This is a genomic window from Streptomyces sp. NPDC002838, from assembly GCF_040295365.1.
Lineage (GTDB): Bacteria > Actinomycetota > Actinomycetes > Streptomycetales > Streptomycetaceae > Streptomyces.
This window is the reverse complement of the sequence record NZ_JBEOVF010000024.1, coordinates 1-110,707: the sequence shown is the minus strand read 5'-3', so window position 1 is coordinate 110,707 and position 110,707 is coordinate 1. Positions and strand designations below refer to the sequence as shown.

The 110,707-nt window shown below is 70.1% G+C and carries 111 protein-coding genes and 12 pseudogenes (1 of these 123 cut by a window edge); 63 read left to right on the top strand and 60 right to left on the bottom strand.

Annotated features, from left to right (window positions below; translation table 11 throughout):
- Positions 1 to 283, bottom strand: a pseudogene (locus ABT063_RS28240) (transposase); its annotated part reaches 189 nt to the left of the window's first position; the annotation flags it as partial.
- Positions 284 to 706: 423 nt separating this feature from the next.
- On the opposite strand from ABT063_RS28240, the gene ABT063_RS28235 reads away from it, so the two are divergent.
- Positions 707 to 1,858, top strand: coding sequence for a discoidin domain-containing protein (locus tag ABT063_RS28235; RefSeq protein WP_351061977.1), 1,152 nt, complete (start codon positions 707 to 709; stop codon positions 1,856 to 1,858).
- Between the two features lie 74 nt (positions 1,859 to 1,932).
- Here ABT063_RS28235 and ABT063_RS28230 read toward each other — a convergent pair.
- A pseudogene (locus ABT063_RS28230) lies at positions 1,933 to 2,246 on the bottom strand (heterodisulfide reductase-related iron-sulfur binding cluster); the annotation flags it as partial.
- 5 nt (positions 2,247 to 2,251) lie between these two features.
- Between ABT063_RS28230 and ABT063_RS28225 the strand changes: the two are divergent.
- Together ABT063_RS28225 and ABT063_RS28220 are read left to right on the top strand one after the other, a co-directional pair.
- A pseudogene (locus ABT063_RS28225) lies at positions 2,252 to 3,082 on the top strand (mycothiol transferase).
- 85 nt (positions 3,083 to 3,167) lie between these two features.
- Positions 3,168 to 3,758: an SMI1/KNR4 family protein gene (locus tag ABT063_RS28220; RefSeq protein WP_351061975.1), complete on the top strand. Its 591-nt coding sequence runs from the start codon at positions 3,168 to 3,170 to the stop codon at positions 3,756 to 3,758.
- Between the two features lie 79 nt (positions 3,759 to 3,837).
- Here the strand turns inward: ABT063_RS28220 and ABT063_RS28215 are convergent.
- Positions 3,838 to 3,956 (bottom strand): annotated as a pseudogene (locus ABT063_RS28215) (IS630 family transposase); the annotation flags it as partial.
- Here ABT063_RS28215 and ABT063_RS28210 point away from each other — a divergent pair.
- Positions 3,904 to 4,194, top strand: coding sequence for a response regulator (locus ABT063_RS28210; protein ID WP_351062039.1), 291 nt, complete (start codon positions 3,904 to 3,906; stop codon positions 4,192 to 4,194). The pseudogene ABT063_RS28215 and the gene ABT063_RS28210 overlap by 53 nt on opposite strands.
- On the opposite strand, the gene ABT063_RS28205 is transcribed toward ABT063_RS28210, so the two are convergent.
- Together ABT063_RS28205 and ABT063_RS28200 are read right to left on the bottom strand one after the other, a co-directional pair.
- Positions 4,092 to 5,369: a sensor histidine kinase gene (locus tag ABT063_RS28205; RefSeq protein WP_351061973.1), complete on the bottom strand. Its 1,278-nt coding sequence runs from the start codon at positions 5,367 to 5,369 to the stop codon at positions 4,092 to 4,094. The genes ABT063_RS28210 and ABT063_RS28205 overlap by 103 nt on opposite strands.
- The gene (locus ABT063_RS28200; RefSeq protein ID WP_351061971.1) at positions 5,362 to 6,057 is read right to left on the bottom strand and encodes a response regulator transcription factor; all 696 of its coding nucleotides are present in this window, start codon (positions 6,055 to 6,057) and stop codon (positions 5,362 to 5,364) included. Before ABT063_RS28200 ends, ABT063_RS28205 begins: the two co-directional genes overlap by 8 nt.
- 86 nt (positions 6,058 to 6,143) lie before the next feature.
- On the opposite strand from ABT063_RS28200, the gene ABT063_RS28195 reads away from it, so the two are divergent.
- On the top strand, positions 6,144 to 6,824 hold the full coding sequence (locus ABT063_RS28195; protein ID WP_351061969.1) for a M15 family metallopeptidase: 681 nt from the start codon (positions 6,144 to 6,146) through the stop codon (positions 6,822 to 6,824).
- A 23-nt stretch (positions 6,825 to 6,847) separates the two neighbouring features.
- Complete coding sequence (locus tag ABT063_RS28190) at positions 6,848 to 7,927, top strand: endonuclease/exonuclease/phosphatase family protein (RefSeq protein WP_351061967.1); 1,080 nt, start codon at positions 6,848 to 6,850, stop codon at positions 7,925 to 7,927.
- Between the two features lie 197 nt (positions 7,928 to 8,124).
- Here ABT063_RS28190 and ABT063_RS28185 read toward each other — a convergent pair whose 3' ends face one another.
- Both ABT063_RS28185 and ABT063_RS28180 read right to left on the bottom strand, forming a co-directional pair.
- Complete coding sequence (locus tag ABT063_RS28185; protein ID WP_351061966.1) at positions 8,125 to 8,361, bottom strand: hypothetical protein; 237 nt, start codon at positions 8,359 to 8,361, stop codon at positions 8,125 to 8,127.
- Positions 8,362 to 8,686: 325 nt separating this feature from the next.
- Positions 8,687 to 9,631 (bottom strand): ornithine cyclodeaminase family protein, encoded by a 945-nt coding sequence (locus ABT063_RS28180; protein WP_351061964.1) that lies wholly within the window; start codon positions 9,629 to 9,631, stop codon positions 8,687 to 8,689.
- A 164-nt stretch (positions 9,632 to 9,795) separates the two neighbouring features.
- Between ABT063_RS28180 and ABT063_RS28175 the strand changes: the two genes are divergently transcribed.
- Entirely contained in the window at positions 9,796 to 10,941 is a 1,146-nt protein-coding gene (locus tag ABT063_RS28175; RefSeq protein ID WP_351061962.1) for an L-dopachrome tautomerase-related protein, read from the top strand.
- 31 nt (positions 10,942 to 10,972) lie between these two features.
- On the opposite strand, the gene ABT063_RS28170 is transcribed toward ABT063_RS28175, so the two are convergent.
- Entirely contained in the window at positions 10,973 to 12,496 is a 1,524-nt protein-coding gene (locus tag ABT063_RS28170; RefSeq protein ID WP_502990902.1) for an IucA/IucC family protein, read from the bottom strand.
- A gap of 92 nt (positions 12,497 to 12,588) precedes the next feature.
- Between ABT063_RS28170 and ABT063_RS28165 the strand changes: the two genes are divergently transcribed.
- From ABT063_RS28165 to ABT063_RS28155, 3 genes are read left to right on the top strand one after another with little or no spacing between them, the layout of a single operon-like run.
- The gene (locus tag ABT063_RS28165) at positions 12,589 to 14,088 is read left to right on the top strand and encodes an IucA/IucC family protein (RefSeq protein WP_351061959.1); all 1,500 of its coding nucleotides are present in this window, start codon (positions 12,589 to 12,591) and stop codon (positions 14,086 to 14,088) included.
- Between the two features lie 45 nt (positions 14,089 to 14,133).
- Entirely contained in the window at positions 14,134 to 15,399 is a 1,266-nt protein-coding gene (locus tag ABT063_RS28160) for a VWA domain-containing protein (protein WP_351061958.1), read from the top strand.
- Positions 15,399 to 16,187 carry a hypothetical protein gene (locus tag ABT063_RS28155; RefSeq protein WP_351061956.1) on the top strand — a complete coding sequence of 263 codons (789 nt, stop codon included), beginning with the start codon at positions 15,399 to 15,401 and terminating at the stop codon, positions 16,185 to 16,187. The genes ABT063_RS28160 and ABT063_RS28155 overlap by 1 nt, the downstream gene beginning before the upstream one ends.
- A 42-nt stretch (positions 16,188 to 16,229) precedes the next feature.
- Here the strand turns inward: ABT063_RS28155 and ABT063_RS28150 are convergent, their stop codons facing one another.
- Positions 16,230 to 16,856: a winged helix-turn-helix transcriptional regulator gene (locus ABT063_RS28150; protein WP_351061954.1), complete on the bottom strand. Its 627-nt coding sequence runs from the start codon at positions 16,854 to 16,856 to the stop codon at positions 16,230 to 16,232.
- A gap of 86 nt (positions 16,857 to 16,942) precedes the next feature.
- Here ABT063_RS28150 and ABT063_RS28145 point away from each other — a divergent pair, with 86 nt between their 5' ends.
- From ABT063_RS28145 to ABT063_RS28135, 3 genes are all read left to right on the top strand, one after another.
- A complete protein-coding gene (locus ABT063_RS28145) occupies positions 16,943 to 18,151 on the top strand; it encodes a pyridoxal phosphate-dependent aminotransferase (protein WP_351061952.1) in 1,209 nt (402 codons plus the stop codon).
- Positions 18,152 to 18,241: 90 nt separating this feature from the next.
- Positions 18,242 to 18,874 (top strand): hypothetical protein, encoded by a 633-nt coding sequence (locus ABT063_RS28140; protein ID WP_351061950.1) that lies wholly within the window; start codon positions 18,242 to 18,244, stop codon positions 18,872 to 18,874.
- A 52-nt stretch (positions 18,875 to 18,926) separates the two neighbouring features.
- Positions 18,927 to 19,349, top strand: coding sequence for an acyl-CoA thioesterase (locus ABT063_RS28135; protein ID WP_351061948.1), 423 nt, complete (start codon positions 18,927 to 18,929; stop codon positions 19,347 to 19,349).
- A gap of 15 nt (positions 19,350 to 19,364) precedes the next feature.
- On the opposite strand, the pseudogene ABT063_RS28130 reads toward ABT063_RS28135, so the two are convergent.
- A pseudogene (locus ABT063_RS28130) lies at positions 19,365 to 19,571 on the bottom strand (winged helix-turn-helix transcriptional regulator); the annotation flags it as partial.
- Between ABT063_RS28130 and ABT063_RS28125 the strand changes: the two are divergent.
- A pseudogene (locus tag ABT063_RS28125) lies at positions 19,569 to 20,240 on the top strand (MFS transporter); the annotation flags it as partial. The pseudogenes ABT063_RS28130 and ABT063_RS28125 overlap by 3 nt on opposite strands.
- Positions 20,241 to 20,430: 190 nt before the next feature.
- On the opposite strand, the pseudogene ABT063_RS28120 reads toward ABT063_RS28125, so the two are convergent.
- Together ABT063_RS28120 and ABT063_RS28115 are read right to left on the bottom strand one after the other, a co-directional pair.
- Positions 20,431 to 20,664 (bottom strand): annotated as a pseudogene (locus ABT063_RS28120) (solute carrier family 23 protein); the annotation flags it as partial.
- Positions 20,665 to 20,668: 4 nt separating this feature from the next.
- The gene (locus tag ABT063_RS28115; RefSeq protein ID WP_351061946.1) at positions 20,669 to 22,036 is read right to left on the bottom strand and encodes an MFS transporter; all 1,368 of its coding nucleotides are present in this window, start codon (positions 22,034 to 22,036) and stop codon (positions 20,669 to 20,671) included.
- A 127-nt stretch (positions 22,037 to 22,163) separates the two neighbouring features.
- Here ABT063_RS28115 and ABT063_RS28110 point away from each other — a divergent pair, with 127 nt between their 5' ends.
- Together ABT063_RS28110 and ABT063_RS28105 are read left to right on the top strand one after the other, a co-directional pair.
- Positions 22,164 to 22,730 (top strand): TetR/AcrR family transcriptional regulator, encoded by a 567-nt coding sequence (locus ABT063_RS28110; protein WP_351061945.1) that lies wholly within the window; start codon positions 22,164 to 22,166, stop codon positions 22,728 to 22,730.
- Positions 22,731 to 22,823: 93 nt separating this feature from the next.
- Positions 22,824 to 23,159: a hypothetical protein gene (locus ABT063_RS28105; RefSeq protein ID WP_351061943.1), complete on the top strand. Its 336-nt coding sequence runs from the start codon at positions 22,824 to 22,826 to the stop codon at positions 23,157 to 23,159.
- 287 nt (positions 23,160 to 23,446) lie between these two features.
- Here the strand turns inward: ABT063_RS28105 and ABT063_RS28100 are convergent, their stop codons facing one another.
- The 7 genes and pseudogenes from ABT063_RS28100 to ABT063_RS28070 form a co-directional block, all read right to left on the bottom strand.
- Positions 23,447 to 23,689 (bottom strand): HNH endonuclease, encoded by a 243-nt coding sequence (locus ABT063_RS28100; RefSeq protein ID WP_351061941.1) that lies wholly within the window; start codon positions 23,687 to 23,689, stop codon positions 23,447 to 23,449.
- 218 nt (positions 23,690 to 23,907) lie between these two features.
- Positions 23,908 to 24,135, bottom strand: a pseudogene (locus ABT063_RS28095) (ATP-binding protein); the annotation flags it as partial.
- On the bottom strand, positions 24,132 to 24,752 hold the full coding sequence (locus tag ABT063_RS28090) for a Mu transposase domain-containing protein (protein WP_351061940.1): 621 nt from the start codon (positions 24,750 to 24,752) through the stop codon (positions 24,132 to 24,134). The pseudogene ABT063_RS28095 and the gene ABT063_RS28090, both read right to left, overlap by 4 nt.
- A gap of 627 nt (positions 24,753 to 25,379) precedes the next feature.
- Positions 25,380 to 26,342 carry a sugar phosphate isomerase/epimerase family protein gene (locus tag ABT063_RS28085; protein WP_351061938.1) on the bottom strand — a complete coding sequence of 321 codons (963 nt, stop codon included), beginning with the start codon at positions 26,340 to 26,342 and terminating at the stop codon, positions 25,380 to 25,382.
- Positions 26,343 to 26,416: 74 nt separating this feature from the next.
- The gene (locus ABT063_RS28080) at positions 26,417 to 27,436 is read right to left on the bottom strand and encodes a Gfo/Idh/MocA family protein (RefSeq protein WP_351061936.1); all 1,020 of its coding nucleotides are present in this window, start codon (positions 27,434 to 27,436) and stop codon (positions 26,417 to 26,419) included.
- A 95-nt stretch (positions 27,437 to 27,531) separates the two neighbouring features.
- Positions 27,532 to 28,551 (bottom strand): sugar ABC transporter substrate-binding protein, encoded by a 1,020-nt coding sequence (locus ABT063_RS28075; protein WP_351061934.1) that lies wholly within the window; start codon positions 28,549 to 28,551, stop codon positions 27,532 to 27,534.
- Between the two features lie 119 nt (positions 28,552 to 28,670).
- Entirely contained in the window at positions 28,671 to 29,453 is a 783-nt protein-coding gene (locus ABT063_RS28070) for a TIM barrel protein (protein WP_351061932.1), read from the bottom strand.
- Between the two features lie 181 nt (positions 29,454 to 29,634).
- On the opposite strand from ABT063_RS28070, the gene ABT063_RS28065 reads away from it, so the two are divergent.
- Positions 29,635 to 30,669, top strand: coding sequence for a LacI family DNA-binding transcriptional regulator (locus ABT063_RS28065; protein WP_351061931.1), 1,035 nt, complete (start codon positions 29,635 to 29,637; stop codon positions 30,667 to 30,669).
- Positions 30,670 to 31,260: 591 nt separating this feature from the next.
- Here the strand turns inward: ABT063_RS28065 and ABT063_RS28060 are convergent.
- Positions 31,261 to 31,479, bottom strand: a complete 219-nt coding sequence (locus ABT063_RS28060; RefSeq protein WP_351061929.1) for a hypothetical protein — start codon at positions 31,477 to 31,479, stop codon at positions 31,261 to 31,263.
- 32 nt (positions 31,480 to 31,511) lie between these two features.
- On the opposite strand from ABT063_RS28060, the pseudogene ABT063_RS28055 reads away from it, so the two are divergent.
- A pseudogene (locus ABT063_RS28055) lies at positions 31,512 to 31,700 on the top strand (transposase); the annotation flags it as partial.
- A gap of 103 nt (positions 31,701 to 31,803) precedes the next feature.
- On the opposite strand, the gene ABT063_RS28050 reads toward ABT063_RS28055, so the two are convergent.
- From ABT063_RS28050 to ABT063_RS28040, 3 genes are all read right to left on the bottom strand, one after another.
- Complete coding sequence (locus tag ABT063_RS28050; protein WP_351061927.1) at positions 31,804 to 33,522, bottom strand: cellulase family glycosylhydrolase; 1,719 nt, start codon at positions 33,520 to 33,522, stop codon at positions 31,804 to 31,806.
- Between the two features lie 368 nt (positions 33,523 to 33,890).
- Entirely contained in the window at positions 33,891 to 34,781 is an 891-nt protein-coding gene (locus ABT063_RS28045) for a transposase (RefSeq protein ID WP_351061926.1), read from the bottom strand.
- 50 nt (positions 34,782 to 34,831) lie between these two features.
- The gene (locus ABT063_RS28040; protein WP_351061924.1) at positions 34,832 to 36,103 is read right to left on the bottom strand and encodes a site-specific integrase; all 1,272 of its coding nucleotides are present in this window, start codon (positions 36,101 to 36,103) and stop codon (positions 34,832 to 34,834) included.
- 261 nt (positions 36,104 to 36,364) lie between these two features.
- On the opposite strand from ABT063_RS28040, the gene ABT063_RS28035 reads away from it, so the two are divergent.
- Positions 36,365 to 37,609, top strand: coding sequence for an IS256 family transposase (locus ABT063_RS28035; protein ID WP_351061922.1), 1,245 nt, complete (start codon positions 36,365 to 36,367; stop codon positions 37,607 to 37,609).
- Between the two features lie 215 nt (positions 37,610 to 37,824).
- Here the strand turns inward: ABT063_RS28035 and ABT063_RS28030 are convergent, their stop codons facing one another.
- Positions 37,825 to 37,998: a hypothetical protein gene (locus ABT063_RS28030; RefSeq protein ID WP_351061920.1), complete on the bottom strand. Its 174-nt coding sequence runs from the start codon at positions 37,996 to 37,998 to the stop codon at positions 37,825 to 37,827.
- A 413-nt stretch (positions 37,999 to 38,411) separates the two neighbouring features.
- A complete protein-coding gene (locus tag ABT063_RS28025) occupies positions 38,412 to 39,650 on the bottom strand; it encodes an MFS transporter (RefSeq protein WP_351062037.1) in 1,239 nt (412 codons plus the stop codon).
- 465 nt (positions 39,651 to 40,115) lie between these two features.
- Between ABT063_RS28025 and ABT063_RS28020 the strand changes: the two genes are divergently transcribed.
- The 5 genes and pseudogenes from ABT063_RS28020 (at position 40,116) to ABT063_RS28005 (ending at position 43,463) form a co-directional block, all read left to right on the top strand.
- Positions 40,116 to 40,403, top strand: coding sequence for a type II toxin-antitoxin system Phd/YefM family antitoxin (locus ABT063_RS28020; RefSeq protein WP_351061919.1), 288 nt, complete (start codon positions 40,116 to 40,118; stop codon positions 40,401 to 40,403).
- 347 nt (positions 40,404 to 40,750) lie between these two features.
- Complete coding sequence (locus ABT063_RS28015) at positions 40,751 to 41,203, top strand: transposase (protein ID WP_502990900.1); 453 nt, start codon at positions 40,751 to 40,753, stop codon at positions 41,201 to 41,203.
- A 35-nt stretch (positions 41,204 to 41,238) separates the two neighbouring features.
- Positions 41,239 to 41,541 (top strand): annotated as a pseudogene (locus tag ABT063_RS52305) (hypothetical protein); the annotation flags it as partial.
- A gap of 120 nt (positions 41,542 to 41,661) precedes the next feature.
- Positions 41,662 to 41,853 (top strand): hypothetical protein, encoded by a 192-nt coding sequence (locus tag ABT063_RS28010; RefSeq protein ID WP_351061918.1) that lies wholly within the window; start codon positions 41,662 to 41,664, stop codon positions 41,851 to 41,853.
- 206 nt (positions 41,854 to 42,059) lie between these two features.
- Positions 42,060 to 43,463 carry an MFS transporter gene (locus tag ABT063_RS28005; protein ID WP_351061916.1) on the top strand — a complete coding sequence of 468 codons (1,404 nt, stop codon included), beginning with the start codon at positions 42,060 to 42,062 and terminating at the stop codon, positions 43,461 to 43,463.
- A gap of 491 nt (positions 43,464 to 43,954) precedes the next feature.
- On the opposite strand, the gene ABT063_RS28000 is transcribed toward ABT063_RS28005, so the two are convergent.
- The 12 genes from ABT063_RS28000 to ABT063_RS27945 all read right to left on the bottom strand — a co-directional run bounded on the left by ABT063_RS28000 (position 43,955) and on the right by ABT063_RS27945 (position 54,805).
- Positions 43,955 to 44,797, bottom strand: a complete 843-nt coding sequence (locus ABT063_RS28000; protein WP_351061915.1) for an alpha/beta fold hydrolase — start codon at positions 44,795 to 44,797, stop codon at positions 43,955 to 43,957.
- Positions 44,798 to 44,801: 4 nt separating this feature from the next.
- The gene (locus ABT063_RS27995) at positions 44,802 to 45,419 is read right to left on the bottom strand and encodes a dihydrofolate reductase family protein (protein WP_351061913.1); all 618 of its coding nucleotides are present in this window, start codon (positions 45,417 to 45,419) and stop codon (positions 44,802 to 44,804) included.
- Between the two features lie 333 nt (positions 45,420 to 45,752).
- Positions 45,753 to 45,932, bottom strand: coding sequence for a helix-turn-helix domain-containing protein (locus ABT063_RS27990; RefSeq protein WP_351061911.1), 180 nt, complete (start codon positions 45,930 to 45,932; stop codon positions 45,753 to 45,755).
- A 91-nt stretch (positions 45,933 to 46,023) separates the two neighbouring features.
- Entirely contained in the window at positions 46,024 to 47,397 is a 1,374-nt protein-coding gene (locus ABT063_RS27985) for an 8-oxoguanine deaminase (RefSeq protein ID WP_351061909.1), read from the bottom strand.
- 28 nt (positions 47,398 to 47,425) lie between these two features.
- Positions 47,426 to 48,355 (bottom strand): factor-independent urate hydroxylase, encoded by a 930-nt coding sequence (gene pucL, locus ABT063_RS27980; RefSeq protein WP_351061907.1) that lies wholly within the window; start codon positions 48,353 to 48,355, stop codon positions 47,426 to 47,428.
- Between the two features lie 4 nt (positions 48,356 to 48,359).
- Positions 48,360 to 48,764 carry a hydroxyisourate hydrolase gene (uraH, locus tag ABT063_RS27975; RefSeq protein WP_351061905.1) on the bottom strand — a complete coding sequence of 135 codons (405 nt, stop codon included), beginning with the start codon at positions 48,762 to 48,764 and terminating at the stop codon, positions 48,360 to 48,362.
- A gap of 21 nt (positions 48,765 to 48,785) precedes the next feature.
- The gene (gene uraD, locus ABT063_RS27970) at positions 48,786 to 49,295 is read right to left on the bottom strand and encodes a 2-oxo-4-hydroxy-4-carboxy-5-ureidoimidazoline decarboxylase (protein WP_351061903.1); all 510 of its coding nucleotides are present in this window, start codon (positions 49,293 to 49,295) and stop codon (positions 48,786 to 48,788) included.
- Positions 49,296 to 49,419: 124 nt separating this feature from the next.
- Positions 49,420 to 49,788: a helix-turn-helix domain-containing protein gene (locus ABT063_RS27965; RefSeq protein WP_351061902.1), complete on the bottom strand. Its 369-nt coding sequence runs from the start codon at positions 49,786 to 49,788 to the stop codon at positions 49,420 to 49,422.
- Positions 49,785 to 50,036: a YkoF family thiamine-binding protein gene (locus tag ABT063_RS27960; RefSeq protein ID WP_351061900.1), complete on the bottom strand. Its 252-nt coding sequence runs from the start codon at positions 50,034 to 50,036 to the stop codon at positions 49,785 to 49,787. The genes ABT063_RS27965 and ABT063_RS27960 overlap by 4 nt, the downstream gene beginning before the upstream one ends.
- Before the next feature lie 79 nt (positions 50,037 to 50,115).
- Positions 50,116 to 51,762 carry a type 1 periplasmic-binding domain-containing protein gene (locus tag ABT063_RS27955; protein WP_351061899.1) on the bottom strand — a complete coding sequence of 549 codons (1,647 nt, stop codon included), beginning with the start codon at positions 51,760 to 51,762 and terminating at the stop codon, positions 50,116 to 50,118.
- Positions 51,759 to 54,020, bottom strand: coding sequence for a hypothetical protein (locus ABT063_RS27950; protein WP_351061897.1), 2,262 nt, complete (start codon positions 54,018 to 54,020; stop codon positions 51,759 to 51,761). The genes ABT063_RS27955 and ABT063_RS27950 overlap by 4 nt, the downstream gene beginning before the upstream one ends.
- On the bottom strand, positions 54,017 to 54,805 hold the full coding sequence (locus ABT063_RS27945) for a hypothetical protein (RefSeq protein WP_351061895.1): 789 nt from the start codon (positions 54,803 to 54,805) through the stop codon (positions 54,017 to 54,019). The genes ABT063_RS27950 and ABT063_RS27945 overlap by 4 nt, the downstream gene beginning before the upstream one ends.
- A gap of 190 nt (positions 54,806 to 54,995) precedes the next feature.
- Here ABT063_RS27945 and ABT063_RS27940 point away from each other — a divergent pair, with 190 nt between their 5' ends.
- From ABT063_RS27940 to ABT063_RS27865, 16 genes are all read left to right on the top strand, one after another.
- A complete protein-coding gene (locus ABT063_RS27940; RefSeq protein ID WP_351061894.1) occupies positions 54,996 to 56,048 on the top strand; it encodes an RNA polymerase sigma factor in 1,053 nt (350 codons plus the stop codon).
- Positions 56,049 to 56,155: 107 nt separating this feature from the next.
- The gene (locus ABT063_RS27935; protein WP_351061892.1) at positions 56,156 to 57,085 is read left to right on the top strand and encodes an ABC transporter ATP-binding protein; all 930 of its coding nucleotides are present in this window, start codon (positions 56,156 to 56,158) and stop codon (positions 57,083 to 57,085) included.
- Entirely contained in the window at positions 57,082 to 57,852 is a 771-nt protein-coding gene (locus ABT063_RS27930; RefSeq protein ID WP_351061890.1) for an MlaE family ABC transporter permease, read from the top strand. The genes ABT063_RS27935 and ABT063_RS27930 overlap by 4 nt, the downstream gene beginning before the upstream one ends.
- 3 nt (positions 57,853 to 57,855) lie before the next feature.
- Positions 57,856 to 58,671, top strand: coding sequence for an MlaE family ABC transporter permease (locus ABT063_RS27925; protein ID WP_351061888.1), 816 nt, complete (start codon positions 57,856 to 57,858; stop codon positions 58,669 to 58,671).
- 8 nt (positions 58,672 to 58,679) lie between these two features.
- On the top strand, positions 58,680 to 59,930 hold the full coding sequence (locus ABT063_RS27920; protein ID WP_351061886.1) for an MCE family protein: 1,251 nt from the start codon (positions 58,680 to 58,682) through the stop codon (positions 59,928 to 59,930).
- A complete protein-coding gene (locus ABT063_RS27915; RefSeq protein WP_351061884.1) occupies positions 59,927 to 60,964 on the top strand; it encodes an MCE family protein in 1,038 nt (345 codons plus the stop codon). Before ABT063_RS27920 ends, ABT063_RS27915 begins: the two co-directional genes overlap by 4 nt.
- Positions 60,961 to 62,121 (top strand): MCE family protein, encoded by a 1,161-nt coding sequence (locus tag ABT063_RS27910; RefSeq protein ID WP_351061882.1) that lies wholly within the window; start codon positions 60,961 to 60,963, stop codon positions 62,119 to 62,121. The genes ABT063_RS27915 and ABT063_RS27910 overlap by 4 nt, the downstream gene beginning before the upstream one ends.
- Positions 62,118 to 63,233 (top strand): MCE family protein, encoded by a 1,116-nt coding sequence (locus ABT063_RS27905; protein WP_351061880.1) that lies wholly within the window; start codon positions 62,118 to 62,120, stop codon positions 63,231 to 63,233. Before ABT063_RS27910 ends, ABT063_RS27905 begins: the two co-directional genes overlap by 4 nt.
- Positions 63,230 to 64,507, top strand: coding sequence for an MCE family protein (locus ABT063_RS27900; protein ID WP_351061877.1), 1,278 nt, complete (start codon positions 63,230 to 63,232; stop codon positions 64,505 to 64,507). Before ABT063_RS27905 ends, ABT063_RS27900 begins: the two co-directional genes overlap by 4 nt.
- Positions 64,504 to 65,781, top strand: a complete 1,278-nt coding sequence (locus ABT063_RS27895) for an MCE family protein (protein ID WP_351061874.1) — start codon at positions 64,504 to 64,506, stop codon at positions 65,779 to 65,781. The genes ABT063_RS27900 and ABT063_RS27895 overlap by 4 nt, the downstream gene beginning before the upstream one ends.
- A gap of 20 nt (positions 65,782 to 65,801) precedes the next feature.
- Positions 65,802 to 66,266 carry an Rv1363c family protein gene (locus ABT063_RS27890; RefSeq protein WP_351061871.1) on the top strand — a complete coding sequence of 155 codons (465 nt, stop codon included), beginning with the start codon at positions 65,802 to 65,804 and terminating at the stop codon, positions 66,264 to 66,266.
- A 28-nt stretch (positions 66,267 to 66,294) separates the two neighbouring features.
- Positions 66,295 to 67,026 carry an Rv1363c family protein gene (locus tag ABT063_RS27885; protein ID WP_351061868.1) on the top strand — a complete coding sequence of 244 codons (732 nt, stop codon included), beginning with the start codon at positions 66,295 to 66,297 and terminating at the stop codon, positions 67,024 to 67,026.
- 176 nt (positions 67,027 to 67,202) lie between these two features.
- A complete protein-coding gene (locus tag ABT063_RS27880) occupies positions 67,203 to 68,051 on the top strand; it encodes a TIM barrel protein (RefSeq protein ID WP_351061865.1) in 849 nt (282 codons plus the stop codon).
- A gap of 29 nt (positions 68,052 to 68,080) precedes the next feature.
- Complete coding sequence (locus ABT063_RS27875; protein ID WP_351061862.1) at positions 68,081 to 68,974, top strand: 2-hydroxy-3-oxopropionate reductase; 894 nt, start codon at positions 68,081 to 68,083, stop codon at positions 68,972 to 68,974.
- A 290-nt stretch (positions 68,975 to 69,264) separates the two neighbouring features.
- Positions 69,265 to 69,510, top strand: coding sequence for a hypothetical protein (locus tag ABT063_RS27870; RefSeq protein WP_351061859.1), 246 nt, complete (start codon positions 69,265 to 69,267; stop codon positions 69,508 to 69,510).
- Between the two features lie 167 nt (positions 69,511 to 69,677).
- Complete coding sequence (locus ABT063_RS27865) at positions 69,678 to 70,358, top strand: TIGR04222 domain-containing membrane protein (RefSeq protein ID WP_351061856.1); 681 nt, start codon at positions 69,678 to 69,680, stop codon at positions 70,356 to 70,358.
- Positions 70,359 to 70,430: 72 nt separating this feature from the next.
- Here the strand turns inward: ABT063_RS27865 and gcl are convergent, their stop codons facing one another.
- Positions 70,431 to 72,215, bottom strand: a complete 1,785-nt coding sequence (gene gcl / locus ABT063_RS27860; protein ID WP_351061854.1) for a glyoxylate carboligase — start codon at positions 72,213 to 72,215, stop codon at positions 70,431 to 70,433.
- Between the two features lie 166 nt (positions 72,216 to 72,381).
- Here gcl and ABT063_RS27855 point away from each other — a divergent pair, with 166 nt between their 5' ends.
- The gene (locus ABT063_RS27855) at positions 72,382 to 73,071 is read left to right on the top strand and encodes a hypothetical protein (RefSeq protein ID WP_351061851.1); all 690 of its coding nucleotides are present in this window, start codon (positions 72,382 to 72,384) and stop codon (positions 73,069 to 73,071) included.
- A gap of 4 nt (positions 73,072 to 73,075) precedes the next feature.
- On the opposite strand, the gene ABT063_RS27850 is transcribed toward ABT063_RS27855, so the two are convergent.
- The 3 genes from ABT063_RS27850 to ABT063_RS27840 form a co-directional block, all read right to left on the bottom strand.
- Positions 73,076 to 73,618, bottom strand: coding sequence for a hypothetical protein (locus ABT063_RS27850; RefSeq protein ID WP_351061848.1), 543 nt, complete (start codon positions 73,616 to 73,618; stop codon positions 73,076 to 73,078).
- A gap of 123 nt (positions 73,619 to 73,741) precedes the next feature.
- Positions 73,742 to 75,307, bottom strand: coding sequence for an AMP-binding protein (locus ABT063_RS27845; RefSeq protein ID WP_351062033.1), 1,566 nt, complete (start codon positions 75,305 to 75,307; stop codon positions 73,742 to 73,744).
- 35 nt (positions 75,308 to 75,342) lie between these two features.
- Complete coding sequence (locus ABT063_RS27840) at positions 75,343 to 77,013, bottom strand: AMP-binding protein (RefSeq protein WP_351061845.1); 1,671 nt, start codon at positions 77,011 to 77,013, stop codon at positions 75,343 to 75,345.
- 150 nt (positions 77,014 to 77,163) lie between these two features.
- Here ABT063_RS27840 and ABT063_RS27835 point away from each other — a divergent pair, with 150 nt between their 5' ends.
- From ABT063_RS27835 to ABT063_RS27820, 4 genes and pseudogenes are all read left to right on the top strand, one after another.
- Positions 77,164 to 78,000: a helix-turn-helix transcriptional regulator gene (locus tag ABT063_RS27835; protein ID WP_351061842.1), complete on the top strand. Its 837-nt coding sequence runs from the start codon at positions 77,164 to 77,166 to the stop codon at positions 77,998 to 78,000.
- Between the two features lie 143 nt (positions 78,001 to 78,143).
- Complete coding sequence (locus ABT063_RS27830) at positions 78,144 to 80,969, top strand: helix-turn-helix transcriptional regulator (RefSeq protein WP_351061840.1); 2,826 nt, start codon at positions 78,144 to 78,146, stop codon at positions 80,967 to 80,969.
- 266 nt (positions 80,970 to 81,235) lie between these two features.
- Positions 81,236 to 82,027 (top strand): S1 family peptidase, encoded by a 792-nt coding sequence (locus ABT063_RS27825; RefSeq protein WP_351061838.1) that lies wholly within the window; start codon positions 81,236 to 81,238, stop codon positions 82,025 to 82,027.
- A gap of 334 nt (positions 82,028 to 82,361) precedes the next feature.
- Positions 82,362 to 82,628, top strand: a pseudogene (locus tag ABT063_RS27820) (LysE family translocator); the annotation flags it as partial.
- 4 nt (positions 82,629 to 82,632) lie between these two features.
- Here ABT063_RS27820 and ABT063_RS27815 read toward each other — a convergent pair.
- Positions 82,633 to 83,760 (bottom strand): winged helix DNA-binding domain-containing protein, encoded by a 1,128-nt coding sequence (locus ABT063_RS27815; RefSeq protein WP_351061836.1) that lies wholly within the window; start codon positions 83,758 to 83,760, stop codon positions 82,633 to 82,635.
- Between the two features lie 515 nt (positions 83,761 to 84,275).
- Between ABT063_RS27815 and ABT063_RS27810 the strand changes: the two genes are divergently transcribed.
- From ABT063_RS27810 to ABT063_RS27795, 4 genes are all read left to right on the top strand, one after another.
- Complete coding sequence (locus ABT063_RS27810) at positions 84,276 to 84,701, top strand: STAS domain-containing protein (RefSeq protein WP_351061834.1); 426 nt, start codon at positions 84,276 to 84,278, stop codon at positions 84,699 to 84,701.
- A gap of 80 nt (positions 84,702 to 84,781) precedes the next feature.
- Positions 84,782 to 85,363 (top strand): hypothetical protein, encoded by a 582-nt coding sequence (locus tag ABT063_RS27805; protein WP_351061832.1) that lies wholly within the window; start codon positions 84,782 to 84,784, stop codon positions 85,361 to 85,363.
- Complete coding sequence (locus tag ABT063_RS27800; protein WP_351061830.1) at positions 85,360 to 86,121, top strand: GAF and ANTAR domain-containing protein; 762 nt, start codon at positions 85,360 to 85,362, stop codon at positions 86,119 to 86,121. Before ABT063_RS27805 ends, ABT063_RS27800 begins: the two co-directional genes overlap by 4 nt.
- A gap of 78 nt (positions 86,122 to 86,199) precedes the next feature.
- Complete coding sequence (locus ABT063_RS27795; protein WP_351061827.1) at positions 86,200 to 86,916, top strand: ANTAR domain-containing protein; 717 nt, start codon at positions 86,200 to 86,202, stop codon at positions 86,914 to 86,916.
- Between the two features lie 155 nt (positions 86,917 to 87,071).
- On the opposite strand, the gene ABT063_RS27790 is transcribed toward ABT063_RS27795, so the two are convergent.
- The 4 genes from ABT063_RS27790 to ABT063_RS27775 all read right to left on the bottom strand — a co-directional run bounded on the left by ABT063_RS27790 (position 87,072) and on the right by ABT063_RS27775 (position 90,544).
- Positions 87,072 to 87,947, bottom strand: a complete 876-nt coding sequence (locus ABT063_RS27790; protein ID WP_351061824.1) for a YihY/virulence factor BrkB family protein — start codon at positions 87,945 to 87,947, stop codon at positions 87,072 to 87,074.
- Positions 87,948 to 88,163: 216 nt separating this feature from the next.
- Complete coding sequence (locus ABT063_RS27785) at positions 88,164 to 88,592, bottom strand: hypothetical protein (protein ID WP_351061821.1); 429 nt, start codon at positions 88,590 to 88,592, stop codon at positions 88,164 to 88,166.
- Between the two features lie 306 nt (positions 88,593 to 88,898).
- Positions 88,899 to 89,732 (bottom strand): DUF1206 domain-containing protein, encoded by an 834-nt coding sequence (locus ABT063_RS27780; RefSeq protein WP_351061818.1) that lies wholly within the window; start codon positions 89,730 to 89,732, stop codon positions 88,899 to 88,901.
- Positions 89,729 to 90,544, bottom strand: coding sequence for a SigB/SigF/SigG family RNA polymerase sigma factor (locus tag ABT063_RS27775; protein WP_351061815.1), 816 nt, complete (start codon positions 90,542 to 90,544; stop codon positions 89,729 to 89,731). Before ABT063_RS27775 ends, ABT063_RS27780 begins: the two co-directional genes overlap by 4 nt.
- A 478-nt stretch (positions 90,545 to 91,022) precedes the next feature.
- Here ABT063_RS27775 and ABT063_RS27770 point away from each other — a divergent pair, with 478 nt between their 5' ends.
- Positions 91,023 to 92,414 carry a diacylglycerol/lipid kinase family protein gene (locus tag ABT063_RS27770; protein WP_351061812.1) on the top strand — a complete coding sequence of 464 codons (1,392 nt, stop codon included), beginning with the start codon at positions 91,023 to 91,025 and terminating at the stop codon, positions 92,412 to 92,414.
- Positions 92,415 to 92,605: 191 nt separating this feature from the next.
- Here ABT063_RS27770 and ABT063_RS27765 read toward each other — a convergent pair whose 3' ends face one another.
- The 4 genes from ABT063_RS27765 to ABT063_RS27750 form a co-directional block, all read right to left on the bottom strand.
- Positions 92,606 to 92,902, bottom strand: a complete 297-nt coding sequence (locus ABT063_RS27765; protein ID WP_351061809.1) for an ANTAR domain-containing protein — start codon at positions 92,900 to 92,902, stop codon at positions 92,606 to 92,608.
- A gap of 40 nt (positions 92,903 to 92,942) precedes the next feature.
- Positions 92,943 to 93,299 (bottom strand): PRC-barrel domain-containing protein, encoded by a 357-nt coding sequence (locus tag ABT063_RS27760; RefSeq protein WP_351061806.1) that lies wholly within the window; start codon positions 93,297 to 93,299, stop codon positions 92,943 to 92,945.
- On the bottom strand, positions 93,296 to 93,697 hold the full coding sequence (locus ABT063_RS27755) for an ANTAR domain-containing protein (RefSeq protein ID WP_351061803.1): 402 nt from the start codon (positions 93,695 to 93,697) through the stop codon (positions 93,296 to 93,298). The genes ABT063_RS27760 and ABT063_RS27755 overlap by 4 nt, the downstream gene beginning before the upstream one ends.
- Before the next feature lie 83 nt (positions 93,698 to 93,780).
- Positions 93,781 to 94,059 carry a hypothetical protein gene (locus ABT063_RS27750; RefSeq protein WP_351061800.1) on the bottom strand — a complete coding sequence of 93 codons (279 nt, stop codon included), beginning with the start codon at positions 94,057 to 94,059 and terminating at the stop codon, positions 93,781 to 93,783.
- A gap of 561 nt (positions 94,060 to 94,620) precedes the next feature.
- On the opposite strand from ABT063_RS27750, the gene ABT063_RS27745 reads away from it, so the two are divergent.
- On the top strand, positions 94,621 to 94,818 hold the full coding sequence (locus ABT063_RS27745) for a hypothetical protein (RefSeq protein WP_351061797.1): 198 nt from the start codon (positions 94,621 to 94,623) through the stop codon (positions 94,816 to 94,818).
- 49 nt (positions 94,819 to 94,867) lie between these two features.
- Here the strand turns inward: ABT063_RS27745 and ABT063_RS27740 are convergent, their stop codons facing one another.
- Both ABT063_RS27740 and ABT063_RS27735 read right to left on the bottom strand, forming a co-directional pair.
- Positions 94,868 to 95,338: a hypothetical protein gene (locus ABT063_RS27740; protein WP_351061794.1), complete on the bottom strand. Its 471-nt coding sequence runs from the start codon at positions 95,336 to 95,338 to the stop codon at positions 94,868 to 94,870.
- 151 nt (positions 95,339 to 95,489) lie between these two features.
- Positions 95,490 to 95,684, bottom strand: coding sequence for a hypothetical protein (locus ABT063_RS27735; RefSeq protein WP_351061791.1), 195 nt, complete (start codon positions 95,682 to 95,684; stop codon positions 95,490 to 95,492).
- A 582-nt stretch (positions 95,685 to 96,266) separates the two neighbouring features.
- Here ABT063_RS27735 and ABT063_RS27730 point away from each other — a divergent pair.
- Positions 96,267 to 97,004, top strand: a complete 738-nt coding sequence (locus tag ABT063_RS27730) for a dienelactone hydrolase family protein (protein WP_351061789.1) — start codon at positions 96,267 to 96,269, stop codon at positions 97,002 to 97,004.
- A gap of 490 nt (positions 97,005 to 97,494) precedes the next feature.
- Positions 97,495 to 97,959: a hypothetical protein gene (locus ABT063_RS27725; RefSeq protein ID WP_351061786.1), complete on the top strand. Its 465-nt coding sequence runs from the start codon at positions 97,495 to 97,497 to the stop codon at positions 97,957 to 97,959.
- 93 nt (positions 97,960 to 98,052) lie between these two features.
- Here the strand turns inward: ABT063_RS27725 and ABT063_RS27720 are convergent, their stop codons facing one another.
- The 3 genes from ABT063_RS27720 to ABT063_RS27710 all read right to left on the bottom strand — a co-directional run bounded on the left by ABT063_RS27720 (position 98,053) and on the right by ABT063_RS27710 (position 99,376).
- Positions 98,053 to 98,385, bottom strand: coding sequence for a hypothetical protein (locus tag ABT063_RS27720; RefSeq protein ID WP_351061783.1), 333 nt, complete (start codon positions 98,383 to 98,385; stop codon positions 98,053 to 98,055).
- A complete protein-coding gene (locus tag ABT063_RS27715; protein WP_351061780.1) occupies positions 98,382 to 98,651 on the bottom strand; it encodes a hypothetical protein in 270 nt (89 codons plus the stop codon). The genes ABT063_RS27720 and ABT063_RS27715 overlap by 4 nt, the downstream gene beginning before the upstream one ends.
- 362 nt (positions 98,652 to 99,013) lie before the next feature.
- Positions 99,014 to 99,376, bottom strand: coding sequence for an acyltransferase family protein (locus tag ABT063_RS27710; RefSeq protein ID WP_351061777.1), 363 nt, complete (start codon positions 99,374 to 99,376; stop codon positions 99,014 to 99,016).
- 251 nt (positions 99,377 to 99,627) lie between these two features.
- Here ABT063_RS27710 and ABT063_RS27705 point away from each other — a divergent pair, with 251 nt between their 5' ends.
- Positions 99,628 to 100,260, top strand: a complete 633-nt coding sequence (locus ABT063_RS27705) for an HTTM domain-containing protein (RefSeq protein ID WP_351061774.1) — start codon at positions 99,628 to 99,630, stop codon at positions 100,258 to 100,260.
- Here the strand turns inward: ABT063_RS27705 and ABT063_RS27700 are convergent.
- Both ABT063_RS27700 and ABT063_RS27695 read right to left on the bottom strand, forming a co-directional pair.
- The gene (locus ABT063_RS27700; RefSeq protein ID WP_351061771.1) at positions 100,173 to 100,529 is read right to left on the bottom strand and encodes a GntR family transcriptional regulator; all 357 of its coding nucleotides are present in this window, start codon (positions 100,527 to 100,529) and stop codon (positions 100,173 to 100,175) included. The genes ABT063_RS27705 and ABT063_RS27700 overlap by 88 nt on opposite strands.
- Position 100,530: 1 nt before the next feature.
- A complete protein-coding gene (locus tag ABT063_RS27695) occupies positions 100,531 to 101,430 on the bottom strand; it encodes a DUF1648 domain-containing protein (RefSeq protein WP_351061768.1) in 900 nt (299 codons plus the stop codon).
- A gap of 597 nt (positions 101,431 to 102,027) precedes the next feature.
- Between ABT063_RS27695 and ABT063_RS27690 the strand changes: the two genes are divergently transcribed.
- From ABT063_RS27690 to ABT063_RS27670, 5 genes are all read left to right on the top strand, one after another.
- A complete protein-coding gene (locus ABT063_RS27690) occupies positions 102,028 to 102,231 on the top strand; it encodes a hydrophobic protein (protein ID WP_502990899.1) in 204 nt (67 codons plus the stop codon).
- A gap of 330 nt (positions 102,232 to 102,561) precedes the next feature.
- Positions 102,562 to 103,182, top strand: a complete 621-nt coding sequence (locus ABT063_RS27685) for a hypothetical protein (RefSeq protein ID WP_351061765.1) — start codon at positions 102,562 to 102,564, stop codon at positions 103,180 to 103,182.
- Complete coding sequence (locus ABT063_RS27680; RefSeq protein ID WP_351061762.1) at positions 103,182 to 103,619, top strand: hypothetical protein; 438 nt, start codon at positions 103,182 to 103,184, stop codon at positions 103,617 to 103,619. Before ABT063_RS27685 ends, ABT063_RS27680 begins: the two co-directional genes overlap by 1 nt.
- Positions 103,620 to 103,977: 358 nt before the next feature.
- The gene (locus tag ABT063_RS27675) at positions 103,978 to 104,466 is read left to right on the top strand and encodes a hypothetical protein (RefSeq protein ID WP_351061759.1); all 489 of its coding nucleotides are present in this window, start codon (positions 103,978 to 103,980) and stop codon (positions 104,464 to 104,466) included.
- 59 nt (positions 104,467 to 104,525) lie between these two features.
- Positions 104,526 to 104,951 carry a hypothetical protein gene (locus ABT063_RS27670; RefSeq protein WP_351061757.1) on the top strand — a complete coding sequence of 142 codons (426 nt, stop codon included), beginning with the start codon at positions 104,526 to 104,528 and terminating at the stop codon, positions 104,949 to 104,951.
- Between the two features lie 201 nt (positions 104,952 to 105,152).
- Here ABT063_RS27670 and ABT063_RS27665 read toward each other — a convergent pair whose 3' ends face one another.
- The gene (locus ABT063_RS27665; protein WP_351061754.1) at positions 105,153 to 105,617 is read right to left on the bottom strand and encodes an Lrp/AsnC family transcriptional regulator; all 465 of its coding nucleotides are present in this window, start codon (positions 105,615 to 105,617) and stop codon (positions 105,153 to 105,155) included.
- Positions 105,618 to 105,729: 112 nt separating this feature from the next.
- Here ABT063_RS27665 and ABT063_RS27660 point away from each other — a divergent pair, with 112 nt between their 5' ends.
- The 4 genes from ABT063_RS27660 (at position 105,730) to ABT063_RS27645 (ending at position 109,652) form a co-directional block, all read left to right on the top strand.
- Positions 105,730 to 107,367: a GNAT family N-acetyltransferase gene (locus ABT063_RS27660; RefSeq protein ID WP_351061751.1), complete on the top strand. Its 1,638-nt coding sequence runs from the start codon at positions 105,730 to 105,732 to the stop codon at positions 107,365 to 107,367.
- Positions 107,364 to 108,128, top strand: a complete 765-nt coding sequence (locus ABT063_RS27655; protein WP_351061748.1) for a class I SAM-dependent methyltransferase — start codon at positions 107,364 to 107,366, stop codon at positions 108,126 to 108,128. The genes ABT063_RS27660 and ABT063_RS27655 overlap by 4 nt, the downstream gene beginning before the upstream one ends.
- 213 nt (positions 108,129 to 108,341) lie before the next feature.
- Positions 108,342 to 108,893, top strand: a complete 552-nt coding sequence (locus ABT063_RS27650; protein WP_351061745.1) for a DinB family protein — start codon at positions 108,342 to 108,344, stop codon at positions 108,891 to 108,893.
- Between the two features lie 210 nt (positions 108,894 to 109,103).
- Positions 109,104 to 109,652 (top strand): GNAT family N-acetyltransferase, encoded by a 549-nt coding sequence (locus tag ABT063_RS27645; protein ID WP_351061743.1) that lies wholly within the window; start codon positions 109,104 to 109,106, stop codon positions 109,650 to 109,652.
- 29 nt (positions 109,653 to 109,681) lie between these two features.
- Here ABT063_RS27645 and ABT063_RS27640 read toward each other — a convergent pair.
- Together ABT063_RS27640 and ABT063_RS27635 are read right to left on the bottom strand one after the other, a co-directional pair.
- Positions 109,682 to 109,951: pseudogene (locus ABT063_RS27640) on the bottom strand (NF041680 family putative transposase); the annotation flags it as partial.
- 452 nt (positions 109,952 to 110,403) lie between these two features.
- Entirely contained in the window at positions 110,404 to 110,562 is a 159-nt protein-coding gene (locus ABT063_RS27635; RefSeq protein WP_351061740.1) for a hypothetical protein, read from the bottom strand.
- Positions 110,563 to 110,707 lie beyond the last annotated feature (145 nt).

The window sequence follows — 110,707 nt, the reverse complement described above, 5'->3', positions numbered from 1 at the left end:
GAGTTCGGCGAGTGGAACGTCGGCCGGGAGGGTGGCCAGCCAGTAGTCGGTGGGTTCGGTGGCGCCCGTCGGCCGCGGCTTGGACCCGGCGGCGGGCCTTCACCCCGGCGGGCCGGACCCGCAGCGCGCGGAAATGCGAGCGCAGTGGTCCGCGGGAGCCCTTGCGCCAGGTCACCTCGGTGAAGGCGTCCCGGCCGGCGGCCTCGGCCAGGGCGGCGACGGCGGCCGGTCGGTGGCGGTAGCGCGGCGCGGGCTTGCGGCCGTTGCCCGACCAGGGCGGGGCGTGACCGGGCGGGCGGGAGGCCGGAAGGTTCTCGGGCCACGCGTGTGCGGACCGCGTCAGCGCTGCCGCACTGCCCACGGCCGTGGGTTTTTGTTGGTCTGTGTGCGGCTCCGTCGCAGGACGGTAGGGGGAAGCGTGCGCGTCAACGGGTGCGGCGCGATGCGTGCGATGAGGCAACCCCGAGGCATACATCGGATGACTAATCCGAGGTGTATCAGCAGGTCAAGGAGCTGGTCACCCAGTACGGCAAGATCGACGACCTGTGGTGGGACGGCGGCTGGCTCGGCCAGCGGGGCTCCGACGCGTCCGCCGCGTTCTTCTGGGAGCCCGGCCAGTTCCGCGAGGCTTCCAACGAGTGGCCGGTGGACGCCGCCTACAGCGAGACCGACACCGCCAGGCCGGCCCCTGGGCCTGACCGGCCTCGTGCGCAAGCACCAGCCCGACATCGTCACCACGCTGCGCTCCGGCTGGATCGGCGACTTCACCAGCGAGGAGGGCGGGTCCGTTCCCAGCGGAGCGATCCGCACCGGGCGTGTGGCGGAGAAGTGCTTCACCATCGGCGGCGCCTGGGGCTACAAGGCCGGCGCAAGCGTGATGAGCTTCGGCACCGCCATGAACCTGCTGGTCAACGCCTGGGTGCGGGACATCACCTGCCTGGTCAACGTCGGCCCTGACCGCACCGGCGCCGTGCCCACCGCCCAGGCGAACCTGGTCCGCCGCATCGGCTCCTTCATGACCACCTGCGGCGAGGCCGTCTACGGCACCCGCGGCGGCCCGTGGAACCCGATGGACGGCCAGTACGGCTTCACCTACAAGGACAACACCTTCTACGTCCACCTGCTGCCCGGCTACAGCGGCACCACCTTCACCACGCCCTCGACCGGCGACGCGCAGGTCACCCGCGTCTTCGATGTCACGTCCGGAACCGACCTGCCGTACACCGTCGACACCGACCGGAAGGTGACCATCACCGGCATCAACCGCACCCGCATCCCCGAGGACAGCGTGGTCGCGGTCGTACTCGACCGCTCCGTACAGCCTGGCGACATCGCCGCCGGCAAATCGGCCACCGCCAGCAGCCAGGAGAGCTCCAAGGGCAACACCGCGGCCAGGGCCGTCGACGGCTCCACCGCCACCCGCTGGTGCGCGAACAACGGCAACACCGGCCACTGGCTGAAGGTGGACCTGGGATCCACGCGCTCCCTCACCGGCACCCGGATCGCCTGGGAGTTCGACGCCAAGAACTACCGCTACCGCATCGAGGGCTCCACCGACAACACCAACTGGACCACCCTCACCGACCTCACCGCCACCACCAGCACCAGCACCAGCACCAGCCAGGTGCAGATCGCCACGTTCGCCGCCCAGGCCAGATACGTGCGCGTGACGGTCACTGGACTCCCCTCCGGGGCATGGCGTCCATCCGTAGCCTCGAGGTCTACGACCGGCCCTTCAGCACCAGCCTGTCCATCCCCGCCTGACGCGGAGCCGGCACGGGCCGCGAACCCACTGTCGCGATCGCCGACCCTGGAGCCGGCGGAGCAGGTGGGTGCGCGGCCTCGTGGCTCCGAGTGACCGTCACCTCGCCGCGCGCACGCGGACTTGTACGTCGCGTCCCGCAGCCGGGCGCTACGCGTCCTCGATCACGACCCGATGTGGGTCAGGCAGGAGTTGTCGCCCGTGCACAGGAACTCGGCACCGGTGTCCAGCACATGGCGCATCTTGTCGGCCAGCATGGCGTTGGAGACCTCGTGGTTCTTCAGGGCGAAGGTGCCGCCGAAGCCGCAGCAGGGCTCGGCGGAGGGCAGTTCGACCAGGTCGATGCCCTTGACGGCGCGCAGCAGCCGCAGCGCCGGTCACCCACCCGCAGCATGCGCAGTCAGTGGCAGGTCGGGTGGTAGGTGACGCGGTGCGGGAAGTATGCGCCGACATCGGTGACGCCGAGTACGTCGACGAAAATTTCCGGCTGTGACCAGCAGGTCGTGGACGAGTCCCTCCTCGGCGGCCGCGGCCAGTCCCCGCAGCACCTCCGGGCGGAGCAGACAGCGGGGTCGGGTTCGCCCTGCACCGGGGCCTTCGCGCAGCACGGCGAGGGCGTCGGCGGCATCGGGAGAGGTCAGATCGGTCCAGCCGACGACTCCGGCGACCAAGGGCGGTAGGCCCTCGGTCATCGACGTGAACAGGACCGGTCGGTGCGTGCGCGTGCAGCTGGCCGGGACCAATGCTCTCTCGCTGGCCGAGGTCCAGGTCTTCGCCCAACCGCAGGGCAGACGTCCTGGCGTTCGGCAACTGCCGTGCGGGGCCGGTCCCGGCCCACCGGAGCGAGCACGTCGTCGGAATCCTCGAAGGGCTATCGGCGGAGGATCTGCGGCTGCCGGTGCTGCCCAGCGGCTGGAGCTGCCTGGCGTTGCTGCGCCACCTCACCCTGAACGCTTCTGGTTCCCCAGGGTGATCGCGGGCGAGCCGGATGTGGCTGGACAGCTCACGGCGGGCACGGAGGCGCACTGGTACATACCGGAGGGGATGAGCGCCGAGGAGGTCTTCGCGGACTACCGCGCGGCCATCGCGCGCGCGGACGCTGTGCTCGCCGCCGCCGCGCCCGAACAGGAGCCTGCCGCCTGGCCCGTGGAGATCTGACCGACCTGGCGGCTGCCTGACGTGCGGCACATTCTGATCCACGTACTCACCGAAGTCGCCTGCCACAGCTGCCACTTGGACGCGGCCCGCGAACTGATCGACGGCACCACCTGGCCCTCAGAAGGGCCCTGGTGCTGTGACCGGGATGGTTCGACGGGTTGAGGTTCTCACGTCGGCCCTCCCCCTTCTGCGGGGAGCGTGATCGCGTAAGTTGTGGCTCCTCGAAGATGTATGTGAAGGAGTGGAAGTGGGCGGGACCCCCGGGACAGCGGCGCTCGCGCAGGTCGTGCCAACGACGCACGGCGTGGACGAGCGGATCGGCTGGAGTGAGCTCGAAGAGATCTGGGGGACCCGGTTTCCTGCCGACTATGTCGCCTTCATGAAGGTGTACGGGGCGGGGGAGCTCAGTGAGGCGATCGGCATACTGCTGCCGGTTCCGCGGCCCGACGCCTATTCGGACGGATCCGGGCTGAGGAACGAGACAGCGAACGCCCGCGGCACCTGGGAGATGTGCGGCGGCAGGGCGGCCCTCGATGTGGACCCGGACTCCATCCTGGCTTGGGGCGTCACCAGTGGTGCAGACATCTATTGTTGGCTGACCACGGGCGACAATCCCGACCTATGGCCCGTGCTCGTGTGCGGCCGGCACACAAACCCCCTCTTCCAGGTTCATCCCTTCGGAATGGCGGAGTTCCTGCGCAGACTGCTCACCGATGAGGAATTCCAGGAGGAGACGATCAGTGTCGTCCTGCCGAGAGAGCCCTCCTTCGTCAACTGGCGTGAGGAGAAACGGCGTTTGGAGGCGGGCCTGGATCCGTCCACAGGGGAGCCCTGGTAATAGCAGCCACTTGGAGCGGCTGCGGGACGTCCTGACCCGGGCTCGGGATCAAAGGGGCAGAGATCACCGTTCGCGGCTGTCACGCCGCCTTCAACGGCCGCCGGCCCCAGCGGATGCCCTTCTCGCTGCGGATGCGGCGCGTTCCTTGCGTTCGGCGGCCAGGACGTCGCGGTGGCGGGCGTTGGCGTTGCTCGACCTCGGCCTGCCCGACGCCTACGGCCTCGACCTCGCCCGCCGGCTGCGTGCCCGCTTCCCCGAGCTGCTGATCGTCATCCTCAGCGCGCGCGGCGAGGAGATCGACGTGATCGCCGGTCTCGACTCGGGCGCCGACGACTATCTGGTCAAACCCTTCAGCCTCACCGTCCTGCTGGTCCGCCTGCGCGCCCATCTGCGCCGCCGCCCGCCCGCCGCTGCCTCCTGCGCGACCGTGAACTGACCCTGTGCCCCAAGGAGTTCGAGCTCCTCGCGGTGCTCACCCGGCACGCGAACAGCGCGGTGAGCCGCGAGACCCTGATGGCCCATCGCGGGTAGTTCCACAGTGATGCGGATCCCGCCGGCAGAGCGCGGGGTGAGGGTGAGTGTTCCGTCGTGTGCCTGGGTGATGGTTTTGACGATGGCCAGGCCGAGGCCGACGCCTGCGTGGTCGCTGTGTATGCGCTCGGTGCCGCGCTGGAAGGGTTCGGTGAGGGTCGAGACCAGCTGTGGGGTGAGCTGCTCGCCGGTGTTTTCGACCGTGAGCACCACAGTCTTGGGGCGGACGCTGGTCTTGACCCACACGGTGCCCTGTTCAGGCACGTTGTGGACGATCGCGTTCTGCACGAGGTTCGTGGTCAGCTGCAGCAGAAGCGCCGGCGATCCAACCGTGGGGGTGATGTCGCCGCAGGTCTCGATGGTGACGCCACGCCTTTCCGCGAGGGGGAGGAGCGTTTCGGTGGCTTCTTCCGCCATGAGGGACAGGTCGACAGGTTCCCGGGTGAAGGACCGCAGGTTGGCGCGGCTGAGCAGGAGCAGTGCCTCGGTGAGGTCGATCGCTCGGGTGTTGACGGCGTGGAGGCGGTCGACAAGCTGGCCGGTGTCGCGGTTCGGATCGGTGCGGGCCGCCTCGAGAAGTGTCTTCGTGATCGCCAGCGGGGTGCGCAGTTCGTGGGAGGCGTTGGCTGCGAATCTCTGCTGTTCGGCGACGTGTGCTTCGAGCTGCGCGAGCATGGTGTCGAAGGCGTCGGCGAGTTCGCGGAACTCGTCTTTGCGGCCCGGTAGCCGGATTCGGTGGGAGAGTGATCCGTTCGTGGCCATGCGTGTGGCGTTGGTGATCCGGGTCAGCGGGGCGAGCATGCGGCCGGCGAGGAGCCACCCTCCCACGAGGCCGAACACCAGCAGGAACGCCAGTACTGCGGCTGCCCTCGGAGCGAAAACGTCCAGGAGGGCGGACCGGACGGGGAAAACACCATTCGCGGGCTTGTCATCGGGGTTGATGAGCATCGCACGGTCGGGGACATAACGGAGGAGGAACACCCACACCGCAGCGAGCAGCAAGGCACCGGCAAGCATGAGGAATCCGGCGTAGCTGAGGGTGAGTTTGAGGCGAACGCTCAAACCAGGGGCTCTATCCACGGTCGTCTCCCTCGGGTCCGGCCTCCGGTTGCGTGTCGATGCGGTAGCCGACACCTGGCACGGTGGCGATGAGCCAGGGTTCGCCGAGCCGTTTGCGCAGGGCCGAGACGGTGATGCGTACGGCGTTGGTGAACGGGTCGGCGTTCTCGTCCCACGCGCGTTCCAGGAGTTCTTCGGCGCTGACGACACCGCCTTCGGCGGCGACGAGGACTTCGAGCACGGCGAACTGCTTCCTGGTCAGCGCGATGTAGCGGCCGTCGCGGTAGACCTCGCGGCGGAACGGATCCAGCCGCAGCCCTGCGATCTCTCGCACGGGCGGCCTGTTGTGCACGCGCCGGCGGTCGAGTGCTCTGAGCCTGAGCACGAGCTCTTGCAGCTCGAAGGGCTTCGTGAGGTAGTCGTCGGCGCCGAGCCCGAACCCGGTGGCCTTGTCGTCGAGCCGGTCGGCTGCGGTGAGCATGAGGATCGGCATGCCGCTGCCGGAGGCGACGATGCTTTGGGCGATCTCGTCACCGGACGGTCCGGGGATGTCGCGGTCGAGGACGGCGATGTCGTAGGTGTTGATGCTCAGCAGTTCCAGAGCCGTGTCGCCGTCACCTGCGATGTCGGCCGCGATCGCTTCGAGGCGTAGGCCATCGCGGATGGCTTCTGCCATATAGGGCTCGTCCTCGACGATCAACACACGCATGCTCCGAGGCTACGAGTCGGCACATATCGTCGGCATATCGAAAACCACATACGTGCCGGCAACACCGCGCCGCCTTGACTGGCGGCATGAATCGAACCCCACCATCAGCACGAACAACGACCCGCGGGATTCGATGGCCCCTCGTCGTCGGCCTGATAGTCGTCACAGCAGTGATCACCGCAGCCCTCGGCTACCAGGGGTCGAAGTCCTCGTCCTCCTCGCCTTCCTCGGCCTCCTTGTCCCCCTCGGCCCCCTCGGCCCCCTCGGCTGCACCGCCCTCGCATACTGATCGCAGTGAGCACCGTGGTGCGCTCGGCGAGGCCGGCGGCGTCGTCCCCGACCGCGTGACGGTCTTCGATGACGCGATTCCGGCGGTCGCCAACCTCGATCCGGATCTGCTCAAGGCCCTCCGCCAGGCTGCGACGGCTGCCGCGGACGACGGAGTCGAGTTCCACGTGAATAGCGGCTGGCGTTCCCCGGAGCATCAGGCGCAGCTTCTTCGCGAGGCGGTCTCCAAGTACGGGTCTGAAGACGAGGCCGCCCGATGGGTGGCCACCGCGGCGACGTCTCCTCACGTGTCGAGGGACGCGGTCGACATCGGGCGCTCCGATGCGACGGCGTGGCTGTCCGAGCATGGTGCCGAGTACGGCCTGTGCCAGATCTACAAGAACGAACCCTGGCACTACGAACTGCGCGCCAACGCGATCGATCGTGGTTGCCCGCGTATGTATGCCGACCCCACCCAGGACCCGAGGATGCAGCAGTGACCGGCCGTGAACGAGGACAGCCGATGACGCAGGTGGACACGGCGGAGACCGGACAGGGCGACGCCGACCGCCGGGATACCGGATCCGGTGCCTGGCGCGCGCGCATCCGGCGGGCGATCCGCATCGGCTCCCGGCCGGGGCCCTGGAAGCGCGGCCCGGTGCTCGCGGCGCTGGCGCAGCTTCTGGGCCTGTTCATGCTGTTGCACGCGAAGATCCCAAACCGGACCGGTGGCCTCGGCAGCCTGGTGGAGACCTTCCTGCCGTGGTTCGGTCTGTTCGTCCCGGTACTGCTGGCCGGGGCGCTGTGGCGCCGCTCCGCCTCCGCAGTGGTCGCGCTGCTGCTGCCGGTCATGGTGTGGCTGAACCTCTTCGGCGGGTTGCTCGGCGACAAGTCCCACCCGGGCAGTGACCTCACCGTGGTCAGCCACAACGTCAGCGCCGACAACCCCGACCCGGCCGGCACCGCCCGCGACCTGGCCGCCTCCGGTGCGGACGTGCTGGCGCTGGAGGAGATCACCCCGCAGGCCCAGGGCACGTACAAGAAGGAGCTGGCGAAGGCGTACCCGTACCACACGGTGCAGGGCACGGTCGGACTGTGGAGCAAGCTGCCACTGTCCAACACTCAGCCGGTCGACATCAAGATGGACTACGGGCCGCTGGCGGACACCAAGCCGCTCGACGTCAAGATGGCCTACAACCGGGCGCTGCGCACCACGGTGGCCACGGACCACGGGCCGCTGGCGGTCTACGTGGCCCACCTGGGGTCCGTACGCGTGAATCCCAGGGCGGGCTTCTGGACGGACTCGCGGGACAGAAACGCGCAGGCGCTCGGTAAGGCCATCGCCGCCGAGCAGAACAAGCGGGTGGTGCTGCTCGGCGACCTGAACGGCACCATGGACGACCGCGCGTTCGCCGACATCACCTCGCAGCTGCACTCGGCCCAGGACGCGGCAGGGGACGGCTTCGGCTTCACCTGGCCGGCGAAGTTCCCGGTGGCGCGGATCGACCAGATCCTGGTCCGCGGCGTGGAGCCGGAGAGCTCGTGGGTGCTGCCGGCCACCGGCAGCGACCACCTGCCGGTGGCGGCCGGAATCAGCTGGTGAACACCGCGCAAAGCCGGCGGTTCACGCCTCCACCGCCTGTTCCACTCCTGAATCGGCCGAATTTCAGGGCGCGGAAGCTTCAGTACCGCTGAACTTCGGGCGGTCCATCGACCTAGGGTGGTCCCGCGCAGACCGCGTCCGCTACCTGACCTCCATCGGCCTAGCGCATACACCGAAATCGAGTTGCCTCGGCTGCCTTATCCGCCGGTCTGCTGCCCGGCTTCGTCGTCGCCTCCCTCGGTCTCGGCGCGGTCTTCGTGACCGCCACCACCACCGCGCTGGGCATGGTGGAACACGAACGAGGCGGGCCTGGCGTCCGGAGTCGTCAACACCTTCCACGAGGTGGGCGGTTCGACCGGTGTGGCGGTGGTCTCCACGGTCGCCGCCTCGGGCATCGAGTCCGGCTCCGTCGGCGGCTTCAGGGACGCCTTCACCGTCTGCGCCCTGGCGGCAGCGGCGAGTGCCGCGGTGGCCCTGGGCCTAGGTGTGTTGTCCGGAGGGGTTGGTGACGCGGCTGGCTGGGGTTTGGCCGCGCCTCTTTCAAGGACCACTCAAGGGCGTGTCGCCTGTCACCAACGTGCCCGGACAGCACACCTAGGGCCGCGCGGCAAGCCGCAGATGACCGGGGGCCCGCACGCGCACTGACCGCCGGCCGACGGCCTCCGTGTCCGCCGCGGCAAGCGCCACGCCGCCGCCCGGCCCGCTCCGACACCCGTCATCAGCACCCGAAATGACCAGTTCACGGGCACTGAGTGCGCGTCAGGAGAGCAGATCGACCTGCTGCCCGATGTCAAGCCGTTCCGCCTGCCGATAGGCGGCCCAGGCCAACGCGAGGTCCTGCCACGGGAGTCCGACGGGAGCGTAGACGGATCGGGCCGTCGCGGTGGTGCGCCCGGGATGGTCACCGCGCAGGACGTCGCTGAGGGTGGCCTCGGCAGCTGAGGCGGCGAGGCCGGCGGCGGCCAGGGCACCCGTGTCGGCGGCCAGGTCCCGGTCGTCGACGACGAGGAACGCGGATTCGAGCAGGTCGGCGGAGAGTTCCTGTTTGCCTGGCTCATCGGCCCCCAGGCTCGTGAAGTGCTGTCCCGGCCGAGTGTCCGCCAGGCGGAGCAGCGGCGAGCGTGACCAGGTGGCCAGCAGGACGATGTCGGCGGCTGAGGCGATCTCTGTGGCAGATGCCAGTACCCGCCCGCCGTGGCGCGAGGCGAAGGCTGCGGCACGGTCGGGATCGGTGTCGTGGACGACGAGCTTGCCGTGCCGTCGCATGACGCGCAGACCGCGCACCATGAGCTCGGCCTGTGCGCCTGCCCCGATCACACCGAGCACCGTGCCGTCCGCGGGAGAGGGAACGGCGAGGAGATGGGTGCCCAGGGCCGCGGCCAGACCGGTGCGCCATGCGGTGACGGTGGCCGAATCCATCAGCGCGAGGAGCTCACCGTTCCGGCCGCTGTGAAGGCAGATCACTCCGCGCAGGGCCGGCCGGGCTCCCGGGAACTTGGCGTTCACCTTCACTGTGTACGCCTCGATCCCGGGCAGCACCCCGGGAATCAGAGCCGTGGCCGTACCGGAGAACGGCAGATCGGTCCGCACCCGTTGCCCTGCCACCGCGGAGGCGGCGCCGCGGAAGCCGTCGCTCAGCGCGGTGATGCAGGACTCGAGCTCAAGCAGGGCTCGCAGATCACTTCGCGTCAGTATGCGAGTCACCCTGGCAATGATCCCTGAGAGAACCGCGTCGACATCCGGTATGCGACAGTGGCCACAGCGACCACCACCGGTCACGGTGCCGTCCGGCCGATCCCCCACGCGACCGAGGTGATACGGCAACTCGCTGGATCCTCGGGCGACTTGCCCCCCAAGGAGGCGCTCCCATGAAACGACGTACATTCCTCACCGCGACCACGACGTCGCTGGTCGCCGCCCAACTCACCGGACACGCCCGAGCCGCCGGGCGGACAGCCGGAGGCCACGAGGTCGCCGCCCGGTTATGGGGCGCGATGCCGACGGGCGTCACCGTCTCGCGCCGCGGCCGCGTCTTCGTCAACTTCCCCCGCTGGGGCGACCGCGTCCCCTTCACCGTCGCCGAACTCCGCGGCGGAAAGCCGGTGGCCTATCCCGACGCCGAGGTGAACCGCGAGGACGCCTCCGATCTGGCGGGACACTTCCAGTCGGTGCAGAGCGTCGTCGTCGACCCCGCCGACCGGCTGTGGATCCTCGACACCGGAAGCCCGTTGTCCGCCCCGTCCTCCTACGGTGGCCCGAAGCTCGTGGCGGTCGACCTGCGCACCGACCGGATCGCCCGAACGATTCTCTTCCCCCCGGAGGTCGTGCCGGCCGACAGCTACCCCAACGACGTACGGTTCGACCTGCGGCGCGGGCCCCAGGGCATGGCGTTCGTCACCGACTCGTCCGGCACCAACGGCATCATCGTCGTCGACCTCGCCACGGGCCGCTCATGGCGGCGGCTGGCCGGACACCCCTCGGCACTCCCGGACGAGGGCTTCCTCCCGGTCATCGACGGCGAGCCCTTCATGAACCGCCCCGCGGACGGCAAGCCCACGCACTTCGAGGTCGGTTCCGACGGCATCGCCATCAGCGCCGACGGCGAGCGCCTCTTCTACTGCCCGCTGTCCAGCCGCCGCCTGCACAGCGTGTCCACCGACGCCCTCGCCGACCCGGACGCCTCCGACGCCGAGGTGGCCGCGACAGTCGAGGACCTCGGGTTCAAGCCGATGGCCGACGGGCTGGAAAGCGACGACAAGGGGCGGATCTACGGCGGCGACCTGGAGCACAACGCCATCTGGCGCAGGAACCCGGACGGCACCTACGAAACCCTCACCCAGGGGGCCGACCTGATCTGGGTCGACACCCTCTGCGTCGCCTCCGACCGCCACCTGTACGCCATCGCCAACCAGCTCAACCGGCAGGCCGACCACCACGAGGGCCACGACCTGCGCCGAAAGCCCTACCTGCTGGTCCGCGTGCCGATCGACGCCGGGCCGGTACGGCTCCGGTAGCTGTGGCAGCGGACGGCCAGGGCAGATCGGATCACATACGGGCCAGCGGGTTCGGCAGCGGCAGATACCGGGCGTCCGCCCCGTCCGCGCCCGTCCACCGCAGCAGCAGGTTGGTCTTGCCGGGCAGAGTGGGCGAGGTGAGCAGGGCGGGGATCTCGGGGAGGTCGTGGCGGGAGAGTTCGCGGCGTACGGCGGGCCAGGGGTCGAGGCCGGGCCGGCGTTCGGCCAGGGCCGCGGCCACCTCGGTGAGGTGGTTGACGATCAGGCAGTACACCAGCCGCTCCCAGCCGGCCGCCCGGGACACCTCCGGCAGCAGCTTCACGCCCTCGGCGTCCCGGAACAGCGCCTGCACCGGTGTGCCGTCGGCGTCGACGGCGACCAGCGTGTTCTGCAGATGCGCTTCGAGTACGACGCCGTGGTCGGCGAAGGCCGTCAGGGCCGGGGGCACGACCTGGGCCAGGTACGCCTCCCACCAGGCCGCCGGATCGGCCGTACCGTCGAGCGGGCTGCCCGCGAAGCCCTCCGCCAGACCGGCGGCGAGCAGCGGGGTCGCGCCGGGCACCAGGTGGCCGCGCAGTCCGTCGCGGACCAGGACGGCGAGTTCCTCGAAGGCGAAGTCGGCGGTGCGGTAGCCGTGGTCGCTCAGCCAGGCCGCGGGGCCGTCGACGGCGGCGAGGGCCGTGGCGACCGCCGTGTCCGTCCGGCGCAGTTTCAGCAGGTCGTGGCGCCACAGCCGGCGGATGTCGTTGGTGATGCGCACGTCGAGGCTGAACTTCAGGAAGAGGTCGCGCTCGGGGGCGTACACCGTGCGGACCGCGGCCGTCGGCCAGGCCTCGAACGCGGTCGTGCCAAGCCGGATCAGGCGGCCGTCGGCGAAGGCCTGGGCGAGGTCGCGGGCGGCAAGGTCGAGCTGCCAGGGGTGGGCGGGCAGCAGCCGGTAGCCGGGCGGGGCCTCGCCGAGGGTGTCGAGGGCGGAGGTGTCCCCCTCCTCGACGACCGTGTCGGCGCGGAGCCCGAGCAGCGCCAGCGGGAAGCGGACGTGTGCCTCGGGCGCGTACGGCAGCCAGCCGGCGACGGGGCCGCCGCCGCGGGCCTTGGGCGCGGGGTGGTGGGGGTGGCCGGTGAGGAGGCACTGCTCGGAGAGCAGGTAGGGGTCGACCGGGGGCGTCGCGCGGGCGCGTGCGGTGAGCAGGGCGGCCACCGCGTCCCGGCTGTCGATCATCTCGGCGGGCAGTTCGTGGTTGGGCAGGCCGGTGTGCCGGACCAGTTCCTCGGCGACGAGCTTGACGAGTTCGGGGTGGCCGACGCGCCGCCAGCCGCCCGCCGCGTACACCTCGGGTTCGGCGGGCCGCCGCTCGCCCCGGACCCGCAGCATCCGGCCACCGGGCAGCCGGTACGTGCGGCGTCGGCCGGCGCCCGGGAGGGGCTCGGCCACCTCCCTCAGCAGGCAGTTCAGGAGGGGCGCCGCCGCGTAGGCGTCGGCGCGATCTGCCACGTCGTCGCTCGGTGCGGCGTCGTCGGCGGGGGGCGGGGGAAAGGGATCCACGCGTTCCACTCGTTCTCTGCGGTCCGTTCGGGCGGAGATGATCAGTATGTCTGTCGTCACCGCCTGCCGTGACACCGCATTCGTACCCGAGGAGCCCGACCGTGCACCGTCCCTCCACCGTCGAGGCCGAGGTCGCCGAGGAGCTGGCCGCCGCACGTCCCGGCCTCGTGCCGCGGTACACGGCCGCGCTGCCCGGTGCCCGCGCGGCCGTGCTGACCCGCCTGTGGCGTGCGCTCGCCCATGAACCGCTGCCATGGGTCGCGTCCCGCACGGCCGGCCGGGAGGGACTCGCCCTGCGCCTATCGGACGGCCGCCGGCTGCACGGTCCGCACCCGGACCCGTACGCCACCGCAGCGTACGTCACCGCCGTACGGCTCGACGACGTGTCGTACGACGACCCGGCGCGGCTGATGACCGATCTCGCCGTACCGCACGGCAGCGGCCTCGCCGCCGAACTCGGCCACAGCGTCGCCTCGTTGGCGCTGTCCCGGGCCGGGCGGCGGCCGTGCCCGAAAGAGTGGCCGGCGAAGGACTGGGAGTGGGAGCAGCGGGTGGTCGACGGGCATCCGTACCACCCCAACTGCCGCTCCCGGCCCGGCTTCTCGGTGGCGGAGCAGCTCGCCTACGGCCCCGAGCACGGGCCGCTGGTGCGGCTGGGGCTGGTGCCGGTCCCGGCGGGCGAGTGCCTGGTGACGGGTGAGTGGCCGGAGGCGATGCGGGACGGGGAACGGCTGCTGGTGCCGGTGCATCCGTGGCAGGCGGAGCATGTGCTGAAGCGTTCCGGCGATGCGGGGCTCGACGCGCATCCGCTGATGTCCCTGCGCACCCTGGCCCTGCCGGGCGGACCGCACGTCAAGACGGCGCTGAGCGCGCGGCTGACCTCGTCGGTGCGGGACATCTCCGTCTACTCGATCGGCCTGTCCGCGACCCTCTCGGCGTTCGCGGAGACGCTGGCGGCCCGCATGGACGGCCTGCTGCACGTCACCCGCACGCTGGGTGCGGTCACGGCCAACTCACCCGATCTGGCGGCGGTGTTGCGGGAGTCGCCGCGGGTGTACGCGGTCACGGAGCGGGGTGAGCGGGTCGTGCCGGTGGCGGCCCTCACCACCACCGAGCTGCCCAACTCCCCCGTCTGGCTCGCCGACTTCGCCCGGCTCGCCCTCACGGTCGGGCTGCGGCTGCTGGACCTGGGTGTGGCCCTGGAGGCGCACGGCCAGAACCTCCTGGTCGTCCTGTCCGCGTCGGGCGCCCCCCTGCGTCTGGTCTATCGCGACCTCGCCGACATCCGGATCAGCCCCGTCCGGCTGGCCCGGCACGGCATCCCGGTCCCGGAGCTGACCGGCCGGATCGTCACGGACGACGAAACGACTTTGCGGCGCAAGCTGTTCGGGTCGCTGGTGGCCGGGGCGCTCGCCGGTACGGCGGGTTCGGCGCCGGCGCTGCGGGTCGCGCTGGAGACGGCCGTAGGAGACCTTCCGCGCACCCCGGACCTCCTCGCACTGCTCGAAGGGCCGTTGCCCGCCAAGGCGTTGACGCTCATGCGGCTCTCCCCGGGCACGCCCGGGGACCAGTGGACCGCACTGCCCAATCCGCTGCATTGAGCAGCCGTTTTGGAGCGCGACACACTTGATCAATAGGATCCGCCGATGATCACAAGACAACGGCTGGCGGCAGGAGTGTGCGCCCTGCTCGCCGCCTTGACGGCCGGGCTCGCCTTCCCGGCCGCTGCGGCCGCCGGCGAACCCACGGGCGAGGACGCGCCGAAGGTCGACCTCGTCCTCGACGTGAGCGGGTCCATGCGGGCCCGGGACATCGACGGCCAGTCCCGGATGGCCGCGGCGAAGCAGGCCTTCAACGAGGTGCTGGACGCGACGCCCGAGGAGGTCCGGCTCGGCATCCGGACCCTCGGCGCCGACTACCCCGGCGACGACCAGAAGACGGGCTGCAAGGACACCGCGCAGCTCTACCCGGTCGGCCCGCTGGACCGCACCGAGGCCAAGACGGCGGTGGCGACCCTCACGCCCACCGGCTGGACGCCGATCGGCCCCGCCCTGCTCAAGGCCGCCGACGACCTCGACGGCGGCAACGGCTCCAAGCGCATCGTGCTGATCAGCGACGGCGAGGACACCTGCGCCCCGCTCGACCCGTGCGAGGTGGCCCGCGAGATCGCGGCCAAGGGCATCGGACTGACCATCGACACCCTCGGCCTGGTCCCCAACACCAAGATGCGGCAGCAGCTCAGCTGTATCGCGGAGGCGACCGGCGGAACGTACACGTCCGTGCAGCACACCGACGAACTCACCGACCGCGTCAACCAGTTGGTGGACCGGGCGGCCGATCCGGTGGTGACGCCGGTGGCCACGCAGGGCGCGGACGAGTGCGCGAAGGCGCCGGGCCTGAAGTCCGGTCTGTACACCGACCGCGAGGAGTTCGGGCAGCAGCGCTGGTACCGCGTGGACGTGCGGCCCGGACAGGAGCTGCGCGCGTCGGTGAGCGTGTCGGCGGACCGGGCCGTGAACCCGTCGTACGGCGTGCTGCTGCGGGCCGTCACGGTCCGCGGCCGGGAGATCGTGCGCGGCGAGGCCGCGGGCAACGGCCGTACGGACGTGGTCTCGACGGGTCTGCGGTACCCGAAGGCGGAGAGCGACGACGAGCAGGCGACCACCGAGACGGTGTGCCTCCAGGTCACCCACTCCTACTCGGCGGCCTCCGGTGTGAAGACGACGCCGGGTCTGCCGCTGGAGCTGACCGTCGACGTCGTGGACGGGCCGTCGCCGGCGAGTGACGTGGCCTCCTTCGGCCTCGGGCGCGGCTGGTGGCTGCTCGGCGCGCTGATCCTCACCGGCTTCCTGGCCGGTGTGCTGTGGGGCTGGCTGTCGCGCTGGCGGGTCGCGGTCTGGAGGACCAACTGATGCGTATCACCCGTGTGTTGAGTGCTGCCCTGCTCATGCTCGGACTGGCCGTTGCGCCGGCCGCGGCCGACTCCTCGCCCTCTCCTTCGGCGGACGGCGGGGCGCCCACCCAGGCGGGCACGTCCTTCCGTACGGCGACCGAGATCGACCAGGGCCAGACGGCCACGGCGAACGGCTCCGCGGGCGACTACCTGTACTGGTCGTTCCCCGCGGACGCCGGACAGCGGCCCACCGTCGAGGCGAAGGTGAAGCTGCCGGACACGCACGCCGCCGAGACCTGGCAGGTCGACGTGTACGACGGTCTGCGCCGCCGCCAGGCCTGCCAGTACGGGGCGCAGACGCGCACCGCCGCGTCCGGCTCCGCCTCCGTGGAGCTGACCTGCGTGCTGCGCACGGTCCGCGCGTGGTCGGAGGCATGGGCGAACGACCCGCTGCCGGGGACGTACTACATCCGGCTGACGGTCGTGGATCTGGCCACCTCCGACCTGGGTCTTCCGGTCGACGCCGAGGTCCGGGTCGGCTCCAAGGACATCGGCGGGGCGGCGGCGGTCGACGGCTCGCTGGCGGAGCCCCTGGTGCCGGGGATCGCGGTCACGTCCGAGGACGACGAGCCGACTTCCGCCGTGCTGTCCGGCATCGAGCCCGACGACGGCTGGTCCTCCGGCTGGTGGTCCGACCGGTGGGTGTGGACGGCGGTCGGCGGTGTGCTCGCCGCGCTCGCGGGGGTCGGCGGGTATGCGCTGACACGCGGGGCCGGGCGGCCTCCGCGGGTGCCGCCAGGCGCCTGAAGCACCATCAGAAGGCCCGCTTCGAGCGGGCCTTCTGGCTTTTCACGCCTCCCGCAACGCCTTCGCCACCGTGCCGTCACCGGTCACCTGTATCCGCCCGCGCCGCACCGCGTCCGGCACGCTCAGCTCCCCCCGGCCGACGGCCGCCCACGTGTCGGTGTCCAGGACCAGCCGGGCGTCGGGTTCCCCCGGAGCCGGACCGTCGCCGTAGACGGGCCCCTCCTCGGCGCCGACGTACAGATGGAAGTCGCCCTCCTCGAGCCGCACTTCGACGAGACCCTCGCCTTCCAGCGACCGGAGGAGCGGCAACGCGAACCAGTGCGCCCGTACGGCGTCGGTGGGCCGCCGCTCGCCCAGCTCGGCCTGCCCCCAGTCCCCCAGCGCCTGCAACACGGGCAGCAACTCCCGCCCACGTCCGGTGAGTTCGTACACGTACGCCGCGCCGGGCGGCGGCAGCCGGCGCCGCGTGGTCAGCCCGTCGCGCTCCATGTCCTTCAGCCGGGAGGCGAGGACGTCGGTGCTCACGCCCGGCAGGTCGGCGTGCAGGTCCGTGTAGCGGCGCGGGCCGGCCAGGAGTTCGCGGACGATCAGCAGGGTCCAGCGGTCGCCGACGACGTCGAGCGCGCGGGCGGCGGAACAGTACTGGTCGTAGCTTCGGCGAGGTGACATGCGACGCAGTCTAGACATGTTGTTGGACTTTCCAAGCGTCTACTTGGTAAAACCAAGCAACACCACAACCGGAGGGGCGTAAGCGCATGGAGTTCCGGCAGTCGAGCAAGCTGAGCGAGGTCTGTTACGAGATCCGCGGCCCGGTGATCGAACACGCCAACGCGCTGGAGAAGGCGGGCCACAGCGTGCTGCGGCTGAACACCGGCAACCCCGCGCTGTTCGGCTTCGAGGCGCCGGAGGAGATCCTCCAGGACATGATCCGGATGCTCCCGCAGGCCCACGGCTACACCGACTCGCGCGGCATCCTCTCCGCCCGCCGGGCGGTCGCCCAGCGCTACCAGACCCTCGGCCTGGAGGTCGGCGTCGACGACGTCTTCCTCGGCAACGGCGTCTCCGAGCTGGTCTCGATGGCCGTGCAGACGCTGGTCGAGGACGGCGACGAAATCCTCATCCCCGCCCCGGACTTCCCTCTCTGGACGGCCGTCACCACCCTCGCGGGCGGCAAGGCGGTCCACTACCTGTGCGACGAGCAGGCCGACTGGTACCCGGACCTGGACGACATGGCGTCGAAGATCACGGACCGGACGAAGGCCGTGGTCATCATCAACCCCAACAACCCCACCGGCGCCGTCTACCCCAAGGAGATCATCGAGGGCATCCTCGACCTCGCCCGCCGCCACGGCCTGATGGTGTTCGCCGACGAGATCTACGACCAGATCCTGTACGACGACGCCGTGCACCACTCGGTCGCCGCACTCGCCCCCGACCTGGTGGTGCTGACCTTCTGCGGCCTGTCGAAGACGTATCGGGTGGCCGGCTTCCGCTCGGGCTGGCTGGTGATCACCGGCCCGAGGCAGCACGCGAAGAGCTACCTGGAGGGCCTGACGATGCTGGCCTCCATGCGGCTGTGCGCCAACGCGCCCGCGCAGTACGCCATCCAGGCCGCGCTCGGCGGCCGCCAGTCCATCCGGGAGCTGACCACGCCGGGCGGGCGCCTGCACGAACAGCGCACCGTGGCGTGGGAGAAGCTGAACGAGATCCCGGGGGTGTCGTGCGTGAAGCCGAAGGGCGCGCTGTACGCGTTCCCGCGCCTCGACCCCAAGGTGCACAAGATCCACGACGACGAGAAGTTCGTCCTGGACCTGCTGCTGCGGGAGAAGATCCAGGTGGTGCAGGGCACGGGCTTCAACTGGCCCACCCCGGACCACTTCCGCATCCTCACGCTTCCGTACGCGGACGACCTGGAGGCGGCGATCGGGCGGATCGGGCGGTTCCTGAGCGGCTACCGGCAGTAACAGCGGCCGGGGACGCGGGCGGAATGTCAGAGGCGCGTCGTAGTCTTCGAATGGGCTGATCTCCAGGGCCTCCCGGGAGAGGAGCACGCCGTGACCCGACCGCCGACCGCCGCGCAGCGGCGGGTGATCGACGCCGCCGATCCCGTCACCGGGCGGCTGAAGGGCACGGAGGCACAGCTCACCGCGCTGGTGAAGCGGGGGCTCGCCTTCCGGCACCCACGGCCGCCGCACGACCACTTCCTGACGCCGGAGGGTCACCGGGTGCGGCAGGGGGTGGAGCAGATCCACGAGCCCGCCGGGGAGGCCCCCGCGACGGCCGGCGTGTTCGCCGCGCGGGTCGGCGGCGAGGAGGAGGTGCCGGACACGGGTCCGGCCCGCGTCCGCGAGGTGCACAGTGCCTGGCAGGGGCTGCTGGAGCTGCGGCGGATGACCAATCCGGACGGCGCCCTCGACCGACCGTGCGGCTGGGAGCGCGCGCATCTGGTGCAGGCCGCCGCGCTTGCCCTGGAGGCGGCCGGACATCGCCCGGCCGGGCCGGACTCCGAGGGCGGCTACCGGGTGCGGGCCACCCCGCAGCCGGAGGCCGTCGCCGTGCACGAGGCGGACCCCGGGGCGCTGCGCGGCTGCGCGGCCACGCTGGAGAAGGCGGGCTGGCAGGTGGGCGAGCACTCGGAGCCGCGGACGAGGGCTCGTTATCTGCTGGCTTCTCCACGCCGGGCCTAATGAACATGCCAAGATCGATGAATCACAACGTCCACGACGAGAAGGGGAAGCCGTGACCGAAGCGTTTTCCGTCCCGGTGACCGTCCGCGGGTACGAGACGGACGTGCAAGGCCACCTCAACCAGAGCGTGTACCTCAGCTACGCGGAGCATGCCCGCTGGTCGCTGATCCAGGAAGCCGGGATCAGCCAGGACCGCCTCATAGGCAAGGGCGTGGGCCCGGTCGTACTGGAGACCACCATCCGCTACCGGCGGGAGCTGCTCGCGGGCGACGAGGTCGAGGTGACGTGCGACTTCGCCTGGACCGAGGGCAAGACGTTCCGCATCGAGCAGACGATCCGCAAGACCGACGGCACCGTGGCGGCCGAGATCACCGGCGTCGGCGGGCTGCTGGACCTCAAGGAGCGCAGGCTGGTCGCGGATCCGCGGGAGTACTTCAAGGAGTTGGCGTCAGATCCGAGCCGCTTCGGGCTGTAAGGACGCCCACCACGGTCACCGGGCCCGGTACACCGACACCGGCTCCCGCTCGGCGTCGTAGGCCGCGCGTGACTCGGCGATGTACACCCGGTTGCGCTCGGCCCAGTGGGTGAGCCGCTGCAGCGTCTCGTGCAACTCGCGGGCTGCGGGCGTGAGTTCGTACTCCACCTTCGGCGGCACCGTCGGGTGCACGACGCGAGTGACGAGCCCGTCGCGCCCCAGGCGCGGGCTGCGCGCCCGCTGCTGCGTCTGAGGCTGTTCGGCTCCCGGCTGCTGACCGGGGCGAACGCCGTTCAGGTCCTGATGATCGCCACGATGTACGGCTTCCAGTTCATCGGCGCGCTCTATCTGCAACGTGTCCTCGGCTACGGCGAGTTGGCCACCGGCACGGCGTTCCTGCCGGCACCGATCGCGATCGGGGTGTTGATGCTGGGCCTGTCCGCGCGCACCATCGGCCGGTTCGGCGCGTACCTGGTGCTGCTGGCGGGGCTGGTGCTGATCACCGTCGGCATGACGCTGCTGAGCCGTGCGCCTGCCGACGGCGCGTACGTCACCGACGTGCTCCCTCCGATGCTCCTCCTCGCCGCGGGGTTCGCGGCCGCGATGCCCGCGCTGACCGGGCTCGCCATGGCGGGGGCCCGCGAGGAGGACGCGGGGCTGGCGTCGGGACTGTTCAACACCACGCAGGTGGTGGGCGGTTCGCTGGGACTGGCGGTGCTCTCGGTGCTGGCGGCGAGCCGGACCGAGGGGTCGCTGGCCGGGGGTGCGGAGGCGGTTGCGGCCACGGCGGAGGGGTACCAGCTGGCGTTCCGCGTGGCGACGGTGATCGCGGCGGGGGCGCTGGTGCCGGCGGCGGCGGTACTGCGGCCGAGGGGCGGGGCGCGGGACTGAACCGCCGCCCGGTGCGCGGGGCCTAACGGGCCCGCGCACCGGGCCGACGCGGGGCGGCGGGCGGCAGCGGCAGGGAGCATCGCCTTCCGCCGTGTCCGCCTGTCAGGCCTCCACGACGGCCCGCGGCACGGTCAAGGACGTGACCCGTGAACTCGCCGCCACCGAGCGCGGTTGCGCAACCTCTTCACTTGCCGCTGGCCGCGACCGAGCCGAAGGGGACCACGCCCGCGCCCCCGAGCACCGGCGGCGGTACGGCGGCGATGAGCGATGCGGCCATCGGGCACAGACCCATCAGGACGAGGAAGCCGCCGCCGGTGGCCACGACGTACCGGCTGCGGATCTTCGTCATCGCGACCAGGCCGATGTTCTGCGCGAAGGCGCTGCACATGAAGCCGTTGAACAGGGGGTTGATCGCCGACGGCACCCCGTCACACTGGCCGTTTCACGGAGGTGCGTGACACCGCGAGCGCGGTACAGACGGCCGCCACCGCGGCCGTCGCCGCGCAGGCGCTCAGTGCCGTGGCGCCGCCGGGTGAGGTCGCCCAGAGTGCGGCTCCCAGGGCGGAGCCTGCCGCGGCGCCCAGTTGGCGGACGAGGCTGGTAGTGCCGGAGATCATGCCCAGGCGGTCCTGCGGAGCGTTCGACATTACCCGGGCCTGGTTCTGCGCGTTGAAGAGTCCGAATCCCACGCCGATCAGGAGGAGCCGCGAGGCCACGTCGGGCGCGCCCCAGGTCGTGCTCGCCGGGACCATGGATGCCGTACCAGCGAGCAGGACCACCGTGCCGGACAGTGCCACCCGCCGCGGTCCCACCCGGTCGGCCAGGCGCCCGCCCAGCACACTCCCGCACCCCGTTCCCAGGGCGAGTCCCACCATGACCCAGCCGTTGGTGCCCGGCGGGACCCCGAGGGAGACCTGGAGGAAGAAGGGGGTCACGAACAGCACGCCGAACACCGCGAAGTAGGCGCAGCCGATGGCCAGATGGGGGCCCGGTAGTCCTGGCGCCGTCACCAGTGACCACAGCGACCGGGCCGATGCGCTTCTCCCCCATACGAGCAGCAGCGGCACCGCGGCCAGCGCGAGCAGCCCCCACTCCACGCTCCGGTCCATCGCGAAGGACAGCGCGAACAGCACCGCCACCGCCGCCCCGCCGAAGGTCACCGCCTCCGCGGCCCAGGCGGCCTTGGGCCGTGGCAGCCGCGGTCCGAGCGGGAGTTGCCGGGTGACGACGGCCAGTACCACGGCGACGACGGGCACGTTGACGTAGAAGACGGCCGGCCATCCATAGGCCTCGACGAGCAGCCCACCGGCCGGGGGCCCGGTGACCCCGCCGAGCGTGCCGAGCAGCAGCACCGTGCCGAAGGCCCGGCCGCGCACCTCGGGGCGTACCGCGATGGTGGGCAGTACGGGCGCCAGCGCCAGCATGATCACTGCGAAGCAGCCCTGGACCACCCGCGCGCCGATCAGCCAGCCCACGCCGGGCGCGAGCCCGCAGGCCACGCTCGCCACCGCGAAGCCGGTGCATCCCAGGACCATCACCCGGCGCGGATCGGCGGTGTCCACCCAGCGGCCGATGCCGAGTGCCAGGGCGATCAGCGGCATGAGGTAGCCGAGGCCGACCCACTGCACGACCGTCGTACTCGTGTGCAGGTCGGCCTCGATGCGCGGCAGCGCAACACCGACGATCGACGCGTCCAACTGGGCGATGAAGATAGCGAGTCCGGCGGCGACGATCAGCCACCACCGGTCGCGCACCGGCGCGTGGACGCCCCGGCTCTCAGCGGTGTCCGTTCCCAAGGAAGACCTCCCCCACTCCCGGTTCAGGCAAGCGGAGAGCTCTCCGCTTGACTGAACCGGGAGCTTAAGCGGAAAACTCTCCGCTTAACAAGGGGATAACCGGAGAGCGCTCCGCTACGCTGCGCCCATGACCGAACGTGCCGACGCCGCCCGCAACCGCCGCCGGATCCTCGACGCCGCCGTCCGGGTGCTGCGGACGCAGGGGGCGTCGGCGCTCACCGCGGACACGGTGGCGAAGGAGGCCGGAGTCGGCGTCGGTACGGTCTACCGCCGGTTCGAGAACCGGGCACGGCTCGTCTACGAACTGATCGAGGAAAACGAGACCCGCTTCCAAGAGGAGCTCGCCGGGCACGCGGGCGAACCGCCGCGGCAGCGGCTGCGCGCCTTTCTGCACGGCATGGCGGACCTGCTGGAGGAACAGCGGGCACTGTTGCTGATCGCGGAGGCCAGCGCCCCGGCCGCCCGCTACTTCAGCCGCCCCTATCGCACGCACCATGAGCAACTCACCTCACTGGTGGCGGAGTTGGCCCCCACCGCCGACGCGGCCTATCTCGCGGACCTGCTGCTGATGGCGTACACCCCGGGCCTCTTCGACCACCAGCGCGGCGAACGCGACTGGCCGCTGGAGCGCATCAAGAGCGGGCTGGACACGCTGGTCGACGGCATCGCGCGGACCACTGAGCGACCGTCATAGTCGGCCGTCGTAGCGGGCGGGGGTGCTCGAATGTTCAACCGACCTGAGGTCAGGGTGTTGCCGTCGGGGTCCCGGTGGGCTGCCCAGTCGCCGTTGTGGATCGACGGCGAGGATGCGGTGGCAGGGGCGGTCGGCGAGGGGGGCCGTGGCCCGTTCGCGGAAGAGGCGCTGCCCGCCAACGGCCACAGCCCGTTGCGGGCGACCGGAGGGGAGCGACGCGTGGTGCTGGGGGAGCCCGAGTGCACGGGCGGATGCTGCGGCTACCTTTCGGTGTTCGTGCAGCGGCACGGGGGCATCCTGGAGTGGTCCGACTGGCAGGCGCCCGGCGACGAAGCGCGGCCTCCGGCATTTCACTTCGACGCCGATCAGTACGACGCTGAAGTGGCCCGAGCTTCAGCAGATCGGTCATGGCAGGTCTTCACGGAGTGAAGATGCCGACCGGCTCTCAGAGGATCGACACCTGAGCACTGCAGTTGGTTGTGACCGCGCTTCCAGTGGGTGGTCCAGTCGCCGAGCGGTGGCAGGAAGTGCACGGTCGGCAGGCGGGGTTCGGTGCTGCGGGAGGCGTTCGTAGTCGCGTGCGTTGCGGCGGGCGTTCATGCACCAGCCGGTTGGGTCGGCCGCGCGGCGAGGTGCCTGCCGTGGCAGGTCCTTTTCCGCGCGGCCTCCCGCCGAACCGGACATGACGATTTCTCGGTCATCCGACTCTCCCGTGATCACGACGTGAATGATCGGGCTGCTTGTGCCGCATGGATGCGGTCATGACAGGCGTCGCAGGCCACGACGGTCTTGCGGCGCCGGTCGAGCATGACGCGCGTCCAGTCGGACGGCGGCCATCCGGCATGGGCGAGGTTGGCGAGCGCACGGATGTGATGCACCTGGACATCACCGGTGGCTCCGCAGATCTCACACGTGTCCGTCAGGAGCCGAGTGATCAGCTCCTTGTGCGGATAGTCCACCCAGACAGGGCGACGGTCGACAACTTTCGCCGACCGCTGCTGCTGGAGAGGGATTCCACCGAACCTGGCAACCAGTGGCTTCCTGTTCTTCCGCTCAATACGGGCCTCGAAACAGACGCGGGGCCCGTTCGGAAGTCGATTCTGGTCTTGTGCTTGGCGGCCATCTTCGACGTCGATGAACGGTGCTTCGCCGCAAGGGCCTTGAGCATGGAAGTCTACTCGTCGAGCGTCTTATGGTGCGGCAGCCTGGACAGTCGCAGGCCCTGGCGGAAACGGCGGTCGTCACGGACGGCCAGTTCCTCGGACAGGACCAGGTCGAGGAAGTCGAGGTAGCCCATCTTCGCCTCGTCGGCCCGGCGGGTGTACTCGTTGATGGTCTCCGCCAGGTGAGGCAGGCCGAGCTTGCCGGCCGTGGTGCGGATGCGGTTGCCGGTCAGCTCGCTCAAGAGGACTCCTTCGTCGGGGAGTTGGTGGTGAAGGGCCGGGTGCCGGTCAGTTCGTCGTAGACCGACAGTGGCCGCCGTCCGACCTCGACACGGGTGGCCGCGGCCCGGTTCAACAGGGCCTGCAGCGGGCCGACGTGACCGCCCGCAGATGGCTCGCGGTGCAGTGGTGTCACCTCGCCGGTCGTGGTGCGGCGGTTCTTGCCGGTGGGCAGGCCGTCCCAGTGTGTTTCTTCGACGACGCGGACGCCTCGGCCGACCGCCCGCGGATGGGTGGACAGCAAGGTCTCGCCGCTGGCGTCGGGGACGGTCGAGTGCAGCATGACCTGGGCCTTTGTCGCCCGGATCTCGACAAGCTGGCGGGGGCGGACCTTGCGGGCGGGCACCGAGTAGAGGTTCCCGCCGAAGGCGACCAGGCAGTCCTTGCCGACCGGCCGCAGATGCCGCTCGGCCACCAGGTAGGAGGTGAGCGGGAGTGGTTTGAGGGCTGCGTGGTCGCGGGTGGCCCGGATGCCGATGACTTCCCGGTGCGTCTTGTGGATCTGGTCCCGCCGACTCGGCACCCAGGCGGCAAACGCGGCGTCCATCTCCTCGATGGAGGAGAACGCTCGCCCGGACAAGCTCGCAGGTGCTGGCGGGACTGGACGTATGCCCGCATGAGGTCAGCGACGGGTTCCGGAAGCGGGGACGGCGGGTCTCCCAGCCGGACGGTGAGGGTAGCCCCGTCGTCGATGACGTCGTCGACGGTGAGGCGGACGATGCGGGTGACGGGTTGCGCGTAGAGGAGAACGAGCGCGGCCGTGACCCGGGCCCGCAGGGGCAAGGAGTCGTCGTTGAGGGTCCGCCGGAGAATGGCGAGTCGGCGGTGCTGGTGCAGCGGCGCTTGGTCCTGGTTGATGACTTGGGGTGGCAGGGTGAGGCGAGGCATCCGGCTCGTCTTCGTGCACCAGCGCAGGAACGTCTGGGCCGGGCGCCGGGTGGCCGGCTTCTCCGTGTGCCAGGCGTCGACGTCGGCCTGGTGGCAGTGTTCGAGGGTGCGGCCTCGGTCGGCGAGCCAGGAGAGGAAGCTAAACACGCTCGCCGCTTTGAGAGTCTCGTTCGCCTGCCTGAACTCGGCGTTTGCCTTGCGGAGTTGCTTCAGTTCCTCGTGTTCGGCGGTCGACAGCCGGTCGTCCCGCTCGTCGCGGTCGACCTCGGCCTGGCGGACCGAGCCGCGCGGAACTCGTGTCCGTGCGGCTTAGGACGGCTCAGATCTCCTGGGGCTTGTAGGAGCTGGGGTCGCGCAGGATGACGCGGCGCAGCAGGTCGACGGTTTTGGTGACGCCCTCGACGGGGGCCACAAGAACGTCCTCGTGCTCGATGCTCAGGACGTCGTCGTAGCCGGCTCGGCGCAGGGCGAGGCAGAAAGCGCGCCAGAACGCGTCGTCGTGGCCGTAGCCGAGGGTGACGTAGTTCCAGGAGCGTTCCTTGGCGGCCATGACCGGCAGCGTCTCCAGCCTGCTGGTCAGGGCCTGGCGGGAGGGTTCCAGCCGGGTGTCCTTGGCGTGTACGTGGTAGATCGCCTCGCCCAGGGTCTCGATGGCGGCGAGCGGGTCGGCGCCCATCCACATCAGGTGGCTGGGGTCGAAGTTGGCTCCGACCACGGGCCCGACCTCCTCGCGCAGGCGCAGGAGGGTAGGGACGTTGTAGACCGCCTGGTGGGCGTGCATCTCCAGAGCGAGCTTGGGTACGCCCCGGTCACGGGAGTGGGCGACGAGGTCTCGCCAGTACGGGAGTACGACCTCGGTCCATTGCCAGTCGAGGATCTGTGTGGTCTCCGGCGGCCAGGAGACCGTGATCCAGTTGGGGTTGGCGTCGCCCGGCCCGCCCGGCAGCCCGGACATCATCACCACGCGGTCGACGCCGAGGAGCGGGGCGAGAGCGATCGTCCTGCGCGCGACCTGGTCGTGCTCGCGGCCGCTGGGCCCGGGGTGCAGGGGGTTGCCTGAGCAGGTGAGGGCGCTGATCGTGAGCCCTCGGTCGGCGACCTTGGCCAGCAGTTCGCGGCGCGCGCCGTCGCTGTCGAGAAGCCGGTCGATGTCGATGTGCGGGGCGGTGGACCAGGCACCGGTGGCGAACTCCACTTGGTCCAGGCCGAGTTCGGCGGCCAGGTCCAGGGTCTCGTCGAGCGTGAGCTGCCCGACGCTGTCGGTGTTCAGACCGATCTTCATGATGCGTCCCGTCTGCGGTGTGGTCGGGCGGGGAGGGGTCGTTCCCCGCTGGTTCGGTGTGCCGGCGGTGGGGGTCAGATGTAGAGGGCTGGGCGGTCGGCGAGTTCCACCTCGACGCGGCGGCCCTCGGTCTGGGCGCGGATGCCCGCCTCGCAGACCGCGGCCACGGCGTAGCCGTCCCAGGCGCTGGGGCCGGTGACCTCGCCGCGCCGGGTGGCGTCGACCCATGCCTGGACCTCGCGGTCGTACGCTTCCTCGAACCGCTCGACGAAGCCGGGGGTGACCGTGCCGCCCCAGCGTCCGCCGGTGCTGACGAGCATGTCGTGCCGGTCGCCGATGCGGGCGGTGCCGTGCTCGCACACTGCCTCGGCCTGGACCTGGTAGCCGTAGCGGGCGTTGACGTAGATCTCGACGTCGACCAAGGCGCCGCCGCCGGTTTCGAAGACGACGAACTGCGGATCGGCCAGCCCTTCGGGCGCGTTGCCGGAGGGCCGCGGCCGCAGCACCGTGACGGACGTGATCTCCTGGCCGAGCAGCCAGCGGGTGATGTCCATCTCGTGGGTCACGGAGTCGTTGATGAGCATGGCGCTGGTGAAGTCCGGCGGACAGGACGGGTTGCGGTGCCGGTTGTGCAGCATCAGCGGCCGACCCAGTTCCCCGCTGTCCAGCAGCGCTTTGAGCTTGATGTACTCGTGGTCGTAACGGCGCATGAAGCCCACCTGCACCCGGCGGTGCCCGAGCCGCTGCTCGGCCTCCAGCACGCGCAGGGCGGAGGCGGCGTCGGGGGTGAGGGGCTTCTCGCACAGGACGGGCAGGTCGTGCTCGAACGCGGTGAGCAGTGCCGCCTCGTGGGCGACGCCCGGGGAGGCGAGCAGCACCGCGTCAACGTCGGGTGAGGCCATCGCTTCGGCGACGTCGCCGTAGGCCGCGCATCCGTCGACGTCGGCGGCGACCGTCTTGGCGCGATCGATGTCGACGTCGACGACGGCGGCCACATGGGCGCCACTGGTCACCTCGCTGATCCGGCGTACGTGATCGGCTCCCATGCGGCCGGCGCCGATCACGGCGACTCCGAGGGAGGTGCGGTAGGTCATGTGGTTCCTTGACTTGAGGGTGGGCGATGGCGGTGACGGTCAGCAGAGGGCCGGCCGAACCCACACGGGTCCGGCCGTGCCCCGGGTCGTACGCGTCACCGTGTTCCCTTGGCCGCGAACGTGGCGACGGCGGCGACATTGGACTTGTCGACGAAGGCCGGGCCGGTCAGCACAGGCGCCACGCCACCGCCGCTGTAGTTGCCGTTGTTCTTGTAGAGCCAGAGGGAGTCGACCGCCAGGTAGCCCTGCAGGTAGGGCTGCTGGTCGACGGCGAACTGGATGCTGCCGCCCTGGATCGCCTTCACCAGCTCCTTGTTGAGGTCGAAGGTGGCGACCTTGGCCTTGCTGCCGCCGTCGGACACCGCCTGCGTCGCGGTCAGCGCGACCGGGGCGGCGAGGGTGACGACGTAGTCGATGGACGGGTCCTGCTTGAGCTTGGCGGTGATGGTCGACTTCACTGACGGCATGTCGGCGCCATTGACGAACAGGTTTTCCGTCGTGCCCGAGAAGCCCTTCTTGACTCCCGCGCAGCGTGCCTCGAGGGCGACCTGGCCCTGTTCCTGAATGATGCAGGCAACCTTCTTGGCACCGAGGGAACTCAGCTTCTTGCCGACCGCCTCGCCCGCGACGGTCTCGTCCTGGCCGAAGTACTCGAGCAGGCCCTGCTTCTGCCAGTCGTCCACACCGGAGTTGAAGCCGACCACGGGTATACCGGCCTGCACCGCCTTGGCCACGGTGCCCTTCATGGCATCGGGCTTGGCGAGGGTGACGGCGATGCCGTCGACCTTCTGGTCGATCGCGTTCTGCACCAGGTTGGCCTGGTTGCCCCCGTTCGGGTCGGAGGAGTAGACCAGCTTGATGTTGTCCTTGGCGGCCGCGGCCTGGGCGCCCTTGCGGATGGTGTCCCAGAACGTGTCACCGGGGACCGCGTGGGTGATCATCGCGATGGTCATGCGGGGCGTGGTGGCCTTGCCGGCAGAGACGCCACCGGCGCTCTCCTCCGACTTCTTGCCGCCCGAGCTGCTGGAGCAGCCGGCGAGTGCCAGGACTGTACTGGCGGCCATGGCCACGAGCATGGTGAATCTGCGGGAGCGGGAGGGAAGCGAGCGGTTCATTTCGGCACCTCACTGTGCTGACTTGCGGGAAGGGGTGATCCACCGGCGGGACGCCACACATCCCGTTGTGGGTCGGGCGGGGAGCTATTGGGTGGCCTGCTGTGCGACTCGGGGTGGGATCAGAGGGTGAACGCGGCGCGGAACCGCTCCATGGCGGTGTGACTGTCGCCGGAGGGCCATGCCTCCAGGGCGACCGTGCCGTCGTAGCCGAGGTCGGTGAGGGCGTAGGCGACGGCCGGATAGTTGATCTCTCCGGTGCCGGGTTCGCAGCGGCCGGGCACGTCGGCGACCTGGATCTCTCCGATCAGGCCGGCGCCGTGCGCGCGGCGGATCAGTTCGATGAGGTTTCCCTCGCCGATCTGGGCGTGGTACAGGTCCAGATTCATCCGCAGACCGGGCCGATCGACTGCCGCGACCAGGGCGTAGGTGTCGGCGGCCCGCGCGAACGGGACGCCGGGGTGGTCGACGGCGGTGTTGAGGTTCTCCAAGGTGAAGGTGACGCCCGCGCTTTCGCCCAGTTCGGCCAGGCGGGTGAGCGTGCGGTGGGCGGTGATCCACATGTCGCCGGTGGCCTCGTCGGTCACCGGCACCACGGGCAGGCCCTCGCTGTCCAGGCCGGTGCCGTGCAGGTTGAGCCGGGGGCAGCCGAGATGCTCGGCGGCCTTGATCGACTCCTCGGCTGTGCGCAGGAGTTCGGCTGCGCCGTCCGGGTCGGTCAGGGTGCCGCGGATGTAGCCGGTCATCGAGGAGAACTCGGCGGGGGTCTGGGCCAGTGCGTTCAGGTCGTGCCGGGTCCAGTCCCAGATCTCCACCTGGAAGCCGGCCTCGTGGATGCGCCGGGCCCGCTCCTCGATCGGCAGGTCGCGGTAGACCATCTCGGCACAGACCGCCAACGTGTACATCGCAGCTCCAGGCTTATAACGTTCTAAGAGAACAGGAGCAGTACGCCAGGCGCCGGGCAGCCTGTCAAGGGTTTGTGCGGACATTCGATTTATAACGTTGTAACAACGCTGATCAGTGCGTGTCCTGCTTGGCCAGGTCTACGATCACCTCGGAGAAGACCCTCGATCAGGAAGGCCGACGGTGCCATCGCGCTCTGCCGTCCCGGACGGAAAGCGGCCGACACTCAGCGACCTCGCGGCGCGGGCAGGTGTCTCCGTGCCGCTTGCCTCCATGGTCATGCGCGGTGCCAAGGGGCCCAGCGCGGCAAGTCGCGAGCGGGTGCTGCGGGCCGCGCAGGAGATCGGCTACCGGCCGGACAGCAGGGCCCGCCTCCTGCGCAGCAGCCGCTCGCACCTGGTGGGAGTGCAGTTCGACCTGCGACAGCCCTTCCACGCCGACATGGTTGAGGCGCTCTACGCCGCGGCGGGGGCGGCCGGCTATCAGATCGCGCTCAGCGCCGTCGCCGCGAGCCGCAGCGAACGGGAGGCGGTGGAGACGCTGCTCGCCGACCGCTGCGAGGCGTTGATCCTGCTCAGCCCCCATGCCCCGGCGGCCCGGCTGGCAGAACTCGCGGCACAGCTGCCCGTCGTCTCCGTGGCCCGCCGGCTGCGTCCGCTCACCGACGGCGTCGACGTCGTCCGCGCGGCCGACGACGAGGGCGCCCGCCAGGCGGTCGACCACCTCGTGGCACTGGGCCATCGCGACATCGTCCACATCGACGGGGGCAGGGCGCCGGGCGCTGCCGATCGGCGCCGCGGCTACAAGTCGGCCATGAAGCACCACGGCCTCACCGACCGCGTCCGCCTCGTGCCGGGCGGGCTGACCGAGGACCACGGTGCGGCAGCCGCACGAACACTCCTCGCCGAGGCTGCCCGCCCCACCGCCGTCCTCGCCTTCAACGACCACTGCGCCATCGGCGTCCTCGACACCCTCCTGCGCGCCCGTATCCCTGTGCCCGACGAGATCTCGGTCGTCGGCTTCGACGACAGCCACCTCGCCCGCCTCGCCCACGTCCAACTCACCACGGTCGGGCAAGAAGCCCGCCAGCTGGCGCGCCGGGCCGTGAGCCGGGCCGTCGCCCGGCTGGAGGGTGGGGCGACGGACGACGAACGAGAAGTCGTCGTCACACCACGCCTCGTCATACGAAGCACCACCAGGGCACCTTGCCGCTCCTGACCCGCGCTGCTCCAGTCCCGGCCCGATCTGGTCGAAGTTCCACCGCGGCCCCAAAGGACCACCCGCGGCTGTCCGCCGAGGAACCCGCCTCCATCCAGGCGGACGCGCGAGCCAAGGAGGCAGGCAAGCGGGCGAACGCGAGCCGCTGCCTTGGATCGCGCTGTTCAGACACCGCACCACCTGGGGCATGGAACGGATTGGCATGAAGCGGATCGGTCGGCCGCCTGAGGCCAGTGATCGGTGAGCTGCATGACGGCGCCGTGAGCCGCAAGCCAAGAATGCGCACTGCTGTCCCACGGGAATCCAGGTCCGGTTCGCCTACCGGTCGCGGGCGGCGCTCCGGAGGACGTCACGCACCCGGATCACGTCGGGGTTGGCATAGGCGCCCGGCCGATGCACGAGGAACAGGGTGTTGAGCGGCGATCTCCTGCTTCGTGGAGGAGCGTGAGGCGGCCGCCGTCGAGGCAGTCCTGGCACAGCGAGAGCGGCAGCACACTGAATGCACCCCTCCGGCTGGCAGGCCGGCACCAAGGCGCTGGTCATGCTACCCAGCGAGATCGTTGCTGAACGAATCTGAGCGCCGTCGCGGGGCTACACCTCGAGGTAGGCGACGACGACCACGGTGCGCAGGGCGGTAACGAAGTACAGGACGCGCACCTGCTCCACTTCGTCGGTGTACTGGCGCAGCCGAGGGCCGGCGGTGTCGCTGGGGATCGGCTCGCCGATCTCGGGGTCGACGGAGATGACGACCAGGGCACGGTCCAAGGCGTGGATCTCCGCCTCGGTGGTGACGTTCTCCAGCTGCTTCACGGCAGAGTCGGAGAAGGCGATGCGCGCGCGGCGTGGAGCGCACCGGGGTGCAGTGGCGCTACCTGCCGCATGATTTCCCGCATTGGAACACGGTCTACGGCTACTTCGCCAAGTGGCAGGCGGACGGCATCTTTGCCCAACTCAACGGCCTGCTGCGAGAGTTGGTGCGACAGCGAGAGGGACGGAACGCCGAACCGTCCGCCTGCGTGATCGACGCACAGCCACCTCCTCGCCTTCCTCGGCCTCGCCGCCGCCCTGACCTGCTACAAGAAACGTGCCGAACTCACCACCTGAGATATCGCCTCATTCCTGGTGGACCCGTTTTCAGGCAGAGGTGCCCGTGACCGCGGTGCCGGACCTGGTCAGCGTGTACGTCAAGATCGCCCCGCTCCAGAAGTGGAAGGTGAGGGTCACGGTGGTGTTGTCGGTGACACCGTCGAAGAACGCGGTCGGCAAGGTGATCGTGCCCGCGGTGTAGTCCGGTGTGAAGGCCACATTGAACTGCTGGTACGTCGTCCAGGACTGCGGACCGGCGGCGGTGCCGTCGGCGTAGACGGCTTCCATGGTCGCCAACTTGTCTCCGTTGAACGCGGTGGGTATCACCAGCGAGGCTGTCGTACCCGTCGCACTCGTCAGTACCGGCTTGTCATAGGTGATGACGTTGACGGCCCAAGGAACTCCTTCCGTGAACCGGAGGGACAGGACGGCATTCGTGCCGTACTCCTGTGATGCGGTCAGCCGGCTGAGCGTCGCCGCTGCGATCGTCAGCGTGTTGCCGCTGACGGTGTAGTCCACGCCCCGGATCAGGGGGCGGGTGCCGGCATCGATCCTCAGCAGCCTGGTGCCGTTGAGGTTCAGCGTGATCGTCGCGTCCGTCGGGGTCTTGCCCTTGGGCACGAAGAGCTGATCGGTGGACGCGGTGCCGGAGCGCCCGGTCCAGCTCGACCGTATCTGCGCATAGAGGCTCGGGTCGTTCCATTGCAGGGTGCGGCGGTTGAAGCGACTGCCGTTGTCCCACAGCATCGTGGTCAAGCCCCGGTAGCGCGCGTAGTAGCCGAGATACTCGAGGTACTTGAGCGTCTCGCCCTGTTCGACGGTGCCGGGGCCGGAGTCCCAGCCGAGCAGCCCGTACTCACCGACGACGACCGGGATCCCCTTGGCCACGAAGGCCCTGTGCAGCAGGTCGAAGGTGTCGGTCAGGTCCTGCTGGGTGGCCGCGTTGAAGGTCGTGTAGCCGGCGAGGTTCACGCTGAAGGGCCAGAAGCTGTAGTAGTGGATCGAGGCCACGAGGTTGGGGTCGTCGAGCGCGGAGAAGGTGGCGAGCAGGGTGTCGATCTTGGGCTGATCCGGGGTGTCCCCGAGGGTCGGCATGACGAGTAGGCGGTCGGCATTGCCTCCGCCGGTCGCGCGCACGACGGAGTGGAAGGTCGTGTTGAGCTCGTTCATCAGAACGGCGTTCTGCTGATCGCCGGAGCTGCCGGTGAAGAAGGGCTCGTTGATGCTCTCGAAGAGCAGTCGGCGCGATGCGTCCCGGAAGGTGGCCGCGATCTGCTGCCAGGTGGCCGTGTACTGGGCCAGGACCGCGTCATGCTGGGTCGGCATGTTCGGCACCCACTGCCACGCGTCGCCGTGCATGTTGATCAGAACGTAAAAACCATCGGCCAAGGCCCAGTCGACCACCTGCTTGATCCTGGCCAGGAACACCGGGTCGAGGGTATAGGTCGGAGCCGGGCCCTCGTGCTGGCCCCAGGTCACCGGGATCCGGATGCTTCTGAAGCCCTGCGCCTTCAGCCTGCGGAAAAACGCCTGGGTCACCCGCGGGTTGCCCCACGCCGTCTCGTCGGCGCCGATGGCCTCGAAGCTGTTGCCCAGATTCCAGCCGGGCTGCATGTTTGCGACTACGTCCAGCGCGGACGCCGACGCGGCGGAAGCAGTGGACCGGGCAGCGGCCTGGGCGGCCGTCGGGATGGACAACGCCGTGACGGCGAGGGCCGCGGAGGTCGTCATGACCTGGCGACGAGTGAAACCGGTTGAACTCGGCATAGAACTCTCCATTGAGTCGAAAGTCCTTCCCCCATGTCGAAGGCGTCATCATCGAAGCGCTTCGACACATTGCGGGAGCCTAGCGCAACCTGACGACGGAGAGAACGGGCTAATCCGCATGGAACCTCAATCGAGTTCGAAAGGTTGCGTGTCGAAGCGCTTCTCCCCATGGGGCGTCAGGCGCGGCGTCACGCAAGCTCGTCGGGGTTCCCTGCTCATCTGCCGTCGATGCCGACCGGGCCGGCGGTCACCCAGCGGGGGATCTCACGCCTTCTCTGCACCCGGCCCGCGAGCAGCGGACCGGAAAGTCCCGACAAGCCACTGGCCATCGAGGCGCTTCCAGCGGCCGTTCCTTCACGCAACGTTGCTCAACACCTCGAAGCGTGAAGAACGGCCGCCCTGTTGTCCCGGGAATGAACCAAGATCAGAGGGTCAGGTGAACGGCCGAGGTAGCGCGCCGTGGTGTCGTAGGGCGAGAGGATCGCCGAGGAGGAGGGCGCCAGGCCGCCGTCGTCGGGGGTGCGCCAGTGCAGGCGGCCTGCCGCGTCACGGTAGTAGTTCTGCACCATGATCTGCCGTAGCGCCTCTGCCTGCGGGCCGGGCCGGTAGCCCGGTCCTTGCCGGTGGAGGCGTTCTAACAGACGCCAGGCGTCGTCGCCAGCGGCGAGGATCCTGGTCTTGGGCCGGGTGGGGTTCTTGCCCAGGCGGACCGGACGGCCGTAGCGGCGCCCCCAGTCCGCATCGACCAGGCCGATCAGCAGGTGATCAGCGGTGCGGGCCACTTCTTCCAGGACGGCGCGGACAGCCTCGGTGACCAGTTCCAGCCGGGTCAGATCACGCACCGCAGCCAGGACGTGGGTGGAGTCGGTGCGCTGTATGGTGCGCTCGCGCACGAGGCCGGCTTCCTTCAGGCGGGCGAGCGCCAGATCGAGAAGTCGGTCGGCGCGGTCGTCCTGGGTGAGGCGTTCGCGGAAGCCGGCCAGGACGCTGTGGTGGAAGCCGGGATCGTCCAGCTCCAGCGCGAGGGCGTATTTGAAGTCGATGCGGCAGCGCACCGCCTCGGCCGCCTGCCGGTCCGACAGACCGAGCAGGAACTGCAGTACACACACGGTGGCCATTGGGTTGCTCGCCCGCGCGATCTGCACGGTCAGAGACGGGACTTGCTCACCGGAACAGGGACGGAGCGACAACGGACATCTCGGCAACTGCATCGGCCTGCGAAACAGCCCCGAGCATGCCCGCTGATCATGCTGGCGCACCGGGAAACTCCAAGATCCCCGACAGAGTCAAGCTCAGGGATACCCGCCTGTCATCGAGGGATGGGGCCGCCGCGGTGGGGGTGGGCCGTGTGGATGTATTTCATGGCAGTGGTGATGGAGATTCCGAAGACACGGACGAGGTGGACGGGATCTTCGGTCTCGCGGGCCTCGTCCAGGATTCTGTCGGCGCGAACTGCGCGCTGAGTCAGACCGGCGGGATCGAAGCGCCTGTAGACGTAGTCCGCGGAGACAGGATCGGTCGCGTTGGCGGTCTGTTGAGTGACCAGAAGGTGCGAGTTGAAGGTGCGTGGCCAACGCTGATGGCGGTAGCGGAGCCAGGCATGCAGTAGGGCAGCTGTGGTGTCGTCGAGGTGGACAACGTGACGGCCGTGGGGGCGGCGGATCAGAAGTTGCCGTCGGGTAAGCAGCACGTCGGAGAGGACGAGGTTGCGCAGGTCGGTGCCGCTGCTTGCGTGGAGGGCGACCAGGGCGAGAACCAGGCGGGTAGCAGGGTTGGAGCTGGTCTCCAAGAGCCCGGCCAGCCGGTCGGGGGCCAGAGTTGTGGGCAGCAGTTCCTGACGGGTGATGCGGAGTCCACGGGTGGGGTCGACGAAGACGAGCTTGGCGTGTTTCAGGGCTCGAAAGAGCGACCGGACCGCCACAGCGCGCTCGTGGGCGCGCGGGCCTTTGACCGCGGTGACAGCGGCCGTGACGTCAGGCTCCGTCACCTGGCGCAAGGTGGTGTAGCGGGTGGTCCAGGCAGCGAGTGGCGTGGCCAGGTAGATGAGGTAGCGGCGCAGGGTGGCGTAGTCGGTGACGAGGTGGTGGGACCTGCTAGCGCCACGCAAGACCCCGACCCACGTGCCGAGTTCGTCGCTGATTCGTGGAGGGAAGGCGGCGATGGTGCGCTGGACGAAAGCCTCGTCGCTGTTGCGCCGCGGCGGCGAGGTGACGAGCTGTTCGCGTTGGTCCAGGAAGGCGACAAGCCCGCGGATGCGACCCTTGCCGCCGAACGCGCGGTGCATCGCCCGAATATCCTCCTCGCGGAAGACGGTGTCGGCGCCCAGCCAGGTGGCGGCCACTCGTAGAACCCGAGCACTGGGCTCGTGGACTTTCTGGTTCCAGCGGTTCTCGGTGGTGTACCGGGCGAAGTCCGCCAGCAAAGCCTTCACCGGCGGTAGCGGGGCCGGCAGCAGGGCTCCGGCCAGCGGGCGCCAGTCCCGCTCGATCTCAAAGATCGTCGCCTGACCTTCAAGTACGGTCGGCGGACTGAGCTCCGGGCGATCCGCGAGCTCGCGACGGGTCGCACTGCCGTTGGCCAAGGACGGTCCGGCAACCGTAGTTGTCGCCAGGTAGAGGCGTCGGTGTCAGGTCCCAGCTGAAGGCGTTGTCGGGTGCAGTCGCGGCATCGACCGTTCCGCAGGGGATGGTGTCCCGTCGAGTGGTGTAGCCGGTCGAGCGACGGGAACGCGCGGGTATCTGCTCGGGGCGTGCATCCGCTGTCGGCGACTGCTCCCTGAACAGAGGCAGGCCATCGCGTAAGTCTCCCTGGTGAACGGGCAGTTCGACCGGAGGAGAGCGCGATGGCCTTGTCCCAGTCTGACCTGATGCGGCTGCTGGAGTCACTACGTACGGCCGACGGAGTTGAGACGATCAGGGTGCTGTGCGAGCGCATCCTGCAGGAGCTCATCGAGGCCGAAGCCACTGAGGTCATCGGTGCCGCCCCGGGCGAGCACTCCGAGAAGCGCACGACCTGGCGCAACGGCCACCGGGACAGGCTGCTGACCACCCAGGCCGGCGACCTGGACCTGAAGATCCCGAAGGTGCGGATGGGGTCGTTCTTCCCTTCCCTGCTGGAACGGCGCCGGCGTATCGACCGGGCCCTGTTCGCCGTGGTGATGGAGGCATACGTGCACGGCGTGTCCACCCGCAGCGTGGACGACCTGGTCAAAGCACTCGGTGCGGACTCGGGGATCTCCAAATCGGAGGTGTCGCGGATCTGCGGCGAGCTCGACGCCGAACTCGACGCGTTCAAGGAACGGCCCCTGGACCACACCGTCTTCCCCTACGTCTTCCTGGACGCCACCTACTGCAAGGCCAGGGTGAACCACCGGATCGTCTCGCAGGCCGTGGTCATCGCCACCGGGATCTCCGCCACCGGCCACCGCGAGATCCTCGGGCTGATGGTCGGCGACAGCGAGTCGAAGCCGTTCTGGACGAAGTTCCTGCGCTCCTTACGGGCCCGCGGCCTGGAGAATGTCCAGCTGGTCATCTCCGACAGCCACAGTGGGCTGGTGGCTGCTGTCCGCACCGTCTTCCTCGGTGCCGCCTGGCAAAGGTGCCGGGTTCACTTCGTGCGGGACATCTTCAGCGTGATCGAGAAGGGGTCCGCGGAGATGGTCGCCGCGACCGTCCGCACCATCTTCGCGCAGACCACCGCCCAGGCCGTCCGCACCCAGCTGGACGTGGTGGCCGACATGCTCGGACGGCAGTTCCCACAGGTCAGGACGATGCTGCTGGACGCTGCGACGGACATCACCGCGTTCGCGGACTTTCCGTCGGCGCACTGGAAGAAGATCTGGTCGACCAACCCGCTGGAGCGGCTGAACAGGGAGATCAAGCGCAGGGCCGACGTCGTGCAGGTCTTCCCCAACCCTGCGGCCCTTGACCGGCTCGCAGCCGCGGTCCTGGCCGAACTCCACGACGAATGGCAGGTCTTTGATCGCCGCTACCTCTCCGAAGGCTCCATGGCCGAACTCTTCACCGCCAATCCCACCGAGGACGACCGGCAGCTTCCTCCGCCCGATGCGAATCAGCTCGGCCAGTGACTACACCACTTCGCGGGACACGATCCCGCAGGGGAAGCGGCCCGGCGCCACACCGACCGCAACATCCTCGCTGGTCAGCGTATGTGCGACGCCAGTTTCTACAGGCGTCGCACACTTGGTTTCGGCCCCACGAGAGGCAGTGATCGCAACTTCGTGGCTGAGGTTGGGGGCGGGCCCGCTGGGCGTGCGGCAGCAGGGCCACCTCGCGGTCTAGGTCAGGGGCAAGCCAGCAGCTGCTCGTCTTCCTCGTCCGCCCCGCCTGCGTACCGGCGCTGCAGCAACAGCACATCGCTCAGCCCAGGCTCGCCGCCCAGCAACTCCGCCTCTGCGGGCGACGGTTGGCTGGGCGGCGGTACGAGGGAGAGCACGCGCGTCCCGGGATCTGCCATGAACGTTGAAATTACAGCAGTGAGTCCTGAAATTCAGGAGAGCGGCCCAACATCTGGAGAGGCTGATAAGGGAGCCCATCGAGCCTCCTGCCAGCTGAAATGGAACGACGCGGCGATCAGCCCCTCAGTGAACCCGCCCGTACTCCAGTTGAAGCGGGCCCACGGTCTGCGGCCCGGCGGGACGACGATGGTCGACAAGCTGCTGCCCGACAGCGAGCTTGAGTTGTGGGTCATGCTGGGCAAGCTCGGCGGATCACGGCACCATGCTCCTGGTCGTCGACCCGCTCGCCTCGATCGGCGCCTGCCGCTGGCGGTCGCCCGCGACGCGGCGGGCATCGCAAATGCCGTCCCGCTCCCTGCCGCACCCACTCCGCTTTGTCGAGCTGGATGACGAGACGGCCGGCCGTCCACGGTCACGCCGCTTCCTTGAGGGGCACATCCTCGGGGATGGGGGGCTGACGCCGCGGCATGAGCAGCATCGTTCCGGCGGCCAGTGCGACGGTGACGGAGCACAGGTTCATCATCGTCACGACACCCAGCGCCTCACTCAGCAGTGAGCCGGCCAGCATGCCCGACAAGGAGGCCGCCGCCTGTAGAAATCCGTTGGTGGCGCTGACCCTGCCCAGCACGGCGTCAGGGGTGTGACGGGCGACGAACGTCCCGCTCGTGATGGTGAAGCAGACCATGGGCGCCCCGATGGTGAGGAACAGTACGGCGCTCCACCCGATCACAGGGGTGTTGAATGTCGCCGCGAAGGCCACGGCGAGCGCTGCGAGGGAGCCCACCAGCACAGTCCGGTCGGCGAGCCTCCGGGCGAGCGCGCGGCTGAGCGGCACCCCGAGCAGGAACCCCGCACCGAAAGCCCCGAAGAGCAGGCCGAGGATCTGTGGTGAGGCGTGCAGGACCCGGTCCATGTACGGTATGAGGCCGACGTTCACGGCGGACGTGGCGATCGCGAAGAGAGCACCGGCTGCCGCCAGCGCCGCCAGCCACGGGCTGTGGCGTATCTGTGCGACTCCGTCGCGGATCTCGGCGACCAGCCTGCGTACCTGCCCGCGCCCCGCCCCGGTGCTTCGGCGCGCGGTCGTCCGCGGCCGGTAGCGGACCATCGAGAGGCACAGTGCCGAACTCGCGTAGCTGATCGTGTCGATGGCGACGACTGCCGTGAAACCCAGGCCGCCGTACACGGCCCCGCCCAACGGGCCGCCGACGAGCCGGATGGAGCCGACGATCAGGGCGCTCAGGGAGTTCGCCGAGTGGAGGTCGCCCTCACGGCCGACCAGTTGCGGCAGCAGGGCGGCGGAGGCCGGGTTGAACAGCTGGCTCAGGGACGATTCCAGGACCAACGCGACATAGATCAGCCACACCTCGTCCGGACTGTCCACCCACAGCATCAGCGAGACCGCCACCATGCGGACCAGGTCCGCGGCGATCATGACGCGCAGCCGGTTCCAGCGGTCGACGAGCGCCCCGGCCAGCGGACCGAGGACCAGCGCCGGGACCGTTCCCGCGGCCAGCGAGAAACCCGACGCCATGGCGGAGCCGGTCAGCTCCAGGACGTAGTACGGGACCGCGAGGAGCAGGAACCAGTCGCCAAGGCTGGACAGCAGTTGACCGGACGCGAGAAACCGGTAGTCCCGGATCCGCAGCACGCTGAACAAGACTGTTCCTTCGGGATGGAGGCCAGGCCCGGGCCCGGCACCTGGTACTTCTGGCGCTCACACGGCTTCGAACAGCGGGGATGCCAGGGCGCGTTGCAGGGATTCGAGTCCGGTCACCGAAAGGCGGCCCAGTACCCCGTCATCATGAGGTGGTCCGTGCCGAAGACGGAGAGGCTGAGGCCGAAGTACTGAGGATGGAGCTCATGCCAGCGCCCTGGGGACGCATCAGGTACGCCGTGGCGGAGTTGTCCAACCCGCCGGAAGTGATCACAACCGCGTGACGCGGCCTATGTCCAGTCATCTCCTGCCCTTCAGGCGGACCAGGTTCCCCCGCACTTCAAACAACTCTCTTTCGGTCGGTCACATGCACAGCCGACCGACTGGTGTCGTGAGATCACCTCGGCGGAAGCGCTCCCAACGCAACGTACATGATGTACAGAATGTACGATACGCAGCATGGCTCACGAGAGTCCAGTGACGCAAGCCCGGTCCGAGCTGGCGGAGCTGATCAACCGCGTCGTCTACGGCGGGGAGCACGTGGTCCTGACCCGCCACGGCAAGCCGCTCCTCGCCCTCGTGTCGGCTGCCGACCTGGAGCGACTCGAATCCGCGGCACAGGAGCCGGACAAGGTGATCGGCACGGTGTCCGTCGCCCTGGACGCCCCGTGCCCTCACAGCGAGCCGAACCGGTTCGGCCTGGTCGCCGGGTACGGAAGTCCGCACGAGACTTACCGGCCTCACTGAACTCGTCCTGTTTACGGACCGGCGTTCCTGGTGCGGGTCGACTGGTGTCGTCGTGCATGGCGGACATTCGGGCGACGGCGGCCCATGACCGAAAGCTCCGTGGAAGTGCGAACGCTTTCGCGAGACCCCTCCGGCTACGAACCTGATGGGTGGCGACTTCCCGGCACAACTCGACAGCAGCCAGGTTGGTGGTGTTGCTCCATCAGCCCCCCTGCCCTCGGTGCCGTTCGGAGGTGCCCGACCCGCGTGATCCATGCGGGGTGCGTTACCGGCTGGCGTCAGGGACGTCTCGGCTCGTTCAGGTGACGCCAAATCGCCTATCAGCTCACATACCGCCCTCTCACGTCGTGAACCGCTACGTGATCACGATCAGGAAGGGCACCGCGGTCCCCGCCCAGGCAGTGACGCCCAACCCTCGCACCATCACCTCATGGATCATGAGGCCCCAGGAGACACTCCGGCTCTCGGAGACCGCGCAACTGAAAAACGTACGGAACGCCTGCCCGGAGATCACCGCCGCCTGTGACCTCGCACGGGAGTTCACGGACATGGTCCGCCACCGTCAGGGCCGCCTACTCCGGGCCCGGATCCAAAAAGCCGAGCTGAGCGGCCCCGAGGCCGTCGGCATTTTCGCCGGCTCTGTCCGCCAGGACCTCCACGCCGTCACCGCCGGCCTCACCCTGCCCTACAGCTCCGGCGTAGTCGAGGGGCACGTCAACAGAATCAAGACGATCAAACGGCAGATGTACGGCCGAGCCTCCTTGAGGCTGCTCAGAGCCCGCATCCTCCTCCAGCCGTAGTCATCACGTAAGCGCGGTAGCAGCCAAGAAGACCGGTGGCGAGTGTGCGAGCGGGGGTGGGCGCCGGTGACCCGGGCCGTCCTCGCTGCTTGGCTCCCTGCTGCCGGGCGGGCGGCTCCGGTCCGGCGAGGCGGCCAGTGCCGGTGGTGACATGCCGCTGCTGCTGGCGCACGCCGCCCAAGCGTCCACCGAGGCCGTCGGCTGGGCGGCGGCGGGCTTGCCACAGATGGGGGCGCTCGTGCCGAGTCGGCGGGGTGGATCTGGCGAGCGGCACGCGGATCGACGATCCGGGCCGGAATTGGGTGCAGGTCCTGGCCACGGTCTCCGAGGCGGTTCCCGTCGTCCTCGTCGGTGCGCTGGGACCGGCTCCCGACCGGATCGCCCGGCGCCTGGCCGCGTGCTGTGGCGCAGCGGATCGATCCTGCTGTCCGTCGGCCCATGGCAGGGTGCGAGGTGCGATGGCAGGTGATCCCCACGGTGTCGTAGGGGTGGGCGACGGGCAGGGTCTGCTGCGCGGCCGACGCGTGAGGGTGGCGGCCGCCGGGCGCGGCACCGCGTCCGCGCCCCGGTATGCCGAGATGTGGCTGCCCGGAGCCGACGGCGCTACCGCCCGGTGTGCACCGACGGCGCGCAGGAGATCGAACCTGTAGCCGCTGGCGAGCGTGGGTCGTTGACGGGATTGAGGGCGAGCTGTAAGGGACTTGGCAACCGTCCTTCCCGGTGAGGCCCGCCCGCCCCGAATCAGATCTCCGGCAGGCCGTAAGCGCAGACTTGACCGATCATCAGGAGTGCTGCCGTGCGACCCACAGAGCCATCATCTGCGCCCGGCGGCCTTGGTTGGAACCGTGAGACAGCGATGCTGGCGCTCCTGTCCTTCGCCATGCTGATCGTTTCGCTCGACCAGTACATCGTGGTCGTGGCACTCCCCGACATCGCACGCGACCTCGGCTATTCCGCGCAGACCCTCCAGTCGGTCATCAGCGCCTACGCAGTTGCCTCGGCCGGCTTCCTCCTGTTCGGCGGGCGTGCCGCCGACCTGCTCGGACGACGCCGCATCCTGGCCACCGGCCTCGCACTCTATGCCGCGACAGCGCTCGCGGGAGCACTCGCGACCGGCCCCGGAATGCTCCTCGCCGCCCGCGCATTCCAAGGTCTCGGCGGAGCCCTCGTCTTCCCCACCACCCTGGCACTCATCAACACCACCTTCGTCGAAGGCCGCGCCCGCAACCGTGCACTGGGAATCTGGGGAGGGGCAGGCGCGGCAGGACTCGTCATCGGTGTGCTGCTCGGCGGTCTTCTGACACAGATGTTCGGCTGGGAAGCAGTCTTCCTCGTCAACGTCGCCCTGGCCGGCCCTGCGCTGCTGCTTGCCTTCGTAGTGATCCCCCGGGACGGCGCACGCGAGAAAGGCCGCACGTTCGACCTACCCGGTGCGCTCAGCGTCACTCTCGGTGTCACATTCATCGTGTTCGCCCTCGTGCAAGGCCCCGGATTGGGCTGGCTTTCGCCAGGCATCCTGGTCAGCGCAGTAGCGGGCCTACTGCTGATGGGAGCTTTCGTCATCATCGAGCGGCGCAGCCACGACCCGCTCATGCCACCCCGGCTGCTGTCCAACCCGAACCTGATCACCGGCGTCGTCATCGCGTTCATGTTCATGGCGACCTTCGGCTCCGTGCTCTACTTCCTGTCCATCTACTTCCAGGAGATTCTGGGCTACGACGCTTTGCAGACCGGCGTCGGCTTCCTCATCCCCACGGCAGTGGTGGTGGCCGGTTCGACAACCGCAGGCCAGCTCGTGACGCGGTTCGGTCTCCGGCGCACGTTGGCCGCAGCCCTCGCCGTCGGTGCGCTCGGTGCGGTCGCACTCGGCCTCGCGATCTCGCCGAACGGCACCTACATCGAACTCATCCCCGGCCTCGTGGCGCTCGGCATCGGCGACGGGGTGGTCTTCACCACCATGTTCATCGCCGCCGCCACCGGAATCTCCGACCGGCAACAAGGCATCGCCTCCGGCGTTGCCTCCACCGGCTCAGGCGCGGGCGCCGCTGTCGGCCTAGCCATCCTCGTCCTGGTAGCGACTGCCGACCTCGATGGCCTCTTTGGTGAACAGCTTCGAATCGCCACCGCCGACGGGATCAGCACCACGCTCTTCGTGGTGGCAGGGGGAATCGCGCTGATCCTTCTCGTCGCCTTGCGCCGGTGTCCGACACCGCCCGAACCGCAACCCACACCCGTGCCGTACCAGACCCGCCGCTGCTGACAGCGTCCAGTGCCTGCCCGGACGAGGAAAGCGGCTCGCAGCGACTTCCGACAGTCGGTCGCTGCGAACAGCTGCCTGAGTCCCGAAGAACTGGGTCCGCCAGGGACCGAGTCGGCAACGGCCACTCCAGGTGCTTGGCGCGCCTCGCGCTCTCATGTCGACGGCGAGCGTGATCCAGCCGCTCTCCGTACCGGTCATGACGATGGCGAAGTCACCGGGGTCGGCACGCCTACCGGGTGCCACCAGGCTGTCGAGCAACCCGTTGGGCCCGGCATGGCGCCACTCTCGCGCGGAGAGGACATTTCCGCGAATCCACTACTGATGGTGCGAGATGTCCACCCGCGCGGTCGCCCGCAGCAGATCTCGAAGCCAGGTCTGACAGCGTGGCCTCGATCCGCTGACGATCCCGGACCACGCCCCGGTCTGACGGAGTCGAACCTCCGACGCCCGCTGCTGTGCGGATGCCGTACCCGCGCGGCACGCGCCGTCCTCTACCCGAGCGTGAGCATCGCCTCGGCGACCTCGCCGACCGCCGCATCGGGGATCGCAGCGGCGGCCTCCTTGAGGACGAGCAGCCGCGCCCCGGGGATCTCGCGCGCGATCGCCTCGCCGTTGCCGACGGGGAAGAACCGGTCGCGGCGGCCGTGGACGACGAGCGTGGGGATCTCGATCTCGGGCAGGCGCTCGCGCCGGCGGGGTTTGCAGTCGAGCCTGGAAAACACCATGCCCATCTGGTTGGCCATCTGGACCGGGGGTGCGGTGCCGGGCGTGCGGTCCCAGATGCGCGCGGCGATCGCGCGCGCGGCGACGGGGTCGTCGCCGAGGATCTCCGCGCCGGCGGCGGCGAACTCCGCCACCGCCTCGCGGTCCGTCCAGTCGGGCATCGGATGCGCGAACAGCCGGCCCATCGTTGCCTGGTCATGGTCGGGGAGGTCGTCGTCGGGCGGGCCGGGCGCAACCGCGCGGGTGCCGGCCAGGGTGAGCGTCGAGAACGCGCCCGGATGGTCGAGCGCGGCCACCTGGGCGACCATCCCTCCGACGCCGATCCCCGCGAGGTGCGCGGGCCCGCCGCCGAGCGCGTCGGCAAGGGCCGCCGCGTCGGCGGCGAGGTCGCGCAGGGTGTAGGCGGGCGCCTCCGGGTCCACCGTCGTCGATTCTCCGCTGTCGCGCAGGTCGTAGCGCACCACGCGGCGTCCGCCGGCGGCGAGACGCTCGCAAAGCGCGTCGGGCCAGGAGAGCATCGTCGTCCCGCCCGCGAGCAGGACGAGTGGCGCGTCGTCGTCACCGAACGACTCGATGCCCAGGGCGGTCTCATTAACGTTGACGGTGGTCATCGGATCACCGCAGGACGTCGTAGGTCAGGTGCGTCGCGGTCGATGTCGAGGTCACGCTCCGCTGCACCAGCATGCGCGGCGCTCCGCCGGTGAACAGTGGCGTCCCGGCACCCAGCACGACGGGCGCGAGGTGCAGCGTCAGCGCGTCGACCAGCCCGGCGTCGAGCGCCGAGCCGATCGTGGCGCCGCCGCCCATGAGGACGACGTCGAGGTCCTTGCCGCTGTCCGACGACGCCGCCTCGGCGCGCTCGCGCGCGGCGGTGACGGCGTCGGGCAGACCGGTGGTGACGAATGTCCAGTCGAGGTCGGTGAGTCGCACCGACTCCGGCGGCGAGCTCGTCACGACGACGAACGCGGGCTTGCCGACCTCGCCGGCGCCGTAGCCGGTCTTGTCGTCCCAGCCGTTCGGCCCGTCGACCACGTCGAAGAGGTGGCGGCCGAGGACGACGGCGCCCGAGCGGGCGGTCGCCTCGCGCAGGACCCGGCGGTCGTCGGGGTCGTCGGAAAATGCCCAGGTGTGCAGGGCCTCGCCGCCGGTGCCCAGACCGTTGTCCAGGCCGGGGTCGGGCCCGGTGACGAAGCCGTCGAGGGAGACCGAGATGTCAGCGATGATTCGAGTCATGCCAGGGCAGACCTGATCCGCCGCCCAAACTCATCTCGGCCGGCCACACCCCTGAACAGGCCGAGGCGATCGCGCGGCAAGTCCCCGAGTACCGTGCGGCTGCCCCTGCGACCGTGACCCTCTTCGCGCGCACCGTCTACGCCACGTGGGAGAACTGGGAACGCACGCGCCCGCTGCCTCACCGCGCTGCACTCACTGCCGCGGCCCGTGACTGGGCAGCGTGCCGTGAGGCCAGGTCCACAACCCGCACGCCCTGAATAGCGCTTCGGACGGCCCTCCCCATGGGCGCCGTCTGTCCGCTTCCCCCGTGGCGGATGGGCCGGGCCTTCCCTGTCAGTCCACGAGGACTGAGGCGCGCATGTCGAGGGCGGCGGCGATCATGAGCAGATCTCGGTAGCGCGGATCGCCCGCACCAGACTCGATGCGTTGGAGGGTGCGGCGGCTGAGGCCCGTGACCTGGCAGAACCGTTCCGGGGCGCGTGCGTCCACACACGCCCCGGACACGGCCGCCATGAACCCCGCTGGGGTCCACGGCCACCGGCCGGGAGCCGTCCCTCCCGACCGGGGATCAAGTGCCGTACTGAATCGAGGAGTTGTACGGCGGTCAGCCCGCCGTGGCGATCCGTGCCAGCCGCTGCGCCTCCTCGCGCGTGGAGCGGGCGATCGCGTCCTCGTCGGCGGTGAGCAGCCGGTTGTTCTCCACGATCTGACGGCCATTGACGAACGAGGCCGTGACCGGCGCCGCCGCGCCGAAGACCAGCGCCGTCACCGGGTCGGCGATCGAGGCGTGGGCCAGCGTGTCGAGCTTCCAGAGCACCAGGTCGGCGAGCTTGCCGGGCTCCAGGGAGCCGATCTCCCTCCCGCGCCCGAGGACCTGGGCGCCGCCGTATGTGCCCAGGCGCAGGGCCTGACGGGCGTTCAGGGCGGCTTCCCTGTGGGCTCCCAGTCGGTTGATGAGGAGCGCGGTGCGCAGCTCGGTGTGCAGTTCGCCGGACTCGTTGGACGCGGTGCCGTCGATGCCGAGGCCGACCGGGACGCCGGCGGCGAGCATGTCGGGTACGCGAGCGATACCGGCCGCCAGTCGGGCGTTGGACGAGGGACAGTGGGCGACACCGGTCCTCGTGCGGGCGAAGGCGGCGATGTCGAAGTCGTTCATGTGGACGCAGTGCGCCATCCACACGTCCTCACCGAGCCAGCCGGTGGACTCGAAGTAGTCGGTCGGGCTCATGCCGAACAGTTCGTGGCAGAACTTCTCCTCCTCGACCGTCTCCGAGCCGTGCGTGTGCAGGCGTACGCCGAGGCGGCGGGCCAACTCCGCTCCCTGCTTCATAAGTTCAGTGGAGACGGAGAAGGGGGAGCAGGGGGCGACGGCGACCTGGGTCATCGCGTCGAAGGAGGCGTCGTGGTACTGCTTGACGGTCTCCTCGGTCGCGGCGAGGGCGCCCTCCAGGGTCTCCACGGCGAAGTCCGGCGGCAGCCCGCCGTCCTTCTCGCTGCGGTCCATGGAGCCGCGGGCGAGGGTGAAGCGGACGCCCATCTCGCGGGCCGCGTGGATGATCGCGTCGGACAGGTCGCCGGAGCCCCGCGGGAAGACGTAGTGGTGGTCCATGGCGGTGGTGACGCCACCTCGGGCCATCATCGCCAGCGAGCCCTGAGCGGCCGCGTGCACCATCCGCTCGTCGATGCGCGCCCAGGTCGGATACAGGGCGACGAGCCAGTTGAAGAGGTTGTGGTCCGTGGCCAGACCCCGGGTGATCCACTGATAGAAGTGGTGGTGGGTGTTGACCAGGCCGGGCGTCACCAGGTGACCGGTGGCGTCGATACGGCGGACGACGTCCTCCAGGCCCTCGGGGGCCTTGCCCGCGCCGAGCGACTCGATGCGGTTGTCGACGAGGACGACGTACCCGGAGGCGTACTCGGTGTCGTGCGCGTCCACGGTCGCGATCGCCGCGTTCTCGATGACGATGCGCTGTGCCATCGTGTGTCCTTTGCTGTCCGTGTCCGCGTCAGAGGTTGGTGAGGTCCGCCGGGATCCGCGCCTCGCAGCCGTCCCGGAGGACGGTCGCCTCGATCAGGCCGTAAGGGCGGTCGGCGGCGAAGTACACAGCTCCGTCGGCGGTATCGTTCTTGAGGCCGAACGGCTCCAGGTCCACCAGGAAGTGGTGCTTGTTCGGGAGCGAGAAGCGGACCTCGTCGATCTCGCCGCGGCGGTCGATGATGCGCGTGCCCATCGCGTAGAGCGTCTGCTGGAGCGAGAGCGAGTACGTCTCGGCGAAGGCCTGGAGCAGGTGCTGCTTCGTCTGCCCGTAGGACGCGTCCCAGTCGGGCATCTCCTGCTCGTCGGCGGACCAGTTGAAGCGCCAGCGGGCGGAGACGGAGGTCGCGAGGATGCGGTCGTACGCCTCCGGGAGCGTCGTGTACTTGTCCTTCACATAGCCCCAGAACTCGGAGTCGGTCGAGTTCATCACGGTCAGGTCGGTGAGGCCGGAGACGACCTCCCAGGTGTCGCCGTCGTACGTGATCTGGGCGAGCCGGGTCTCCTGGCCCTTGCGGACGAAGGAGTGCGCGCCTTCACCGGAGGTCTCGATCCGCTCCCAGGCGTACTCCTCGATGCGGATACGGGCCCGGTGGATCGGCTCCTGACTCGTCACGAAGTGACGGGCCAGGTGGATGCCGAACTGCTCGGCGGACTCGATGCCGTGCTCCTTGGCGAACGCGTACACCGTGTTCTTGGTGGTGTCGGTCGGCAGGACGTTGGCGTTCGAGCCGGAGTAGTGGACCTCGTCCATGTCGCCGCTCAGCGACACCGAGACGTTCAGGTCCCTGATGTGGTGGGTGGCGCCGTCCCGCGTGATCTTGACGACTCGGTTCTCGGCCTTGCCGTACTGGTTCTGTCCCAGGATCACAGGGCGGGCAGGGCGGGAATTGACAGTCATTGAGCTAGCTCCCTCGGTAAACGGAGTAGCCGAACGGGTTGAGCAGCAGCGGTACGTGGTAGTGCTCGCCCGGCACGACGGCGAACGTGATCGCCACCTCCGGGAAGAACACACCAGGGCCGCTGTCCCGATTCGCGGGGGCGTCCTGCTGCGCATCGGCTTGCTTGTTCGCGAACTTCTCGAAGTACGGCTCCACCACGAAGTCGAGCCGTACGTGGGTGGTCCCCTCCGGCAGCGCCGGGAGGTCCTTGCACCGGCCGTCTCCGTCGGTCGCGGAACCGCCGAGCGCCCGCCAGTCCGCATCACGCCCCGAGCGGGCGGAGAGCCGGACGGCAACGCCCTCGGCGGGGCGGCCGACGCTGGTGTCCAGGATGTGCGTGGACACCGAGGCGGTGGTACTGGTGCTCATGCTGCTCTCAGTCCTCTTCTCTCAGTCCTCTTCGACGAGTCGGGTCAGTCGGATGCGGTTGATCTTGCCCAGCTCGGTGCGGACGATCTCCCGCTCCCGCTCCGGCGAGTTGCCGATCCGCTCCTTGACCGCGTCGCGCATCTGCTCGCCGGTGCGGCCGGTGGCGCAGATCAGGAAGACATGGCCGAACCGCTCCTGGTAGGCCAGGTTCAGTTCGAGCATCTCCGCCTTGAGCTTCTCGGAGGCGCCGGCCATGCCACGCTGCTCCCGCGCCGAGGTCGGGTCGCCCGGCTTGGGGCGGCCGATCGGCGGGTGCCCGGCCATCGCCTCCGCGAGGTCCTGTGCGGTCAGCTCGGCCATGGCGGCGTCGCTCGTGCTGTAGAGGTGCTCGGGGGTGGCGTAGGGGCGGGCGGCGAGCAGCCGTTTCGCCCACGCCGTGGAGGCGCACGCCTCGTGGAGTGCGGCGAAGGCCGCGTGCTCCTCCAGGGCGTTGAACCGGGCCAGGCCCGGGGGCATGGAAGTCGACGTCACGGGAGCCTCCGTGGCCGCGAACGGCCTTCGTACTGAACGGGCTGCCGCCAGCTAACGCCCTACGGAGGAGCACGTCAACAGTTTGTTGAAAATTCCGGGTGACGAACGCCGTCGAGCCCGGCGATCAGACCCCCTTCTCGCGGTTGAGGTAGTTGTAGACGGTGAAGCGGCTCACCCCGAGCGCGCTCGCCACGGTCTCCACGCCGTGCCGCACGGAGAAGGCGCCGCGCGCCTCGAGTATCCGTACGACCTCCTGTTTGGCCTTGCGGTCCAGGTCGGCGAGCGGCTTGCCCTTCTTGCGCTCCATGGCGGCCAGGATGTGATCGAGGGAGTCGGCGAGCTGCGGCAGCCGTACGGCGACGACCTCCACGCCCTCCCAGGAGAGCACGACGTCGTCGGGACCGGCCTCGTCCGGCGGGAGGATCTCCCCGCCCATGGCGTCGACCAGCGGCTTCACGGCGGTGATGAAGGGCTCGTCCGCGGCGCCGGTCACTTCTCCCCCTCCCCGATCACGTTGACCTGGAGCGAGATCCGGGTGGCACCGGCCTCCAGGGCCCTGCGCATCAGGGTGTCCACGGCGGTGAGCACGACGTCGGCGCTGCCCTCCGCCGTGTTGCCGAACGGCCCGACGTCCACCGCGTCCAGCTCGGCCGCCTCGATGACCTCGCGGGCCACCAGGGCGTGCGCCGGCGCCTCGTCGAGGTCGAAGGGCTCGGTCGTGAACTCCACTCTCAATCGCACGCGCACAACCTAACGCGCGCGGGGCGGCCACGGGGAGCCACGCTCGGATCCGCTCCGCCCGTCGCCCGGTCAGGCCGGATCACGGCCGGGGGCAGGTGTTCTTCCCCGGCTCCTCATAGGTCCGGTAGAGCGGCGACCTGTCTCGCCGCTCCTTCGGGAAGGTCACCACCGGTACCGGTTTGCACACCGGCCACAGGCCGGTCGCCGCCTCGTGCCGGGCGCCCTCGTCCGTCCCGATGCTCTCGTCCGCGAAGGTGAACACGCCGCTCACGCCCGGTACGCAGCCCGCGGCGCAGTGTCCGCCCGGGCTGCCGCGGCGCAGTTCGTCGTAGACGTCGTTGTGACTCACGGCCTCGATGCCGCTGTCCCGGGCGGCGGACACGGCGGTTCCCACGGCGGTGAGGGCGTCGTGGTACATCACGGCGTACCCGTCGTTGAGGGCGTCGGCCTTCTCCTCTCCGAAGTACCGGTCGTAGGACTGGGCGAAGAGCGCGAAGGCCTTGGGGACCTGGTCGTCGCTTCTGGCCGCACGCCAGCGGGGTGCGTCCACGGCGGCCGCGGTCACGATCTCGAGGTTGTTGCGCTCGGCGATCGCGCGCATCCCGGCGGTCTCGGTGACCGGGTCGCGGCCCGTGCTGACGCGCAGGATGCGCATCGGTTCCTCGTCCGGGCCCCGGTCGCAGGAACGCGTCTGGTCGATGGTCTCCAGGAAGGGCGGCAGGTCCGCGTCCCGGCCGGCCAGGAACACCGTCCTGGTGCCGACCGCGCACATCGCGGACACGGCCCGCCGGAAGATCTGCGGCTCGCCTTCCTCGGGGCCCTTGATGCCCTGGTACGTCTCGGTCCGCCGCTGCACCTCGTCGTCGGTGATGCCGTACTGCGCGCCGAACTCGCGGCGGAAGACGCGGCGGAGGTTGGCGACGTAGTTGTCGTCCCGCTCGTCGGCGATCATGAACGTGTCCTCGCGGTTCACCCGGTTCGCGCTCACGTAGCGCTTGAGGGCGTCGACGAGCTGGTCGGTGGAGGGCGAGACCTTGAGCAGGTAGGGGTGCTCCATCTCGCGGGAGCTGAGCACCGCGCTGACGGACGGGATTTTCGCGTGCCCGAGTCCCTTCTTCACGGCGGCGAGCGTGGCGTCGTCGCTGTTGGGCAGGCCGATGGCGGCGACGAGGGGTCTGTCGTCGCCGGTCCGGGAGGCCAGTTCGTCGGTCACGGTCCGCCAGTGGCTCAGATCCTCGCCGACGTTGGCGAAGAGGAGCTGGACGGCTGTGTCGCGGGTGGCGGGCCCGTGGTTGTGGCCGCGCTGGGCGAGGTAGGCGCCCTGGAGGGAGTGCCGGATCAGCTCCTTCGACATGGCCGCGCCCCGGCTCCTGGAGGTGTACGGCATGACGACGGCGACGCTCACCACCGGCTTGCCCGACTCCCGTGCCGCCTCGTTCTCCTCCTCGATCCGGCCCAGGACGTCGGCGAGGTCCGGGGCGAAGGGGTACGCCGCTGCCGTGACGCCGATGCACTCGTCGGCCGCCTCCCCGTCCACGCGCCGCAGCTCCTGGTTCTCGGTGCAGTAGTCGCGGTGCTCCCGGTAGGTGTCCAGGCCCCACCAGGCACCGGCTCCCGCCAGGACGGCGACCAGCGTCCACAGGACCACCACATCGATCAGGCCGAACACCCGGAAGCGGAGCCGGCCCGGCAGCCAGGCCCAGTTTCTGCGGTCCGTCCTGCTCATCGCGCCCCTCCCGTTCGCGGCTGGTCGCCCTGCCAGCGGCGGTCGAGGGGCCAGTCCTCGCCGTCCCGCACCGCGCGCGGCCAGCGGATGGCAGCCTGGGCCAGGACCGCGCGGCCGGTCAGATGCTGGGCGGAGAGGAAGGACAGGTCCTGGCCGATCCGGTCGGCCAGGGTCCGGTCCGCCTCGGCCAGTTCGTCGGCCGCGTACCACAGGGCGTGCAGCAGCCGGTTGACGGCCTGCTTCTCCAGGCCCCCGTCCGGGTCCGCCTGGAGCTGCAGCCGGTCCCGGCGGCCCTTGGCGACCTCTTGGCACTGCTCGAACCAGATGTCCCCCGGCGGACGTGGCGCATGGGCCACGGTGCGCAGGATGTGCAGCCAGTCGACCGCGTCGCCGTCGTCCCTGAGGAACTCCGCGTGCAGCCAGTCGACGACCTCCCACGCCTCTCCCCCGGCGAGCCGGTGCCACAGGAAGCGGGACCGCTCGTCCCGCTCCGCCTGCCCCGAGCGGCCCTCGGCCCGCTGCCGGTGGTGCTCGGCGAGCAGGGCGTGCGCGCTGAACCAGTCCACCCCACTGCCGCCGCGCCCGCTGCGCATCTGGTGGACAAGGAGGGCGCGCAGGAAACGATCGGTAATGAACGGCCGGCTGCCCGTTCCCCGCGACCAGCGCTCCCGTTCCAGCTGAGCGGCGGCGCCGTCGGCTGCGGGCAGGCCGTCGATCCGGCGCGGCACCCACCGCTCGGCCAGCTGCTCGGCCGCCTCCCGGTCCCAGGCCAGGGAGAACAGGCACAGCTCGTCGTGGTTCTCGCTGCCGACCAGGGTGTTCAGCAGCCGCCAGATGACGGATTCGCCGGCGCCGCCGGGGTGGGTCAGGTCGAGGAGTTCCTCGGCCGCCACCCACTGACCGGTGCGCGCCTTGTGCACCACGGCGTCGCACAGCCGGCGGGCTCCCATGGGGTGGCCTCGGGTCAGATCGTGTACGGCGGTGGCGATGTACGGGTCGAAGGAGGCCCGGTCGTCGCGCTTGAGCATCCTCTCCAGGTGCTCCGTGTCGAGCGGCGGCAGCGGCAGGACCAGCACGCCCGCGGAGGGAGCGGTCCCGTTGCGGGTCCATCTGGAGTTCTGGCCGACCTCGTGCAGCGACCGGTGGGCGGCGGCCGGGTAGGGGTCGTTCTCGCCGTCGGGGGCGTCGTCCCGGGTGGCCGGGCTGTCGTCGCCGCGCAGTTCGGTGGCGATCACGACCAGCTGGTCGCGGGCTCCGCGGCCGATCCGCGCCCGTTCTTCCAGGAGCAGTTCGAGGAAGTCACGGCCGGCGTCGGTGTGCGCGTTGTCGAGGAGGACCAGCGGACGCGGGGCGCGGTTCCCGCGCCGGAAGGGGCCGTAGCGCACGTCCGCGAGGAACGCGGCCATCAGCATGCGTTCGACGCCGCGCCGGAAGCCGCGGCCCTGGTGGAACTCCTGGCAGAGCCGGGCCACGGCCTGCGCGCGCTCCGCGGCCGGCACCGGCCGCGGCTGCGCGTCCGCGCCCGGCGGCATGCCGCGCAGCCGGTTGTCGGCCTCGCTGCGGTAGCTCTCGTACCAGCCGACCAGATGACGGGAGGCGAGTCTGCGCGAGCGCCATCGGTACTGCCTGCCCAGGTAGGTGCGCACGGCCGCCTCGGGAAACTCCGCGGGGTCGGGGGAAGCGGGCAGCGCCGCGCGGAAGAGCGTGTCCCAGGTGGGCGGCGGGCCCCCGCCCGTCGGGGGCCCCATCAGGGCGGCCGTGTGCCGGTCGGCCACCCGCAGTTCGTCGTCGTTGCCGGGGCGCCGGGCGGACACCACGGCGAGCAGCCCGGCGGTGGTCCGGGGAAAACACAGCCGCCCGAACCCCGCGACGGGACGGGACAGCTGGGTGACGAGTACGGACAGGACCTCCACCGCGTAGGAGTTGTTGGAGATCTCCGGGCCGACCCTGGCCCGCTCCTGAAGCGTCGCGCAGTTGATCCGCGCGAACGGCACGCGCGGCCCCGGCCAGGGCCCGGCGTCGGGCGCGTAGGCCTCCTTGAGATCGTCCAGCAGGGCGCTCTTGCCGGTGCCGTGCCGCCCGCTGAGCAGCACCACCGGCAGGTCCTCGGCGAACTCGTGGTGCCGCCGTCTGCGGTGCCGGTCGCGGTCGAGACCGACCAGCCGCGGTACCAGCTGCCGCAGCAGGGGCTGGCGCGCGTATGCCTCCGGAATCTGCTCCTCTGCCCCCGGTGCGGGACCCACGGCATGATCGCTCATCCCAGCCTCAGCATCGAGTTGAGGATCTCCGACACGATGCCGGACGCCATGTCCCTGCCCATCGAGCCCACCGATCTGGAACCCGCCTGCACCAGGTCGCTGCTGTGCTTCAGGAAGCGCTGCAGCGTGCCCGCGTCGGGCTCGGCACCGCGCTGGGCGGCCTCGGTCAGGGCCCCGGCGAGCTCGCGCACCTGCCGCACCTCGCTGTCGGCCTCCGACAGGTCGGGGCGGGACGCCTGCACCAGCAGGGCCAGCTGCTCGAAGGACAGGAACACTCCGGCGCCCTGTTCCGTGACGCCGACGTGGACCGGGGTGGGCAGGTCCAGATGGTCCTTGGCGTACTCCAGGTCCTCGAGGGCGAGCCGGCGGCCGCAGTAGAAGGCCTCCCGGGCCCACAGGAAGTCCTCGGGGTTCGGCTCGCCGCTCCGGTGCCGCCCGGCCCGGTCCCACCAGGCGAACAGGGCCGCCTTGGCATACCGCCGCCGGGAGTCCCGATCGGCGTACGCCTCGTCCCAGGCCCGCACCTCCGCGAGCCCGGTGCCGGTGGGGCTGACCAGCGGGGGCACGGCACCGGAGTCGTTGTGCACGGCTATCCAGCCGAGGGCGGCCAGGCGTTCCACGACGTCCTCGACCAGTTCCAGGCTGCACCGCTCATGGGGTGCGTAGGCGGCGCTGGGCACTCGGTTCCCGGCGACGCCGCCCGTCTCCTCGCCCAGCCACCTGAGGAAACGCGCGGACGCGGCACCGGTCTCGTCGTACACGGGAGAGAGTCCGTTCGTGGGCACTGCCCGGGATCCGATCATCGTCCGCCCCCAACTCCCGTGACCGCCATGCGCGTTCGCCTTCCCCGAACAGCGATGTCAAACACGTGTCGCATGACGTTCTTGTCTCCCCCTCCACAACCGCGGCTACCGGACGGTAATGTCACCACCCGCCGGACGGCCGAGACCGGCGGGCGAGCACGAAGGGGCCCTCATGGCGACGAACATGCCTGCGGAGACGCAAGCCGCCGACGAACGTTGGCAGCGCATGTGGAGCCACCGCGAGCACTTGCTCAAGGTGGCCCGGCGCAGGTCGATGAGCCTCGAGGACGCCGAGGACGCGGTGCACGAGGCGATGCTGCGCGCCGCCGAGCGCCCCGACCTGGACGACGAGCGGCTCGCGGCCTGGCTGACGACGGTGACGGTGCGGCTGTGCGTGGACCGCTACCGGCAGGTCAACCGCGAGGCCGAGGTCCGCACCAGCCCGACGCTGATCGCCCCCGGTCCGGTGCCCGTCGAGGACGCGGTGTGCGACCGGGCCGAGGCGAAGTGGCTGGCGGTGCGCAGTGGTGAGCTGCCCGCGCGGCAGGCCGAGGCGCTGCGGCTGAAGTCGGAGGACCTCGACGTCGGCCAGGTCGCCGTCGAGATGGGGCTCAGCTACCGGACCGTCGAGTCGCTGCTGGCCCGGGCCCGGCGGACGCTGCGGCAGTCGCTGGCGGCCACGTTCGGGGTCGCGCTGTTCCTGATCGGGTGGGGTCGGCCGCGCGGGGTCGGCAGGGCGCAGGCCGTGGCGGTCGCCTCGACGGCGGCGTCCCTGGCGGTGGCGGGGTTCGTGCTGCCGTACGCCCTCGACGGCAGCGGAGGCGGGGGCCGTACGGCGCCTCGGCCCGCGGTCGCCTCGCCGGACGCGGAGACGTCGCGGCCGGACGGCGGTGGCGGGGGTCGTCCGCCTCGGGGGAATGAGCCCACGGCTGCGGCAGCCGAGCGCACAGCGGCCGAGTCCCCCGCCGGCGCGTCGTTCCTCCCGCTGTCCGTGCCGTCGCTGCCGGAGGTCCCCGACGTTCCAAAGGTCTGGGTGTCGCCGCTGCCCGGGCTGTCCGCGCCGGAGGTCCCGCAGGTGCCCGACGTCCCGCAGCCGCCGGACGTCCCCGACCTGCCGGTGGAGCCCTCCGCGGTGCCGACGGACACGGCGGTCCCGGCAGTCCCGGAGGCTCCCGCCGCACCGTCCCCCTCGCTCCCCGAGCCCACGGTGCGCCCGCTTCCGTAGCGCCCGGAAACCCGCTGGAAAAAAATCCGCCACTCGAGCGACGGACGCCCCGCCCCTCCCCGTAGAGCAGATGTCAGAGCTGCTCCATGGGCTGAAGGGTGGACCGGATGGGTGTCGAGATCTGTGTGGAAGGGCTGACCAAGTCCTTCGGTCACCAGGTCATCTGGCAGGACGTCTCGCTGACGCTGCCTGCCGGGGAGGTCTCGGTCATGCTCGGCCCCTCCGGCACGGGCAAGTCGGTGTTCCTCAAGACGCTCGTCGGCCTGCTGAAGCCGGAGCGCGGCTCGATCACGATCCAGGGCCGGGACATCACCAAGCTCCGCGAGCACGACCTGTACGAGGTGCGCAAGCTCTTCGGCGTGCTGTTCCAGGACGGTGCGCTGTTCGGCTCGATGAACCTGTACGACAACATCGCCTTCCCGCTGCGCGAGCACACCCGTAAGTCCGAGAGCGAGATCCGGCGCATCGTGCTGGAGAAGATGGACATGGTCGGGCTGATCGGCGCCGAGGGGAAGCTGCCCGGCGAGATCTCCGGCGGGATGCGCAAGCGCGCCGGGCTGGCCCGGGCCCTCGTCCTCGACCCGGAGATCATCCTCTTCGACGAACCCGACTCGGGCCTCGACCCGGTCCGCGTGGCCTACCTCAACCAGCTGATCGTCGACCTCAACGCCCAGATCGACGCGACCTTCCTGATCGTCACGCACGACATCGCCTCGGCCCGCCAGGTGCCGGACAACATCGGGCTGCTGTTCCGCCGCGAGCTGGTGATGTTCGGGCCGCGCGAGGAGCTGCTGACGAGCCACGAGCCGGTCGTACGGCAGTTCCTGAACGGCCGGATGCAGGGCCCGATCGGCATGGCGGAGGAGAAGGACGCGGCGCAGGTCGAGCAGGAGCTCGCGCAGATCGACGACAGCGCGCGCGTTCAGGAGCTGACTCCCCGCCTGCTGCCGGGGCCGGGCATCGCCCGGCCACCCCGCTGGGAGGCGATCGCCCGGCGCGAGGCCGCGCTGCGTCAGAGGGCGGTGGCCGGCGCATGAGCCTGTCCCCCATCGGAGGGCTGCGGCACTCGGGCAGCCTCTTCGCGATGGCGCTGGACGTCGTCCGGACGATTCCCCGACGGCCGTTCCAGGCGCGGGAGTTCATCCAGCAGGCGTGGTTCGTCGCGAGCGTGACGATCCTGCCGACGGCCCTGGTCTCCATCCCCTTCGGGGCGGTCATCGCGCTGCAGATCGGCAGTCTGACCCGGCAGTTGGGCGCCCAGTCCTTCTCGGGTGCCGCCTCCGTGCTCGCCGTCCTGCGCGAGGCCTCGCCGATCGTCACCGCGCTGCTGATCGCGGGCGCCGGCGGTACGGCGATCTGCGCCGACCTCGGGGCACGGAAGATCCGCGACGAGATCGACGCGATGCAGGTCCTCGGCATCGACCCCATCCACCGGCTGGTCGTCCCGCGCGTACTGGCGTCGATGGTGGTGGCGGTGCTGCTCAACGGCCTGGTGTCGGTGGTCGGCGTGGCGGGCGGCTACTTCTTCAACGTCGTCCTGCAGAACGGCACTCCGGGCGCCTACCTCGCCTCCTTCACCACGCTCGCCCAGCTCTCCGACCTGTGGGCGGCCGAGGTCAAGGCGCTGGTGTTCGGCGCGATCGCCGGGATCGTCGCCTCGTACAAGGGACTGACCGCGAAAGGCGGGCCGAAGGGTGTGGGCGACGCGGTGAACCAGTCGGTGGTGATCACCTTCATGTTGCTGTTCGTGACCAACTTCGTGATGACCGCGGTGTACTTCCAGGTCGTCCCGCAGAGGGGTTAGCCGATGAGACTTCTCGATCGACCTCTGCGCTCCCTGGAGGCGCTGGGCACCCAGCTCTCCTTCTACGGCCGCTCGCTGGCGTGGACCGGCCGCACCCTGCGCCGCTACAAGAAGGAGATCCTGCGGCTGCTCGCCGAGGTGAGCTTCGGCCGGGGCGCGCTCGCGGTGGTGGGCGGCACGGTCGGCGTGATCGCCTTCCTGTCGTTCTTCACCGGCACGGAGGTGGGCCTGCAGGGCTACGCGGCCCTGAACCAGCTCGGCACCTCCAACTTCGTGGCGTTCCTCTCTGCGTACTTCAACACGCGCGAGATCGCCCCGCTGGTGGCCGGGCTCGCGCTCTCGGCGACCGTCGGCGCCGGTTTCACGGCCCAGCTGGGCGCGATGCGGATCAGCGAGGAGACCGACGCGCTGGAGGTCATGGGCGTTCCCTCGCTGCCGTTCCTGGTGACGACGCGGATGATCGCCGGGTTCGTGGCCGTCATCCCGCTGTACGTGATCGGCCTGCTGTCCTCGTACCTGGCCGCCCGCACGATCACCACCGTCTACTACGGGCAGTCGGCGGGCACCTACGACCACTACTTCCAGCAGTACCTGCCCCCGGTCGACGTGCTGTGGTCCTTCGGCAAGGTGCTCGTCTTCGCCGTCCTGATCATCCTGGTGCACTGCTTCTACGGCTACTACGCGAGCGGCGGCCCGGCGGGCGTCGGCGTGGCGGTGGGCCGTGCGGTGCGGACCTCGATCGTGGCGATCAACGTCCTGGACTTCTTCCTGTCGCTCGCGATCTGGGGCGCCAACACGACCGTACGGATAGCGGGGTGAGCCGCCGTATGAGGGTGCTGAGACTGCGGTTGTACGGCGTCGTCTTCATCGCCGTGCTCGCACTGCTGCTGTCCCTGTCCGTCGCCGTCTACCGGCAGGTGTTCACGCCGGTCGTGCGGATCACCCTGGAGGCCGACAGCCTCGGCAACCAGCTCGATCCGCGCGCCGACGTCAAGCTGCGCGGGCTGCTGGTCGGCGAGGTGCGCGAGGTGCGGGCCGACGGGACGAAGGCGACGCTCGACATCGCGCTCAAGCCGGAGCACGTCGCCCACATCCCGTCCGACGTGCACGCCCGCCTGCTGCCCAAGACGCTGTTCGGCGAGAAGTACGTCGACCTGGTCCCGCCCGAGCGCTCCGCGTCCTCTTCAGCTCGCCCGATCCGCGCCGGAGACGTCATCACCCAGGACCGCACCCGCGTCGGCATCGAGCTCCAGCAGCTGATGAACGACCTGCTGCCCCTGCTGCGGACGGTCCAGCCCGGCAAGCTCAACGCCACGCTCTCCGCGTTCGCCACCGCCCTGGAGGGCCGCGGCGACCGGATCGGCGACAACCTCACGCGAGTGGAGGCCTACCTGCGCCGCCTCAATCCGCACCTGCCGTCCCTGAAAGAGGACATCGCACGCTTCGCCGACGTCGCCGAGATGTACGGCGACGCGGCGCCCGACCTGATGGAGATCCTGCGCAACACCGTCACCACCAGCCGCACGATCGTCGAGCAGAAGGACCGGCTGGCGGCGGCGCTGAAGAGCACGGCGACCGTCGCGGGCACCGCCGAGGACTTCCTCGACGCCAACGGCGACCGGCTCATCACCCTCGGCCAGGTATCCCGCCCCACACTGGAGCTGTTCGCCCGCTACTCCCCCGAGTACCCCTGTCTGCTGGCCGGCCTGGTCCGGCAGGAGAAGGCGTCCGAGGAGGCGTTCCGAGGCGGCAAGATGCACATCACGCTGGAGGTCGTACGGCCGCAGGGGGCGTACGAGCCGGGCGAGGAGCCGCGTTACGGCGAGCGGTCGGGGCCGAACTGCCATGGCCTGCCGCATCCTCAGGTGCCGGCACCGGGCGTCCATCTCGACGACGGTTCCAAGAAGCCGGGTTCGTCCTCGGACGGCCCGCTCGGCGTCTCCTCCACCCGGGCCGAGCAGCGGGCCGTCGGCTCCCTCGTGGCGCCGGTCCTGGGGGTGCCCGCGGACGAGGTGCCGCCGGTCGCGACGCTGCTGTTCGGGCCGATGGCGCGCGGGACGGCGGTGAGCGTCGCATGAGCACCGCAGGAGCCCGGCAGACCGCCGCCCCGCTCATCAAGTTCAGTCTCTTCGCCCTGGTGACGATCCTGGCCACGGCCCTGCTCGCCGCCACCATCGTGAACATCTCCTTCGCCCCAGAGCACCGGTACCGCGCGGTCTTCAGCGACGTCACCGGCCTGGAGGAGGGCGACGACATCCGGGTGGCCGGAGTGCGGGTCGGCGAGGTCGAGGGCATCCGGATCAAGGACCGGACGCTGGCCGAGGTCACCTTCACGGTCACCGAGGACCGGCCGCTGCTGACCGGCACCGGCGCCGTCATCCGCTACCGCAACCTGGTCGGACAGCGGTACGTGGCGCTGACCGAGGGCGCGGGCGACGGCACCCGGCTGCGGCCCGGCGCGACGATCCCGCTCTCCCGCACCCAGCCGGCCCTCGACCTGAACGCCCTGCTGAACGGCTTCAAGCCGCTGTTCGCCGCACTCAGCCCGAAGGACGTCAACCAGCTCGCCACCGAGATCATCAAGACACTCCAGGGCGAGGGCGGCACCATCAACAGCCTGCTGGCGCACACGGCGTCGCTCACCACGACGCTGGCCGGCCGGGACAAGCTGATCGGCTCGGTGATCGACAACCTCAACACCGTGCTGGGGACGCTCGACAAGCGCGGCGCCCGCTTCTCCGGGCTGCTCAAGCAGCTGCGCCGGGTCATCTCGGGCCTGTCCGCCGACCGCAAGCCCATCGGGGAGTCACTGGTGAGCATCGGCGACCTGACGGAGGCCACCTCGGGCCTGCTGAAGGACGCGCGTCCGCCGCTCAAGGACGACATCGCGGAGCTGACCGAGCTCACCGGGACGCTGAACGACAACGAGGAGACCGTGGAAGGCGTGCTGAAGCGGCTGCCGAACAAGCTCAACGAGCTGACGGGGACCGCGTCCTACGGCTCGTGGTTCAACTTCTACCTGTGCGACTTCGACGGCCGGATCGTGCTGCCGAAGACGAAGCAGGTGCTCACGCCCCAGATGCACGTGGCGAGGGCGAGGTGCGGGGCATGAGCCGCAAACACCGCCCGGAGCCGCTGTTCAAAGTGCGGGTGGAGCCGCCGAAGCTGCCGAGAATACGGCTGCCGAAGGTACGGCTCCTGCCGCGCCGGGGGCCCCGCCGGCAACCGCTGATCAAGGTGCGCGTCGAGCCGCCCCGCATACGGCTTCCCCGCATCCGCCGCCCGCGCCTCGGCCCCTTCCGTGAGCGCAATCCGGTCGTCATCGGCGCGGTGGGCCTCACCGTGCTCGCGCTGCTGGCGGTGGCCGCGTTCAACGCCGACCGTCTGCCGGTGATCGGCGACGGCGAGACGTACAGCGCGGCCTTCGCGGAAGCGGGCGGTCTCAAGCCGGGCGACGAGGTGCGGATCGCCGGGGTCAAGGTCGGCAAGGTCGAGGAGGTCGACCTGGACGGCGACCACGTCAAGGTCACCTTCAAGATCAAGGGCGAGCCGGGGTTCGGCACCGCGACCGGCGCGTCGATCCGGGTCAAGACGATCCTCGGCGCGAAGTACCTGGCCCTCCACCCGAAGGGCGGCGGGCAGTTGAAGCCGGGCAGCGAGATCCCGCTGAAGCGGACCGTCTCCGCGTACGACGTCGTGCAGGCGTTCAGCGATCTCACGACCACGACGGAGGAGGTCGACACCGACCGGCTGGCGAAGGCCCTGGACACCATCTCGACGACGTTCGAGGACTCCCCCGCCGAGGTACGGGCGTCCCTCAAGGGCCTGTCGCGGATCTCCCGGACGGTGGCCTCGCGCGACAAGGCCCTCAGGGAGCTCCTCGACCACGCGAACGGCGTGACGGGCGTACTCGCCGACCGGTCGAGCGACTTCACCGCCCTGGTCAAGGACGGCGACAAGCTGTTCAAGGAGATCAGCAAGCGGCGTACGGCGATCCACAAGCTGCTGAAGAGCTCCGCCGCGCTCGGCGTCCAGCTCTCCGGCCTGGTCCAGGACAACGAGAAGGAGATCGGGCCCGCGCTCAGGGGCCTGAACCGCGTGGTGGAGATGCTCGAACGGAACCAATCCAGCCTGGACCGGAGCATCAAGCTCCTGGCCCCCTACGTGCGGGTCTTCACCAACACCCTCGGCAACGGCCGCTGGTTCGACTCCTACGTCCAGAACCTGGTCGCCGCTCCCGTGGTGCCGCGGACGGGAGGTGCCCGGTGAGCAGCCGTTGGAGGAAGCGCCTGGCGCTGCTGACCACCCTGGTCCTCGTCGCCGCGCTCACCTACGTCCTGTGGCCGCGCTCCGAGCCGGTCCGTGTCACGGCGTACTTCCCGCGCACGGTCGGCATCTACCCCGGCTCGGACGTCCGCGTGCTCGGCGTCCGGATCGGCGAGGTCAGGAAGATCACGCCGGAGGGCGGCCGGGTGCGGGTCGACCTGGAGTACGACGCGGGCCGCAAGGTCCCGGCGGACGCGCAGGCCGCGATCATCAACTCCTCGGTGGTCAGCGACCGTTACCTGCAGCTGCTGCCGGTGTACCGGAGCGGTCCGGTGCTGCGGAGCGGGGACGAGATCCCCGAGTCGCGCACGGCCGTACCGGTCGAGCTGGACCGCATCTTCGACAGCCTGCACACCACGGCCGACGCACTCGGCCCCGAGGGCGCCAACAAGGACGGTGCCCTGTCCCGGCTGCTCGGGGTCAGCGCCGACAACCTCGACGGCCAGGGCGAGAACCTCCATCAGACGGTCGAGGACCTCTCGGAGGCGGTCACGACCCTGTCCGACGGCCGTACGGACCTGTTCGGCACGGTCCGCAACCTCCAGGTGTTCACGGCGGCGCTGGCCGCCGACGACAAGAGCGTGCGGTCGTTCAACAGCAGCCTCGCGACGGTCGCCGAGCAGCTGGCCGGCGAGCGCAAGGACCTGGCGGCCGCGCTGAAACACCTCGGCACGGCGCTCGGTGACGTGTCCGGCTTCGTGAAGAAGAACAAGAAGTCGCTGACCTCGAACGTGGAGGGCCTCAGCAAGGTGACCAAGGTGCTCGTCACCCAACGGGCGGCACTGGAGGAGCTGTTGGAGGTCGCGCCGACCGGCATGTCGAACCTGAACAACGCCTACAACCCCTCCGCCGGCACCCTCGACACCCGCAACAACCCCGACCATCCGCAGGATCCGGCGTCGCTGCTGTGCTCGATCCTGAAGACAACCGGGGAGAAGACCGACTGCGGGGAACTGAGGGACCTCTTCGACTCCCTGCCCGAAGTGCCCCAGGGCACCGCGGTCACCGGCACGGTCGACCGCACCCTCGGCGGCATCCTGGGGGCGAGCACATGAGGCCACTGCGCAAGGGCGGGGCCGTCGCGTGGGCGGCCGTCGGGACGCTGCTGATGTCCGGCTGCGAGTTCAACGGCTGGTACGACGTCCAGCTCCCCGGCGGAGCCGCCGCCGACGGCCACGCCTACCACGTCACCGTCGAGTTCCGGGACGTCCTGGACCTGGTGCCGCAGTCGGCGGTGAAGGTCAACAACGTCACCGTGGGGGCCGTGGAGAAGGTCGAGCTGGACGGCTGGCACGCCCGCGTGCGCCTCCGGGTCGCCGACTCGGTGAAGCTGCCCGCCAACGCGGTCGCCGAGCTGCGGCAGACGAGCATGCTGGGCGAGAAGTACGTGGCGCTCTCCGCCCCGGCTCAGGCCGCGCCCGTGGGCCGGCTCGGCGACGGCGACCGCATCCCGCTGTCCCGCAGCGGCCGCAACCCGGAGATCGAGGAGGTGCTGTCCGCCCTGTCCGCGCTGCTCAACGGCGGCGGGGTGGCCCAGCTCAAGACGATCACCGTGGAACTGAACAAGGCCCTGGAGGGCCGGGAGAACCGGGTGAAGTCCCTGCTCAAGGAGCTGGACACCTTCCTGGGCGGCCTGGACGACCAGCGCGAGGACATCGTCCGCGCGTTGCGGGCCGTGGACCGGCTGGCCAAACGGCTGGGCAAGGAGAAGACGACGATCGCCGAGGCCGTGGACACGATGCCGCCGGCCCTGAAGGTCCTGGCCGACCAGCGGCGCGACCTGACGCGCATGCTCACCGCGCTGTCGAAGCTGGGCAAGGCGGGCACGAAGGTGGTCAACGCCTCGCACGACGACACGGTCGCCAACCTCAGGCAGCTGCGGCCGATCCTGCGACAGCTGAACAAGGCGGGCAACAACCTGCCCAACTCCCTTGAGCTACTGACCACTTACCCATTCCCGCGCAACGTGGTGGATGCCATCAAGGGTGACTACGTCAACCTGCACATCACCGCGGACCTCGATCTGGCGGGTCTCTACGGCAACTTGACGGACGAGCCCGGCCCTGGCGGCGACGGGGACCCCCAGGTCCCCGGGCTTCCCGAGACACCCGACCTGCCGGACGTACCCGATCTCCCGGAGGTGCCGGGCGTCCCGACGCCCACCGCGCTGCCGAGCACACCGAGCGTGCCGTCCCCCTCGGCCCCGTCCGGCGGCGGCCACCCGCTGTGCCCGCCGGTGTGCACCAGCAGCTACACGTCCTCGGGCGGCCTGCCCGAGGGGATCGACCTGGAACTCGCGGAGCTGATGCTGAAGGGGGTCCAGTCGTGATCACACGTACGGTCAAGGCCCAGTTGCTCGCCTTCGCCACCCTGACCGCCGTCGGGGTGTCGTACGTCGGCGCGGAGTACACCGGCCTGGTGGACGAGGTCCTGGACCGCGGTTACACCGTGCGGGCGGACTTCGCCGACTCCGGGGGGATCTTCCCCGGAGCCGAGGTCACCTACCGCGGGGTGCCGGTGGGCCGGGTCGGCGCACTGCGGCTGACGGGATCCGACGGCGTGTCCGTCGCGCTCGACATCGAGGACGGGGCGCCGCGCATCCCGGCCGACACCCTCGCGGTCGTGGCGAACCGTTCGGCGGTCGGCGAGCAGTACGTCGACCTGCAGCCGCGCACCTCCCACGGCCCGTATCTCCTCGACGGCAGCGCGATCCCGCGCCACAGCACGCGCGTGCCGCTGCCGACCACGGACCTCGTCCGCAGCCTGGACCGGCTGGTGAACTCGGTCGGCAAGGACGATCTGCGGGTCACCGTCGACGAGCTGGACAAGGCCTTCTCCGGCACCGGACCGAACCTGAGCCGCCTGGTGGGCTCGGGCAACTCACTCGTGGAGTCGGCGTCGGACGCGCTCCCGGAGACGATCTCGCTGATCGAGGACTCACGGACGGTTCTCAAGACGCAGGCCGACCAGGGCTCGTCCATCAAGTCGTTCGCGCGCGATCTGGCGGCGCTCACCGCCCAGTTGAAGGCGAGCGACGGTGACCTGCGCAAGCTGATCGGCAACGCGAGGCCGGCCGCTCAGGAGGTCAACTCCCTCCTGAAGTCCCTATCACCGCGTCTGTCGGTGCTCCTGGCCAATCTGATCAGCGGTGGCCAGGTCATGGTGGCGCGGCTGCCCGGGGTGGAGCAGGCCCTGGTCACCTTCCCGGTGATGGTCGCGGGCAGCTACACCGTCGTCCCGGGCGACGGCACCACCCACTTCGGCCTGGTGGTGAACGCCGACGACCCGCCCGCCTGCACCCAGGGCTACGGCACGGCCCGCCGCGACCCCGCGGACACCAGCACGCGCGAGGCGAACACCGACGCGCGCTGCACGGCCCCGCGCGGCAGCGACACCTCGGTGCGGGGCGCACAGAACGCCCCCGGCGCTTCCGCCGCTTCCGGCGGCGCGAACCGGACGGCGTACGTCACGCCGTACGACCCGGAGACCGGCACCACCACCGGCCCGGACGGAAGGTACGTCGAGATCGGCTCGGCGGGCGGCCAACAGGCCGTGTTCGGAAAGGAGTCGTGGCAATGGCTGCTCGTTGGCCCCATGGCATGAGGCTGATACGACCCGGGGGGATGACGGCCGGACTCGTCGTGGCGACCGTCCTCACCACCGCGCTGACGATCTGGCTGAGCCTCGGCCTCCACGAACAGCGCGAGACGGAGCAGCGGCGCCAGGACGTCCTCGCCGCGGCCCGCCAGTCGGCGCTGAACTTCACCTCGCTCGACTACCGGCACTACGACCGGGACAGCGCGAACGTGCTCAAGGCAGCCACCGGCGACTTCAAGAAACAGTTCGCCGCGCAGACCGAGCAACTGACCGAGCTCGTCGCCGAGAACAGGTCCGTGTCCGAGGGCCAGGTCCTGGAAGCGGGCATCGTCCGGTCCGACGAGGACTCGGCCCGTGTCCTGGTGGTGGCCGACAGCAAGGTGACCAACACGGCCGTGCCCGACGGGGAGGCGCGCACCTACCGGCTGCAGCTCGACCTGGTGCACCGGGACGGCCGCTGGCTGACCTCCGGCGTCGAGTTCGTCGGCTGAGGGCCACCCACGAGTGAGGAGTACGACCATGGCGAAGACGACCACCCGAGGCCGCGGCCCCGCCTCCGGCACCCGGCGCACCATGCCCGCGGCCGCCCGCGCCGCTGCCAAGCGCGCGGAGCGCGGCCACCGTGAACCGGGCCCGGCGACCGACGACGAGGAGCCCCTCGCAGGACGCACCGTGCTCGTCGAGGCCCCGAAGGACGGCTGGGACGACCCACCCGAGCCGTCACCGGAGTCGTTCGAGGAAGAGGACCCGCCGGAGGAACGGGGTACGCTCCGCCGGCGGAGGCCGCTCACCGCGGTCCTGGGCGTCCTGCTGGTCGCGGGGCTGGTCGCGGTCGCCGTACTCGGGTGGCGGTACAAGGAGGACCGGCGGGCGGACGACGCGAGGGCGGAGGCTGTCGCGGCCGCACGGAAGGCGGCACCGGTCGTGTTCTCGTACGACTACCGGCATCTGGACCGTGATTTCGCCCGGGCCCGCACCCATCTGACCGGGAAGTTCCGCGACGAGTACCGGAAGACCACGGCCACCGTGGTGGGACCGACCGCGAAGAAGTACCGCGGGGTGGTCAAGGCGACGGTCGCCACGGCCTCCGTCGTATCTGCTTCTCCGGACAAGGTCAGGGTGCTGCTCTTCGTCAACCAGATCACCGAGAGCACCCAGGTCTCGGGGTCCCGCGTGGATCTGAACCGGGTGCGGATGACGATGACCCGCGCGTCCGAGGGCTGGAAGGTGAGTGCCGTCGACGCCCTGTGATCCTCCCTGAGCCCTCCTCTTCCGAAGCGCCCCCGCGCCGCCCGCGCCGGGGGCGCTTTTTTGCGGGCGCTCTTGACAGTCCTCCCTGACCACGGGCAGTCTTCCGTTAAGCAGAAACTAACTTCCGCGATACGAAATAATCAGCAGTCACCCGTACGGAAGGGAGCGCCGACCCCATGGGATTCGCACAGCAGCGCTTCAACGTCAACCTGTCGATCCTCTTCACGGAACTCCCGCTCCTGGAGCGCCCCGCGGCCGCCGCCGCGGCCGGATTCACCGCGGTCGAGCTGTGGTGGCCCTGGGTCGACTCCCCCACCCCCGAGCGGTCCGAGCTCGACGCCCTGCGGCGGGCGATCGAGGACGCGGGCGTCCGGCTCACGGGCCTGAACTTCTACGCGGGCCGGCTGCCGGGCCCGGACCGCGGTGCCCTGTCGATCCCGGGCGAGGAGTCGGAGCGGTTCCGCGCCAACATCGACGTGGCCGCCGACTTCGCCGGGGCGCTCGGCTGCGGGGCCCTCAACGCGCTGTACGGCAACCGCGTCGAGGGCGTGGACCCGGCGGAGCAGGACGCGCTCGCGCTGGAGAACCTGGTCCTCGCGGCCCGGGCCGCCGACCGGATCGGCGCGATCCTGCTGATCGAGGCCCTGAACCGGCCCGAGTCGCCGCGGTACCCGCTGGTGAGCGCGCCCGCCGCGGTGGGGATCGTCGACAAGGTCAACGACGCGACCGGGCTCGGCAACGCGAGGTTCCTGATGGACCTCTACCACCTGTCGATGAACGGCGAGGACCTGCCGTCGGTGATCGAGCGGTACGCCTCGAAGACCGGCCATGTGCAGATCGCCGACAACCCCGGGCGCGGCGCGCCGGGCACGGGCTCGCTCCCTCTGGAGGACCTGCTCGGCCGGCTCAGGAAAGCCGGTTACGACGGCTGGGTCGGCCTGGAGTACAAGCCGGGCGACAGGACCGGCGCGGAGGCCTTCCAGTGGCTGCCGGCCGAGGCCCGCGCGGCGCGCCGAACCCCCTGACATCGCAGAGCAGTTAGAGAGGCACCCCCATGACCACCACTCTCCCCAAGATCTCCTGGATAGGTCTCGGCATCATGGGCTCCCCCATGTCCGAGAACCTGATCAAGGCGGGTTACGACGTCACCGGCTTCACCCTGGAGCAGGAGAAGCTGGACCGCCTGGCCGCCGCCGGCGGCACCGCGGCCGGTTCGATCGCGGAGGCCGTGCGGGACGCCGACGTGATCATCACGATGGTGCCCGCGTCCCCGCAGGTCGAGGCCATCGCGTACGGCCCGGACGGCATCCTGGAGAACGCCGGGTCCGGCGCCCTGCTGATCGACATGTCCTCGATCACCCCGCAGACCTCGGTCGACCTCGCCGACGCGGCGAAGGACAAGGGCATCCGGGTGCTCGACGCGCCCGTGTCCGGCGGTGAGGCCGGTGCCGTCGAGGCCGTGCTGTCCATCATGGTCGGCGGCGAGCAGTCCGACTTCGACCGGGCGAAGCCGATCTTCGAGGCGCTCGGCAGGACCATCGTGCTGTGCGGTCCGCACGGCTCGGGCCAGACCGTGAAGGCCGCCAACCAGCTGATCGTCGCCGTGAACATCCAGGCGTGCGCCGAGGCCGTGGTCTTCCTGGAGAAGTCGGGCGTGGACCTGAAGGCGGCGCTGGACGTACTCAACGGCGGTCTGGCGGGCTCGACCGTACTGACCCGCAAGAAGGACAACTTCCTCGCCCGCGACTTCAAGCCGGGCTTCCGTATCGACCTGCATCACAAGGACATGGGCATCGTCACGGACGCCGCCCGCAATGTCGGCGCGGCCCTGCCCGTCGGTGCCGTGGTCGCCCAGCTGGTCGCGAGCCTGCGCGCGCAGGGCGACGGCGGCCTGGACCACTCGGCGCTGCTGCGGGCGGTGGAGCGGCTGTCGGGCGCCCGGCTCTGAGACCTCCGGGCGGTGCCGCCGCCGACATCTGTCCTGTCGCGCCCAGGCGGGGGCACCGCCCGGAAACCAGGCCGACCGCGGCGGCGTGCGAGCCAGTGCGGTGGTGAAGGTCCCGTGGCCTGTTTCTTCGACCTGAGGGAAGCAGGCCCGCGGTTCCGTCGCATCCGCCGCGGTCCCCACATCAACCGAAGAGTTCACCGGCCGAGGAGCGCCGGGTACGGACGGTCCCGTATCCGGCGCTCCTCGGTTTCCCGGGTGCGGAACGGCCACGCCCGCAGGAGCCTGAAGGCATGGCACATCCAGCACATCCGACGCAACGTCCGCACATCGTGGTCCATGCCCCGGCCCTGGACGGATCCCGGCGGGTCACCTCGGGCGACGAGACCCTGGGGGTCGCCTCGCACGTCGACGACGTCAGCGAGATCCTGCGGCTGGCCGATCTGTACGTGACCGACGTCGAGCAGACCGACCTCATCGAATGGCAGGGCGGCGGCCCCGACGACTGGCCGGGCCTGTCGGAGCATCACGAGCGGTGAGCCCGCGTACGCCACGTACGCCACCGGTCGTACGCCGTCTACGGAACCCTCAAATCAACCTCTGAACCGGCGTCGAGGGGCTTCAACCGCCCCCGGCCGTGGGCACATTCTCGTCACGTGGGGCCCGCCGGCACGGGGGCGGCGGACCCCACGCACGGGGGGGTGTCATGGACGGCGGTACGACGGTCGGGCTGGAGCCGTACGAGGTCGCGCTGCTGCGGGGCGGTCCGCGCGCCGCCGTCACCGTCGCCGTCGTCGCCCTGCACCTGCGGGGCGCGGTGGAAGCCGGCCGTCCAGGCACTCTGCGCAAGACCGGGGCGGCGTCCGCGGCCGCGGGGGACGCGCCGCCCCACCGCCATCCCTTGGAGAAGGCGGTGCGTGTCGGCCTGTACCGGCCCGCGGGCATCCGGGAGTTGCTCAGCCGGGCGGTCGTACGCCGGGCGCTGGCGCGCATGCGAGCCGAGCTCGCGGCGGCCGGACTGCTGCGGTCCCTGGTGCCCGGCCCGACCCGCGCCGCCCGCCGTCACCTGACGGCCCTGCGGGAGCGGCATCCGCTCCCCGACGGCCCGGACGGGCTGCCGGAGGAGACCCTGCTGTTCGCCGTCGCGCTGTACGGCGACCGGGCCCTGACCGCTCTCCTGCCGCTGTTCACCCGCGGCTCCGGTCTCATCGGCCGGGGCGCGCTCGCCGACGAGGGGCTCTTCCCGTTCGGGCGGGGCAGCGGCATCGGCAGGCGGGTCAGCGGCGACGAGGGCACGGCCGCGGACGGCGACGGCGGAGGCCACGCCTACGGGTACGGCGGCGGAGGCGACTACGGAGGTGGCGGCGGGGGCGGCGGCTCGGACTGAGCGGACGCATGGTGAGGGGCGGCCCCTCCCCCCGGGCGGGCCGCCCCTCACCTGCGGGGTTGCGGGTAGGTGTCAGACCTTCAGCGTCCTGATCGAGGTCGGCGCGTGCCCGGGCTCGGTCGCGATCTCCTCGAACTCCACAACATTGCTGATGTCGTTGGTCGTCGACATGGAGATGTTGGTGACGCGTTCCAGGATCGCCTCGACGACGACCGGCACCTGGTGCTCGGCGGCGAGCTTCTTCGCCTGCTCGAAGGCCGCGCCCAGCTCGTTCGGGTCGGTCACCCGGATCGCCTTGCAGCCCAGACCCTCGGCGACCTTGACGTGGTCGACGCCGTAGACGCCCAGTTCGGGCGAGTTGATGTTCTCGAACTCCAGCTTGACCTGGAAGTCGATGTCGAACGCCCGCTGCGCCTGCCTGATCAATCCCAGGTAGGAGTTGTTGACCAGGACATGGACGTACGGGATCTTGTGCTGCGCGCCGACCGCCAGCTCCTCGATCATGAACTGGAAGTCGTAGTCGCCGGAGAGCGCGACCACAAAGGCCTCCGGGTCCGCCTTCGCGACGCCCAGCGCGGCCGGGACGGTCCAGCCGAGGGGGCCCGCCTGGCCGCAGTTGATCCAGTGCCGCGGCCGGTAGACGTGCAGCATCTGGGCGCCGGCGATCTGCGAGAGGCCGATGGTGGAGACGTACCGGGTCTCGGGGCCGAAGGCCCTGTTCATCTCCTCGTAGACGCGCTGCGGCTTGATCGGGATGTCGTCGAAGTGCGTACGGCGCTGGAGCGTGGCCTTCCTCTCCTGCGCGGCGGCGGCCCAGTCGGAGCGGTCGGACAGCCGGCCTGCCGCCTCCGCCTCCCGTGCCACCTCGACGAAGAGCTCGAGCGCCGCCTTGGCGTCGGAGGCGATGCCGTAGTCCGGGGCGAAGATCTTGCCGATCTGGGTGGGCTCGATGTCGACGTGGACGAACTTCCGTCCGGCCGTGTAGACGTCGAGCTTGCCGGTGTGGCGGTTGGCCCACCGGTTGCCGATGCCGAGGACGAAGTCGGACTCCAGGAAGGTGGCATTGCCGTAGCGGTGCGAGGTCTGCAGGCCCACCATGCCGGCGTTCAGCTCGTGGTCGTCGGGGATGACGCCCCAGCCCATGAGGGTGGGGACGACCGGGACGCCGGTCAACTCGGCGAACTCCACCAGCAGTTCGGCCGCGTCGGCGTTGATGACACCGCCGCCGGCGACGATCAGCGGGCGCTCGGCGGCGTTGAGCATGCCGATCGCCTTCTCGATCTGGGCGCGGGTCGCGGCCGGCTTGTAGGCCGGGAGCGGTTCGTACGTCTCCGGGTCGAACTCGATCTCGGTGAGCTGGACGTCGATCGGCAGATCGATCAGGACCGGGCCGGGGCGGCCGGAGCGCATGAGGTGGAAGGCCTGCTGGAAGACGCCGGGGACCTGCGCGGCCTCCAGGACGGTGACCGCCATCTTGGTCACCGGCCCCGCGATCGAGGCGATGTCGACGGCCTGGAAGTCCTCCTTGTGGATCACGGCGGTCGGGGCCTGGCCCGTGATGCACAGGATCGGGATGGAGTCGCCGATGGCGGAGTACAGGCCGGTGATCATGTCGGTGCCGGCCGGGCCGGAGGTGCCGACGCAGACGCCGATGTTGCCGGGGTGGGTGCGGGTGTAGCCCTCGGCCATGTGCGAGGCGCCCTCGACGTGCCGGGCGAGGGTGTGGTGGATGCCGCCGGAGGCCTTGAGTGCCGCATAGAAGGGGTTGATCGCCGCGCCCGGGACACCGAACGCGTCCGTGACGCCTTCGCGCTTGAGGATCTCAACTGCCGCGCGGGCAGCGGTCATTCGAGCCATCGAGTACTCCTGCTTCGGCTGTCGGATTCACACTCCCGTCGCGCCCCGCCGTGAGCTTCTTCCGTATAGTGGAATTAATTTTCTGCTATCTGGAAACAATGTAGGTGGATGGGCAAAGGGCGTCAAGAGACCCACACAGAGGCGCTTCCTGGAGCACCATGGGCCCATGTCCGAGAGCATGTCGGTGCGCTGCCCGGCCTGCGGCCACGAGCATCTCTACGCCGCGCCGTCGTATCCCTGTGTGTGCGGGGCCCCGGTCACCCCGCCCCTGGACCGACGTGCGGCGGCCACGACCGTGACGCACCGGGTGTGGGACGAGGAGTGGGTCGCCCTGCGCTGCGCCGCCTGCGGGCGCCGGAACCAGTGGCCGCGCCCGGAGCTGGGCTGCCCGTGCGGCACGACGCTGCGCATCCCGGTGAGCGGGGCGCCCGCCGCGGGCCACGCGAGCCCCGAAGCCGCCCGCCCGGCACCCCGGCGCGCCTTCCAGCCCGTGGCGATCCGTACCGCCCGGGACGCGGTCACGGCGGTCGCGCTGTATCTGCGCTGGCTCGGCTACCGGGACATCCGCCGGGCCGACCAGCGGCCCCCGTCCGGCATCGGCCTCGCCGCCCGCGGCGTGCTGGCCCAGGTGGACCCGACCGTGCGGCCGGCGTCGCCGCGTGACGTGGAGTGCCTGTGGCTGACGGCCATGACGGAGTCCGTGGGCTGCGTCTACTTCTCCCTCGCCGGCTACACCGACACCGCCCGCTCCAGCGCCGACACCCTGAGCGTCCCGCTGTTCGTCCTCGACCTGACGGGGATGCCGCGCGCGGTCAACGATCCCGCGGACCGGCTCGACGCGTCGGGGACGGCGTGAGGCGTCAGACCCGGGTGCGGCGCCGGTAGTAGTGCACGGTGACGACGCCGAGCAGCGGCCCCCAGGCCACGATCGGCAGGTAGCAGGCGTTCATCAGCCACTGCCCCCAGGGCTGGATGTCCATCTCGGCGTGGAAGGTCGTCCACACGAAGAGGACGCCGTAGACGGTGCAGGCGAGCGCTCCGAGGCCCGCGGGGACGACGGCGGCGAGCACGGGGACCGGCCTGCCGCCCAGGCCGGGCAGCCAACGCGGCCAGCGCTCGCCCCACGGCCGCACCAGCCCCAGCGTCAGCGCGGCCAGCGCCTCCTGGGCCAGGGACAGCAGAGGCAGGATCAACAGTCCCCAGCCGGGCAGCAGCATGGCGTCGTACTCGGACTCGCCGAGACCGAGGGGTACGCCGAACGCGGCGGCGAGGCGCCACAGGCCGGACGGCAGGGAGACCCACACGGCCCCGGCGGCGGCCCGCCGGGCCCAAGTGGGAACGCCGGGTAACGCGCGAGGGCCGACGGTGGTGCCGGCGGTGGTGAGGTGCGGTGCGATGGTCATGAGGTCCCCTCCGGGCTGACGGTGCTCCGACAACGGATCATGCTGTCGCGCACCGCCGTCCGCCGCGTCGGACCGTGCGGGTAACCTCCGTCCGCCGCCGGACGGAGGTTTTCCCGTGGAGGATCAGACCTCGGAGGTAGGGCGCGTCGCCCACGTCTCCCTCAGCTCCACCTTGCGCACCTTCCCCGACACCGTCATCGGGAAGGACTCCAGGATCTGGAGCCGACTCGGCACCTTGTAGTGGGCCAACCGCCCCTCGCAGAACACCCGCAGCTCCTCCAGTGTCAGCGGATCCGCAGGGTCGCGCGGGATGACGCAGGCGAGGACCTCCTCGCCGTAACGCTCGTGCGGGACCCCGACGACCTGGACGTCGGCGATCTTCGGGTGGCCGTACAGGAACTCCTCGATCTCACGCGGGTAGATGTTCTCGCCGCCCCGGATGATCATGTCCTTGATGCGGCCGACGATCTCGACGTAGCCGTCCTCGCGCATCACCGCCAGGTCCCCGGTGTGCATCCACCGCCCCGCGTCGACGGCCTCGGCGGTCTTCTCGGGCTCGTTCCAGTAGCCGAGCATCACGCTGTAGCCCCGGGTGCACAACTCGCCCGCCGCACCCCGGGGTTGGGTCACTCCGGTCGCGGGGTCCACCACCTTGACCTCGATGTGCGGCAGGACGCGGCCGACCGTGGCCGTGCGGTGTTCGAGGTCGTCGTCCATCCGTGTCTGGAGTGACACCGGGGACGTCTCGGTCATGCCGTAGCAGATGGACACCTCCGCCATGTTCATCTCGGCGACGACCCGCTTCATCACCTCCACCGGGCAGGGCGAGCCCGCCATGATGCCGGTACGCAGGGAGGACAGGTCGTACGCCGCGAAGTCGGGGAGGTTCAACTCCGCGATGAACATGGTCGGAACGCCGTACAGGGACGTGCACCGCTCCTGCCGCACGGCCTCCAGGGTGGCCTTCGGGTCGAAGGAGGGGGCCGGGATGACGATGCAGGCACCGTGCGAAGTCGCCGCCAGATTCCCCATCACCATGCCGAAGCAGTGGTAGAAGGGCACAGGGACGCAGATCCGGTCCTGCTCGGTGTAGGCGAGCAACTCGCCGACGAAATAACCGTTGTTGAGAATGTTGTGATGGGACAGAGTGGCCCCCTTGGGGAAGCCCGTCGTGCCCGAGGTGTACTGGATGTTGATCGCGTCGTCGCAGGACAGGTCCGGATACGAGCCAGGGGTGCCACGCCCGATCAGCGCCTCCCAGCTCGGGTCACCGAAGTACACGACCTCTCGCAACTCCGGGCACCTGCCCCGCACTTGGCCGACCATCGCCCGGTAGTCGCTGCTCTTGTGGCTGAGAGAGGCGAAGAGCAGGGAGATCCCGGCCTGCTTGAGGACGTACTCGACCTCGTGGGTGCGGTAGGCCGGGTTGATGTTCACCATGATCGCGCCGATGCGGGCGGTGGCGTACTGGACGAGCACCCACTCGGGGCAGTTGACCGCCCAGATGCCCACCCGGTCGCCCTTGGCGACCCCGGCGGCGAGCAGTGCGTTCGCCAGCTTCTCCACGTCCGCGCCGAATCGGGCGTAGGTCCAGCGCCGCCCGGACGGGACGTCGACGAGGACCTCGCGGTCCGGCCAGGCCGCCACCGCCCGGTCCAGGTTGGCCCCGATCGTGTCGCCGAGCAGCATCGTCCCGCTCGTCCCGTGCGTGTACGACAGTCCGGTCACCGGAAGTCCTCCTCGCGGTACTCGGCGTCCGAGCCGGCCGCCGTGGCCTCGCGCAGCTCGATGCGGCGGATCTTGCCGGAGACGGTCTTGGGCAGTGGGGCGAACTCCAGTCGGCGGACGCGCTTGTAGGGGGCGAGGACCTCCCGCGAGTGCTCGAACAGCACCTTCACCGTGTCGGGTCCCGGCTCCCAGCCGTCCGCGAGGACGACGTACGCCTTCGGCACCGCGAGCCGCAGCCCGTCCGGCGCGGGTACGACGGCCGCCTCGGCCACCGCCTCGTGCTCCAGCAGCGCGCTCTCCAGCTCGAACGGACTGATCTTGTAGTCGGAGGCCTTGAAGACGTCGTCGGCTCGGCCGATATACACGACATATCCGTCTTCGTCCCGGCGCCCGATGTCGCCGGTGCGGTAGTAGCCGCCCGCCATCGCCTCCGCCGTACGGTCGGCGTCGCCGTGGTAGCCGGTCATCAGGCCGACCGGTCGCAGGGACAGATCCAGCGCGATCTCGCCCTCGTCCGCGCCCGGCGCACCCGACACCGGGTCGAGGAGCTCCACCCGGTAACCGGGGCTGGGGCGGCCCATAGAGCCGGTTTTCAGGGGCTGGCCGGGGCTGTTGGAGACCTGGACGGCGGTCTCGGTCTGGCCGAAGCCGTCCCGGATGGTCACGCCCCAGGCGCGGCGGACCTGGTCGATGACCTCGGGGTTGAGGGGCTCTCCGGCGGCGACGGCCTCGCGCGGCGGGGTGCGCAGCCGGCTCAGGTCGGCCTGGATGAGCATGCGCCACACGGTCGGCGGGGCACAGAACGTGGTCACGCCCGCGCGGTCCATCTCGGCCATCAGCCGGGGCGCGTCGAAGCGCGTGTAGTTGTGGAGGAAGACGGTCGCCTCGGCGTTCCACGGCGCGAAGAGATTGGACCAGGCGTGCTTGGCCCAGCCGGGCGAGGAGATGTTCAGGTGCACGTCACCGGGCTGGAGGCCGATCCAGTACATGGTCGCCAGGTGCCCGATCGGGTAGGAGGCGTGGGTGTGTTCGACGAGCTTGGGGCGGGCCGTCGTACCGGAGGTGAAGTACAGCATCAGCGGGTCGTCCGCGAGGGTCGGCCCGTCGGGGGTGAAGCCGGCGGGGGCGGCGTACGCGTCCTCGTACGGCAGCCAGCCCGCGGGCGCGCCGCCGACCGCGATGCGCGTGTAGCCGCCGGGCACGTCGTCGAACTTGCCGGTGTCCTCCGCGCGCACGATCACGTGCCGGACCTGGCCGCGCTCGACCCGGTCGCGCAGGTCGGCGGGGCCGAGCAGTGGGGTGGCCGGGATGACGACGGCGCGCAGCTTCATCGCGGCCAGCGCGGTCTCCCACAGCTCGGTCTGGTTGCCGAGCATGACGAGGATGCGGTCCTCGGCGCGGACGCCCCGCGCGCGCAGCCAGTTCGCCACCCGGTCGGAGCGGGCGGACATCTCAGCGAAGGAGATCCGGGTCTCGCCGCCGTCCTCCTCGACGATGTGCAGCGCGGTCCGGGCGTTGCCTTCCGCGACGACGTCGAACCAGTCGAGCGCCCAGTTGAAGCGCTCCGGCCGGGGCCAGGCGAAGCGCTCGTAGGCCGTGGCGTAGTCCGCGCGGTGTTCCAGCAGGAAGTCCCGCGCGCTGCGGAAGAGCTCCGTCGCCGTAGTCATTCGTCCTCCCTTTTCATTTGGTCATTCGCCTCCGGGGCGCTCCAGCCGGTGTCGAGACCTTGCCGGGCGGCTCTGTGTCATCGTGTAATCCGTGACGCAGGTCTCACTACCCCCGAACGGGGGTGTGCGCCGCGGCGAAGGGACGAGCGGGTGACAGGAGACGGTGCCGGGACGGCGGAGATCAGGAGTGCGCTGGTACGGCTGCGGCGCACGACCGGGCTCCCGGTCGCCTTCGGCGGCCTGGTGGAGTCCGGGCGGCAGCGGATGCGCATCAGCGAACTGAGCGGCACGGCCACGCCCGCCCTCAGCGCCCTCGCGGTGACCTCCGGCCACGGTCTCGGCGGCAAGGCGGTCGCCCTCGCCCGCCCGTGCGCCGTGACGGACTACTCCTCCTCGCGGCAGATCAGCCACGAGTACGACGCCGCCGTGGCCGCCGAGGGACTGCGCTCGGTGCTGGCGGTGCCCGTCGTCGTACGGCGCCGGGTGCGCGGGGTGTTGTACGGCGCCCTGCGGGACGCCCAGCCGCTGGGTGACCGCACGCTGACGGCGGCTGTGGCGGCCGCGCGGGACGTGGAGCAGGCGCTGGTCGTCGCGGACGAGGCGCGGGGGCTGATGGCGGCAGTATGGGTGGAGCCGGCCCGGGCCCCTGCGGACGGGGCCGCGTGGGAGCAGGTCCGGGAGGCGCACGCGGCGCTGCGGGCGCTGGCTCCGCGGATCGCCGACCCGGCGTTGCGGTCCGAGCTTCTGGACGCCTGCGGACTCCTGACCGCGCGGACCTCGCCGTCGGAAGGGGTGCGTCTGGCGCCCCGTGAGGTGGACGTGCTGGCGTGCGTGGCGGCCGGAGCCACGAACGCGGTGGCCGCCGAAAGGCTGGGCGTGACCACGGAAACGGCCAAGGGGTATCTCCGCTCGGCCATGCGGAAGCTGGGGGCGCGGACACGCGGGGAGGCGGTGGTCGCCGCACGTCGGGCGAGGCTGCTGCCGTGAGCTCCGTCGGCACTTCATTCATGCGCCGGCGCTTTGAATTTCCCTATGCCCCCCCGGCTGTTATTTCCCTCACGACGTCGTCCGTCCGAATTTCAAGAGCCGTTGCCTAATATTGGCCAGGACACGACACACGGAGGGGAGCGGTGACCGTGCGACGGGACTTCAAGGAGCCTGCCCGATGCCGCCCCGACCTGGTGATCGGCAGGGAGGAGCTGTTCACGGCGGCCCGTGAGCAGCTCGTCGGCGGCGGCAGCGTGCTGCTGCACGGCCCGGCCGGAATAGGAAAGTCGACCGTGCTGCGGGCATTGGCCGCGGATTACGCGGGCACCGCCCGGACCGTGTTGCGCTGTTCGGCGACGGAGTCCGAATCCCATCTCCCGTTCCTGGCACTGGCCGACCTGCTCGGCCTGGTCGCGCACGAGGTGGCCGACCGGTTGCCCGCCGCCCAGCGCACCGCCCTGGAGTCGGCGCTCACCGGCCGCGGCGAGTCCACCCTGCAGAGCGACGGACTCGCGCTGCGCCTGGCCGTGCTGTCCGTGTTCCGTGCGCTCGCCGCCGAGGGTCCCGTGCTGGTCGTCGCGGACGACCTGCAGTGGCTGGACCCGGCGAGCGCGGAGCTCCTCGGCTTCGCCGCCCGCCGCCTCGGCGACACCCCGGTCCAGCTGCTGTGCGCGGTACGGACCGAGGGGCAGGAGTACGACCGGCATCTACGCGCGTTGCCCCCGGACAGCCAGGCCATCCGCCTCAACCCGCTCTCCCGCGCCCAGGTCTCCGCGCTCCTCGACCACCGGGGCTACACCGGCCTGCCGCGCTCCACCGTCCGGGACATCCACCGCACCAGCGGCGGCAACCCGCTCTTCGCCCTGGAACTGGGCCGCGCGCTCGCCGAGAATCCCACCCCGCCCCGGCCGGGCGAGCCGCTGCACGTGCCCACCTCGCTGCGGGCCCTGGTGCTCAGCCGCCTGCGGATGCTGTCGGCCGAGGCCCGCCGCACCCTCCTCGTGGCCAGCGCCGGCGCGCGCCCCACGCTGGCCCTGCTGCACGCGGCCGGCCGGGAGAACGCCGAGGCCGAGACGGCCCAGGCGGCCGAACTGGGGCTGCTGGCGACCGAGCCGGAGGGTCCCGCCGTACGGTTCGCGCATCCGCTGATCTCGGCCGCGCTGTACGCGGAGGCCCCCGCGCAGGAGCGGCGGGCCGCGCACGCGGCGCTGTCCACGGCCGCCTCCGACCCCATCGAGCGGGCCCGGCACCTCGCCCTGGCGACCACCGGTACCGACCCGGAGGTGGCGGCCCGGCTCGCCGAGGCCGCCGCCCTGGCCCGGGACCGCGGGGCGCCGTCGGTGGCCGCGTCCCTCGGGCTGCTCGCGGCCCGGCACACCCCGGCCGACAGCGTGCCGGGCCCGGACGAGCGGCGGTTGCAGGCCGCCGAGGACGCCATCACCGCCGGCGAGGTGGACCTCGCCCGGGACATCGCCCGCGAGGTGCTGACCCGGGCCACCGTGCCCGCGGACCGGGTGCGGGCCTGGATGGTGGTGATCGAGTCGGCCGGGCACGCCCTCGGCGAGGTCGACGCCGTCTTCCCGCAGGTGCTGGCCGACGCGGGCGACGACCCCCGGCTGCTCGCGCTGGTCCACTACCAGCTGGCCTGGCGCGGCCTGGTGGTGGAGGGCGACTTCGCGGAGGGGCGGGAGGAGGCCGCGCACGCGGCGGAGCTGGCCGCCAGGGGCGGCGACCGGCGCACCGAGCTGCTGGCGCTGGCCTTCCAGGCCCAGACCGAGACCCTGATGGGCCACCCGGACGCGCCCGCGACCATCAAGCGGGCGCTGAGGGAGCCCCAGGACCCGCAGGTGGCGTGTCATCACAACGGCGCGGGCTCGGTCCGCTTCCGCTGGCTGATCATGAGTGACCAGCTGCTTGAGGCCCGCAGCACCGTCACCGCGCTGCTGCGGGAGGCGCGGCGGCGCGGCATGGTCGAGAGCGAGGTGCACTTCGTGCGTCTGCTCGCCGAGACCGAACTGCGCTCCGGGCACTGCGGCCGGGCCCTCGACCTGGCCCGGGAGAGCCTCAGGCTGGCCCGGGACGCAGGGATCGGCGAGGTGGCCTCGGCCAATCTCGCCTCGCTCGCGGAGGCCTCGGGCGGGGACGTGGACCGGGCGCTGGCACTGGCCCGGGAAGCGGTGCGGCACGCCGAGGAGGACGGCGACCAGATGTACCTCTCCCGAGCCCTGGCCGCCCTCGGTCACGCCCAGCTGGTGGCCGGAGACGTCGAAGGAACGGTTCGCTCCCTGCGCCGGGTGCGGGAGCTGGAGCAGGCGCTCGGCATCACCGACCCGGCGCGCGGCCGCTGGCACGGCGACCTCGCCGAGGCTCTCGTACGGATCGGCGAGCCGGCCGAGGCGCAGGACGTCATCGACCTGACGCGCGAGCACGGGCTGCGGCTGGGCCGCGAGAGCGTGCTGGCCGTACTCGACCGGGCCGAGGCGCTGGTGCGCGCGGCACGCGGCGAACACGAGGTCGCCCTCGGCCAGTTGACGTCCGCTCAGGACCGGCTCGCCAAGCTGGGCCACGGTCTGGAGGAGGCGCGGGCCGCGTTCGCGCTCGCCGTGCTGCGCACGAGCCGGCCGGGGCCGACGTCGTACGACGAGGCGGCGCGGCTGTTCCGGCGCTGCCGGGCGCTGCCCTGGCTGCGCCAGGTGGAGTCGGCCGCCGTGACGCCCCGGGCCGAGCCGCCGGTCGTCGCCCCCGCCGCCCTCCCGCACGACGGACCGGCCTGTCTGGACGGGCTCGCCGCGATGGAACGTCAGGTCGCCGCGCTCGTCATGGAGGGCGCCACCAACCGGGAGATAGCCGCCCGCCTGTTCATCAGCGTCAAAACGGTCGAGGCGACCCTGACCCGCGTCTACCGCAAGCTGGGGATCCGATCGCGGGTCGACATCGTCAGACTGGCGGCGGGCCGCCGGACGACGTGAGGCCGAGCGGGCCACGAAGTGCGTCCCCGCGGGTTGAGACGAGTCGCCGCGGGCTGAAGTGAGTCCCCGCGGGTTCACGGAGGGCCGACCGAGGGTTTTCCCTGCCCAACTCCCCTAGGGGGTTCCCTCATTGGGAAGGGCATGTTCCGGGTTCTAGCGTTGGGGCCGTGCCGCTCGCTCGGGCATACGGGGGCCGGTCCCGCGACCCCCGTGCACACCCCCCACACCCGCGCGACCCCCCACCGGCATCACCGATGAGGAGACTCATGTTCGGGCTCGCCCGTGCCAAGAAGACCGCGGCCGTCGTCGCCGCGACCGCGGCCGCCGCCGCGACCGCGCTGCTCGGCGCCCCGTCCGCCGTCGCCGCTCCCCAGCCCATCGTCGGCGGTACGACGACCACGACGACCGCGTACCCGTTCATGATGCAGATCACGGACGCCTCGCAGAACCAGTTCTGCGGCGGCACCCTCGTCTCGCCCACCAAGGTGGTCACGGCCGCGCACTGCGTGGTCGACGAGACCACCGGCAGCGTCCGCGTGGTCGGCGGCCGCACCTACCGCAACGGCACGAACGGCACCGTCGCCAGAGTCAGCAAGATCTGGATACACCCGAGCTACACGGACGTCACCAACGGCGACGACGTGGCCGTACTGACCCTGTCGACCTCGATGCCGTACACCACGGCCAAGTACGTCTCCTCCACGGACACCTCCGTGTACGCGGCCGGCACCACCGCCCGCATCATCGGCTGGGGCACCACCTCCTCGAACGGCAGCTCCTCCAACCAGCTGCGGACGGCGACCGTGCCGACCGTCTCCAACTCCGGCTGCGCCGGTTCCTACGGCTCCAACTTCGTCGCGAGCGACATGGTCTGCGCCGGATACACCTCCGGCGGCATCGACACCTGCCAGGGCGACAGCGGCGGTCCCCTGCTCATCGGGGGCGTCCTGGCAGGGATCACTTCCTGGGGCGAGGGCTGCGCGGACGCCGACTACCCCGGCATCTACACCCGGCTGACCACGTTCTCCAGCCTGGTGACCGCGCAGGTCAACTCGTGACCCAGCAGATCTCCTGAGCACCCCTCAGGGGAAAGACCAGGGGGCGTTGCGGGCCTCCACGAGCGGCCCGCAGCGCCCCCTCTCCAACGGACGGTGGCCGACGACGTCCTCGTCGGCGTCACCAACCGTTCCTGAAGGCTGAGCAGGTGTGAGCCTGGTCAGCCGCACACCCCGAACGATCCTCTGGTGGAGCGGGGGCCCCGCACGCTGGCGCCGCAACCGGTGTCCCAGATCGCGTGATCACGTTAGCCCGGTTCGACCACGGTGCCGCGAGCCGACCATCACACGATCGAGCTAACTCAACCTCGTGCACACTCCCCAACGAACAGCTGACAACCCCAAGGGCGTGGTGTTCTTCGCCGCCGTACTCCCCCAGTTCGTGGACCACTCGGCCGGTCATGTCCCGTTGCAGCTGCTGCTGTTGGGCCTGATCCCGATCGGCATCGGCACGGTCACGGACACCCTGTGGGGGCTGACCGCATCGGCGGCCCGCGCGTGGTTCGCCCGCTCGGACCGACGGCTGTCTGTGATCGGCGGTGCGGGCGGGTGCACGATGATCGGCCTCGGGGGCACCGTGGCGGTGACGGGCCGGGCCGACTGAGCCCTCATGGCCGTACGGCGCCGAAGCGGATGTCGTACGACGACTCCGGGTGCATCACCGCCGTCATCCGCTCCGCCTCCGCGCTGACCTCGTCCCGCTGGGCCTTGGTGAGCCGGCCGAAGGGCTCGACGACGAGTGTGTCCCCCTCCAGCTTCCATACGCCAGCCAGGAAGCCGTCGACGAGGAGCGTGCGGTAGGCCTGGTTGCCCTGCCAGGCGCGGCCGCGGTGCTCGGGCGGGACGACGCGGGTGCGGTCGGCGTGGGAGAGGAGGAGGTTGTCGAACTCGGGCAGGAAACGGGGCGGGGCCGGGGTGTCCGGGTCGGGGCGGGGCGCGTCCGGCAGGTCGAAGAGTTCGACGCCGTTCGCGTCCCTGAAGGTGACCAGCTGCGGACGGAGGCGTTCGAAGGCGTCCCGCAGCCGGGTCAGGCCGGCCCAGGTCTGCATGTCCTTGACGGAGGCCGGGCCGAAGGCGGCGAGATAGCGCCGTACGACGGCATACGGCGCCGGGGCCTTCTCGGCTGGGCGGCCCAGCCAGTGCTCGGCGGTGGTGAGGGCGACCTGGCCGCTCCTGCCCCACAGTCCGCGCGGGGTGACCTGCACGAGCGGCAGCTTGCAGCGGGCGGCGATCGCGAGGGCCTGTGGATCGGCGTCCGGCCACTCGGCGAGGAGCGCCTCGCGCAGCTGCTTCATGGTGCGCGGCTCGGCCTCGACGAGTGCGCGGGCGAGGGCGGCGAGCCGGTCGAGGTCGACGCCGACGAGTCCCTTGCGGAACTGGGTGAGTTCGCGGTCCCGGGCGGCCTGCACCAGCGGCCGCAGGGTGAGGCAGTCGTCGGCGGTGTGGGTGTGGATGGTCGAGCGCATGGTGACGATGCGGACGACCTCGCGGTCGGCCATCAGCCCGGACAGTTCCGCCGGGGCGAAGCCGTCGAGGCGGGCGGCGAGGGCGTAGTACGGGGGCTTCACGTTCTGCGCCTGCAGGCCGAGCAGGTGCTCGACGGCCGCCTTGGCGGACAACGGCGAGCGGCGCAGGAGCAGTTGCCTCGCGAGGGTGGCGCGGTTGAGGGCGCGGATGCCGAGCACGGGGGCGGTGGCGGTCGTCCTGGTCGTCGTACTCCGCGTCGTCTTCGTCATGCGTCGCACGCTAGCGCCACTCGCGGACACCTTCTGTCCGCAACTCTCACCGAACCCCGGACCGCCACCCGCTCCCAGGTCGTTGGCCCCGGACATCCTGCTCCTTGATCACGCACACGTTGGCTCGGCCCGAGAGGCAGCCACTGCCCAAGTACCGTGCAGGGCGCCGGATGTGTGCACGCCACCGCGTTGTGGCACTGTCCACAAACCTGGGATTGGGCGGACTCCGGCCGTCCGCCGGACTGGGGAAAGGACTATGCTGTTGTACGGACGTCCCAGACCCCGGCGGCTAGTCGTTGCTCGACACAGATGGTCCGGGGAGCGGATCTTTCGTCCGCCACCCGACGCATCCCTGGAGGGAACTGGGTGGGTCCTCTGTCCTGTCGCACAGGCTGTCGGACCGGCCGTTGCTCCACCTCCGCCGAACGTACGCTCCTGCTTGCAGCGCGCCAAGGGGGTCGGGATTCCCGGCGTCACCGCGTGCGCTGCCGGATGGTCTTCTGAACCGAGGCGTCATGCCCCTACCGCAGCTCAACGTCTACCGCCATGGTCGAAGGCGCCGGGCACTGAACACCCTGGCCGGTGAGACCGACCTGGAATCGGCGCCGCTGGTGCGCGCGGCACTGACGCGGTGTCTGAGCGACGGCTTCCGTGCCATCGACGTCGACCTCACTCCCGTCACCTCCTGCGACTGCGGCGCCCTCAACGCCTTCCCGCACGCCGCGCAGAAAGCCACGAAGGCCGTCGGGACTCTGCGTCTGCACCGCCCACCACCGACGCTGGGCCTGATACTCGACCTCGCCGGTTCCGGGTTCCTGCTCCCTGGCGTTCCGTTCGGGAAACTGACACATCCTCTCGGGGGTGTACCAGCCCCGGCCGCCCAAGCCCCGCCGCGCCGGACTGTTCCGCTTGCCTCCGTCCTCTCGGGCGATGCGCGGTGACGGCCCGGTCCGAGCAGGGGCAGCCGTACAGGCCCCGTGGCGGCGAGCCGTCCGACGCGGACGCGGTGCGGCTACGTAGGGTGAACCGCTGGCAGGCGCAGGGCGTGAGCGGGGGGCTCGCGGATCTGTACGTGGCCTCCCACGAGACGTCTCCCCGTGAGACCTACCGCGCTGCCGGCCGCCAGGACTTCCTGAACCGTCTCACCGGCGACATCCGCCGGCCGGGGTTCGCCATGGTGATCGCGGAGACGGACCACCTGGTGGGATGCGCCTTCGGATTCCCGGTGCGCGGCGACGGCCTCTGGTGGCTCGGGTTCGACGGAGCACTACCGCACAGCATTGAGCAACTCACCGAGTCGGGCGGAGTCTTCGAGATCACCGACATCCTGGTCCGCCCGCACCCGCAGGACCAGGACGTGGCCCGCCGGTTGCAGAAGCGGTTGCTGACAGATCACCAGGCGTCGCTCGGCGCCACCCTGGTGGACCGGGCTGATCGCCCAACTCTCACCGCGCTCCGTTCCTGGGGATGGCTGGACGTGGGAGAGATCTGGAGGCCGATCAGCGCCACGCCGCTCCGGGCGCTGGTCCTTCCCGTCGGGGAACGTACCGCGGCGAGGCTGGAGGGCCTGGCGCACGATGCCTGGACCCGGTGGCCCGGGTGAGGTCCGACAGCCGCTCGGCCCGTATCCAGGCGCTGGTGGCCGAGCAGGCGGCCCGACGCGGCTCCCGGGTCGGCGTGGTGGACGTGTGCACCGCGGCCGTGGCCGCGCTCCCGGTCGGCGGAGCCGGAGTATCCGCGATGTCCCGGACCACGACAAGCCATCCGCTGTGCAGCACCGACGACATCAGCGAGCAGTTGGAGGAGCTCCAGCTCACCCTGGGCGAGGGACCCTGCGTGGACGCCTTCACACAGGGTTCCGCCATCCTGACACCCGATCTGCTGACCGGCGCAATGCAGAACCGCTGGCCCGTGTTCGCCGATGCGGCGCTGGAGGCCGGGGCACGCGCGGTGTTCGCGCTCCCCCTGCAGATAGGGGCGATCAGCCCGGGAGTCCTGGACCTGTACGCCAACGTGCCGACCGTGCTGGACGCGGAGGAGTTGGCCGACGCGCTGGCCTTCGCCGATCTCGCAACGCTGCTCCTGCTCGATACTCGGATCGAGGAGACGGGCGCGCCGACCGGCGGAGCGTTGCCGGACCGCGGCTTCGAGAACCTGGGCGGATACCGGCCGGAGATCGACCAGGCCACCGGCATCCTCACCGTCCAACTCGGCGTCGGCATCGACGAAGCCTTCGTCAGGCTCCGCGCCTACGCCTATACCCAGGGACGCCGGCTCGCCGAGGTGGCCGCCGACGTGGTGGCCCACCGGCTCCGCTTCTCCCCGGACGCGGAACCGAGACGGACCGACGAGGAAACCTGACGCACCGGTGCCGACCGACGAACGTGCTGCACTTCCCGCCCCCTCCCGGCGGGACCAGTCTCAAGCGAGGGTGTCACGATGAATCAGCAGCTCCTGGCCAAGACCTTCGTCGAGCTGGCGGACAACCTGGTCGCCGACTTCGACCTGATCGACTTCCTGCGCCTGCTCACCGACCGCTGCGTGGGCATGCTCGGCGCCAGTGCGGCCGGGGTGCTGCTCGCGGACCGCGACGGTGAACTCCGCGTCATGGCCGCCTCCGACGAACAGGTACGCCTGCTGGAACTCTTCCAGCTCCAGAACGACCAAGGCCCCTGCCTCGAGTGCTTCCGCACCGGCACACAGGTGATCGTCCCCGACCTGACCCGGGAGGTCGACCGCTGGCCACGCTTCGTCACGGCAGCCCACCGCAGCGGCTTCGGCGCGGTCCAGGCCCTGCCCATGCGTCTGCGCGACGAGGTCGTCGGCGCCCTGAACCTCTTCCGCGCCACCCCCGGCCCCTTCGACCCGGCCGCCACCCTCATCGCCCAGGCCCTCGCCGACGTCGCCACCATCAGCCTGCTGCAACAACGCACCACCCACCGCAGCACCGTCCTCAACGAACAGCTGCAGACCGCACTCAACAGCCGGGTACTGATCGAGCAGGCCAAGGGGAAACTCGCCGAACGCCAGAACATCGACATGGAGCAGGCCTTCACCGCACTGCGCGGCTACGCCCGCGCCCACAACCGACGCCTGTCCGACGTCGCCCGCGCCTTCATCGACGACTCCGAACCCCTCCCCGGCCTGGTGGCCTGACACCGTCGCCGAGGCGGTGACCGCACGCAGCTGCCCAAGCACGGGGAATCACGCTCGGATCACGGGCCGTGCTTCTGGAGGCGCGGTGCTGCTCGTGCGCGGCTACCGACTGGCGCACGCTGTGGTGCGGCGTCGGCTGCTGGGCTGATCCCGGGCTACGGGCTCTCGCCCTCGGCTGTCTCGCCGGACCGCACCGCCGTCCCCGCTGCTGTCGCTGTCCAAGCGGCGCAGTACAGCAGCAGCCTTGCCATGAGGTTGATCCACAGCACGACGGCCACCGGCACGGCGAAGGCGCCGTACATGCTCTTCGCCGCAACGCCCTGCAGGTAGCCGGTCAGCAACCACTTGAGCAGTTCGAAGCCCACCGCACCGATCAGCCCGGCGACCACGACCGCACGTCGGCCGGGATGCACCCGCGGCAGCCGGGTGAGCAGGTAGACCAGCAGGAGGAAGTCGACGACCAGGGCGATGGCCAGGCCGGTGAAGAACAGCAGAGCGCGTCCCGCCCCGCCCTCGATACCGGCCCTGTCGGCGGCCCAGCCGACGGCACTGCTGGCGAACACCGAACTACCGATCGCGACCAGCCCGACCGCGCCGAGGCCGACCAGCACCACGGAGTCCTTGAGCCTGAGCAGGAACGGATTGCCCGGGTCCTGCTCCTTCTCCCACACCGCGCGCAGGCACCCGCGCAGAGCGCCGACCCAGTTGATGCCGATCACGAGCAGCAGCGCGCCCGCGATCAGCCCGACGGATCCGGCATGCTCGACGAGACCGTCCAGGTCCAGGAGGTCGGAGAGGCCTGGCGCCTGGGCGGCGATCTTGTCCTGGAGTTTCCCCAGCTGGTCGTCGCTCAGCAGCTTGGCGCCGATCGCCGCGCCCACGGTGATCAGCGGAAAGAGCGCGACGAAGCTGGTGAAGGTGATGGCCGCGGCGAGCCGGGGCCAGTGGACGGCATCCAGCCGTTCGAACGCCCGCCAAGCGTGCGTACGCATCAGCTTTCCGATCACAGGCAGGCTTCTCAGCCATTCCATGAGGAACACCCACTCCCTGCGTACCCACAGCCGAGAAGAGAGGCATCCAGCGGCGAACCCGCACCGCCTTCCGCCGCATGAGAGCCGCGCAGCCCGATGCTTGCCGAGGGCTGCGACGGAGCAAGCCGATGACGACCGCCGCGGCGCGAGGTCGTCCGGTGCGGCCAGACCGTCTGTCGGGCGCGCGGCAGGTCGCCAGGCGGCCGACCTGGATCGTCAGTGAGCGGCCCGGCGGCGGAACCAGTGGTCCTTGTGACGGGGGCGATCGACCAGTCCGGCAGAGTCTTCCTCACCCCTCTCCGCCTGCGCCGTCTGCGCGCGGGCGGAGTCGCGTTCGTTGATCAGAACGTCCCGTTCCTGTTCGGCTGCGGCTGTCTCGCGCCGAGACTGATTGAGCCCGCGACGTGCGGTGCGGCCGCGACGAGCGGTGCGGCGTGTACCGGTCAGGAGCAGGCTCAGCCCGAGCAGAGCCGCCGCCCCGACGACGATGCCGTAGAGGAAGAGGGTGCCGGTGGAACCGGTGACGTCGACTCCGAAGACGGAGAATTCGCCGGTGAACTCGTGGGCGCTGCCGCTGTTGGAAAGAACGCCGGCGACGCCGATGACTACTGCGGCGACGAGAATGACGAGGCCGAGGATGATCATGACGTGCTCCTGGGATCTGCTTTCTGTCCCCACGGTAGAGCCGTTCTGACCGGCACGCCACCACCATGGGTTGCGTCTACCCAGATGATGAGGTAATGGCGAGACCGGAGGACGCCGACACTCGTCATCGGCGCTGTCGTATACGGCATGCTGTATCTGCTCTCCATCGGCGTGCGGCTGGCGGACGCTCGGTCGGTGGCGGGAGCGGGACCGTTCGCCGCCGTTGTGTTGACCAGTGCGTGGTGACGGCCCGGCCCAAGGGCGAGCCTGCGGGAGAAGCCGGCAGATCCGGCTCGGGGCAAGCGCTCACAGGCGGCGCCAGCGAGCCGAGGCGAAGGAGAAGACGCCGAAGAGAACCAGCCCGATCGCGACGCCAACCAGGAGCCATGGCCCCACCGGTGTCTGCGTGAAGCTACGGAGCGTCGCGTCCACGCCCTTGGCTTCGTCCGGGTCGAAGCGGACGGCTGCCACCAGGATGAAGATGCCAGCCGCGGCGAACACCACACCACGTGCCACGCCTCCGCCCACGCCCAGAGCGGTGACGACCTGCTTCGTACGATGGCTCATGGTGCCGGTGTCCAGCTGCCGCAGGAAGCGCCGCATGGCCGCCCGGACGGCGAGTACCGCGCCGATACCGATCAGGAGGCAGCCCGCGGCACCCACCAGCACCCGGCCGTACGGCAGTTTGAGCGCCGATGCCGTCCAGTCCTGCGACTGCGCGTTGCCACTGGAGCCCTGCCCGCCCCCGGCGGCATACGCCGCCGTGGCCCAGCAGACGGCGGCGTAGAAGACCGCCCGCCCGCCGTCAAGGACTCGCGAGGCGGCCTTGTGCCGGGGCCCCCTGCCAAGCGCGCGGGCGCCCCGCCACAACGCCATGGAGCCGAAGCCGACGACCAGCGCCCACAGCATCGACTTCCCGAAGGGCTGCGCCGCGACCTGGGCCAGCGCACCCTGGCGGTCCGCCGACTCGCCGCCGCTGCCGCGGGCGATCCGCACGGCCAGTACACCGATCAGGACGTACACCACCCCCCGTGCCGCAAAGCCTGCCCGCCCGGCTGCAGTCAGTGTCTGCTTCTCCGCGGAGTTCCTTGTCCGGAGCCCGGCAGTCCGGCGCCGCCCCTGCACCCGGGACGTCGTCACGATGCCCTCCTCAGATCGCGGTCCGCCATCACCTGGTCGCGCAGGCGTGCACAGGTGCGGGTGATCAGACGGGAGACATGCATCTGGGAGATACCGAACCGCTCGCCGATGCGGTTCTGCGGCATCTCGCAGAAGAACCTCATGTAGAGGATCTGCCGCTCTCGTTCGGACAGCGCCCGCAGCAGGGGGCGGAGTGCCTCGCGGTTGATCACCCGGTCGAAGCCGGGCTCCACGTCACCGAGCGTGTCGGTCAGCGGGCGACTGTCCTCGGAGCGGCCGGGCACGGCGTCCACGGACAGGGCGATGAAGCCCTCCAGCGCCCTCCGGCCCAGCCGTACCTCGGCCTCGGTCAGGCCGCTGTGCGCGGCGATCTCGTGGACCGAGGGTTCGCGGCCGTTGAGCGAAGCGCACTCGCTGGCGGCGGAACGGGCCCGGGCGCTCAACTCCTGCACGCGCCGCGGTACATGGACGCCACAGAGCTCGTCACGGAAGTGCCGCTTCACCTCGCCGAGGATCGTCGGTATGGCAAAACTCGGGAAGGCGGTGCCGCGACTCGGGTCGAAGCGCGACACCGCCTTGACCAGGCCCAGTTGGGCGACCTGCTCGAGGTCCTCGAAAGTCTCACCGCGATGGCGGAAGCGCCGGGCGAGCCGTACGGCCATCGGCATCCAGGCGCGCACCACCTCCTGCCGCAGCGCGGACCTCTCCGGGCCGTCCGGCAGGGCGGCGATACGGAGGAACGCGACGGCGGTATCCGGTGCGTCGTGGTGGGGGTGGGCACTTCGCCGGCTCTGCGTGCGTTCGTACGTCACGGACACGTGTCTCCCTGATCGGTGGCGTCACTCACCGTGGGAGCCGGCAGACCGCAGCGCACTGGGGAGCAGCGACAGCTGCTCCCACGGGCGTGCCTCCGGTCCGAAGCACACCAGGCGGGTTCCCGGACAATCCCCTTTCAAACAGGGTCTCCGCAGCCCATCTGCGGCAATCCGTCGGGGACCGCGCGGGAACAGAACGTGGAGGGCGCGGTAGCTGACTCGGCCCAGGGCGGGCAGCGGTCGCTCGTGAGGCCGCGGTCGGAGCGAGGCCGTTGGACCTGGCGTGCCTTCCGGTCAAAGCCCCGCACCATATGTCGTTCCCGCCGAAAGCCCCGGCCGACTCGCCTGACAAGAGGGCCCGGCCGATGTCTGGTCCGGAAATCTGATGGTCAACGAACAACGGAGCACGGGCCGTTGGCCGATTCATGAGTGCGGGTGGCCGCGTGTTCGGCATCGCCGCGGGTACGCAGTCGGCATGAGACACCTCCGCGCGCTCGATGCACGGCTCTTCGCACGCGTCGCCTCTGCCCACCCCATGCTGCCGTGGCTGACCGGCGCGGCCGTCATGGGCCTGTCCGGCAATCGCGGCGCACGCCGTGCCGCACTGCGCGCAACCGGATCCCTGGCCCTGGCCTCCGCCGCCGTCAATATCGCCTCCAGGTCGGCTTCCAGCCACCGCCTTCTGCCTCGGCCCACCACCCGGGCGTTGCCGTCCGGGCACGCGGCCGCCGTCGCCGCCTTCACCACCGCCGCCACGCTGGAGTCGCCCCGGCTGGGCGCCGCTCTCCTACCCCTCGCTACGGCGTTCATCTCCTTCCGCGCCCGCACCGGCGCGCCCTCCACCGGTGATGTCCTCGCGGGCGTCGCACTCGGGACCGGTATCGCGGCGGCGACCTGCCGTTGGTGGCCGCTGCACGTGGACGAACCCGCCGACGCAGCCCGGCCGAACGTCCCGGTCCCCGCGCTTCCCGCAGGCCTGGGACTGATCGCGGTCGTCAACAGCGACGCGGGCGGCGACACGCCGGCCGAAGCCGAACTGCGGATCCTCTTGCCGATGACGGACATTCGGCTCTGCGAGAGCGGCGTCGACCTGCACCTGGTGCTCGACCGAGCGGCCAAGGACGTACTCGCCCACGGGGGCGCGCTCGGGGTCGTGGGCGGTGACGGGACGGTCAACGCGGCAGCGGTCAGGGCAACCGAAAGCGGGCTGCCGCTGGCCGTGTTCCCCGGCGGCACCCTCAACCACTTCGCCGCGGACCTCGGGCTGACGACCCTGAAGGCCACTGCCGACGCCGTGGAGGCGGGCTGCGGTGGAGCCGTCGATCTCGGCCGTGTCACGACCGAGGGCGGTGCCGACGGTGACTCCAGCACGTACTTCCTGAACACCTTCAGCATCGGCGTCTACCCCGAACTCGTCCGGGCCCGGGAGGCCCGCGAGGCACGCCTGGGCAAGTGGCCCGCCCTCGCCGTCGGCCTGCTCCGCGTCCTCGCCGACGGCACGCCCCGCAAGGTCACCATCGACGGGATGCACCGCCGACTGTGGCTGCTCTTCGCCGGCAACAGCCGTTACGACCCACCCGGCTTCGCCCCCTCCTACCGCCGCAGCCTCAATGACGGACTCCTCGACATTCGCGCCGTCGACGGCAGCCATCCCTTCGCCCGCACCCGGCTCATCATGGCCTTCCTCACCGGCACCCTCGCGCGCTCCCGCGTCTACCAGGCCACCACCGTGGCCCGGCTGCGCATCGACGGCGTGGGAGAGGAGGGGGACTACACCCGTGACGGCGAGGTGAGCCCGGCCGCCGACACCCTCCTCCTCGACAAAACGACACGTGCACTCACCGTCTACCTGCCACCGCCGCAGTGACGCCGCCGGCGGGGTGGCGCTCTTCGAGCGTTCTGCCTGCTCAACGGCTTCGCGGTCAGGGAAGGGACAGGCCGGTGTTTCATTTCCACGAGGTGGGCTGCACAACGGAGGCGTCCGACGGCCGTCATGGACGAAGGCACCGGAGAGTTGAACCCACAGCGTCCGGTGCCGTCCGCTGTGCACGCATGCCGTCACCGCCGGTCTGCCAGATGCAGGCGCCGCAGTGCCCGGCGCAGCTCCCGCTGTATCGGTTCCGGGAGCGTCTCGTCCTTCGTCGTGGCGACCAGGGCCGCAGTCACGTCCCGGAGCTTGAGGTTGCGGTGCTGCGACACGTCCACCAGCAGATCCCAGGCCCTCTCGCTGGAACACGGCGCCAGGGCCATCACCATGCCGCGCGCCTGGTCGATCACCGCACGGCTCGCCAGCGCGCGGCCCAACTGCTCGTTTCTGGCGCGTAGTTCGACGACCGGCGTGGTCAGCTGGCGCATGGTGCGTACATCACAGGGCAGACATCCTGTCCGCAGGCGGTCAGCGGCGCGCCAGTTGCCGTTCTCCCGCCGCACCGGGCTTGTAGGCCAGTCCGTAGTGCTTGAAGATTGCTTCCTCCTGCTCGGCGGGCAGGACGTCGTCGGTGCCGATCGAAGGAGCCTGCTTCACCAGCGTTTTGACATAGCCGACCTTGAGATGGTCCGGCCCGGCGATCGCGTCCTCAAGGGGGACGAAGACCAGACGGTGCCGGGTGGGCAGTCCGATCCGTACCGTGGCCATGGCCGGCTCATCGGTGGTGGTGTCCACATACACCGCCTCCAGAACACCGATCTTGTGCGACTCGGCGTCGACGACATCGCGGTTGCGCCATTCCCGGACGTCGGCTGCGTGAATCATGGCCTTCCCCCTCCGGACGGCTCATCCGCCGGTGGGGAGTCGCACCCCAGGTCTTCCGCGTAAAGCTGCCGCAGCGCACGCCGCAGCGCCCGCCGCATCAGCCGCGAGAGCGGCTCACCCTCCCAGGCGGCGACCACGGCTGCAGCCACCTCCGGAAGTCTGGTGTCGCACTGCCGCGAGATATCCACCAGCAGGTTCCTGGCCGGCCCACGGCGGCAGGGGACCAGGACCATCACCATGCCGCAGGCCTGGTCGATGACCATGCGGCCGGCCAGTGCCCGCCGCAGCTGATCATTCTCGGCGCGCAGTGCGACGACATCCTGACCGGCCGCGTTCTCCGCCGAGGCGTCAGCCCCCACATCCCACCAGTTCTCTGAGAGCAAGGTTGTGCGGTACATGGCATCTGCCTTTCCACGATTTCCGTGCGTCCGGTGTGGCTGAGGCCGCCCCGGAATCTCTGGATGCCGGCCAACTTCATCGGTCACCCGCGGCGTTCATGGTCCCGACGGTCCTCGCGCCTCCAGCGCGCCCGGTGCTGACGGCTGTAGCGACGGTTCCAGCGGTCCTCACGATCCCGGCGGTTCTCGTAGTCCCGGTAGTCCCCGAGATCGGAACCGTCGCCACGGATCCAGCCTCCCCCGCGATCGCGGCCGTGCCGGGTGGCGCCGAAGACCAACACGGCCGCGGCCACCCACCAGATGGGGTTGATGAAGCCGAGGCCGAACAAGACCACGATCAGGATGAGAAGCAGAACGAACACGGCGGGCCTCCCCGGAGCGGAACAAAGCATCACTGCCGGGGGCCGGGGCCAGTACGAACAGCGTAGCCCTCCCCAGAGGTCGCGGATAGCGACCCACGTCAGCGTCTTCCGCCGGGACCAGGTGGCCACTTGACATCTGCCCAGGGAGCGCGGCGAGGGCCTGTCCGGCGGATCAGGTCGCAGGAAATCGGCGGCGACGCGATGGGGGTCCCCCCGCGCGAGGTCGTTCGAGCGTGGGGGAGTCGGCAACCGACGGCAACGCCGCAGATGGGCGCCCGCCGCGGAGCGGCTAGTGTCACTGCGACCCCGCGTCTGCGGCATGATCCGCCGGACAGACCCTAGGGTGTGCGGTACGGCCCGAGCCCCCGGCAGCGTCGAACGCCTCTCGCGTCCCTTCGAGGGCGCACCTTGCGCATCAGTGCCGGACCTTGTCCCGCCCCCAGCGGGCCGCTCCCGCACTCGCCGTCGCTGCGCGATCCGGCGCAGCCTCGATGCGCCCCATGCGGGCACCGTCCATCCGCTGCCCGCCATGTCGCACGTATCCACCGACAGGCGATACACATGTACGCGCTGATCGTTCCCGCTTCGGCCCCCTTCGTCCTGCTCGCCACCGTGCTGGGCCTGTCCTGGTGGGAGGACCACGTCCTGCCGGCGCCGCCGGCCGAGCCGCTCGAAGCCCTGCTTGTTTTGACAGAAGGCGTGTCCCGCGCAGGTCGTGTCGGATTGGCGGTGTCGGGTGGGGGTCTTCGTGTCGCGTGAAGTGGCCTGAGTGCCGTGATCAGTTGCCGGAACCGAGGGGGTCCCGTGGCTAGTGGCGGTGAGCCGGCCGGAGTGGAGTGGGGCCGGGCTCGGGTTGGGAGTGGCGAAGGTGAGTGATCTCGGCGTGCTGTGCGGCGAGCCGGGACAGTGCCAGCTTTTTGAACGCGGCCAGTTCGTCAAGGGCCACGTCCCGGAGGGCGATGCGCGTCTTCAATGCCGCGTTCTCGGCCTTGAGACGCTCGATCTGAGCGTCTCTTGGATCCACAACAGTCCTGGCCTCTCGCAGGATTTTGAGACGCCGCTCGAACTCTCGGGCCAGGTGTTGGTAGGGGCCTTCGCGGACAGTGCCGTCGTGGTCTTTCTTAGGGTAGAAGCCGGTGCGGGTCACTCCGGCCCCGGCCGCGAGGGTCTTGAGGTCGCAGTGTCCGCCGGGTGGGAGTTCACCGCGCAGGAGGCGGTCCATGGCGGCTCTGATCGCCTCCTCGTTGCGGGTTCGTCCGGTGTCACTGAGTCTGCCCACGGGCCCTTCCGTGGCTGACGGAGCGAGCGGCGTCGATTGCGGTGACGATGCTCTCGGCGCGTTCTGCTTCGGCTTCAAGTCGCGCTCTCTCGGCCTTCTGGCCACGGCTGATCTTCCCGATGAAGATCCGGTCGTTGGCAGCGGACGAGGCTCAAACGGGGCGGTGACAGGGGTGGTGGGTGGCCTGCGGGCAGCGGGCCGAGTCGCACATCCCGGCCAGCGGTCGGCTGCGGTCGGTGGCGTTGGCGAGCTTGAGGCAGAGGGCCTTGTCCGGGGCGAGGAACCAGCCGTAGTTCGCCAGCCCGAGGTGCAGGACACCGGCTCGCTGTGCAAGCAGGTTGATCACTTCCTGGTCGCCGTGCCTGATGGCTGGCTGCGGGAGCCAGTCCGTCGAGCTGGGTCTCGATGGCCTTGAAGAAGGTGACCAGGTCGCGGGCTCCGGGCCCGGCGGGGCGTTTGCCGTTTTGGTAGTCGCGGAACGCCTGGAGGATCAGCGAGAGATTGTGGGTCTCCTCTTCTTTGCCGACCTCAGCGAGGAACTTCGCTTGGGCGCCAGCGGGTCGGTTTAATGGTGCAGTCGGGTATCGGAACTCTCCGAATAGCTCGGACAGCATGGAGCTCGTCTGGCCCCTCCGAGGTGAGTCGGTTGGCCGATGACTCGGAGGGGTGACGTTCCTCCCTGATGTCGGGCGATGACGAAGGGGATGAGTCGACGACTGGCGGTGTTGGGGTACGCAGAGCAGTGGAAGACCCATGAACGCCGCGCGACCCGTACCTAGGGGCGTGACCGAGATACGCGCCAGAGGGGCAACGGGGTGATCTTGAAGCCCTGAGCCCGGCCCCCGTATTTCAGAGGGACACGCGCGCTGTTCTGCCAGCGGCAGAACACCGGCCGGACCGGGCTCGATGATCACTACAGTCCAGTCTCATGACGACGATTACGACGCGCACGGTCGAGTACCCGGCGGACGGTTTGACGATGATCGGGCACCTCGCGCTCCCGGCCGGTGTCGACCGCCGGCCTGCGGTGCTGCTCGGACCAGAGGGCATGGGGCTCAGCGACGTCGAGCGACGCCGGGCCGATGCTCTCGCCGAGCTGGGATATATAGCGCTGGCCTTCGACCTGCACGGCGGGCGCTATTTGGGCGACCCCGAGGAGATGCTGGCCCGTTGCCTGCCGCTGCTCGCTGATCCCGACCGGATGCGGGGCATCGGCCATGCGGCGCTCGACGTGCTGCGCATCGAACCGCGGACCGACCCCGACCGGATCGCCGCCGTCGGCTACGGCACCGGGGGCGCCGTCGGGCTGGAACTCGGGCGCGGCGGCGTCAACCTGCGCGCGATCGGGACAGTCAACGCACTGACCACGGGCCGGCCGGGCGAGGCGGCGCGCATTCGCTGCCCGGTGTGGGCCGGGGTCGGGTCGGAAGACCCGATCATGCCGCCCGCGCAATGGAACGCGTTCACCGCTGAGATGCAGGCCGCGGACGTCGACTGGCGCCTCACGGTCTACGGCGGCGCCTTGCACGCCTTCCACCACCCGCCGGTCGACCACCCCGCGGTCCCCGGCGTCGGCTACCACCCACAGCACGCACAGCGAGCCTGGCGCGACGTCGTCGACCTGCTCGACGAGTGCCTGCCCGTGACGGAGGCTCTGGGGGCATGACCCAGGCAGACAGCCTGGCGCCAGGCCTGGTCCGCGTCGGGCACTGACAGTCCCCTCCCTTCAAGTCCGCACAGCAGAACCACATTCGGGCGGATGCTCGATCGCGGAGACGCGTTCGCAACTGCCGCAGTAAATACCGGATTTACTGCGACGGAGCCCCTGCCGTGATCGTCGCGACCTGCGGCGGTCCGTTCCGGCCGCCAGGGGGAGGTGCACGCATTTACTGCGGCTTCATTGTGCTGACCACGTGCGAAGTCACATCAAGATCAACTCATTGCCCCTTTGGCGCGTATCTCGGCTGGACCCCTACCTACCGCAGCGAGCCCGGTGGCCTCGCTCGGGCGTCAACCGTCAGGCTTACGCCGCCGTGTGTTGCACGGATACGATGCACTCCGCGTGCAGGTCACTGCTGAGCGGAAGAGGGGGACTCTGCTCCATGGGAAAGTCAGCACGGGTGCTGGGCTGGGAGTTTGGTCGAACGGCTCGCGAAATGAATGAGCTCCTCAAGCTCCACGGGTACCTGGACGGAAACCCCGGCGCGTACGGGCTCACCGAGAAGGGGCAGCAGTACGCGGAGGAGAAGTACCACTCTCGTGGCACTGGCGGTTACGCACAGTACAACCCTAGCTGGGAAACACGCACCTGGAGCGACGAGGCGGCAGCGGCGCTTAAGGCTGACATGGAAGCCAACCCCGGAGGCTTCGACGCAGGAGACTCTCCCACTGAAGAAGAGGACACTTCCCCGTACGAACCTTCGTCGGACTGCAGCAGCAGTGGCGATGGCGATGTCTCTCAGCCCAGTTGGAAAGGGTTGGCAATCGGGGGAGCCGTAGTGGGTGCTCTTCTCATCGCTCCTCATGTCAAGCCCTTCTGGAACAACAAAGTGAAACCTGCTGCGAAGAAACTGCGGGCCGGGCTGGCGAAAAAGGAGTCGGTGGAGTCCGCCGACTCCTGACGCTACTGAGAGGCCGATGTTTTGCCGCTACACCCTCGATTGCGATGAGTTCGTTATCGAGGGCAAGGACTGAAGGCCACTTCTGCACGAACGTCATGTCGGCCTTGTCCGTCGACTGACGTCGGCCGCGTAGGCGGCCCAGTCCCCTCCGGATGCCTGCTGCCACTGAACGGCGACCTTGATGTGGACACCGAGCATTCGGGCGAGGATCGCGGCGGGGAGTTCGGTCGCGAGGGTGAACAGTGCGGTGGAGCGATCCTGTTTGGGTCGGATCCCGATCTTGTGGAGACGCCCCGCCCCGTTGCGGGCCAGATGACGCCCGCGGAACCGTCCCGGCCCCTCCTCCTCGCTGCCGTCCGGACGCAGGCCAGCCAGGCCGTTCACGAACGCGGCAGCGAAGTCGTCCTCCAGGTACTTGATGGTCACGTGGCGTGCGGCACCCGCCGCCTGGCGTGGTTCACCAGGATCGGACGGGCCGTCTCCGAATAGACGGCCACCGCCTGCCGGTAGGTGATCGGCACCGCCGTCGCGTACTTTTCGTCCACCGCCCACCGGTAGAACTTGCCCAGCACGCTCATGTGCTGGTTCCAGGTCACCGCCCCCAGATACTGCTTGGGGTCCCCGCTCGACCGGTCCACCGCGTATGCGCTCAACAGGGCTTTCAGCCGGTCCCGGGTGTCGAAGATCTCCACTCCAGCAGTTGGGCGGCCACGATCCAGTCCCGCAGGATCCGCGCATACGTCCCCCACGAGGACGGCGCAGGACACCCGTCCGACGGCCGCAGTAGCAACCACTCATTGGCTACCGCCGCAGCCCGCGGCCCATGCCTGTCCTCGAAGAGCAGGTCGTCGTCGATCAGCACCGCCATCCCCTCGGGGATCACGGGCTTCGCTGACAGACCCCAGGACTCCAGCCCTCACTGGCGTAGAACGCGATCTCCATACGCACCGACGGTACGGAGAGACACCGCTGCCCACATCGGGCAAACATGTTCGAACGAACGGTGGACGTCCCGGTGCCTTACCGCCGCCGTTCTCGCAGGCTGCCCGTGGCGTCACAACACCCGGCGCAGCAGTGGCAGTCGGCGTATCCCGGCCGCGAACAGGAACGCTGCCGAGACGCCGATGACGGACACCACGGCCCACGCGGTGGCTGCGGACAGCCCTCGCCCTGCGAGGTAGTACTGCAAGGTCACCACGAGCGGGAGGTGGATGATGTAGACGGCGTAGGCGGAGGGCGCCAGTTCCTTCGAGAGCCGCCCGCTTCCGGTGACGACCTCGCGGAACAGGACCAGCAGCCCGAACCACAGTGCTACGCACAGGGCACTTTCGTAGGCTGCCCACAATGCGGAGGGGCCGTCGAGCCCGCCGGGCCCGAAGCAAGAGGCATCTGCGCCGACGACCGCAAGCAGTCCCACCCCGTGACGTCGCGACCGGTCCGCGACTGCAGCCGGACACTGTCCTCGGTCCGCCACAGCACGGTCCGCTGACCATCGACCTTGATCTCGGACGCCCACGACGGGCCCGTCGGCAGCTGCGGCACGGGCCGCGCAAGGGCGACCTCTCCGGGCCACTCCATAGGAACAGCTTGCGGCGGCCGATCGGTGGCCGCCCGTCGGCCAGCGGCCAGTACGGCGGGCTCCTGGATTGTCGCCTCAATGGGAGAGGTATGTCCGCACCTCCACGATATTCTTCATGGGCCCTTCTGCTGACGCTGCCCGCTCTCGGCGACCGCCGACGGTGGCACTGGAGCGCCATCGACTCCGCCACGATGCACCCGCGCTGGCTGCTGCTGGCCGGGACCAGCTCGCTGATCGTGGTGCGGCTGCAGATGTCGTTCGTCTACTTCCAAGCGTGCGTGTCGAAGCTGCCGCATGCGGAGTGGGCGGACGGTACCGGCATGTGGTACTGGGGCAACAGTCTGGCCTTCCGGGCACCCGGATGGCTGCACCCGCTGATCAGCCCAGTGATCGCCAACCCCATCGGCGTCGCCGCGCTGACCTGGATCCCGCTGTTCATCGAGATCTCCCTGGCAGCTGCACTACTGGTACCGCAGCGGGTGCGCTATGTGTTGCTGGCGGCCGGCGTGAGCTTCCATCTGAGCATCGCCGTGATGATGGGCCTGTGGAGCTTCGCGCCGGCGATGGGGGCGGGCCTTATGCTGCTGTGCTTGCCGCTGGGCGGCCAGTTGCGCGTGCGCGAGCCGCGCGCTGGTCACGAATCCTCCGTCCAGCAGGAGCGCAGCAAGGCGATGGTCTTGGACTCCGAGAAGCCGGCCTCGCGAGCCGCGGTCACCAACTGAGAGGCTGCTTCGCGCAGTCGCGCCTGCGCCGGTACAGCGATCACCACAGCGCCCCGGCCGCGCCGGAGGTCGATCAGCCCTTCATCACGCAGCTGCTGATAGCCGCGCAGGACAGTGTGGATGTTGACTTCAAGTAGCCGCGCCACCTCCCGGGCGGCAGGCAGCCGCTCGCCCGGGTGCAGTGCGCCCTCGGCCAGCGCCCGTCGTACGGTGGCGGCGACTTGCTCCGCCAGCGGGACGGTGGAACTGGTGTCGATACGGATCAGCATCTCAGCGATCCCGTTGAGCGTCCCTGGCCAGCAGGTCGCCCAGCAGTCCGGCCGCCGTCGCGGCGTCATCCACGGCCACGACGAACTGCTTGCCGTCGTCCAGCTCCAGCCACACCGCCTCCCCGGACCGTAGCGCAAGTCCGCGCCTGCCCTTGGCGATCCGGTACCCCCAGCCCCCGAGGTCTGGCAACGGCCTAACCTCCGCGGCCCACGCCCGCTCGATCCGCTGAAGCGGGATATGGATCCGGGGCACGTGAAGCACCGACGGCCGGATGGTCAGCCCGCCGCCGTCAACACTCACCCGGGCGCCGGCTATCACCGCGAATAGCAGCCCCACCGGCCACAGCCAGAAACCAGGGCCCCAGCCGAGAACACCCGCAGCCAGGGCGACGACCGCGCTCAGCACCCCGGCGGCCACCAGCCACTGCGGACCGACACTGCGCACCCATACAGCCTTCTCGCCCCGCTGTAGACCCACGGAACCAGAGGCCGCAGACTGATCGGCGCCATCAGGGCGCCCCCCAGGCATCAACACCCGTACCCCACCAGCAGCGGCCACGGCCAGCCCTGCGGCAATGGCCAGGTGCCACAACGGCATACGCACCTCGTCAGCGGTAGCGGCGTCGGCGTTCACCAGTACCGCCACCGTGAACAGATAGCCCAGGGAGGCGGCCGCAGCCGCAGAAGTGGCATAGAGCGTCCGCAGGGCGAGCGACCCCCGCACCGCGCCCCGGGACAGCCCCACGCCGAGGCTGAGCAAGGTCAGCTCGGAGATCAGCAGCAGCTCTACCGGGGACGCGGAGCGGTTCACGTCTCCGCCTTCGTCGAAGTGCACGGCCATGGGATCGGGCAGATTCGGCCACGACACCGTGAACATCACAGCCACCACCAATGCGGCCACCAGACAGGGGAGCCCGGCGAACCACCGCAGCCGGTCCGGCTGCTGGACGCGGGAAGTCTGGTCGGGGCGATCTATTTCGCCTCCTCGGTGAAGTTATTCGGTTAGGACTAGAACAACTAAAATTTAGTGCGGTCGCCTCGATGCTGCCTACCGTGTTCCGGCCACATCCATGGAGAGGACGTGACTGTGCCGGATGCGACGGCAGCCGCTGGTTGGCCGGGCGTGACGGGAAGGCCCAGATGCGTACCATCAGCGAGGTGCAGCCGAGCATCACAAAGTGGTTCGACCGCGATGTGTGGACCGCTGCCGACATCGACAGAGGCTTCACCGTCACCGGTTGCTGATCTGCATCTCGAGGGACACGGCAGGTAAGCAGAAACAACCCCCGCCGAGGCTCCGTTTGTCCCAGGGGCCCCTGCCCAGCTCGCAGAACTCCCCCGTGTCGGCACTGCGTTGACAAGGGAGGTTGTCGGGCGTTGACTGGCAGCACGGCGTAGGGCCATGCCACTCCGGATCACTCGGGCGACGCATTCCACCTTCCCGCTTCGCCCGGACCCCGCGGAACTCAGGAACTTCCCGCGATCTGGAGGCCCGGCGATGTTATGGATTCTTCTCCTTCTGCTGATCCTGGTGGTGTTCGGGTTCGGCTTCACCATGCAGACCCTTTGGTGGGTCGCCGCCGTACTCCTGGTCGTCTGGATCGTCGGCTTCGCGATGCGCGGGCGCAGCAGTGGCGGGCGCGGCGGTGGCAGGCGTGGCGGTGGCGGTGGCGGCCGCCGGTACGGCCGCAGTCGCGGATAGCCCGAACGAGCAGAGGACAACCAAGAGCGTCGGACGGACGATCAGGCACAGGACCCAGGCATTCAAGGGCCGGGGCACCGAACGTATCGGCCGGACCACCCGCAACAGGCGACTGCAGCGCGAAGGCAGGACCGACCGGGTCTCCGGAAATCTGAAGCAGTCCGGTGACAAGGCCAAGAACGCTTTCCGGCGCTGACCACGAACGCCCCAGGTGGTGTCCCCGTTGCGCGGACGCCACCCGGCAGGCCAACGCGTGGTCAGCCAGCAGGAATTGAGGGAGACGGTAATGAAGCAGAGCACCCTACGAGCCGAGAGCCAGAGAAGGCAGCCATGCTCACCATCGTGATCATCGCCGTGATCGTCATCGCGGCGGTCGCCGTCCTCGTCGTCGGACGTGGCCGCATCCGGGACGGCGGCGGGCGCGGGCTGAAGCACCGCTTCGGACCCGAGTACGACCATGCCGTCGCCGACCACGACGGCGACACCAAGGCGGCCGAGCGGGAACTCGGCGAGCGCGTCAAGCAGCACGGCTCCCTCACGGAACAACCGCTGTCACCCGCGACCCGCGCGCAGTACACAGCTCAGTGGGCCGGCGTGCAAGAGCAGTTCGTCGACTCGCCGCACAAGGCAGTCACCGAGGCGGAGGCACTCCTTGCACACCTGGCGAAGGACCGGGGCTTCCCCGGTGAACAGTTCGAGGAGCAGTTCGCCGCCCTCTCCGTCCATCACGCCGCCCAGGTCCACGGCTACCGCAGCATGCACACGGCCGCCCGCGGCCAGAGCGGTACCGAGGAAATGCGGGAAGCCATGGTCGAGGCCCGAAGCCTCTTCGAGGCACTGGTCACCGAACAACGGGCCGACCCGGACCAGGACACTCCGCGGACCCCCGACGACCGCGGCCACGCGCCGTGGGCACTGAACCGACGCCACGCGAAGGGAAGCAGCACCTGATGTCACACAACGCCGAACACGCACCGCACCCCCAGACCGAAAGCCCGAATCCCGCGACCCCGCGCGCCCCGCAGACACCCCGCACCGAATCCGCTGACGCACCGCGTGAGCGCGACACCACCGCGGACCACCCCGATCGCCCGCCGGGCCCGGAACTGGTCCCGCAGGGCGAACGGGACAAGCTCACCCTGCGCCTCCAACAGGCCCTGAGCAACTTCGTCGACAGCCCGCACAAGGCGGTGGAGGAGGCCGACGCCGTCTTCGACGACATCGCCACCCAGTTCACCAACACCCTCACCGAACGGCGCCGCGTCCTGCGCGCAAGCTGGCAGGACCAGGACACCGATGCGCAGACCGAGGAACTACGGCTCGCGCTCAGGCAATACCGGGAGATCACCGAACGACTGCTGCACATGTCGGAGCCTGCCAGTCAGTAACGCTGTCCTCCCCGCGGAAACCACTGCCGCCGCAGTGACCGGTGCGTACACCACACCGGTCGGACTGCGGCGGCTTGCGTTCTGGAGGCGGGGCCGTCGCACGCTCAACTGCTCCTGCAGAACTCGTGCCTGGGCCGGCGCGTATCGGCCCGCCCTCCATCAACCCTCGCGTCAGCGCCGCCATGAGCGGGACAAGCCCGGCCATCACGCAGCGGCCGACGAGTTGTTGCCCGGCTCGGTCCTTGCCGTCCGCCATCACACCGATGGTCAGGGAGCCGATGGCTGCCGGGCTCCAGAACTATCAAGGGATATTGATGGAGAATCTCAGAGAAGAAGAGGAACGGGCGCCCAGCGCAAGGTGCTCGACCTGACTCTTGTGCAGGTGGTAGCGAGCGCACTCGCGACTGTGGTGGGCGCGGTGCTGGCGTCCCTTCCGGGGGTAACCGGGACGATCATCGGCGCCGCCGTGATCAGTACCAGCGCCACGACAGGCGCAGCGGTCTTCTCGCATGCCTTCCGACGGACGGGCGAGGGGATCCGCAGCCGAGTGCCGCCCATAGGAGTGCCGAGGACGCCGGGCCAGGAGCGGGCGGAGCACCGCGCGGACGCCCGGGCGGCGTTCGGTTTACCGGCGGACGCTACGGCTGTTGACGCGCTCCCCAACATCGCCCGGACCGACCAGCACATGGACCTGGCCCGACAGGAAACCGCATCGCTCGCCGCCGAGATCGCCGACGACACCGCCCCGTTTCCGATCCGCCAGCGCCTCCAGCAGCGGCAGACCACCCTTCTCGCAATCATCAGCCAGCACGAAGCCAACCGCGTCCATCCGACGAGCACCCCATGACAACCACAACAAGCCAACTCTCAGAGTCCCCTGTCCAGCTCGCCGCCGCCATCGGCTCCGTGCTGACCGACACCACCGCTTCCGCCCAGGAAGAGGCCGAGATCAGAGCCATCACCGACGCCATGATCAGGCTCCTGGCTGGCGCGCCGCTTCGGTCTGACGGCAAACCGACCATCAAATCCCTCGCTGCCGAGGCCGGGCTTCGCCGTAACAAGCTCACCCACAAGCACACCGGGCTCAGAGATCTGTTCTATGCCCTGGTCCGGGCGCAGGCCGGCCGTCCGGCCATCGCTGATCGTCTCCACCATGACAACGAGGCCCTGCGTGCCGCTCTGACCCGTGCGAAGGAAGTGCGTGACCAGCTCAAAGCGCAGGTCCAGCAGCTCGCCCGCGTCGTACAAGTGCTGGAAGTGGAGAACGAACAGCTCCGCCGAGGCGACATCGATCGCCGGACTGTCCGGGCGTTCCCCGGCCCGCGGAGCTGAGCCGGACATTCTCCCAAAGCGGGTGTCGCAGGTTCGAACCTGCCGGGGAGACGGAGAAACACCTGGTCAGATGCCCTTCCGTCCGGCGGGCGGGGAAGTCTTCTGCGCTTGCGGCACGCATATGGCGGGTTGTGCCGTCGGTGGGCCTACGACACCTTGCGCCGCCAGCTCTGCTCCACCTGGATCGCCCCCGGACGGTGCCTAGTTGCGCATGGGAAGGCGTGCGGGGGCGGTGTTGCTCACCTGCTGGAAGACGACCGAGGTGCGGAAGCCGGTGATTTCGCCGCGCTTGCTGAGCCGGTCGGTGAGGAAGGCGTGCAGGTGGTCCAGATCCTGAACGGCGACGTGAAGGAGGAAGTCGTCGCCCCCTGAGAGCACGAAGACGTGGAGGACTTCCGGCAGGCCGCTGGCGAAGACCTTGAAGGCGTCGATGACGGCGCGGCTGAGAGGGCGTACCTGAACCGACACGAGCGCCTGAACGCCGCGGTTGAGGGCCGCGGGATCGATGTCGGCGTGGTAGCCGCGGATGACTCCCCGGCGGTGGAGCGCCCGAACCCGCTCCAGGCAGGTCGAGGGGGCGATGCCGAGCTGCCGGGCGAGTTCGCGGTTGGACTGCCGTGCATCTGTCTGGAGAAGCCGGACGATCTCCGAATCAAGTTCATCCATGGTCGGCTACCTTACCCGATCTTCAGCCAAACGTTCGGCCAGGTGCCTCACCAGCGAGTCAGTCGTCCAGTATGACGTCATCGAATCGGACAACGAAGGGACTGGCGGACTCATGCTCGATCATGAGCAGGTTGCGATCCACACCGGTCGGCGCTCCCGGCTGCCGGTGATCGTGGCTGTTCACTCGACGGCGCTCGGCCCGGCGGCCGGCGGCCTCCGGCTCTGGCACTACCCCGACTGGCGGGACGGCCTCACCGACGCCCTTCGCCTGTCGGCGGCGATGACCTCGAAGTTCGCTGTGGCCGGGCTGCCCAGCGGCGGCGGGAAGGCCGTCGTAGCCCTGCCGGAGGGGAGGGAACTCGATGCCGGCCGGCGCCGCGACGTGCTGCATGACGTGGCGGACGTCATCGCGTCGCTGGGTGGTGTGTACGCGACCGGGCCGGATGTCGGGACCGGCCCCGACGACATGGCGTTGATCGGGGAAACCACCCCTCATGTGTTCTGCCGGCCGGCCCATCTGGGCGGCAGCGGCGACTCGTCCCCACACACCGCGCGGGGGACGCTTGCCGCGCTGCGGGCCGTCAACCGGCGGCTGTACGGCACCTCGAGCCTGAGCGGCCGTGCTCTCGCCGTGGTCGGTCTGGGCCGGGTCGGCGCCGACCTCGCCCGCCTTCTCGCGGCCGAAGGAGCCGCCCTGACGGTGACCGACATCGACCCGGACAAACAAAAGATCAGTGACGAGCTCGGCGCACTCTGGCGGTCGCCCGACGAGATCCTCGCCGCGGACGTGGACATCGTGGTCCCCGCTGCTCTCGGCTCCACCCTGACCAGGCGGACCGCGGAGGATCTCCGCTGCCGTGCCGTGGTCGGACCGGCGAACAACCAGCTCGCCACGCCGGATGTCGCAGACGTGCTGCACCAGCGCGGCATCATCTGGGTGCCGGACTATGTCGCAAGCGCGGGAGGAGTCATCAACGCCATCAGCACCGAACTTCACCGCGTCAGTGCCGACGAGGCCCGCGCACGAGTCCGCGCCATCGAAGACACCGTCGACGACCTGCTGGACACCGCGCAACGCCACGGCCAGACCCCGGCGCAGGCGGCGAGTGAGCTGGCCCGGCGCCGCCTGCGCGCCACCTCCGGCCCCACCAGCGCACCCCCGACGTCGTTGCGGTTCCGGGCGGCGGGGCCCGACGACGCCGAGAACATGGCACTGCTGCACTCCGACAGCTGGCGTCGGCACTACCGCGGCGCGTACTCCGACGCGTTCCTGGATGGCGATGTGGTGGCCGACCGGCGGGCCGTCTGGTCCGCGCGCCTCTCCGCCCCGAGCGGCAGTGTGACAGTCGTGGCCGAGGACGACACCGGGCTGGCGGGGTTCGTCCACGTCGTCTGCGACGAGGACGGCCGCTGGGGCAGCCTCGTCGACAACCTGCACGTCGCCCAGCACCGTCGGCGCACGGGCCTCGGCACCGCGCTGCTCTCCCGCGCCGCGGGAGCCGTTGCCGAGCGCGCGAGGGGCAAGGCCGTGTACCTGTGGGTGCTCGAACAGAACACGGCGGCCCAGGAGTTCTACCGGGCCCTGGGCGGCACCTGCGTCGAGAAGGCGGCGGTTTCGCCCCCCGGCGGCGTAGCGTCCCGGCTCGCCGGCTCGCCGGCCAAGCTCCGCTTCACCTGGCCCGACGCCTCGCGGCTCGCGCAGACCGGCGGACGGCAAGGCGTACAGACAACCCTGAGGAGCATGCCATGACCCCCGACGCGGGTACCACCGTCGACCACTACGACCGGCTGCTCGCCGAGCATTACACCTGGATGCTGGGCGGAGACGTCCACGAGGTGGCCGACCGGCAGGCCGCACTGCTCGCGGAACTCGGCCTGGCGGGGACCGAAGACGGCGGGACGGCCATCGACCTGGGCTGCGGCTCCGGTGCACAGACGCTGGCGCTGGTCCGCCTCGGCTTCTCCCCTGTGATCGCCGTGGACACCAGCCGCCGGCTGCTCGACGAGCTCGTCTCGTACGTCCGGGGCGCCGAGGCGGTACGGCCGGTGCACGGCGACATCCGCACCGTGCTGCCCGAGGCGGCCGAGCCGGGCACGGTCGCGGCCATCGTCTGCATGGGTGACACGCTTCCGCACCTCCCGCACAAGGCGGACGTCCCCGTGCTGCTCGGCCACATCAGCCGTGCCCTCGTCCCGGGCGGCCATCTCGTCGTCACTTGCCGCGATCTCACAGCGGAGCTGCGCGGCACGGACCGTTTCATCCCGGTCCGCAGCAGCGACGACCAGCTGCTCACCTGCTTCCTCGAATACCGCGACGAGGACACGGTGATCGTCCACGACCTGCTCCACACCCGGACGAACGGCTCCTGGCAGCAACAGGCAAGCAGCTACCCCAAGCTGCGGATCGCGTCCGCCTGGCTGGTCGAACAGTGCCGGGCGGCGGGACTGGACGTCCGCCACGACGCCGCAGACTCCAGGGGGATGCGGATCCTCCACGCCGTGAAGCCCTGACGGGCATTCATGGCTCTCGGGCGACACCGGCGATGACCGTGGAGTGACGGCCTTGCGGACGGCCGCAGTCTTGGCACAGTGCCTTCCCGGTCGGCGAACAGCAGGTGCCCGCGCCGGCCAGAGGCGATGGGTGGTGGCTTCACCATGCGGTACGCGACCCGTGGCAGTCACGGCCGCGCGCACAGCGCGCACAGCGCGAACGGAAAGGCGGACATGAGCGATCCCACCAGAAGAGCCGAACTGTTCGGCGGCGCCGACAGTGATCGCCGGTTCACCGGCCCGACGACCGGCGACGAACGGCGGATGCTCATCGATGTCCTGAGCGCCCAGCGCGCCACGCTGCGGTTGAAGTGCTCCGGCCTGGGCCCGGAGTTGTCCCTGCGGTCCGTGGAGCCGTCCACGCTCTCGCTGCTCGGCCTGGTCCGACACCTCGCCGATGTGGAACGCCGCTGGTTCCGGCGGGTCCTGGCCGGGCAGGAGGCACCCGCCCTCTTCTCCTCGACTGCCAACCCCGACGGGGACTTCGACGGCGCCACGGACGACCCCGGGGTCGTCGCTGCGGCGTGGGAGGCGTGGCGGACCGAGGTGGCCTTCGCCGAACGATTCGTCACCGAGGCCCCCGACCTGGACGTTGAGGGCGACGACTCCTGGCGCGGAACGGTATCGCTGCGCTGGGTACTCATCCACATGATCGAGGAGTACGCCCGTCACAACGGCCACGCCGACCTGCTCCGCGAGCGCATCGACGGAGCGGTCGGCGTGTGAGGTGGGGCCGGGATCCACTTCGACCTGGCCATTGATGCCGAGCGCCGTTCCGTTCAGCCCTCGGCGTGGCCGGTGATCACGCGGGTAGTGACGCCCACGCCCGGACCAGCGGCGTCCAGCGCCTGGCGCAGCCGCTCAACGGCGAGTTGCTCATTAGTAGGTGTTCTTGAACTCGTAGCGCTGGCTCACTCCACTTGCCAAGATCAACCCATGAGTAAGTACTCGGTGACCTTGGACAAGATCTCGTTTGATGACTGGCAAGCCATTCACTCATGGGCCTGTCTCCCAGAGGCTTGTCGTTTCCAGCCTTGGGGACCAAACACTGAGGACCAGACACGCGATTTCGTGAAGGCCGCAGTCGAGGCTTGGTCGAGCACACCCCAGCAGAGGTTCGCCCATGTAGCGCGCTTCGGGGACGAGGTTGTCGGTGTGGGCGAGCTGCATGTCCGCAGTCACACGCAGCGCCAGGGCGAGATCTCCTACATTGTGCATCCTCGGGTATGGGGGCAAGGCATCGGCACAGGAATCGGGCGCCAGCTTCTCTCACGCGGCTTCGGCCAGTTGGGGCTTCATCGCATCTTCGCCACCTGTGACCCGCGGAATCTCAGCTCCGCCCGAGTGCTGGCCAAGCTCGGCATGACGTACGAGGGGCACCTTCGACACACGGCATGGATACGGGACGGCTGGCGGGACTCCCTGACGTTCAGCATCCTCGAAGAGGAATGGCGTGCTGAAGACGTCGGAGTGATGCCGACGTAGAGACGGTCGGTTCACGAAGTGGAGTGCTGGCGGAGGTTCCGAAACGTCCGCCGGACTCGTGCTGGGGTGAGCCGGCCTGGTGCGGCCGGCTGCTCCCAGGGGTGCCGCAGGTCCCGGGTGAGCGGGCGGGCGAGTCGCAGCTGGGTGTAGGCGGCGACGATCAGCCAGGTCCACCGGTCCGCCGCGTCCGGTTCCCGCAGCCGGGGCCGGGTCCAGCCCAGGGTCTGCTTGAACAACCGGATCGTGTGCTCCAGGTCGAACCGTCGCAGGAACGCCTGCCAGGCCCGGTCGACGACCGCCGCTGCCGACGGGGACGCGCGAGTGATTCAAGCGCCGACACAGGACGGGGATCGTCGGCCCCACCGAGGAGCTCCGCCCGTGCGGGCAGGCGCGCACGTAGATCGGCAAGGTGCTCATCGAGCGGATCCGCGCGTCCTTCCTTGCCAAGTTCGCCGTTCATGGACCAGTTGACCGGCCGGCGCCGCCGGGCGCCCTGGGATGCCCAGTGCCACCCGCGTTCGGGATCGGCGTGGTCGGTGAACCAGGCCAGCGTGAGCAGCTCGACTTCCTGCTCCTCCGTGCGGTTCGGCAGCTCCTCCAATGCGCGGAGCCGCTCTCGGCCTTGGGCACGCCCCCTGCGTCGAGCAGCTCGGCAAGATCGTCGACATGCCGGGCGAAGGAATGAGGGCTCCGCCACGGGGATTGGCCCGTACCACGCTGGTCGTACCGGTACACAGGCGCGAGTCCGCGATCATGGGGGGGGGGCGACAACGCCCAGATAGTCCGGCAGCCCCGGACCGCCATGGAGCAGGATCACGGCCGACTGCCGAGTCGTGTCCCCCAGCGCCATCCAGCGCAACTGCGCCTCGTCGGTCATCGACACGAGACCCTGCGTCTCCATCAAAGTCACCGCGAAGAACCTACCGGTGTCACTGAGGCTCCGCCAAAGGTTAAAGAACGCTTAGATTCAACCGGTCAAGGCAACACTCTCGGCTGGTGTGCGAAATCCCAGGCACTTGCGCGGACGGTTGTTGAGTTTCGTCGCGATGGCATCA

Excerpts from the sequence above, each read along its gene's own strand:
- ABT063_RS27765 (WP_351061809.1), bottom strand. The coding sequence starts at position 92,902 with ATGCGCCAGCTGACCACGCCGGTCGTCGAACTACGCGCCAGAAACGAG.
- ABT063_RS28080 (WP_351061936.1), bottom strand. The coding sequence starts at position 27,436 with ATGACCTACCGCACCTCCCTCGGAGTCGCCGTGATCGGCGCCGGCCGC.
- ABT063_RS27875 (WP_351061862.1), top strand. The coding sequence starts at position 68,081 with ATGACCACCACTCTCCCCAAGATCTCCTGGATAGGTCTCGGCATCATG.
- ABT063_RS27725 (WP_351061786.1), top strand. The coding sequence starts at position 97,495 with ATGAATGAGCTCCTCAAGCTCCACGGGTACCTGGACGGAAACCCCGGC.
- ABT063_RS28150 (WP_351061954.1), bottom strand. The coding sequence starts at position 16,856 with ATGTCACCTCGCCGAAGCTACGACCAGTACTGTTCCGCCGCCCGCGCG.
- ABT063_RS27790 (WP_351061824.1), bottom strand. The coding sequence starts at position 87,947 with ATGGAATGGCTGAGAAGCCTGCCTGTGATCGGAAAGCTGATGCGTACG.
- ABT063_RS27865 (WP_351061856.1), top strand. The coding sequence starts at position 69,678 with ATGGACGGCGGTACGACGGTCGGGCTGGAGCCGTACGAGGTCGCGCTG.
- ABT063_RS28145 (WP_351061952.1), top strand. The coding sequence starts at position 16,943 with ATGGAGTTCCGGCAGTCGAGCAAGCTGAGCGAGGTCTGTTACGAGATC.
- ABT063_RS27900 (WP_351061877.1), top strand. The coding sequence starts at position 63,230 with ATGAGGCCACTGCGCAAGGGCGGGGCCGTCGCGTGGGCGGCCGTCGGG.
- ABT063_RS27665 (WP_351061754.1), bottom strand. The coding sequence starts at position 105,617 with ATGGATGAACTTGATTCGGAGATCGTCCGGCTTCTCCAGACAGATGCA.
- ABT063_RS27815 (WP_351061836.1), bottom strand. The coding sequence starts at position 83,760 with ATGACGAAGACGACGCGGAGTACGACGACCAGGACGACCGCCACCGCC.
- ABT063_RS27940 (WP_351061894.1), top strand. The coding sequence starts at position 54,996 with ATGGCGACGAACATGCCTGCGGAGACGCAAGCCGCCGACGAACGTTGG.
- ABT063_RS28005 (WP_351061916.1), top strand. The coding sequence starts at position 42,060 with ATGCTGGCGCTCCTGTCCTTCGCCATGCTGATCGTTTCGCTCGACCAG.
- ABT063_RS28110 (WP_351061945.1), top strand. The coding sequence starts at position 22,164 with ATGACCGAACGTGCCGACGCCGCCCGCAACCGCCGCCGGATCCTCGAC.
- ABT063_RS27730 (WP_351061789.1), top strand. The coding sequence starts at position 96,267 with ATGACGACGATTACGACGCGCACGGTCGAGTACCCGGCGGACGGTTTG.
- ABT063_RS28035 (WP_351061922.1), top strand. The coding sequence starts at position 36,365 with ATGGCCTTGTCCCAGTCTGACCTGATGCGGCTGCTGGAGTCACTACGT.
- ABT063_RS27680 (WP_351061762.1), top strand. The coding sequence starts at position 103,182 with ATGTCACACAACGCCGAACACGCACCGCACCCCCAGACCGAAAGCCCG.
- ABT063_RS27760 (WP_351061806.1), bottom strand. The coding sequence starts at position 93,299 with ATGATTCACGCAGCCGACGTCCGGGAATGGCGCAACCGCGATGTCGTC.
- ABT063_RS27745 (WP_351061797.1), top strand. The coding sequence starts at position 94,621 with ATGTACGCGCTGATCGTTCCCGCTTCGGCCCCCTTCGTCCTGCTCGCC.
- ABT063_RS27825 (WP_351061838.1), top strand. The coding sequence starts at position 81,236 with ATGTTCGGGCTCGCCCGTGCCAAGAAGACCGCGGCCGTCGTCGCCGCG.
- ABT063_RS27785 (WP_351061821.1), bottom strand. The coding sequence starts at position 88,592 with ATGATCATCCTCGGCCTCGTCATTCTCGTCGCCGCAGTAGTCATCGGC.
- ABT063_RS27885 (WP_351061868.1), top strand. The coding sequence starts at position 66,295 with ATGGCGAAGACGACCACCCGAGGCCGCGGCCCCGCCTCCGGCACCCGG.
- ABT063_RS27845 (WP_351062033.1), bottom strand. The coding sequence starts at position 75,307 with ATGCTGCTCGGCGACACGATCGGGGCCAACCTGGACCGGGCGGTGGCG.
- ABT063_RS28160 (WP_351061958.1), top strand. The coding sequence starts at position 14,134 with ATGATCACAAGACAACGGCTGGCGGCAGGAGTGTGCGCCCTGCTCGCC.
- ABT063_RS27920 (WP_351061886.1), top strand. The coding sequence starts at position 58,680 with ATGAGGGTGCTGAGACTGCGGTTGTACGGCGTCGTCTTCATCGCCGTG.
- ABT063_RS27685 (WP_351061765.1), top strand. The coding sequence starts at position 102,562 with ATGCTCACCATCGTGATCATCGCCGTGATCGTCATCGCGGCGGTCGCC.
- ABT063_RS27955 (WP_351061899.1), bottom strand. The coding sequence starts at position 51,762 with ATGAGCAGGACGGACCGCAGAAACTGGGCCTGGCTGCCGGGCCGGCTC.
- ABT063_RS27995 (WP_351061913.1), bottom strand. The coding sequence starts at position 45,419 with ATGACTCGAATCATCGCTGACATCTCGGTCTCCCTCGACGGCTTCGTC.
- ABT063_RS28155 (WP_351061956.1), top strand. The coding sequence starts at position 15,399 with ATGCGTATCACCCGTGTGTTGAGTGCTGCCCTGCTCATGCTCGGACTG.
- ABT063_RS27655 (WP_351061748.1), top strand. The coding sequence starts at position 107,364 with ATGACCCCCGACGCGGGTACCACCGTCGACCACTACGACCGGCTGCTC.
- ABT063_RS27925 (WP_351061888.1), top strand. The coding sequence starts at position 57,856 with ATGAGACTTCTCGATCGACCTCTGCGCTCCCTGGAGGCGCTGGGCACC.
- ABT063_RS28020 (WP_351061919.1), top strand. The coding sequence starts at position 40,116 with ATGGCTCACGAGAGTCCAGTGACGCAAGCCCGGTCCGAGCTGGCGGAG.
- ABT063_RS27985 (WP_351061909.1), bottom strand. The coding sequence starts at position 47,397 with ATGGCACAGCGCATCGTCATCGAGAACGCGGCGATCGCGACCGTGGAC.
- gcl (WP_351061854.1), bottom strand. The coding sequence starts at position 72,215 with ATGGCTCGAATGACCGCTGCCCGCGCGGCAGTTGAGATCCTCAAGCGC.
- ABT063_RS28030 (WP_351061920.1), bottom strand. The coding sequence starts at position 37,998 with ATGGCAGATCCCGGGACGCGCGTGCTCTCCCTCGTACCGCCGCCCAGC.
- ABT063_RS28050 (WP_351061927.1), bottom strand. The coding sequence starts at position 33,522 with ATGCCGAGTTCAACCGGTTTCACTCGTCGCCAGGTCATGACGACCTCC.
- ABT063_RS28075 (WP_351061934.1), bottom strand. The coding sequence starts at position 28,551 with ATGAACCGCTCGCTTCCCTCCCGCTCCCGCAGATTCACCATGCTCGTG.
- ABT063_RS28000 (WP_351061915.1), bottom strand. The coding sequence starts at position 44,797 with ATGACCACCGTCAACGTTAATGAGACCGCCCTGGGCATCGAGTCGTTC.
- ABT063_RS27935 (WP_351061892.1), top strand. The coding sequence starts at position 56,156 with ATGGGTGTCGAGATCTGTGTGGAAGGGCTGACCAAGTCCTTCGGTCAC.
- ABT063_RS27890 (WP_351061871.1), top strand. The coding sequence starts at position 65,802 with ATGACGGCCGGACTCGTCGTGGCGACCGTCCTCACCACCGCGCTGACG.
- ABT063_RS28085 (WP_351061938.1), bottom strand. The coding sequence starts at position 26,342 with ATGAAGATCGGTCTGAACACCGACAGCGTCGGGCAGCTCACGCTCGAC.
- ABT063_RS27950 (WP_351061897.1), bottom strand. The coding sequence starts at position 54,020 with ATGAGCGATCATGCCGTGGGTCCCGCACCGGGGGCAGAGGAGCAGATT.
- ABT063_RS27990 (WP_351061911.1), bottom strand. The coding sequence starts at position 45,932 with ATGGCGGCCGTGTCCGGGGCGTGTGTGGACGCACGCGCCCCGGAACGG.
- ABT063_RS28195 (WP_351061969.1), top strand. The coding sequence starts at position 6,144 with ATGAATCGAACCCCACCATCAGCACGAACAACGACCCGCGGGATTCGA.
- ABT063_RS27645 (WP_351061743.1), top strand. The coding sequence starts at position 109,104 with ATGAGTAAGTACTCGGTGACCTTGGACAAGATCTCGTTTGATGACTGG.
- ABT063_RS28190 (WP_351061967.1), top strand. The coding sequence starts at position 6,848 with ATGACGCAGGTGGACACGGCGGAGACCGGACAGGGCGACGCCGACCGC.
- ABT063_RS27840 (WP_351061845.1), bottom strand. The coding sequence starts at position 77,013 with ATGACTACGGCGACGGAGCTCTTCCGCAGCGCGCGGGACTTCCTGCTG.
- ABT063_RS28070 (WP_351061932.1), bottom strand. The coding sequence starts at position 29,453 with ATGTACACGTTGGCGGTCTGTGCCGAGATGGTCTACCGCGACCTGCCG.
- ABT063_RS27690 (WP_502990899.1), top strand. The coding sequence starts at position 102,028 with ATGTTATGGATTCTTCTCCTTCTGCTGATCCTGGTGGTGTTCGGGTTC.
- ABT063_RS27915 (WP_351061884.1), top strand. The coding sequence starts at position 59,927 with ATGAGCACCGCAGGAGCCCGGCAGACCGCCGCCCCGCTCATCAAGTTC.
- ABT063_RS27930 (WP_351061890.1), top strand. The coding sequence starts at position 57,082 with ATGAGCCTGTCCCCCATCGGAGGGCTGCGGCACTCGGGCAGCCTCTTC.
- ABT063_RS27880 (WP_351061865.1), top strand. The coding sequence starts at position 67,203 with ATGGGATTCGCACAGCAGCGCTTCAACGTCAACCTGTCGATCCTCTTC.
- ABT063_RS27755 (WP_351061803.1), bottom strand. The coding sequence starts at position 93,697 with ATGTACCGCACAACCTTGCTCTCAGAGAACTGGTGGGATGTGGGGGCT.
- ABT063_RS27855 (WP_351061851.1), top strand. The coding sequence starts at position 72,382 with ATGTCCGAGAGCATGTCGGTGCGCTGCCCGGCCTGCGGCCACGAGCAT.
- pucL (WP_351061907.1), bottom strand. The coding sequence starts at position 48,355 with ATGACTGTCAATTCCCGCCCTGCCCGCCCTGTGATCCTGGGACAGAAC.
- ABT063_RS28175 (WP_351061962.1), top strand. The coding sequence starts at position 9,796 with ATGAAACGACGTACATTCCTCACCGCGACCACGACGTCGCTGGTCGCC.
- ABT063_RS28010 (WP_351061918.1), top strand. The coding sequence starts at position 41,662 with ATGGCAGGTGATCCCCACGGTGTCGTAGGGGTGGGCGACGGGCAGGGT.
- ABT063_RS27650 (WP_351061745.1), top strand. The coding sequence starts at position 108,342 with ATGAGCGATCCCACCAGAAGAGCCGAACTGTTCGGCGGCGCCGACAGT.
- ABT063_RS27660 (WP_351061751.1), top strand. The coding sequence starts at position 105,730 with ATGCTCGATCATGAGCAGGTTGCGATCCACACCGGTCGGCGCTCCCGG.
- ABT063_RS27700 (WP_351061771.1), bottom strand. The coding sequence starts at position 100,529 with ATGCTGATCCGTATCGACACCAGTTCCACCGTCCCGCTGGCGGAGCAA.
- ABT063_RS27770 (WP_351061812.1), top strand. The coding sequence starts at position 91,023 with ATGAGACACCTCCGCGCGCTCGATGCACGGCTCTTCGCACGCGTCGCC.
- ABT063_RS27870 (WP_351061859.1), top strand. The coding sequence starts at position 69,265 with ATGGCACATCCAGCACATCCGACGCAACGTCCGCACATCGTGGTCCAT.
- ABT063_RS27810 (WP_351061834.1), top strand. The coding sequence starts at position 84,276 with ATGCCCCTACCGCAGCTCAACGTCTACCGCCATGGTCGAAGGCGCCGG.
- ABT063_RS28200 (WP_351061971.1), bottom strand. The coding sequence starts at position 6,057 with ATGCGTGTGTTGATCGTCGAGGACGAGCCCTATATGGCAGAAGCCATC.
- uraH (WP_351061905.1), bottom strand. The coding sequence starts at position 48,764 with ATGAGCACCAGTACCACCGCCTCGGTGTCCACGCACATCCTGGACACC.
- ABT063_RS27910 (WP_351061882.1), top strand. The coding sequence starts at position 60,961 with ATGAGCCGCAAACACCGCCCGGAGCCGCTGTTCAAAGTGCGGGTGGAG.
- ABT063_RS27705 (WP_351061774.1), top strand. The coding sequence starts at position 99,628 with ATGTCCGCACCTCCACGATATTCTTCATGGGCCCTTCTGCTGACGCTG.
- ABT063_RS27795 (WP_351061827.1), top strand. The coding sequence starts at position 86,200 with ATGAATCAGCAGCTCCTGGCCAAGACCTTCGTCGAGCTGGCGGACAAC.
- ABT063_RS27850 (WP_351061848.1), bottom strand. The coding sequence starts at position 73,618 with ATGACCATCGCACCGCACCTCACCACCGCCGGCACCACCGTCGGCCCT.